General features: G+C 36.2%; 117 protein-coding genes and 1 other RNA gene (2 of these 118 cut by a window edge). 45 read left to right on the forward strand and 73 right to left on the reverse strand.

Features of this window, described 5'->3' with window-relative positions; translation table 11 throughout:
• The 3 genes in view from ubiH to JHT90_RS09315 are tightly spaced (at most 27 nt apart) and all read right to left on the reverse strand, a layout consistent with a single transcriptional unit that may run on beyond the window.
• A protein-coding gene (ubiH, locus tag JHT90_RS09305; RefSeq protein ID WP_201090504.1) for a 2-octaprenyl-6-methoxyphenyl hydroxylase crosses the window boundary here: on the reverse strand, window positions 1-865 show its 5' portion. Its footprint begins 323 nt before the window's first position; only the first 865 of its 1,188 coding nucleotides appear in the window; its start codon is at window positions 863-865; its stop codon lies beyond the left edge, outside the window.
• A gap of 27 nt (window positions 866-892) precedes the next feature.
• A complete protein-coding gene (gene pepP, locus JHT90_RS09310; protein ID WP_201090505.1) occupies window positions 893-2,209 on the reverse strand; it encodes a Xaa-Pro aminopeptidase in 1,317 nt (438 codons plus the stop codon).
• Between the two features lie 14 nt (window positions 2,210-2,223).
• Window positions 2,224-2,784 (reverse strand): UPF0149 family protein, encoded by a 561-nt coding sequence (locus JHT90_RS09315; protein ID WP_201090506.1) that lies wholly within the window; start codon window positions 2,782-2,784, stop codon window positions 2,224-2,226.
• 413 nt (window positions 2,785-3,197) lie between these two features.
• On the opposite strand from JHT90_RS09315, the gene JHT90_RS09320 reads away from it, so the two are divergent.
• The 4 genes from JHT90_RS09320 to JHT90_RS09335 all read left to right on the forward strand — a co-directional run bounded on the left by JHT90_RS09320 (window position 3,198) and on the right by JHT90_RS09335 (window position 4,889).
• Complete coding sequence (locus tag JHT90_RS09320; protein ID WP_201090507.1) at window positions 3,198-3,440, forward strand: cell division protein ZapA; 243 nt, start codon at window positions 3,198-3,200, stop codon at window positions 3,438-3,440.
• Window positions 3,441-3,553: 113 nt separating this feature from the next.
• A non-coding RNA gene (ssrS, locus tag JHT90_RS09325) (6S RNA) lies at window positions 3,554-3,730 on the forward strand.
• A 22-nt stretch (window positions 3,731-3,752) separates the two neighbouring features.
• Window positions 3,753-4,358, forward strand: coding sequence for a 5-formyltetrahydrofolate cyclo-ligase (locus JHT90_RS09330; protein WP_201090508.1), 606 nt, complete (start codon window positions 3,753-3,755; stop codon window positions 4,356-4,358).
• 30 nt (window positions 4,359-4,388) lie between these two features.
• Window positions 4,389-4,889 (forward strand): AAA family ATPase, encoded by a 501-nt coding sequence (locus JHT90_RS09335; RefSeq protein ID WP_201090509.1) that lies wholly within the window; start codon window positions 4,389-4,391, stop codon window positions 4,887-4,889.
• A gap of 116 nt (window positions 4,890-5,005) precedes the next feature.
• Here the strand turns inward: JHT90_RS09335 and JHT90_RS09340 are convergent, their stop codons facing one another.
• The 14 genes from JHT90_RS09340 to ndk form a co-directional block, all read right to left on the reverse strand.
• The gene (locus JHT90_RS09340; RefSeq protein WP_201090510.1) at window positions 5,006-5,635 is read right to left on the reverse strand and encodes a histidine phosphatase family protein; all 630 of its coding nucleotides are present in this window, start codon (window positions 5,633-5,635) and stop codon (window positions 5,006-5,008) included.
• Window positions 5,636-5,818: 183 nt separating this feature from the next.
• Window positions 5,819-7,174 carry a quorum sensing histidine kinase QseC gene (qseC, locus tag JHT90_RS09345; RefSeq protein WP_201090511.1) on the reverse strand — a complete coding sequence of 452 codons (1,356 nt, stop codon included), beginning with the start codon at window positions 7,172-7,174 and terminating at the stop codon, window positions 5,819-5,821.
• Window positions 7,171-7,833, reverse strand: a complete 663-nt coding sequence (locus JHT90_RS09350; RefSeq protein ID WP_201090512.1) for a response regulator — start codon at window positions 7,831-7,833, stop codon at window positions 7,171-7,173. The genes qseC and JHT90_RS09350 overlap by 4 nt, the downstream gene beginning before the upstream one ends.
• Before the next feature lie 149 nt (window positions 7,834-7,982).
• Window positions 7,983-8,369, reverse strand: coding sequence for a YgiW/YdeI family stress tolerance OB fold protein (locus JHT90_RS09355; protein ID WP_201090513.1), 387 nt, complete (start codon window positions 8,367-8,369; stop codon window positions 7,983-7,985).
• Between the two features lie 239 nt (window positions 8,370-8,608).
• Window positions 8,609-9,928, reverse strand: a complete 1,320-nt coding sequence (locus JHT90_RS09360; protein ID WP_201090514.1) for a toxin-antitoxin system YwqK family antitoxin — start codon at window positions 9,926-9,928, stop codon at window positions 8,609-8,611.
• Window positions 9,929-9,972: 44 nt separating this feature from the next.
• Window positions 9,973-11,448 carry a ribosome biogenesis GTPase Der gene (gene der / locus JHT90_RS09365; RefSeq protein WP_201095827.1) on the reverse strand — a complete coding sequence of 492 codons (1,476 nt, stop codon included), beginning with the start codon at window positions 11,446-11,448 and terminating at the stop codon, window positions 9,973-9,975.
• A gap of 103 nt (window positions 11,449-11,551) precedes the next feature.
• Window positions 11,552-12,688, reverse strand: a complete 1,137-nt coding sequence (gene bamB / locus JHT90_RS09370; protein WP_201090515.1) for an outer membrane protein assembly factor BamB — start codon at window positions 12,686-12,688, stop codon at window positions 11,552-11,554.
• 2 nt (window positions 12,689-12,690) lie between these two features.
• Window positions 12,691-13,341 carry a YfgM family protein gene (locus tag JHT90_RS09375; RefSeq protein WP_201090516.1) on the reverse strand — a complete coding sequence of 217 codons (651 nt, stop codon included), beginning with the start codon at window positions 13,339-13,341 and terminating at the stop codon, window positions 12,691-12,693.
• A gap of 27 nt (window positions 13,342-13,368) precedes the next feature.
• Window positions 13,369-14,649: a histidine--tRNA ligase gene (hisS, locus tag JHT90_RS09380; RefSeq protein WP_201090517.1), complete on the reverse strand. Its 1,281-nt coding sequence runs from the start codon at window positions 14,647-14,649 to the stop codon at window positions 13,369-13,371.
• A 40-nt stretch (window positions 14,650-14,689) separates the two neighbouring features.
• A complete protein-coding gene (gene ispG, locus JHT90_RS09385) occupies window positions 14,690-15,802 on the reverse strand; it encodes a flavodoxin-dependent (E)-4-hydroxy-3-methylbut-2-enyl-diphosphate synthase (protein ID WP_201090518.1) in 1,113 nt (370 codons plus the stop codon).
• Between the two features lie 9 nt (window positions 15,803-15,811).
• Window positions 15,812-16,795, reverse strand: a complete 984-nt coding sequence (locus tag JHT90_RS09390) for a RodZ domain-containing protein (RefSeq protein WP_201090519.1) — start codon at window positions 16,793-16,795, stop codon at window positions 15,812-15,814.
• Complete coding sequence (gene pilW, locus JHT90_RS09395) at window positions 16,792-17,580, reverse strand: type IV pilus biogenesis/stability protein PilW (protein ID WP_201090520.1); 789 nt, start codon at window positions 17,578-17,580, stop codon at window positions 16,792-16,794. Before pilW ends, JHT90_RS09390 begins: the two co-directional genes overlap by 4 nt.
• 15 nt (window positions 17,581-17,595) lie before the next feature.
• Entirely contained in the window at window positions 17,596-18,738 is a 1,143-nt protein-coding gene (gene rlmN, locus JHT90_RS09400; protein WP_201090521.1) for a 23S rRNA (adenine(2503)-C(2))-methyltransferase RlmN, read from the reverse strand.
• A gap of 25 nt (window positions 18,739-18,763) precedes the next feature.
• Complete coding sequence (ndk, locus tag JHT90_RS09405) at window positions 18,764-19,195, reverse strand: nucleoside-diphosphate kinase (RefSeq protein ID WP_201090522.1); 432 nt, start codon at window positions 19,193-19,195, stop codon at window positions 18,764-18,766.
• 168 nt (window positions 19,196-19,363) lie between these two features.
• On the opposite strand from ndk, the gene JHT90_RS09410 reads away from it, so the two are divergent.
• From JHT90_RS09410 to JHT90_RS09420, 3 genes are all read left to right on the forward strand, one after another.
• Window positions 19,364-19,894, forward strand: a complete 531-nt coding sequence (locus JHT90_RS09410) for a SprT family zinc-dependent metalloprotease (RefSeq protein WP_201090523.1) — start codon at window positions 19,364-19,366, stop codon at window positions 19,892-19,894.
• 121 nt (window positions 19,895-20,015) lie between these two features.
• Window positions 20,016-21,917, forward strand: a complete 1,902-nt coding sequence (locus JHT90_RS09415; RefSeq protein WP_201090524.1) for an acyltransferase family protein — start codon at window positions 20,016-20,018, stop codon at window positions 21,915-21,917.
• Window positions 21,918-22,275: 358 nt separating this feature from the next.
• Window positions 22,276-22,827 (forward strand): cytochrome b, encoded by a 552-nt coding sequence (locus JHT90_RS09420; protein ID WP_201090525.1) that lies wholly within the window; start codon window positions 22,276-22,278, stop codon window positions 22,825-22,827.
• A 32-nt stretch (window positions 22,828-22,859) separates the two neighbouring features.
• Here the strand turns inward: JHT90_RS09420 and JHT90_RS09425 are convergent, their stop codons facing one another.
• From JHT90_RS09425 to trxB, 3 genes are read right to left on the reverse strand one after another with little or no spacing between them, the layout of a single operon-like run.
• A complete protein-coding gene (locus JHT90_RS09425) occupies window positions 22,860-23,570 on the reverse strand; it encodes an arginyltransferase (RefSeq protein WP_201090526.1) in 711 nt (236 codons plus the stop codon).
• Window positions 23,567-24,265: a leucyl/phenylalanyl-tRNA--protein transferase gene (gene aat / locus JHT90_RS09430; protein WP_201090527.1), complete on the reverse strand. Its 699-nt coding sequence runs from the start codon at window positions 24,263-24,265 to the stop codon at window positions 23,567-23,569. Before aat ends, JHT90_RS09425 begins: the two co-directional genes overlap by 4 nt.
• A 5-nt stretch (window positions 24,266-24,270) precedes the next feature.
• Window positions 24,271-25,218, reverse strand: a complete 948-nt coding sequence (gene trxB, locus JHT90_RS09435) for a thioredoxin-disulfide reductase (RefSeq protein ID WP_201090528.1) — start codon at window positions 25,216-25,218, stop codon at window positions 24,271-24,273.
• A 205-nt stretch (window positions 25,219-25,423) separates the two neighbouring features.
• On the opposite strand from trxB, the gene trxA reads away from it, so the two are divergent.
• The 9 genes from trxA (at window position 25,424) to nadC (ending at window position 32,054) form a co-directional block, all read left to right on the forward strand.
• Window positions 25,424-25,792: a thioredoxin gene (gene trxA, locus JHT90_RS09440; RefSeq protein ID WP_201090529.1), complete on the forward strand. Its 369-nt coding sequence runs from the start codon at window positions 25,424-25,426 to the stop codon at window positions 25,790-25,792.
• 15 nt (window positions 25,793-25,807) lie between these two features.
• Window positions 25,808-26,266 carry a retropepsin-like aspartic endopeptidase RimB gene (gene rimB / locus JHT90_RS09445; protein ID WP_201090530.1) on the forward strand — a complete coding sequence of 153 codons (459 nt, stop codon included), beginning with the start codon at window positions 25,808-25,810 and terminating at the stop codon, window positions 26,264-26,266.
• Window positions 26,267-26,282: 16 nt separating this feature from the next.
• Window positions 26,283-27,185: a 30S ribosomal protein S6--L-glutamate ligase gene (gene rimK, locus JHT90_RS09450; protein ID WP_201090531.1), complete on the forward strand. Its 903-nt coding sequence runs from the start codon at window positions 26,283-26,285 to the stop codon at window positions 27,183-27,185.
• A 93-nt stretch (window positions 27,186-27,278) separates the two neighbouring features.
• Window positions 27,279-27,434: an alternative ribosome rescue factor ArfA gene (gene arfA / locus JHT90_RS09455; protein ID WP_201090532.1), complete on the forward strand. Its 156-nt coding sequence runs from the start codon at window positions 27,279-27,281 to the stop codon at window positions 27,432-27,434.
• A 199-nt stretch (window positions 27,435-27,633) separates the two neighbouring features.
• Window positions 27,634-28,962 carry a lytic murein transglycosylase gene (locus JHT90_RS09460; RefSeq protein WP_201090533.1) on the forward strand — a complete coding sequence of 443 codons (1,329 nt, stop codon included), beginning with the start codon at window positions 27,634-27,636 and terminating at the stop codon, window positions 28,960-28,962.
• A 2-nt stretch (window positions 28,963-28,964) separates the two neighbouring features.
• Complete coding sequence (locus JHT90_RS09465) at window positions 28,965-29,366, forward strand: DUF4186 domain-containing protein (protein ID WP_201090534.1); 402 nt, start codon at window positions 28,965-28,967, stop codon at window positions 29,364-29,366.
• 39 nt (window positions 29,367-29,405) lie between these two features.
• The gene (locus JHT90_RS09470; protein ID WP_201090535.1) at window positions 29,406-29,987 is read left to right on the forward strand and encodes a DedA family protein; all 582 of its coding nucleotides are present in this window, start codon (window positions 29,406-29,408) and stop codon (window positions 29,985-29,987) included.
• An 88-nt stretch (window positions 29,988-30,075) separates the two neighbouring features.
• The gene (gene nadA / locus JHT90_RS09475; RefSeq protein ID WP_201095828.1) at window positions 30,076-31,191 is read left to right on the forward strand and encodes a quinolinate synthase NadA; all 1,116 of its coding nucleotides are present in this window, start codon (window positions 30,076-30,078) and stop codon (window positions 31,189-31,191) included.
• Window positions 31,191-32,054, forward strand: a complete 864-nt coding sequence (gene nadC / locus JHT90_RS09480) for a carboxylating nicotinate-nucleotide diphosphorylase (RefSeq protein ID WP_201090536.1) — start codon at window positions 31,191-31,193, stop codon at window positions 32,052-32,054. Before nadA ends, nadC begins: the two co-directional genes overlap by 1 nt.
• Before the next feature lie 73 nt (window positions 32,055-32,127).
• Here the strand turns inward: nadC and JHT90_RS09485 are convergent, their stop codons facing one another.
• The 7 genes from JHT90_RS09485 to JHT90_RS09515 all read right to left on the reverse strand — a co-directional run bounded on the left by JHT90_RS09485 (window position 32,128) and on the right by JHT90_RS09515 (window position 35,835).
• Window positions 32,128-32,346: a hypothetical protein gene (locus JHT90_RS09485; RefSeq protein ID WP_201090537.1), complete on the reverse strand. Its 219-nt coding sequence runs from the start codon at window positions 32,344-32,346 to the stop codon at window positions 32,128-32,130.
• A gap of 189 nt (window positions 32,347-32,535) precedes the next feature.
• Window positions 32,536-32,919, reverse strand: a complete 384-nt coding sequence (locus tag JHT90_RS09490) for a hypothetical protein (RefSeq protein WP_201090538.1) — start codon at window positions 32,917-32,919, stop codon at window positions 32,536-32,538.
• Window positions 32,916-33,320 (reverse strand): hypothetical protein, encoded by a 405-nt coding sequence (locus JHT90_RS09495; RefSeq protein ID WP_201090539.1) that lies wholly within the window; start codon window positions 33,318-33,320, stop codon window positions 32,916-32,918. Before JHT90_RS09495 ends, JHT90_RS09490 begins: the two co-directional genes overlap by 4 nt.
• A 79-nt stretch (window positions 33,321-33,399) precedes the next feature.
• Window positions 33,400-33,774 (reverse strand): hypothetical protein, encoded by a 375-nt coding sequence (locus JHT90_RS09500; protein WP_201090540.1) that lies wholly within the window; start codon window positions 33,772-33,774, stop codon window positions 33,400-33,402.
• On the reverse strand, window positions 33,771-34,145 hold the full coding sequence (locus tag JHT90_RS09505; RefSeq protein ID WP_201090541.1) for a hypothetical protein: 375 nt from the start codon (window positions 34,143-34,145) through the stop codon (window positions 33,771-33,773). The genes JHT90_RS09500 and JHT90_RS09505 overlap by 4 nt, the downstream gene beginning before the upstream one ends.
• Window positions 34,142-34,480, reverse strand: a complete 339-nt coding sequence (locus tag JHT90_RS09510) for a hypothetical protein (RefSeq protein WP_201090542.1) — start codon at window positions 34,478-34,480, stop codon at window positions 34,142-34,144. Before JHT90_RS09510 ends, JHT90_RS09505 begins: the two co-directional genes overlap by 4 nt.
• A 47-nt stretch (window positions 34,481-34,527) precedes the next feature.
• The gene (locus tag JHT90_RS09515; protein ID WP_201090543.1) at window positions 34,528-35,835 is read right to left on the reverse strand and encodes a hypothetical protein; all 1,308 of its coding nucleotides are present in this window, start codon (window positions 35,833-35,835) and stop codon (window positions 34,528-34,530) included.
• Between the two features lie 387 nt (window positions 35,836-36,222).
• On the opposite strand from JHT90_RS09515, the gene JHT90_RS09520 reads away from it, so the two are divergent.
• Window positions 36,223-36,747, forward strand: coding sequence for a hypothetical protein (locus JHT90_RS09520; protein WP_201090544.1), 525 nt, complete (start codon window positions 36,223-36,225; stop codon window positions 36,745-36,747).
• A 52-nt stretch (window positions 36,748-36,799) separates the two neighbouring features.
• Here the strand turns inward: JHT90_RS09520 and JHT90_RS09525 are convergent, their stop codons facing one another.
• Entirely contained in the window at window positions 36,800-37,717 is a 918-nt protein-coding gene (locus JHT90_RS09525; RefSeq protein WP_201090545.1) for a LysR family transcriptional regulator, read from the reverse strand.
• Window positions 37,718-37,846: 129 nt separating this feature from the next.
• Here JHT90_RS09525 and aceB point away from each other — a divergent pair, with 129 nt between their 5' ends.
• From aceB to JHT90_RS09545, 4 genes are all read left to right on the forward strand, one after another.
• A complete protein-coding gene (gene aceB / locus JHT90_RS09530; protein ID WP_201090546.1) occupies window positions 37,847-39,415 on the forward strand; it encodes a malate synthase A in 1,569 nt (522 codons plus the stop codon).
• Window positions 39,416-39,463: 48 nt separating this feature from the next.
• A complete protein-coding gene (gene aceA, locus JHT90_RS09535) occupies window positions 39,464-40,771 on the forward strand; it encodes an isocitrate lyase (protein WP_201090547.1) in 1,308 nt (435 codons plus the stop codon).
• Between the two features lie 90 nt (window positions 40,772-40,861).
• A complete protein-coding gene (aceK, locus tag JHT90_RS09540) occupies window positions 40,862-42,577 on the forward strand; it encodes a bifunctional isocitrate dehydrogenase kinase/phosphatase (RefSeq protein ID WP_201090548.1) in 1,716 nt (571 codons plus the stop codon).
• Between the two features lie 116 nt (window positions 42,578-42,693).
• Window positions 42,694-43,002 (forward strand): TRL-like family protein, encoded by a 309-nt coding sequence (locus JHT90_RS09545; protein WP_201090549.1) that lies wholly within the window; start codon window positions 42,694-42,696, stop codon window positions 43,000-43,002.
• Between the two features lie 315 nt (window positions 43,003-43,317).
• Here the strand turns inward: JHT90_RS09545 and JHT90_RS09550 are convergent, their stop codons facing one another.
• The 7 genes from JHT90_RS09550 to mfd form a co-directional block, all read right to left on the reverse strand.
• Window positions 43,318-44,751 (reverse strand): hypothetical protein, encoded by a 1,434-nt coding sequence (locus JHT90_RS09550; protein ID WP_201090550.1) that lies wholly within the window; start codon window positions 44,749-44,751, stop codon window positions 43,318-43,320.
• An 81-nt stretch (window positions 44,752-44,832) separates the two neighbouring features.
• The gene (gene catA / locus JHT90_RS09555) at window positions 44,833-45,489 is read right to left on the reverse strand and encodes a type A chloramphenicol O-acetyltransferase (RefSeq protein WP_201090551.1); all 657 of its coding nucleotides are present in this window, start codon (window positions 45,487-45,489) and stop codon (window positions 44,833-44,835) included.
• 257 nt (window positions 45,490-45,746) lie between these two features.
• Window positions 45,747-46,106 carry a hypothetical protein gene (locus tag JHT90_RS09560; RefSeq protein ID WP_201090552.1) on the reverse strand — a complete coding sequence of 120 codons (360 nt, stop codon included), beginning with the start codon at window positions 46,104-46,106 and terminating at the stop codon, window positions 45,747-45,749.
• A gap of 42 nt (window positions 46,107-46,148) precedes the next feature.
• On the reverse strand, window positions 46,149-46,559 hold the full coding sequence (locus JHT90_RS09565; protein WP_201090553.1) for a roadblock/LC7 domain-containing protein: 411 nt from the start codon (window positions 46,557-46,559) through the stop codon (window positions 46,149-46,151).
• A 41-nt stretch (window positions 46,560-46,600) separates the two neighbouring features.
• Window positions 46,601-47,122 (reverse strand): GTP-binding protein, encoded by a 522-nt coding sequence (locus JHT90_RS09570; protein WP_201090554.1) that lies wholly within the window; start codon window positions 47,120-47,122, stop codon window positions 46,601-46,603.
• A gap of 2 nt (window positions 47,123-47,124) precedes the next feature.
• Window positions 47,125-47,763 carry a hypothetical protein gene (locus tag JHT90_RS09575; RefSeq protein WP_201090555.1) on the reverse strand — a complete coding sequence of 213 codons (639 nt, stop codon included), beginning with the start codon at window positions 47,761-47,763 and terminating at the stop codon, window positions 47,125-47,127.
• Between the two features lie 344 nt (window positions 47,764-48,107).
• On the reverse strand, window positions 48,108-51,563 hold the full coding sequence (gene mfd / locus JHT90_RS09580; protein ID WP_201090556.1) for a transcription-repair coupling factor: 3,456 nt from the start codon (window positions 51,561-51,563) through the stop codon (window positions 48,108-48,110).
• A 406-nt stretch (window positions 51,564-51,969) separates the two neighbouring features.
• Here mfd and JHT90_RS09585 point away from each other — a divergent pair, with 406 nt between their 5' ends.
• The 11 genes from JHT90_RS09585 (at window position 51,970) to JHT90_RS09635 (ending at window position 61,454) form a co-directional block, all read left to right on the forward strand.
• A complete protein-coding gene (locus JHT90_RS09585; protein ID WP_201090557.1) occupies window positions 51,970-52,476 on the forward strand; it encodes a hypothetical protein in 507 nt (168 codons plus the stop codon).
• Window positions 52,477-52,760: 284 nt separating this feature from the next.
• Window positions 52,761-55,298: a type VI secretion system tip protein TssI/VgrG gene (tssI, locus tag JHT90_RS09590; RefSeq protein ID WP_201090558.1), complete on the forward strand. Its 2,538-nt coding sequence runs from the start codon at window positions 52,761-52,763 to the stop codon at window positions 55,296-55,298.
• 11 nt (window positions 55,299-55,309) lie between these two features.
• A complete protein-coding gene (locus tag JHT90_RS09595) occupies window positions 55,310-56,626 on the forward strand; it encodes a hypothetical protein (RefSeq protein ID WP_201090559.1) in 1,317 nt (438 codons plus the stop codon).
• Between the two features lie 6 nt (window positions 56,627-56,632).
• Entirely contained in the window at window positions 56,633-56,998 is a 366-nt protein-coding gene (locus JHT90_RS09600; RefSeq protein WP_201090560.1) for a hypothetical protein, read from the forward strand.
• Window positions 56,999-57,041: 43 nt separating this feature from the next.
• Window positions 57,042-57,407: a hypothetical protein gene (locus JHT90_RS09605; RefSeq protein ID WP_201090561.1), complete on the forward strand. Its 366-nt coding sequence runs from the start codon at window positions 57,042-57,044 to the stop codon at window positions 57,405-57,407.
• A 40-nt stretch (window positions 57,408-57,447) separates the two neighbouring features.
• Complete coding sequence (locus JHT90_RS09610) at window positions 57,448-57,819, forward strand: hypothetical protein (RefSeq protein ID WP_201090562.1); 372 nt, start codon at window positions 57,448-57,450, stop codon at window positions 57,817-57,819.
• Between the two features lie 44 nt (window positions 57,820-57,863).
• Entirely contained in the window at window positions 57,864-58,232 is a 369-nt protein-coding gene (locus JHT90_RS09615) for a hypothetical protein (RefSeq protein ID WP_201090563.1), read from the forward strand.
• 44 nt (window positions 58,233-58,276) lie between these two features.
• Complete coding sequence (locus tag JHT90_RS09620) at window positions 58,277-58,639, forward strand: hypothetical protein (protein ID WP_201090564.1); 363 nt, start codon at window positions 58,277-58,279, stop codon at window positions 58,637-58,639.
• 43 nt (window positions 58,640-58,682) lie between these two features.
• Window positions 58,683-59,054, forward strand: coding sequence for a hypothetical protein (locus JHT90_RS09625; RefSeq protein WP_201090565.1), 372 nt, complete (start codon window positions 58,683-58,685; stop codon window positions 59,052-59,054).
• A gap of 125 nt (window positions 59,055-59,179) precedes the next feature.
• The gene (locus JHT90_RS09630) at window positions 59,180-60,478 is read left to right on the forward strand and encodes a hypothetical protein (protein ID WP_201090566.1); all 1,299 of its coding nucleotides are present in this window, start codon (window positions 59,180-59,182) and stop codon (window positions 60,476-60,478) included.
• A 121-nt stretch (window positions 60,479-60,599) separates the two neighbouring features.
• The gene (locus tag JHT90_RS09635) at window positions 60,600-61,454 is read left to right on the forward strand and encodes a pilin (RefSeq protein ID WP_201090567.1); all 855 of its coding nucleotides are present in this window, start codon (window positions 60,600-60,602) and stop codon (window positions 61,452-61,454) included.
• A 16-nt stretch (window positions 61,455-61,470) separates the two neighbouring features.
• Here JHT90_RS09635 and JHT90_RS09640 read toward each other — a convergent pair whose 3' ends face one another.
• From JHT90_RS09640 to JHT90_RS09650, 3 genes are read right to left on the reverse strand one after another with little or no spacing between them, the layout of a single operon-like run.
• A complete protein-coding gene (locus JHT90_RS09640; RefSeq protein ID WP_201095829.1) occupies window positions 61,471-62,733 on the reverse strand; it encodes a chloride channel protein in 1,263 nt (420 codons plus the stop codon).
• Between the two features lie 17 nt (window positions 62,734-62,750).
• Window positions 62,751-63,422, reverse strand: coding sequence for a co-chaperone DjlA (locus JHT90_RS09645; protein ID WP_201090568.1), 672 nt, complete (start codon window positions 63,420-63,422; stop codon window positions 62,751-62,753).
• A 31-nt stretch (window positions 63,423-63,453) separates the two neighbouring features.
• Window positions 63,454-64,629: a hypothetical protein gene (locus tag JHT90_RS09650; protein WP_201090569.1), complete on the reverse strand. Its 1,176-nt coding sequence runs from the start codon at window positions 64,627-64,629 to the stop codon at window positions 63,454-63,456.
• 199 nt (window positions 64,630-64,828) lie between these two features.
• Between JHT90_RS09650 and JHT90_RS09655 the strand changes: the two genes are divergently transcribed.
• Both JHT90_RS09655 and JHT90_RS09660 read left to right on the forward strand, forming a co-directional pair.
• Window positions 64,829-65,494: a tetratricopeptide repeat protein gene (locus JHT90_RS09655; RefSeq protein ID WP_201090570.1), complete on the forward strand. Its 666-nt coding sequence runs from the start codon at window positions 64,829-64,831 to the stop codon at window positions 65,492-65,494.
• A 28-nt stretch (window positions 65,495-65,522) separates the two neighbouring features.
• On the forward strand, window positions 65,523-66,290 hold the full coding sequence (locus JHT90_RS09660; protein ID WP_201090571.1) for an HNH endonuclease: 768 nt from the start codon (window positions 65,523-65,525) through the stop codon (window positions 66,288-66,290).
• Here JHT90_RS09660 and JHT90_RS09665 read toward each other — a convergent pair.
• The 4 genes from JHT90_RS09665 to ubiU all read right to left on the reverse strand — a co-directional run bounded on the left by JHT90_RS09665 (window position 66,283) and on the right by ubiU (window position 69,953).
• Window positions 66,283-67,524 (reverse strand): NAD(P)/FAD-dependent oxidoreductase, encoded by a 1,242-nt coding sequence (locus JHT90_RS09665; RefSeq protein ID WP_201090572.1) that lies wholly within the window; start codon window positions 67,522-67,524, stop codon window positions 66,283-66,285. The genes JHT90_RS09660 and JHT90_RS09665 overlap by 8 nt on opposite strands.
• Window positions 67,525-67,586: 62 nt before the next feature.
• Window positions 67,587-68,021 (reverse strand): ubiquinone anaerobic biosynthesis accessory factor UbiT, encoded by a 435-nt coding sequence (ubiT, locus tag JHT90_RS09670; protein ID WP_201090573.1) that lies wholly within the window; start codon window positions 68,019-68,021, stop codon window positions 67,587-67,589.
• The gene (locus JHT90_RS09675; RefSeq protein WP_201090574.1) at window positions 68,008-68,928 is read right to left on the reverse strand and encodes a U32 family peptidase; all 921 of its coding nucleotides are present in this window, start codon (window positions 68,926-68,928) and stop codon (window positions 68,008-68,010) included. The genes ubiT and JHT90_RS09675 overlap by 14 nt, the downstream gene beginning before the upstream one ends.
• An 11-nt stretch (window positions 68,929-68,939) precedes the next feature.
• Window positions 68,940-69,953: a ubiquinone anaerobic biosynthesis protein UbiU gene (ubiU, locus tag JHT90_RS09680; RefSeq protein ID WP_201090575.1), complete on the reverse strand. Its 1,014-nt coding sequence runs from the start codon at window positions 69,951-69,953 to the stop codon at window positions 68,940-68,942.
• Between the two features lie 363 nt (window positions 69,954-70,316).
• On the opposite strand from ubiU, the gene JHT90_RS09685 reads away from it, so the two are divergent.
• The 5 genes from JHT90_RS09685 (at window position 70,317) to JHT90_RS09705 (ending at window position 75,252) form a co-directional block, all read left to right on the forward strand.
• Window positions 70,317-70,796 carry a GyrI-like domain-containing protein gene (locus JHT90_RS09685; protein WP_201090576.1) on the forward strand — a complete coding sequence of 160 codons (480 nt, stop codon included), beginning with the start codon at window positions 70,317-70,319 and terminating at the stop codon, window positions 70,794-70,796.
• A 485-nt stretch (window positions 70,797-71,281) separates the two neighbouring features.
• The gene (locus JHT90_RS09690) at window positions 71,282-71,491 is read left to right on the forward strand and encodes a hypothetical protein (RefSeq protein WP_201090577.1); all 210 of its coding nucleotides are present in this window, start codon (window positions 71,282-71,284) and stop codon (window positions 71,489-71,491) included.
• Between the two features lie 567 nt (window positions 71,492-72,058).
• The gene (locus tag JHT90_RS09695) at window positions 72,059-72,385 is read left to right on the forward strand and encodes a hypothetical protein (RefSeq protein ID WP_201090578.1); all 327 of its coding nucleotides are present in this window, start codon (window positions 72,059-72,061) and stop codon (window positions 72,383-72,385) included.
• 303 nt (window positions 72,386-72,688) lie between these two features.
• Window positions 72,689-72,931: a hypothetical protein gene (locus tag JHT90_RS09700; RefSeq protein WP_201090579.1), complete on the forward strand. Its 243-nt coding sequence runs from the start codon at window positions 72,689-72,691 to the stop codon at window positions 72,929-72,931.
• A gap of 323 nt (window positions 72,932-73,254) precedes the next feature.
• Window positions 73,255-75,252: a BCCT family transporter gene (locus JHT90_RS09705; protein WP_201090580.1), complete on the forward strand. Its 1,998-nt coding sequence runs from the start codon at window positions 73,255-73,257 to the stop codon at window positions 75,250-75,252.
• A gap of 710 nt (window positions 75,253-75,962) precedes the next feature.
• On the opposite strand, the gene JHT90_RS09710 is transcribed toward JHT90_RS09705, so the two are convergent.
• From JHT90_RS09710 to JHT90_RS09750, 9 genes are all read right to left on the reverse strand, one after another.
• Window positions 75,963-77,414, reverse strand: coding sequence for a coniferyl aldehyde dehydrogenase (locus tag JHT90_RS09710; protein ID WP_201090581.1), 1,452 nt, complete (start codon window positions 77,412-77,414; stop codon window positions 75,963-75,965).
• A gap of 146 nt (window positions 77,415-77,560) precedes the next feature.
• Window positions 77,561-78,178 carry a bifunctional phosphoserine phosphatase/homoserine phosphotransferase ThrH gene (gene thrH, locus JHT90_RS09715; protein WP_201090582.1) on the reverse strand — a complete coding sequence of 206 codons (618 nt, stop codon included), beginning with the start codon at window positions 78,176-78,178 and terminating at the stop codon, window positions 77,561-77,563.
• A gap of 30 nt (window positions 78,179-78,208) precedes the next feature.
• The gene (locus JHT90_RS09720) at window positions 78,209-78,748 is read right to left on the reverse strand and encodes a DUF2058 domain-containing protein (RefSeq protein WP_201090583.1); all 540 of its coding nucleotides are present in this window, start codon (window positions 78,746-78,748) and stop codon (window positions 78,209-78,211) included.
• 71 nt (window positions 78,749-78,819) lie between these two features.
• Entirely contained in the window at window positions 78,820-79,599 is a 780-nt protein-coding gene (yaaA, locus tag JHT90_RS09725) for a peroxide stress protein YaaA (protein ID WP_201090584.1), read from the reverse strand.
• A gap of 138 nt (window positions 79,600-79,737) precedes the next feature.
• Window positions 79,738-80,376: a CatB-related O-acetyltransferase gene (locus JHT90_RS09730; protein ID WP_201090585.1), complete on the reverse strand. Its 639-nt coding sequence runs from the start codon at window positions 80,374-80,376 to the stop codon at window positions 79,738-79,740.
• A 16-nt stretch (window positions 80,377-80,392) separates the two neighbouring features.
• Window positions 80,393-81,280, reverse strand: a complete 888-nt coding sequence (locus JHT90_RS09735; RefSeq protein WP_201090586.1) for a glycosyltransferase family 2 protein — start codon at window positions 81,278-81,280, stop codon at window positions 80,393-80,395.
• A 233-nt stretch (window positions 81,281-81,513) separates the two neighbouring features.
• Window positions 81,514-81,933 (reverse strand): adenylyltransferase/cytidyltransferase family protein, encoded by a 420-nt coding sequence (locus JHT90_RS09740; RefSeq protein WP_201090587.1) that lies wholly within the window; start codon window positions 81,931-81,933, stop codon window positions 81,514-81,516.
• A gap of 1 nt (window position 81,934) precedes the next feature.
• On the reverse strand, window positions 81,935-83,404 hold the full coding sequence (asnB, locus tag JHT90_RS09745) for an asparagine synthase (glutamine-hydrolyzing) (protein ID WP_201090588.1): 1,470 nt from the start codon (window positions 83,402-83,404) through the stop codon (window positions 81,935-81,937).
• Between the two features lie 81 nt (window positions 83,405-83,485).
• Window positions 83,486-84,802, reverse strand: a complete 1,317-nt coding sequence (locus JHT90_RS09750; protein ID WP_201090589.1) for a hypothetical protein — start codon at window positions 84,800-84,802, stop codon at window positions 83,486-83,488.
• A 482-nt stretch (window positions 84,803-85,284) separates the two neighbouring features.
• Here JHT90_RS09750 and JHT90_RS09755 point away from each other — a divergent pair, with 482 nt between their 5' ends.
• From JHT90_RS09755 to JHT90_RS09765, 3 genes are all read left to right on the forward strand, one after another.
• Window positions 85,285-86,388, forward strand: coding sequence for a DegT/DnrJ/EryC1/StrS family aminotransferase (locus JHT90_RS09755; RefSeq protein ID WP_201090590.1), 1,104 nt, complete (start codon window positions 85,285-85,287; stop codon window positions 86,386-86,388).
• Entirely contained in the window at window positions 86,372-87,436 is a 1,065-nt protein-coding gene (locus JHT90_RS09760; RefSeq protein ID WP_201090591.1) for a glycosyltransferase family 2 protein, read from the forward strand. Before JHT90_RS09755 ends, JHT90_RS09760 begins: the two co-directional genes overlap by 17 nt.
• Before the next feature lie 311 nt (window positions 87,437-87,747).
• On the forward strand, window positions 87,748-88,713 hold the full coding sequence (locus tag JHT90_RS09765) for a glycosyltransferase family 2 protein (protein WP_201090592.1): 966 nt from the start codon (window positions 87,748-87,750) through the stop codon (window positions 88,711-88,713).
• Between the two features lie 47 nt (window positions 88,714-88,760).
• Here JHT90_RS09765 and JHT90_RS15215 read toward each other — a convergent pair whose 3' ends face one another.
• The 16 genes from JHT90_RS15215 to JHT90_RS09840 all read right to left on the reverse strand — a co-directional run bounded on the left by JHT90_RS15215 (window position 88,761) and on the right by JHT90_RS09840 (window position 107,330).
• Window positions 88,761-89,228 carry an acyltransferase gene (locus tag JHT90_RS15215; protein ID WP_236253900.1) on the reverse strand — a complete coding sequence of 156 codons (468 nt, stop codon included), beginning with the start codon at window positions 89,226-89,228 and terminating at the stop codon, window positions 88,761-88,763.
• On the reverse strand, window positions 89,225-89,623 hold the full coding sequence (locus tag JHT90_RS15220; RefSeq protein WP_236253902.1) for a sugar 3,4-ketoisomerase: 399 nt from the start codon (window positions 89,621-89,623) through the stop codon (window positions 89,225-89,227). Before JHT90_RS15220 ends, JHT90_RS15215 begins: the two co-directional genes overlap by 4 nt.
• A 71-nt stretch (window positions 89,624-89,694) precedes the next feature.
• The gene (locus tag JHT90_RS09775; RefSeq protein WP_201090593.1) at window positions 89,695-91,296 is read right to left on the reverse strand and encodes a hypothetical protein; all 1,602 of its coding nucleotides are present in this window, start codon (window positions 91,294-91,296) and stop codon (window positions 89,695-89,697) included.
• Between the two features lie 13 nt (window positions 91,297-91,309).
• Window positions 91,310-92,923, reverse strand: coding sequence for a phage terminase large subunit (gene terL / locus JHT90_RS09780; RefSeq protein ID WP_201090594.1), 1,614 nt, complete (start codon window positions 92,921-92,923; stop codon window positions 91,310-91,312).
• Entirely contained in the window at window positions 92,913-93,236 is a 324-nt protein-coding gene (locus JHT90_RS09785) for a hypothetical protein (protein ID WP_201090595.1), read from the reverse strand. The genes terL and JHT90_RS09785 overlap by 11 nt, the downstream gene beginning before the upstream one ends.
• A 16-nt stretch (window positions 93,237-93,252) precedes the next feature.
• Entirely contained in the window at window positions 93,253-96,903 is a 3,651-nt protein-coding gene (locus JHT90_RS09790) for a hypothetical protein (protein WP_201090596.1), read from the reverse strand.
• The gene (locus tag JHT90_RS09795; protein WP_201090597.1) at window positions 96,887-98,920 is read right to left on the reverse strand and encodes a hypothetical protein; all 2,034 of its coding nucleotides are present in this window, start codon (window positions 98,918-98,920) and stop codon (window positions 96,887-96,889) included. The genes JHT90_RS09790 and JHT90_RS09795 overlap by 17 nt, the downstream gene beginning before the upstream one ends.
• A 1-nt stretch (window position 98,921) precedes the next feature.
• Window positions 98,922-99,497: a hypothetical protein gene (locus tag JHT90_RS09800; protein ID WP_201090598.1), complete on the reverse strand. Its 576-nt coding sequence runs from the start codon at window positions 99,495-99,497 to the stop codon at window positions 98,922-98,924.
• Between the two features lie 3 nt (window positions 99,498-99,500).
• A complete protein-coding gene (locus JHT90_RS09805) occupies window positions 99,501-99,953 on the reverse strand; it encodes a GNAT family N-acetyltransferase (protein WP_201090599.1) in 453 nt (150 codons plus the stop codon).
• Window positions 99,946-102,111, reverse strand: a complete 2,166-nt coding sequence (locus tag JHT90_RS09810) for a hypothetical protein (protein ID WP_201090600.1) — start codon at window positions 102,109-102,111, stop codon at window positions 99,946-99,948. The genes JHT90_RS09805 and JHT90_RS09810 overlap by 8 nt, the downstream gene beginning before the upstream one ends.
• Window positions 102,104-102,682, reverse strand: coding sequence for a hypothetical protein (locus JHT90_RS09815; RefSeq protein WP_201090601.1), 579 nt, complete (start codon window positions 102,680-102,682; stop codon window positions 102,104-102,106). Before JHT90_RS09815 ends, JHT90_RS09810 begins: the two co-directional genes overlap by 8 nt.
• 72 nt (window positions 102,683-102,754) lie before the next feature.
• On the reverse strand, window positions 102,755-103,654 hold the full coding sequence (locus tag JHT90_RS09820; protein WP_236253903.1) for a phage capsid protein: 900 nt from the start codon (window positions 103,652-103,654) through the stop codon (window positions 102,755-102,757).
• Window positions 103,655-103,939: 285 nt separating this feature from the next.
• Window positions 103,940-104,278 (reverse strand): hypothetical protein, encoded by a 339-nt coding sequence (locus JHT90_RS09825; protein WP_201090602.1) that lies wholly within the window; start codon window positions 104,276-104,278, stop codon window positions 103,940-103,942.
• 3 nt (window positions 104,279-104,281) lie between these two features.
• Window positions 104,282-104,785, reverse strand: a complete 504-nt coding sequence (locus JHT90_RS09830; RefSeq protein ID WP_201090603.1) for a hypothetical protein — start codon at window positions 104,783-104,785, stop codon at window positions 104,282-104,284.
• Between the two features lie 70 nt (window positions 104,786-104,855).
• Entirely contained in the window at window positions 104,856-105,521 is a 666-nt protein-coding gene (locus tag JHT90_RS09835) for an EcsC family protein (protein WP_236253905.1), read from the reverse strand.
• 33 nt (window positions 105,522-105,554) lie between these two features.
• The gene (locus JHT90_RS09840) at window positions 105,555-107,330 is read right to left on the reverse strand and encodes a DUF262 domain-containing protein (RefSeq protein WP_201090604.1); all 1,776 of its coding nucleotides are present in this window, start codon (window positions 107,328-107,330) and stop codon (window positions 105,555-105,557) included.
• A 400-nt stretch (window positions 107,331-107,730) separates the two neighbouring features.
• Here JHT90_RS09840 and JHT90_RS09845 point away from each other — a divergent pair, with 400 nt between their 5' ends.
• Entirely contained in the window at window positions 107,731-107,958 is a 228-nt protein-coding gene (locus JHT90_RS09845) for a hypothetical protein (protein WP_201090605.1), read from the forward strand.
• Between the two features lie 62 nt (window positions 107,959-108,020).
• Here JHT90_RS09845 and JHT90_RS09850 read toward each other — a convergent pair whose 3' ends face one another.
• Window positions 108,021-109,004, reverse strand: coding sequence for a hypothetical protein (locus tag JHT90_RS09850; RefSeq protein WP_201090606.1), 984 nt, complete (start codon window positions 109,002-109,004; stop codon window positions 108,021-108,023).
• 325 nt (window positions 109,005-109,329) lie between these two features.
• Here JHT90_RS09850 and JHT90_RS09855 point away from each other — a divergent pair, with 325 nt between their 5' ends.
• On the forward strand, window positions 109,330-109,911 hold the full coding sequence (locus JHT90_RS09855; protein WP_201090607.1) for an LOG family protein: 582 nt from the start codon (window positions 109,330-109,332) through the stop codon (window positions 109,909-109,911).
• A 296-nt stretch (window positions 109,912-110,207) separates the two neighbouring features.
• Here the strand turns inward: JHT90_RS09855 and acnA are convergent, their stop codons facing one another.
• Window positions 110,208-112,910: an aconitate hydratase AcnA gene (gene acnA, locus JHT90_RS09860; protein WP_201090608.1), complete on the reverse strand. Its 2,703-nt coding sequence runs from the start codon at window positions 112,908-112,910 to the stop codon at window positions 110,208-110,210.
• Window positions 112,911-113,212: 302 nt separating this feature from the next.
• On the reverse strand, window positions 113,213-113,623 hold the full coding sequence (locus JHT90_RS09865; RefSeq protein WP_201090609.1) for a hypothetical protein: 411 nt from the start codon (window positions 113,621-113,623) through the stop codon (window positions 113,213-113,215).
• Between the two features lie 159 nt (window positions 113,624-113,782).
• On the opposite strand from JHT90_RS09865, the gene JHT90_RS09870 reads away from it, so the two are divergent.
• Complete coding sequence (locus tag JHT90_RS09870; protein ID WP_201090610.1) at window positions 113,783-113,911, forward strand: DUF2388 domain-containing protein; 129 nt, start codon at window positions 113,783-113,785, stop codon at window positions 113,909-113,911.
• Between the two features lie 122 nt (window positions 113,912-114,033).
• Here the strand turns inward: JHT90_RS09870 and JHT90_RS09875 are convergent, their stop codons facing one another.
• From JHT90_RS09875 to JHT90_RS09885, 3 genes are all read right to left on the reverse strand, one after another.
• On the reverse strand, window positions 114,034-114,387 hold the full coding sequence (locus JHT90_RS09875; protein WP_201090611.1) for a hypothetical protein: 354 nt from the start codon (window positions 114,385-114,387) through the stop codon (window positions 114,034-114,036).
• 62 nt (window positions 114,388-114,449) lie between these two features.
• A complete protein-coding gene (locus tag JHT90_RS09880; protein WP_201090612.1) occupies window positions 114,450-114,806 on the reverse strand; it encodes a hypothetical protein in 357 nt (118 codons plus the stop codon).
• A 164-nt stretch (window positions 114,807-114,970) separates the two neighbouring features.
• Window positions 114,971-115,343, reverse strand: the end of a protein-coding gene (locus tag JHT90_RS09885) for a hypothetical protein (protein ID WP_201090613.1). It continues 416 nt past the right edge of the window; 373 of the gene's 789 nt are visible here — the last part of the coding sequence; its start codon lies off the right edge, out of view; it ends in the stop codon at window positions 114,971-114,973.

Below are 115,343 nucleotides of genomic sequence, written 5' to 3' on the forward strand. Positions count from 1 at the left end.
TACCTAATAATACTAAATGAGGTCTTACTTGTTCTTGTGCTTCGCTTAACACTAACTGGTAATTATGACGCTCACCGATACGTTTGAATTGCCCCATACGGTTGCCAAAGGCTTTTTGTAATTCAATTAAAAAGTCTTCATCAGATAATGCTAATAATCTTTCTGCTTCTTCGTGTTCGCGCGTCAATACTAGCGCACAGTTATTCTCTGCCAAGGGTAGTAATGCAATGGGACCTTGCTCGGTAAAACGCTCAAAGGCGCGTCCCATATGGCGGCAACCTGGGGTAACATTAGCAATAATAGCTGTTTGCCCATAAGGCGTGCGTTTAACATGTATACCTAGTTGATTACGTAGATCAGAGCGCCCACCATCGGCTAGCACCACAAGATTAGCAGACAGTTTTTCATTATCATCTAAAATAACGTCATAACCTTCGGACTTAGGTATTAATTTACGCACTTCAGTATCATATTGGCAGTGAAGCACCTCTGTATCTATCGCTTCTAGTAAACACTTACCAATCCATGCATTATCAATAACGTAGCCAAAAGCAGGCATATTTTCTTGCTTAGCATCTAGATTAACTGTAACTCCATGTCCCCGTTCAGAGACTTGAATATGGGTAATGGGTTCTGCTCTTTTGGCAAGTTCATCCCATACCCCTAGTTGATCATAGATAAGTTTTGAGCCATAAGAAATAGCTGAAGAGCGTGCATCGTAACTCGGCTGATAGTTACCATCGATAGAATAAGGTTCTATCAATTTAACTCGCCAACCGCGCTCACGTACTGCTGTTTGCAGACATAATGCTAAACTCGCACCAACTAAACCTCCACCAATAATGACGAGATCATTTTGCTGCATGTTTTTTCTCCAGTCTATATTTCAATGTTAACAAGCCATTAATGACTCAATTTCGGCAATCGTTTTTGGTGCATTAGCAGTCATCACGCGATGGCCTTGTTCAGTCACTACTACATTATCTTCAATACGAATGCCTATGCCTCGCCATTTTTCAGCAACCTTTGTATTATCAGGTGCAATATAAATACCCGGCTCAATGGTTAGTACCATACCCGCTTCAAATGGACGACTTTGTTTATTAATGCGATAAGCACCCACATCATGCACATCGAGTCCTAACCAGTGGCCAGTACTATGCATGTAAAATTCAGTATATGCTTTGTTGGCAATCAATGTTTCAACATTTCCCTGTAAAATTCCTAACTCCACTAATCCTTCAGTGATTATTTTAACGGCTATATCATGGGGCGCTTGATAGGGCTTATTAGGTGCTACTTCGCCAATGGCGGCCATGTTAGCTGCTAGTACAATTTCATAGAGTGCTTTTTGTTCGGCTGAAAACTTGCCTGTAACAGGGAAAGTACGGCTAATATCACTGGCATAACAATCAACCTCACAGCCCGCATCAATCATTACTAGATCACCTGCTTTTAACTGTGCGTTATTATCTTGATAATGCAAAATACAAGCATTGCTGCCACTGGCTACAATCGAGTTATAGGCCACTAAGCGCGCACCACCTCTACGGAACTCATATTCTAAAGCCGCTTCTAGGCTATATTCATAGAGACCTGCTTTACTTTCTTGCATTGCTCGAATATGTGCTTTGGCAGAAATATCCATGGCATATTGCATAACCGCTAACTCTGCTTCACTTTTATGCAAGCGCATTTCATGCAAAATAGGCTCTAATGCTTTAAAAGTAGTAGGCGCTACTGCATCTTGTTTTGCTCTACTGCGCACCACCTCTACCCATTTGCGTAGTTGTTGCTGAACATCGTGTTGGGTGGCGATCAGGGAATAAACTTTGCTACGTCCATCTAATAAAGTGGGCATTATCTCGTCAAGTTGTTTGATAGAGAATGCTTGATCCACACCATAATTTTTAATAGCCCCTTCTTGCCCTGCTCGAATGCCTGTCCAAACTTCCAGCAACGGATCACGATCACGGCAGAACAAAATAACTTGGCCTTCTGCTCGATTGGGAACCAACACTAATAATGCTTCTGGCTCTGGAAAACCTGTTAAATACTGAAAGTTGCTATCTTGTCGGTAGGGATATTCCACCCCTTCATTACGCTCGACAATAGCAGCCGCAGCAATCACTGCAATACCATTAGCATCGAGTTCAGCTAATAAACGTTGGCGACGTTGTTGATATTCAGTAGCAGCAATGGTGATCATTATGTATCCTATGGTTAGTGTACAGTTTGTTCTGTGCTAGCTTTACTTTTAAGTTCAGTGGCAACCAGTAATGGCGCAACCCTTAAAAACTCTACGAGTTCTGTATAATCACCTTCACTACGGGCTTCATCTTCAACCGCAATATTTGTATCTAGTTGGGTAATAGAGGCTAAATCTTCTAAAATTTCTAATACTTCTTTAGCTAATTTAGCTGTCTGTTTGACGCTACCAAAACCTGATAAAAAACCGTTGCTCCATTCAGTAAGGGCATTTAGTCGATCACTTAAAGATTCATCATCAATCGGCATTAATAAAGTAACAGCCACACTACCATCAGTTAGCTCTTTATTAACCATTTCTTGTAGGCCCGTGATTGCCTGCTGAATAGCCTCTGTTATCTCGCCTTCTTCTAAAAAAGAGGATAACTCTGGTATCACTTGCGAGGGCTGGCTACTAGCACCTGCCACTGTTCTACCCCATAAGATACCTTGTAGTTCAGCAGGTGTAATAATATGGCCTGCGTCAGTTAATAATTTTGCTAGCCCTGCATAAGCAGAAGATAATGTTTGTGACATAACAGATAATAACTCTTGAAAAATAGGTTATATAGTAACAACCTAGCACTAAGAAACCAACCTCTAAAAGTAGCACAAGCATATTATACAGTAGCTGTAATAGCTATTAATAAGCGATAACAACATACCCGTATTTAGCCTATATACTGCTTTGCTCGCTAGCTAGGTGAATGACTAAGTGACCATGTATTTATTTACAGATTATTGCTTGAAACAGGTGTTATATTTTAATTTAGCCGATTTATCTCAACTACCTATTTCTATGATTAGACTATTATAGTAACAATCTAACCTAACAAAGCTAAAATTTAATTGTATAATTAATGGTTATTACTTAACAGAATGACTATATTGTAGTAACTTGATATATCATTAGTTTAAAAAGTTACCTCTCCCCTGATTGGATAAAATTTATGAAACAACCTGAGACAATGACTGTACATATCTTAGATAAAGAATATCATCTTACTTGCCCAGAAGATAAACGCCTTGAACTACAACAAGCAGCAGACTATCTTGATAAAATGATGCGAGAAATTCGGTCGAGTGGTAAAGCTATTGGTGTTGAGCGTATTGCAGTAACTGCTGCACTGAATATTACTTATGAGTTATTAGAGCAAAAATCCAAAAAAGGGGCTCAACAAAAGCTTTTATAAGCCATTAAATATTTGCTTGCAAAATAGCTTAATGCATTGCAACACAATGGTGATATTACCCATAATTGGTTTAATTAGTGTTTACAGTTGCGCTAATTAGCGTATAATAAAATTAACTCCTCGGATGTTCGTCAATTGGAGACGTCCCTGAGCCGATAATCTTTTAAACGGGGGTTATCAAATGACTGGTGTGCATGTCCGTTTCACGGAAAGCCTAAAGGTCTGCGGTAGCCACCACCTTGAACTTCTGGGTTCAAGGGCTAACCCAATAACGGCATCTTTGGAGCTCTATCTTTACTAAGCCTAATCATTATGACAATTACGGCCGCCACTCTCTCCCCAAAAGCGCTACGCAAATTACTACGCAACCGTAGATGCACACTTACTCCCTTACAGCAAAAAATAGCCGCCAAACACCTATATCAACAAGTTATTCATCACCCATTATTTAGAAAAGCACAGCATATCGGTTTATATATAGCTAATGATGGTGAGATAGACCCTTATCTATTACTAAAAGCAGCACAGCGTTATAAAAAAACTATTTATTTACCTATCTTACAACGTTGGCCTAAGTTTGCTATGGCTTTTCAGCGTATAACTCCTGATACACGTTGGACACTCAATCGCTTTAATATTAAACAACCTGTGGCTAGTTTTCGTCATCAAGTTCATCCTGTAAAACTTGATCTTATTTTAATGCCATTAGTAGGGTTTGATGAATATGGTGGGCGTTTAGGTATGGGTGGTGGTTTTTATGACCGTTACCTCAGTTATTTAAAAAATCGTAAACGTTGGCATAAACCTTATTTATTAGGCTTAGCCCATGAATGCCAAAAAGTAGATAAATTACAATTAAATAGTTGGGATATTCCTGTACACGCCATTGTGACAGATCAACGTTGGTATACTCAATAACGCTTATTTTTAAAATAACGAGAAATTAATATGCTAATTATTTTCGGTGGTTTACCCGCCACAGGTAAAACAACCATTGCCCAAGCCCTTGCTAAGCATATAAAAGCCACCTATTTACGAGTTGATACGATTGAACACAGCATAGCATTAACTGGAAAAGTATCTGCTGATATGGAGGATATGGGTTATCGCATTGGCTATAGTCTAGCAACAGAAAACCTAAAACTAGGCAATAGTGTGATTGCTGATTCGGTTAATCCGCTAGATCTTACCAGAGCAGCATGGCGTAACGCGGCTAAATTAGCTGCTAGTGAATATTTAGAAGTGGAAATTATCTGCTCTGATAAAACCATTCATCAACAACACGCAGAAAATCGTTTAACTGATATCCCCAACTTTACATTACCTACATGGCAAAAAATTACTGATCGTTACTATCAGCCTTGGCTTAATAAACCACTCACCATAGATACTGCCACCACTTCTGTAGCACAAGCAGTAGACCTTATTCTACAATACCTTAGTAAATAATTAGATGTGGGTAATTTTTTTGATGGAAGACTTTAATAATACAGCACTAAAAAAGCTTTATTAAGCTTTTAGCACTATACAAAAGGTATTTAATAAAGGACGATAAATAGTTATTATTAGTGATAATACATAGCATTATCATAACTCACTTTCGTTAAATCAATCCTAATATTATCTTTGGCTTGGGTTAAAAATTTTTCAGCTAACCACTGTTCCTTATTATTAGGATTAGGTTGTAATAACATAGGCTGTGCATTTTTAATACGCGGCCCTTCTGGCATGCCACCTTGTAAATACTTAATCACTCGCCATACACCTGAGTGAGCAATAATCAATGGGAAGTCGTAGTGGTTTAAAATCTCGCTAAGTGAAGCTGCTACTCGCTCCATAAAATCTATCCATGCTTCACCTTTGGCAGGCGTTGCAAAATAATCTCTTTGCTCAGGGATAGGAGTACCTTCTAAACGCCCCCAATCACGTTCATTAAGCCCTTTAAAAATGGTAAAAGATTGATTAGGTAATGCTAATTCAGCCGTCATTTGGGTGCGTCTCAAAGCACTGGTAGCAATACATGACCATTGATATTTAGCTAATAGCTCACCGCAATCAATGGCTTGATTAACACCTGTGGTATCCAGCAACATATCCAGACTACCGCACACCATATGTTTTGAATTAGCGTCTGTTTGTGCATGCCGCATAAACACAAAGGGTTTACGAGGTAAAGTTAGTTTTTTTATTGTCATAAAAACTCCGTTATTGTTTATCCAAAATAGTTACTGCTTTTAAATAAAACCCCATCATTGGTTTTATTTTCTATTAGCATAAACAAGGTTTATGTCAGGAGTATGACAACCTAAAAAGTTAGTTACATTTTTTTGATAACGATGGCTAAACGTGTACGCTGTAAAGTTTTTACTTATAGTTTATTAGGCGGTAATTTTGACACCTAAACCCGTTGGCTTCACTAAATAAAACTGGATATTCCAGCGATGTAACATTGCCACCTGTTTCACAATAGAAATACCTAGCCCACTGCCTGTTATATCCATCCCTGCGGGTCTATAGAAACGCTCTCCCAAGCGGGCTAAGGTTTCCTTATCAACACCCTGTCCATTATCTTCAATAGTAATCACCCTACTATTTTCGGTAATTGTTATTTGGCTGTGCTGAGGGCAATATTTAATGGCATTATCAATTAAGTTACGAATCAATAGTGAAACAAATAAAGGGTTACCTTTACACTGGGTATTTTTATTAATCAGTTGATATTTAATACTGATCTGTTTTTTATTTGCCAATGGCGTTAATAAATCAATTTCAGAGGCGATTAAACCCTGCCAATCAATCGGCTGTTGCTCGGTTATTTTTGACTCTGCATCAAGCCTTGATAAGGTTAATAGTTGATCAACCAGACGACTCGCTCTGTCGATGCCTGTAATTAAATTATTAAGCGCTGTTTTTTGTTGTTCAGAATTTATGGCGGAAATCTGTGCCACTTCTGCTTGAATTCTTAATGCGGTTAAGGGTGAACGCAATTCATGGGCAGCGTTTTCGGTAAAACGTCTTTCCCTGATAATCATGGCAGAAATTTTATTAAATAAGGAATTAAGGGCGGCTATAAAAGGTTTAATTTCTTTTGGTGCATCCTTATCTATAATCTGCGTTGAGTCATCAGGTTGTCTTTGTTGTAATTCTTTGGCTAATTTATTTAAGGGTAATAACTCACGGGAAATAGTGATAATAGTTACTATCATTAAGATAGTAATCATAATCAGCCAAGGTAACGCTTGTGCAATGGCCATTCGTTCTGCCATTTCTTCACGGTATTCATTCTCTTGGCCTACTGCTATAATGGTTTTGTTATCGTGCGTCCTGAGCCAAATAATTCGCCATTCTTTAGTATCTTCCATATACACAGGGTCTGCTTGTTGCAGCACTTTATTATTAAATATAAAGTCCTCACCATCTTCATCATCGTGCAGAATCATTTTTCCATATTGGTTAAAAACCGCAAAGGATAAAACATCGTCATCATAGTCAAAACGTTTTATAGCTTTTGAATGGACTTCAACTATTTGTGATTTTTCATCGTCATTCTGTGATAGATCATTTAAATCTAATGAGGCTAGGCGTTTAGCAAAAAGTACTTGTTGGCTATCAAAAACTTCTTTTAATATTTTTCTGGATAGTACATAGGTAATACCTGTGGCAATGCTCCAAGTAATCACAATGGTAATACAAAAATAAATAATAAATCTAAATTTTAAACTGAGCCTTTTCATTGCTCATTTCCTAGAATATAGCCTGCACCATACACGGTTTTGATTATTTTATTACCTAACTTTTTACGTAAGTTATGGATATATACATCCACCGTATTACTGCTTACATCAGTATCCCAAGAATACAATTTTTCTTGTAATAATTCACGAGATAACAGTCGATTAGGATTAAGTAAAAACAGCTCTAAGATATTCACTTCTTTAGTGGTTAAGGAAACCGATTGATTATCACGGGTTACTTGACGGTTGGCAATATTAAGACGAATATCTTCATAGACTAATTCAGAGGAACTTTGTCCATGGGTACGCCTGATAATAGTTTGTAAACGTGCTGATAATTCTTCTAAAGCAAAGGGCTTACATAAATAATCATCAGCACCACATTGTAGCCCTGTGACCCGTTGCTCTATGGCATCTCGTGCAGTCAAAATAATAATAGGTTGTTGCAGGCCATTTTTACGCCAATAAGAAAGAATTTGCATACCATCTATTTTAGGTAAGCCAAGATCTAAAATCACTGCATCATAATCAGCCGCTAAAAGTGCCTGTTGCCCTTGTGAACCATCTGTAAACCAATCTACTGAGTAACCATAGGCTGTTAATCCTACCTTAATACCATCGCCGATTAATTTATCATCTTCAATCAGTAAGATTCGCATAGTTATTTTTCAATCAAATATTATTAGTCATCAATAAGCATAACTTATCTTGAATAATAATTATACAGGGTGATGGAGAGCCCCTATGATAGGGGCTTGCCAAAGCTGAGAGATTATTAGCTTTATTAAGACAGGGATTATCTTAATAACTAAATTTTCTTGATGCTTTTAACATCAATCTCAACTTTTCCCCAAGGGCTGTCTTTATCCACTTCACCAATGATTTCAACAGTATCTGTAGGGGCTACAGTTAAGCCGTACCAAAGATCATTGTCTATTTCAACAACCACTTTACCAGTACTGTCTTGGAAAGAGTATTTGTCTTCCCTGATATGTTGAACAATGTTGCCTCTCAACGTTACATAACTATCATCTGCTAAAGATTGCGCTTGTTTAACCGACATTAACTTAGCAGATGTATTGGCTGGCCCAGTGTAGCCACCTGCATTATTTGCTGTACTAGCACCTGTAAAACCATCCGCTAAAACAAGGGAACTAGAAGCAACTAATAAACTAGCTAATATATATTTTTTCATGTTGACACTCTCTTATAAAAATTGATTTTATAGTGATAAAGGGCTGTTCCTTTATCTGATGAGGTCATTAAAACAGAACATTATTAAGGAATTATTAAGTATTTATAATTTTTCTAAGCGTTAAAATAGTATCAACATTAATAATATAAAGTTGTATATTCTGTATTGTCTAATAGGTAAGCAAGATAAGGCTTAGCTGTTTATTTTTTAATTTCAGTAAGCCTTATAACACAGAATGATTAGTTAATTAGCTGGCCTTTTTCATTCCAAATTTTACAGTTAGTAGGAATATTTTTATTAAATTGGCACTCTGATTCTTGTAAACCATTAATATGCCATCTTTTCCAAAGACCTTCTTTTTTACCTGCAATATAACTACCTTCTGATTTTCTTGTACCATTATCATACCAAGACTCGCAGAACGTAGGATTATTCTCTAAAAAGCCACACTTTTTCTCTAGCTGACCATTGGTATACCAACTATTCCATACGCCTTCTTTCTTATCATTCTTAAATATACCCGCTATCTTTTTCTGGCCGTTGTTATACCACTCTGTGGATTCGCCATTTCTTTTATCGTTCTCATAAGCAACTTCTAATTTTTTCTGACCATTGTCATGCCATGCATAAGTAAAACCTTCTAATTTACCGTCTTTAGCATAGCGTTGAATTTGTTTCTCGCCAGAAGGGAAATAACGAACAAAAAACCCATTAATAACACCGTTTTTGTATTCGACCTCTTGCTTTTGTAGCTGATTATTTTCTTTAAGCCAAGAAATTTGTAGACCATCGATTTGATTATTTTTATAGGTTGCTTCAAAGCTCTTTTGACCATCTTCAAACCATTTAGTCACTATGCCTTCTAACTTATTATCTTGATAACGGTACTGTTCCATTTTATTACCATTTTCATACCACTTTGTTACTAATCCTTCTATTTGATTATCATTGTAACTAGCTTGTAGTTTTGGTTTACCAGATAAATACCAAATTTTTGCTGGCCCTTCTATAACGCCCTCAACAAAATTAGTTTCAGATTCGAGTTGGCCATTGGCGTACCATGTTCTAAAAACTCCATCCATCTTATTATTTTTATAGTTAACTTCAGATTTTTTTTGACCTGATTCATACCATACAGTAGCAGTCCCTTCTAAAAGCCCTTTATTGTAATGAGATTCCATTTCTTTTTGGCCATTTTCATACCACTGTACATAATGTCCATCTATCTCTCCCATTTCTTCTGCCATAAAGGAGTTTAGATTTTTAACTTTGGTAAATCGCGCAGCATCAACTTGTTTTTTATCTGAGGCGGTATAGAAATCTTGAATTACATAAGTATCTGCTGCCTCTTTTTTTATTAGTTTACGATAGAATTTACTCTGCTCTTTACTTGCAACAGGTTTACCCTCTTCATCGAAATAGCCAATAATCGTATTCTCTTTAAGGAGAGTATTTACTGGTTTCGCTGTCTGTTCTGTTTGCACCTGCGCACTGGCAACAGTAGGTGCTATTAATAATGCTAGACTCAATCCCAAAATAAATTTCTTTACCAATTCCATAATTTATTACTCTCCAAAAACATTTATTACTTTTAGACACTATCTCAACGTTTTTTATCCTTACGTTTTTTCTCTGCTTTTTTATGATGACTCATTAAACGGCGCTTTTTATTCACTTGCCTTTCGGTAAGGGTATTTTTCTTACCTTCATATGGATTGACACTGCCCTTATATTCAATACGAATAGGTGTACCAACCAGTTTTAAGGCTCTTCTAAAGGTATTTTCCAAATAACGTGTATAGGATTTAGGTACTTTTTCTACCTGATTACCATGAATCACAATAAGCGGTGGGTTTGCTCCGCCAAGGTGCGCATAACGTAATTTAATACGACGACCATTGACTAAAGGTGGTTGATGTTCCTGCACCGCATCTTCTAAAATTCGCGTTAGCTTACTGGTAGGCCAACGAGTAACCGCAGAAGCAAAAGCAGTTTGTACAGATTTATAGAGGTGCCCAACCCCTGTACCATGCAATGCAGAAATAAAATGGATATCCGCAAAGTTGACAAACATTAAACGACGTTGTAGCTCTGTTTTAAGGTAGTCGCGTTCAGAGGCTTCCATACCATCCCATTTATTCAGCGCAATCACTAAGGCACGACCTGTTTCTAATACGAAACCTAATAAGTTAAGGTCATGCTCAACTACACCTTCTCTGGCATCCATTACAAAGATCACCACATTGGCATCTTGAATAGCTTGCAAGGTTTTAATAACGGAGAATTTTTCAACAGCTTCAAAAATTTTGCCCCGTCTTCTAACCCCCGCTGTATCAATAAAGGTATATTTTTCTTCATCACGGGTAAAAGGAATATAAATACTGTCGCGGGTAGTACCTGCTTGGTCAAACACTACCACGCGTTCCTCACCTAGCATACGATTGACTAAGGTAGATTTACCCACATTAGGACGACCAATTATCGCTATTTTAATACCATCTTTTTCACTAGGGCCAGGTACACGGGGAGTTTCTTCCGTTTCTGGCACATCAGTAACCGCTTCTTCCCTTTCTTCACAATCGCTATTTGCTAGCATTTCTGTCAAGATGGCTTCTAGCATGGGGTTAATACCACGACCATGAGCCGCAGCAATGGCAAGGATAGTTTCAAAACCTAATGGGCTAAATTCTGCTTGTACATAATCAGCATTAACCGCATCTATCTTATTAACCACTAAGTAAGTTTTTTTATTACGTTTACGTAGGTGATCCATAATTAACTGATCACCACCTGTTAATCCATCTTTGGCATCCACCATAAATAACACAACATCTGCTTCTTCAATAGCCAGCAATGATTGTTGTGCCATTTTGGCATCAATACCTAATTCTTCACCAGATAAACCGCCTGTATCAATCACGATATAAGGTTTACCTTTCCAATGAGCTTCGCCATATTGACGATCACGGGTTAAGCCTGCGTACTCTGCTACGATAGCACTACGCGACTTAGTAAGACGGTTAAATAAAGTTGATTTACCAACATTTGGACGGCCTACTAGGGCAAGCACAGGAACCATATTAGGTCTCCACTGGGTAAGAAGCACACTCGCTTCTAAATAAAAACACAAAAGCCGCTCCTTGCATACGCACAGGTAACGGCTCCATAATTATAAATAGTAGTTATTTAATTGTTAAGGCAACTAATTTACCACCATTCCCATATACATACATTATATTATCTACTACTAATGGTTGTACACGAACACCATTACCATCTATTTTACGACGCGCTACAAAATGACCATCGAGTTGGCTCATTAAATGTAAATAACCTTCAAAATCGCCTACTGCTACATAGTTATAAAAAGTGGCAGGGCCTGATAATTGACGACGTGCTAATTGCGAGTTAGCCCATAACTCACTGGAGTTACGTTCATCAATCGCTTGTACTGTACCATCTGCTAAACTTAAGAAAGCAGTGCCTGAATTTTGTCCTACCCCTGTATAGCTAGAAGCAATTCGTTGCCATAAAATACGACCTGTGGTTAGTTCTAAAGCAGCCATTTGACCTTGATAGGTTACAACATACAAGGTATTGCCTGATACTAATAATTTGCCATCAATATCCACCATACGCTCTAATTCTGAACGCCCTTTAGGGATTGCAATTACCTGCCCCCATAATGGAATGCCTTGTTTAGCATCTAAGGCAATAAGTTGACCTGTAGATAAGCCAAATACTGCTATATCCTGCGTAATAATGGGCGTACTACTACCACGTAAGGTTAAAATAGCAGGGTAGTTATCATAACGCCATAATTCGTTGCCCGTTATAATATCAAAACCAAACAAAGTATCAGCTGCGGTTTGTACTACTACTTGATTACTGTTAGTAACTGGCGCTGATAATATTTCGCTGTTTACATGGCCTTTCCATCTAATATCGCCTGTGCTACCTTCAAGGGCTATCACTTCACCCTTTAAAGTACCTAGTAACACAACGCCATTGTTAGCTGATACACCACCTGAAACAGGTAACTTTAATTTTTTCTTCCATTTAACTTTGCCAGTATAGCGATCCATCGCCATTACAATACCTTCAGCATCAGCCGCATAAATTGTGCCGCCGTCTACTGCTGGTGTTAAGCGATTATAGAGATCGCCTTGGCCATCGCCAATAGAGCGCGACCAAGAGACGCTTAAGTTAATTTCTGGATTAAATTTTACTAGCTTAGCTGGTGGTAACTCTTTAGGACTACTGCTACATGCACTTAACACTAAGGCAACTGAGCAAATAGTTAATAATTTGCGCCACATTATTACGCACCCTCTTTGGCAAGATCATTAAGCTTTAACTTAATAATAACTAAATTAGCTGATTTGGCAGCTTCTGCTGCGGTTAAAGCATCTTGATAGGCAGTGCGAGCTTGCTCGGTGTCACCTTTTTTTAGTAACAAGTCACCTTTAAGCTCCTGACGGCTTGCGGTGAAGGCTTTTTCAACAGGTGCATTTAACAGTTTTAATGCTTCAGGCATTTTATCTTGTGCTGCTAACACTTGTGCTAAACGCTGTCTCGCTAGTTCTTCTAAAACTTTATCAGCAGGTTTATCAAGCACTACTTGTAATGATTTAGCTGCCTCTTCTAACTTACCTTGATTAACCGCTACTTTAGCTAAATAAAATTTAGCGTATTGCGCATAATAACTATTAGGATTAGTTTCTTGTAATTGGTTAGCAATGGATGCCACATCGGCTTCTTTTACTTGGTCAATGGGTTGCGACATTGCCATAACAAGCATTTGATAGTTCTGCGCTTCTTTCATTTTATTGGTTAATTGGCGGTTTTCCCAAAACTTCCATACCGCTACCACTGTAATCGCTAACAATATACCAATGAAAATAGGCTTACCATATTCTGTCCAGAAATTTTTTAACTCTTCTATCTGTTCTTGTTCAGTTTGTGTAGACACTATTGGCTACTCCTATTATTTAATAACTTAGTTCAATATATTGTTTAGATGATTTGCTAGCTCAGACCAACTAATGGTTTGCTGTGCTGAATCATCACGTAATGATTTACATAATACGGTTTGTTGGGTTAACTCATCGCCACCTAAAATAATTGCATAACGAGCGCCACTATTGTCCGCTTTTTTAAGCTGGTTTTTAAAATTACCACCACCTGCATTAACCTGCAACTTCAATTGTGGTAATTGATCTCGTAATTGTTCCGCTAATTGCAGTGCTGCTATATCAGTACCCTCACCAACAGCCACTAAGTAAATATCCAATTGGTTTAATGTAGGGGGTATTTTACCTAATTTTTCTAATAAAAGTATAAGTCGTTCCACACCCATAGCAAAACCAACCCCATAGGCTGCTCTGCCACCAATTTGCTCAAATAGACCATCGTAACGGCCACCACCACAAACGGTACCTTGTGCGCCTAATTCAGTGGTTGTCCATTCAAATACTGTTTTGTTGTAATAGTCTAAACCACGCACTAAATTAGCATTAATAACATAAGGAATAGCTAATGCGTCTAGTCGATCTGTTAGCCCTTTAAAATGAGCCGCAGAATCTGCATCTATATAATCAGTAAATTTAGGCGCATTAACTAAAATAGCTTTGGTTTTTTCTATTTTACTGTCTAATATTCTTAAAGGATTAGTGGTTAAACGACGTTTACTGTCTTCATCCAACTGTTCTTTGTGATCTGTTAAATAGTCTACTAAAGCTTGCTTATAGGTATTACGCGCCTCTAAGCTGCCTAAGCTGTTTAACTCAAGGGTAATAACCTGTTCAATCCCTAACACTTTCCATAACCGCCATGTTAGCGCAATCAGTTCTGCGTCAATGTCAGGCCCTGCTAAGTTAAATACCTCTGCACCAATTTGATGAAACTGACGATAACGGCCTTTTTGAGGACGTTCACGACGGAACATAGGGCCACAATACCAAAGTTTTTGGACACGACCTGCGTGGGCTAGACCGTGTTCAATCATCGAGCGTACAACTGCTGCTGTATTTTCAGGGCGTAATGTATAAGATTTGCCATCCTCTTTATCAAGGGTGTACATTTCTTTTTCAACAATATCGGTTACTTCACCAATAGAGCGTTTAAATAACCCTGTATACTCCATAATAGGGGTACGGATTTGTTTATAACCATAGCTATTGAGTAAGTCCGCCACTGTATCTTCAAAATACTGCCATAGCGGTGTTTGCTCTGGCAAGATATCATTCATTCCAGTGATAGCTTGTAATGCCTCTGTCACTCTATAATTTCCTTAAGGCTACTCGCCTATAAACTTATTTTTAACTACGTGCAATAATAGCTGCTTGCTCTGCAAGTTTTTGTTTAGCTTTTTCTCTAATTAAGCGTTCTAGCTCATCAATAAAGTGGTCGTTGGATAGTTTTTGTGCAGGCTTACCATCCACATAAACCAAATTATTAGGCGTCCCCCCGGCCAAACCTAAATCAGCTTCTTTGGCTTCGCCTGGCCCATTTACCACACAACCAATAACCGCTACATCCATAGGCACTAACAAGTCATCTAGTCGGGTTTCAAGTTCATTCATGGTTTTCACCACATCAAAATTTTGTCTTGAACAACTTGGACATGCAATAAAGTTAATACCACGAGAACGCAGCTTAAGCGATTTTAATAGATCAAAGCCTACTTTTACTTCTTCCACAGGATCAGCCGCTAATGAAATACGTAGCGTATCACCAATACCTTCTGCCAATAAAATACCCAGCCCTACTGCCGACTTAACCGTACCAGAACGAAGGCCGCCTGCTTCAGTAATCCCCAAATGTAATGGCTGCTCGATTTGCTTGGCTAGTAAACGATAAGCACTCACCGCCATAAACACATCTGAGGCTTTAACACTGACTTTAAAATTTTGAAAATCTAACTTATCTAAATAATCAATATGGCGTAATGCTGACTCTACCAATGCTTCCGGGGTAGGTTCACCGTATTTTTTTTGTAAGTCTTTTTCTAAAGAACCCGCATTAACTCCAATACGAATAGGAATATTTTTATCTTTAGCAGCATCAACCACTGCTTTAACCCGATCTTCTCTACCGATATTGCCAGGATTAATACGTAAACAATCTACACCAAGCTCTGCCACCCTTAATGCAATGGTATAGTCAAAATGAATATCCGCTACTAAAGGTACGTTTACTTGTTTTTTAATTTCTCCAAAAGCTTCTGCTGCTTCCATACTCGGTACAGAAACACGTACGATATCTGCCCCTGCTTTTTCAAGCTGTTGAATTTGCGCAACGGTAGCTGCAACATCACAGGTTTCGGTGTTGGTCATGCTTTGTACACTGATAGGTGCATCACCACCTACTGCTACATTACCGACATAAATTTTTCTGGAAAGACGACGTTTTATGGGTGAAGTGGTATTCATGAGAGCTGCTTATTGACCTAGTTTAACACGGTGGGTCGAGCCAGGTTTCGTTTCAATAGCCACTTGTTGTCCGTTATAAGTGAGTGTTGTAGCATTCGGCGCACCTAGCACTAACTCCAGTGGTGCTTTACCCGTAATATCTAAACTAGTATTAGCCGTGTATAGTTTATTAATAAGTACTTTACCTGTAGCGTCTGTTAACGTAACCCAACAATTTGAATTAAAACTTGCCTGTACACGCCCTTCCCCTGCTTTAACAGTAGAAATAGGTTGTGTTACTTGTACATTCTGTAGTGAAGCATCAGTATTTTGTTGCGCTGCATTATTTGCAGCCAAATCCACAGCAGTTGATGTTTGCGGCTCTACAATAACTGTATTTTCATCCGCTGTAGTGGTATTTCTTATTTCAGTTAAAGGAATACCTTGTACTTGCTGATTATGATCGTTGCTGTCTGTATTGGTTAAATCACTGTTAGTCGTCAATGGAATAGTTGCAACAGAGGAGTTATTGTTATTTGCAGCACTATGGGTTGATTCAATAATTACGGGTGCCATACTTTCTGAACTTTCTTTGGAGGCCACATAGTTCTGCCAAATAAGGAATACAATGCCAGCAAGAATAATACATACCACAAAACTAATTAACCAATAGATACTATTAGAAATCTGTTTCAATTGCTTAATTTGTTTAAAATCAAGTGTTTTATTTTCAGTTACATCACCTTCTGTTTGGTTATCAAATAATTTGACCAAATCTTCAGAATTCTCTAATTCAAGGTATTTAGCATAGTTACGAATATAACCACGGGCGAAGGTAAGCCCTGGTAATTTACCATAGTCGGCTGTTTCTACATATTGAATAAACCGATCAGGTAAATTTAACGCTAATGCAATTTGTTTTGTGGTCAGCCCTTTCTTTTCACGCTCATTTTTTAAGATGGCACCAGGATGTTGGGACTGATTATTAAGATTATCTGTTATCTCAGTATTCATTTACGACCTGCCTTATATTCTCTATATTCAGCAGAACTTGGATATAACTGTTCAAGCTGGGATGCGTAACTTGCTGCTTTAACTCTATCGTTAAGTGCATTAGATAAACGAATACCTAATAATAAACTTTGTGGGCTTTGTCTGCCTTCAACTGCAGCAACAAAAGAGTTATAATAACGTGATGCAGTGGCATAATCGCCCTGTAAATAATGTACATTGGCTAATGCTAAAATAGATCCAACACGATCCCTATTTAACAGTAACGCGCGCTGAAAATACTCATCAGCGGCTTTTAAGTCTTTTTGCTGTACAGAGATAAAGCCTAAATTCTCAAATATCATTGAACGACCTGAGTAGAAATTATCCTGTGATGCTTTTAAGAAAACTTGTTTAGCTTCTGGCAAACGATTTTGTTGGAACAAAAACACACCATAATTATTTAAAATTCTTGCATTGTCAGGGGCTGCCGATAAGGCTTTCTTAAAATACTCTTCTGCAAGCTTTGGGTCTTTTTCAATCTGAAATATATAGGCCATCGTTGCATTTGCATCCGCACTCGATGGGTCTAACTTTAAGGCATCTAATAAAGGTTGCTTGGCCTGTTCTGTTTGGCCTTCTCTTACATAGCCAACCGCTAAATCAATATAAGCCTGTATAGCTTCTTTACGTCCTTTTTCTGTTTGTAACGGTCCTTTTCTGCCATCAACTTCTGTCACACAAGCCGTAATAATTAAACAACTCATCGTAAGTAATAATATTTTTAATAATCTGTTAACTATCTGCATTGCCTTTATTCCTTACTACTTAACGGTTGCTGTAACTAATGAATCGTCATTCGCCAATTCACGTAATGCAATATAACGCTCACTACGACGCGTTCGATCTTTAATCTGCCCTACTAATTGACCACAGGCTGCATCAATATCCTCACCTCTGGTGGTACGGACAGTGACATTAAACCCTGCGTTATAAAGCATATCTTGGAATCTTCTAACAGCGTTATTACTTGGACGTTCATAACCTGAATGAGGAAATGGATTAAACGGAATTAAATTAATTTTGCAGGGTACATTCTTTAATAAAGCGATCAACTGTTCAGCATGCTCTGCTTGATCATTAATCCCTTTTAATAAAGTATATTCTATGGTTAATACTCTTTTCTCACCTAGCTGTGAAATGTAATTAAGGCTGGCTTCTAGTAATTTTTCTAAGGGATATTTTTTATTAATAGGTACTAACTGGTTACGCAATTCATTGTTGGGTGCATGTAGTGAAATCGCTAAAGAGACATCCACATATTTAGCTAATTCCGCAATCATGGGTACTACGCCTGAAGTGGAAATGGTTACTTTTCGCTTTGAAATACCGTAACCTAAGTCATCCATCATAATTTGCATGGCAGCCACAACATTATCAAAATTAAGTAGCGGTTCACCCATACCCATTAACACAACGTTAGTAATAGCACGATCAATTTTACCAGGGATGGTTCCAAAGGATTTATTGGCAATCCAAACCTGCCCAATCACTTCTGCTGCTGTTAAATTGCTATGAAAACCTTGTTTACCCGTTGAGCAGAAACTACAATCTAAACCGCAACCTGCTTGTGAAGAAACACAGAGTGTGCCACGGTTATTTTGGGGTATATAGACCGTTTCAATCAAATTCCCTGAATCAACCTTAATAACCCATTTACGTGTACCATCATTGGAAATATTTTGGCTAATAATTTCTGGGCCACGTATTTCTGCACGTTGTTTTAACTTTTCTTTTAAGACTTTGCCAAAATTGGTGATATTATCAAAATCATCTACACCAAAATGGTGTATCCACTTCATTAGCTGGCCTGCCCGAAAACGTTTCTCGCCAATAGATTCGAAAAAGTCTTCTAGCTGCGACTGAGTCAGTCCCAGTAAATTTAACTTATCAGTCGCATTACTCATAGCTTACTACCTACTATTAACAAAATTAGCGAATACGCGCGCATACTTCAGTAGCAGCAAAGAAATAGCTAATTTCACGGGCAGCCGATTCAGGTGAATCAGAACCATGAACTGCATTTTCATCAATAGACACAGCAAAATCAGCACGGATAGTGCCTTTGTCTGCTTTTTTAGGATCTGTCGCGCCCATTAGTTCACGATTTTTAGCAATTGCATTTTCACCCTGTAATACTTGTACAACCACAGGACCAGAAGTCATAAAAGACACTAAATCTTTAAAAAATGGACGTTCTTTATGCTCAGCATAAAAACCACCTGCTTCACGCTCAGACAACTGTACCATTTTTGCAGCAACTACACTTAAACCTGCTTTTTCAAAACGGCTGATAATTTCACCAATAGCATTCTTTGCAACGGCATCAGGTTTAATGATAGAAAGGGTACGTTCAACAGCCATAAAAACTCCTAAAAATAAATGAGACTTAAAGTGATTAATTATACTCAAATTATTAACACAATCCTATAACTAAAACACCACTAATGTAACAAAATGACAAATCCTGTGATTAACTTGTTATAATGGATCTATCGAAATTTGCTGATTTATTATACCCTTGTTATAACAATGCACCAACTCCCTGTAAATTTACTCAATGCTGACCAATTACTGATCCAATTACAAACAGTTATTGAACGCTGCTATCAAACAGCAGAATCTTTCTTTAAATGTTCCTTTGCAAGGCCTCAAGTACAGTTAAACCTTAGAGGGTATAACGCAGGCACTGCAACACCCCAAAAAAACCTATTACGCTTTAATAAACAACTATTGCTTGCTAATCAGCAACATTTTTTAAAGTACACCGTTCCCCATGAAGTTGCTCATCTGATCGCCTATCAAATCTTTGGTTTAACCATTAAACCCCATGGTAAAGAATGGCAACTGATTATGCAGCAGGTTTATCAGTTACCTGCTGAGCGTTGTCATCACTATACGGTGGCTAGAAAGCCAAAACGCTACTTTATTTATCAATGCCCTTGTAACCAACAACATCCTTTAACTATCAGGCGACATAACGCTATTCAGCAAGGCACACGATATATCTGCAAAGGTTGCAAACAAACTTTAACCTATACCCATAAGATTAATTATCAGTAACAAGTCAATTGATTCATTTCTTAACAAAACATTACAAAAACTAACATTTTTTTGGTTATACTAACAAAATCCATTACTGTATAGCGCCTGATTTGATCGGTTAACTGAAAAAATTATAATTATGACATTTAGAAAAGACATAAACGGACTACGTGCATTTGCAGTACTTGCAGTATTATTGTTTCACTTTCATATCAGTGGTTTTAGTGGTGGCTTTTCTGGAGTTGATGTGTTTTTTGTAATCTCTGGTTATTTAATGACAGGGATTATTTTTGACCGTATTCGAAAAGATAACTTTTCAATTATTGATTTTTATATTGCTCGTGCTAAGCGGATTATTCCTGCTTTAGCTATCTTATGTATCATCTTAATGATATTAGGTCATTTCTATTTGTATCCAGATGACTACAGAGGCCTTCTAAGAGATGTAAAAAATAGTTTATTGTTTAAGTCCAATATATCTTATGGCAACGATTCCAATTATTTTAGCACGCCACCCCAAGAAAATTGGCTTCTACACACTTGGTCATTATCAGTAGAATGGCAATTTTATATTATCTATCCACTTATCGTGGCTTTACTTTGTAAATACCTTAAAGAGCCCATCACTAAGATAATTCTCATCATTGCTACCCTAGTATCTTTTGTTGCTGCCAATATATTTATTTATCAAGATCCAACCTCGACCTTCTTTCTATTGCCTACACGTGCTTGGGAAATGTTAGTAGGTGGTTTAGTTTTTCTACTACCCCTCTCCTTAACCAGTAAAACCCGTCTTAGCTTAGCTATTGTCGGTTTATTATTAATTATTTTTGGTTTCTTCTATATTACTGAAGGAACTGCTTGGCCTAGTTATTTAACGTTAATACCCGTACTAGGAACAATCATGGTGCTGTATGGTAATAAACAATTATTTATTACCAATAATAGTGTGGCGCAATTTATAGGCAAGATTTCTTACTCACTGTATCTATGGCACTGGCCTATTGCTGTATTCCTCTATTATTGCGGTATTATTAATACGCCTTTTTATGTGATTATGGGCATAGTAGCTTCTTTTGTGATGGCTAGCCTGTCTTACTTTATTGTTGAACAATTCTTTTTACGCAGAAAAAACAGTCGTCGTGCTGCTGTAATAAAATACTTCGCTGTGGTGATTTTGCTGGGTGGTGTTGTATCACCAGCCATTGCTTCATTAGTCAAAAAATATCGTTATGACGAACTAACAGTGAAGCAAGAGCAAACAATACCTACACTAGTCAAACAATGTACGGTGATTGATAAAGAGATATCTGATTGTGAGTATGGTATGGGACAAGCAACGGCTATATTAATTGGTGATAGCCATGCAGGTGTACTCACTAGCACAGTATATTTAGCCAACCCTCAAAAAACCATTATATGGGCGCGCGGTGGCTGTCCTATATTGGACACTAATTTTAGATTTAAAAGTGCCACTGAAACGGCGATTTGCCAAAAGTTTACTCGTCGAATTTTTGATCGTTTAGAAACAGGCTATGCGGATTTACCCGTGATTATTGCTAATCGTGCTAGCTTATATCCAGATCCAGCAGATATAGGAGGTCACTTTGTACTCTTACCTAATATTAATAATGATAATCGTCAAAAATACTTGCAGACCTATCGTACAACCTTTGTAGATACTGTTTGTAAAATTAAACAAAAGCGTCCTGTTTATATTGTTAAGCCAATCCCAGAAATGCAATACAATGTTGTTAAAAGCTTGCAAATGCAAAAACATTTTCTAAAAACGCCAACCGATATAATATTACCCCTTGAAGACTACTATAAACGCCATGAGTTTATCCTCTCAATCATGATGGATGCACAGCAAAAATGTGGTGCTCAGTTGCTTGACCCAATACCCTATCTATGTACTGATGGCAAAGACTGTATAGCCTCCGAAGGTGGTATACCGCTTTACAGTGATGATAATCATCTTAATTTTAAAGGAAGTAAATTATTAACACCGCTTTTCAAAGATATTTTTGCTTCCCCTTAATGGCTATTAGCTATGAATAAAGCCTAAGCAAACCATTAATACTGCTTGTAAATTACTGTAGAGATTCTATATTGCAATGATTTTTGTCTATCTTATTACAAGCACCAACACGCTTATTAATTAACACCATCCGCCAGCATAAAAACTACCTAAGCTAGCTATTGTCTTAATAAAACCAACTCAATGTTTTAAAACAATAATTGTAATAACTGCTGCAATTATCACTAAATTTAGAACACTGTATGCCATTGTTGCTTGTCTATGGCTAATTTAGGTAAAATTAATGATTATGCTTTTTATTATCAACTTTATTAAGTTTATATAAAAATAATACTAACCGCTTTTTTGAAGAGAACAAATGAAACAATCACACTCCTATACAGCAACCGCTAAAATCCTGCACTGGTTAATGGCCTTTATTTGGATATTTGTTTGGATTATTGGCATGATGGCCGTTTATGGCCGTGATACTTTTAACCCACAGCATGGCTTAACTGTTTTACATAAAGCTGTTGCTAGTACCTTACTGGCACTTATTGTTATTCGTATTATTTGGCGTCTTACCCACACCCCACCCCCTTTGCCAGATACAATGAGTAGCCATATGCAACAAATGGCTAAGTTAGGGCATTTTGTACTCTATACAGTTGCTCTGCTATGTATGCCTATTAGCGGTTGGTTGTTAAGTTCTTTTGCGGATAAACCCGTTTTATTTGCAGGTTTATTCACCCTACCTCCTTTAACAGCACCAAAGCCTGAATATACTGGATTAATGCGAGATATACATACTTATTTAGCTTGGTTTTGTGGTTTGTTAGTAGCAGGTCATATCTTAGTGGCTTTAAAACATCACTTTATTGATAAAGATAATGTATTGATTAGCATGGCGCCAAATCATGGCAAAAAATAAAAAAGGGCTATAAAGCCCTTTTTTACTATTTGTTAATCCATACGCACCCAGCGCTGATTAATAAATAACTCACTGGATCTATATTGTAGTTTATAACTCATTTTGCGACAGTTTTTAATCCAATATCCTAGTGATAAATAAGATAACCCTAAACGTTTACATTCTTCTATCTGCCATAAAATAGCATATTGCCCTAAGCTACGGCGATGCTCTAACGGTTCAAAGAAGGTATAGACAGCCGATAAGCTATCTTGCAATAGGTCAACCACAGCTACTGCTAATAACTGTCCCTCTTTTCTAAACTCATAAAATGAGCAATAATCAGGCGCATCCACTAAAAAACTTTGGTATTGCTCACGGGTAGCAGGATACATATCCCCATCCTTGTGGCGCATACCGATATAACGCTCATATAGCCAAAAATACTCTTTTGTTAATTGAGGCCTAACTTGCTTAATCTGTAAATCTTGATTGTAACGTATGATACGTTTTTGCTGACGATTGGGTTTAAACTGATTAATTACAACCCGCACCGCAATACACGCATGACAAGTTGCGCAGTGCGGTTGATAAACATAACTGCCACTACGTCGAAAACCTAAACTAGACAGTTCTGTGTATTGTTTTTTGGTAAGCGTCACATTGGGGTCAACAAAAACGGTAGAGGCTTGTTGATCCGTTAAATAACTACAAGGATGGGGGTCTGTTAAATAAAGATTAATATTGGCCAGATCGTTTTTCATATAACAATCCCACTACTATGCCAGTCAATAGTAATAGGTTGGTTTTGATAGCTTTGTAAGTAATCAGCAAATTCATGTCGTGCAATTAACTCAGCCCCTAGACTTTGCAAATGACTGGTGTGCATTTGACAGTCAATTAATACAACTCTAGCATCTCTTAGTTTATAAACCAAATGAATAAACCCTATTTTAGACGCATTACTTATACGGCTAAACATAGACTCGCCAAAGAATAGACGTCCTAATGACAAGCCGTATAAACCACCCACTAATTGGCCCTCTGCCCACACTTCCACAGAATGTGCTAAGCCTTTATTATGCATGGTGATATAGGCTTTTTGCATGGCTTCTGTTATCCATGTTTGATCGGTATAAGCACGTGGCTCACTACAGGCTTTAATAACCTCAACAAAAGCTTTATCAAAAGTAATTTCAAACGGTGATTTCTTCAATAGCTTTAGCATGCTTCGAGAAACATGTAACTTTTCAGGAAAAAGCACCATTCTTGGGTCTGGAGACCACCATAAAATGGGATCATCCTGATTAAACCAAGGAAAACAGCCATGCCGATAGGCTGCTTCTAAACGCTCTGGCGACAAATCACCGCCAACCGCTAACAGACCATCAGGTTCTGTTAGCGCATTTTCTAAAGGTGGAAACTCTAAGCTTTCATCTGCCAATAGAGTTAAAGTCACAGTGGCTATATTCCATCTAAATAGCGTTCAACATCTAATGCAGCCATACAGCCCGCTGCTGCTGAAGTAATTGCTTGACGATACACTTGATCCGCCACATCACCTGCCGCAAACACACCCTCTACACTGGTAGCAGTAACACCGTGTTTGCCACCCTGCAATTTAATATAGCCATTATCTAACGCTAATTGACCTTGGAAAATATCCGTATTCGGTTTATGACCAATGGCAATAAATACGCCCATCAATTCAAGATCTGTGGTTGCCCCTGTATTCACATCTTTTAAGCGAACGCCATTGACCCCCATTGTATTGCCTAATACTTCATCAAGGGTCGTGTTCCAATGAATAACCACATTACCTGATTCTGCTTTTTCTAGTAGCTTATCTTGCATAATCTTTTCACAACGTAATTTGTCACGACGGTGAATAAGATGTACTTCCTTAGCAATATTAGATAAATACAAAGCTTCCTCAACCGCTGTATTACCACCACCTACAACTGCTACCACTTGCTTTTTATAAAAGAAGCCATCACAGGTTGCACAAGCCGAAACACCTTTGCCCATAAAACGTTCTTCAGAAGGTAAACCTAAGTATTGAGCCGACGCACCTGTAGCTATAATTAATGCATCACAAGTATAAGTGCCACTATCACCTACTAGGGTAAATGGTTTTTTTGATAGATCAGCTTGATTAATATGATCGTAAACAATTTCTGTGGCAAAACGCTCAGCATGTTTTTGCATACGTTCCATTAACGCTGGACCTTGCACCCCTTCCACATCACCAGGCCAATTATCAACCTCAGTAGTGGTGGTTAACTGGCCACCTGGTTGCATGCCAGTAATTAATAACGGGCTCAAATTAGCGCGTGCTGCATAAACAGCCGCTGTATAACCTGCTGGGCCTGCACCTAACACAATTACTTTAGAGTGTTTTACATCAGTCATAACTATCTCGCTTCCGCATACATTATTCAAAATTGGCACTATTGTACAACATTCCATAAACAGATAGGCAGCAGTGATAATTTATAGTATTAATAAATTTAATTAATGGACTTAGGACATAATTACTATTGTATTAATGCTACGTAAACACAGTACAATAATCATAATAAATTTTATTTTAACTTTAACTAATGAGATAGATTTTATGGCTACTATTGAAATAACCACTGAAAACTTTGAAAAGACCATTGAAAATAACGATATTGTTATTTTAGACTTCTGGGCAGCATGGTGTGGTCCTTGTCGTAATTTTGCGCCGACTTTTGAAGCCGCTGCTGAAAAACATACTGATATTGTGTTTGGTAAAATCAACACCGAAGAGCAAGAAGAACTAGCAGGCAGTTTTGGTGTTCGCTCTATTCCAACCATCGCGGTATTCCGTGAGCAAGTAGTTGTTTATTTTGAAGCAGGCGCTTTAACAGCCGCTGATTTAGAAAACTTAATCGAACAAGTACGTGGTCTTGATATGGAAAAGATCAAAGCAGAAATCGCTGCTGAACAACAAAACGCTTAATTTTTGAGAACCCTAATGACCCACCAAGCCCCTTTTGTCGTTGGCCTAAATGAATGGATTAGCCTGCCTGAACTAGGGGTAATTGGATTACGTGCAAAAATTGATACGGGCGCAACCACTTCTAGTCTGCATGCCACCGATATTAAAGTGATTACCCGTAACAATCAAAAATGGGTACGCTTTACAGCCCATATTGGTACGCTAGTACAGCGGGGTCATCGCTGTGAAGCTAAACTGGTTAGTACCAAAACCATTAAAAGCTCTAATGGACAAAGCCAAAGCCGCTATGTAATCCGTACACTATTAGCACTAGGAAATCGCAGTTGGCCTGTGGAATTCACATTAGCTTGCCGTAAATCCATGCAATACCGTGTATTGTTAGGCTCTAATGCGCTTATTGATGGTCAACTACTGGTTAATCCAGCACTTTCTTATGTACAACCTAAGCCGCTGTTTAGCCTATTACCTAAATAGTTGAGTTACCTACTCTATGAAAATAGCTATTCTGTCACGTAACGCTGAACTTTACTCCACCAAAAGATTACTTGAAGCGGGTACTGATCGCGGCCATCAAATGATAGTTATAAACCCATTACGTGCGTATATGAATATCACCAGTCAACAACCACAGATTTACTCACAAGGTGAGTCTGTCAGTGATATTGATGCTGTTATTCCAAGAATTGGTGCATCCATCACCTTTTATGGCTGTGCCTTATTACAGCAATTTGAAATGATGGGAATTTTTACCCTGAATAACTCAGGGGCGGTAGCTCGCTCACGGGATAAATTACGCTGTTTGCAACTGCTTTCAACACAAGGGATTGACCTACCTGTTACAGGATTTGCTCACTCCCCCGATGATATTGCCAACCTTATCCAAATGGTAGGTGGTGCGCCACTTGTTATTAAACTACTCGAAGGTACTCAAGGGCTAGGGGTTGTACTCTGTGAAACCAAACAAGCCGCAGAATCGGTACTGCAATCCTTTATGAAACTCAAACATCATATGATGGTACAAGAGTATATTAAAGAAGCAGCAGGTGCTGATATTCGCTGCTTAGTAATCGGTGGCAAAGTGGTTGCTGCCATGAAGCGACAAGCACAAGCAGGTGACTTTCGCTCCAACCTACACTGTGGTGGTACAGCCGAGCCGATAAAAATCACTGCTAAAGAACGTGCAGTAGCAGTAAAAGCAGCCAAAGTGCTAGGCTTACATATCGCAGGTGTTGATATCCTACGCTCCAACCGTGGCCCATTAGTCATGGAAGTAAACTCCTCCCCCGGCCTAGAAGGCATCGAAAACATCACCAAAAAAGATATTGCTAGTTTAATAATTGAGTATTTAGAAAATAATTATACTAATCATAAAAAGCATAAAAAAATAACTTAACCATTGCTTAATCACTAGATTAAGGGCATTGCTTTATTGGTAAAATCTGCCACTATATATACCTTAAATTAATACACTTCTAGAGGGATTTATATGAGCAAGAAAATGCGTAGAGAGCCTAGTAAGGCCAAGCGTTTGGTGATGCAACCACAATTTCGTAGTTTTTCTGAGAAACCAGCTAAAGGCAAAGGTAGCTATAACCGTAAAGCCTCACGTAACAACCGTTATGATGAGGCTTTTGCTGCTTAGTAAACTATTATTTTTATTCCCTTCTCCTTCTTCAAACCGTTTAAATATTTCTCTCTGTTGTTTATTTTCTGTTAGTTATCTTTAATCAATTGACACAGCAAACAAATAAAAACCATCATCCATTAAGCTAAAGACTATTGTTGATTAAATCGGTAAAATAGTATCTTTCTCTATTGATACCCGTTTTAATGAGGTTGCTATGTTTTATCGTGTTACTTGTGCTGGCTTAACGTTGTTGTTAACTGCTTGCTCACAATCAGCTACAGATGCTTACACCGAGCAAACAGCTATTACAGCCACCCAACAAGAAGCGGTTGAAGCGAAAGTAACACCACAACCTGTTGTTAAACAAAGTACAGTTGAAGAACCAGAAGTTAGATTTTTAGCGCCTACTCAAAGTTTTAATGCATGGAAGGCTGATTTTAAAGATTTTGCCTTAGCCAAAGGGTTAAATGAGCAAGTTTTTGACCAAGCATTTAAAGGGGTAACACCTGATCCTGATGTGGTTAAAGCAGATTATAGTCAACCTGAATTTACTCGCCCTGTTTGGGAGTATTTAAGCACTGCTGTGTCTGCCACACGTATTACTAATGGTCAAAAGAAAATCCAAGAACACAAACAAACGGTAGATGCTATTGAACAACACTATAGTGTTGACCAAGAGGTGATGGTATCTATTTGGGGTATGGAAAGTGGCTACGGTAGTTTCACGGGTAATAAAAATGTGATTCGCTCTTTGGCTACGTTGGCTTATGAGGGTAGACGTATTAGTTTTGCTAGGGAGCAGTTAATCGCAGCTTTGCAAATTTTACAAAATGGTGATGTAAGCAGTAAAGATATGCTGGGTTCTTGGGCGGGTGCTATGGGGCAAACCCAGTTTATTCCTACCACTTATTTAGCCTTAGCAGTTGATTTTGATAAAGATGGCCATCGTAATATTTGGACTTCTGTACCTGATGCTCTCGCCTCTACTGCTAATTATTTAAAAACATCAGGTTGGCAGTATAAAGAGACTTGGGGGCATGAAGTTAAGCTACCGCAAAACTTTAACTATTACCTGACGGATATTAGCACAAGAAAATCGGTTGCTGATTGGTCTGCCATGGGGGTAACATTGGTTAATGGTCAGGCTATACCTAGCACAGAACACGGCTTACAAGCAGCTATTATTTTACCTGCGGGCGCACGAGGCCCTGCGTTTATTGTTTATCGTAATTTCTTTGCTATTATGAAATATAATAATTCTACCTCTTATGCGTTAGCGGTCAGTTTGTTAATGGATAATTTAAAAGGTAAAGCAGGTAAAGTAGTAAGTAGTTGGCCTGTGGATGATAAACCACTTTCCAGAACTGAGCGCAAAGAATTACAAAGTTTACTCAATCAAAATGGTTATAATGCAGGTTATGCGGATGGTATTATTGGTGCCAATACCCGTCAAGCATTGCGTAGTTATCAGCAACGTATAGGTTTGCCTGCCGATGGTTATCCGAGCCATGAGTTATTAAATAAACTTAAGGGTATTCAATAGTTATGCCTACTAGCGATGATTTAGCCGCCCTTATGCAGCGGCTAAATCAATCAAAATTTCGACGTAGTATTGCACTCAATTCTAAAGATTACTTTTACCTGCAACAAAAAGGTAAACAACTTATCAGTCAACACGCTGCTGATTTTATAGCGCAACGTTTAGCACCTGCGCAGCCAGTTAATGATGGCAAACAAACCCCTTGGAAAGGCCACCCTGTGTTTGTAGCACAGCATGCTACAGCTACGTGTTGTCGCAGTTGTTTACAAAAATGGCATGGCATTACTAAAAATCAGCCATTAACGGCTACACAGCAGCAATATATTGTTACGGTTATCATGTACTGGCTGGACTTGGGTAAAGTAAAATCAATAAAAAATACTAGTCGGAATTTATCCTTGCTATAATGTGTCGCTTTCATCAATTATCTTTACTAGGCTTTTAGTGTGGATTTAACTTCTTTTATTGCTCAATATGGTTATATTGCTATCGTGTTAGGCGCTATCATAGAGGGCGAGACTGTAGCTGTATTAGGGGGCATAGCAGCTAATACCACATTAAGTTTACCAATGGTCTATTTTATGGCCTTTGTAGGTGCTTGGCTTTGTGATTCTGTATTATTTTTAATCGGCCATTATTACGGCCCTGCAATTATCGAGAAGTTACCTAAGCATAAAGATAAAATTGAAAAAGTAGAAATGATGATTCGCAAACATGATTTACTTGCTATTATTGGCTTACGTTTCCTCTATGGATTAAGGACTATCGGACCTATCTCTATTGGCATAGCAGGCGTTAATAGTGTACGATTTATTATATGTAATGCAGTAGGCTCTGCACTATGGTCATCTATCTTTGTCACTATTGGTTATAGTGCGGGTAAAATTTTTGAAGAGCAATTACAAAAAATAGGCAATAACCTCTTCCCTGTCATAGTAATTGCAATAGTTGTATTTTGTATTTTCTTCTTGATACGAACTGTTATTGGTAGACGTCATCGTCATACTAAAAAAACTAATGGTGAGTAAAATTAATAGGTGTAATTTACTTTATCATGGTAAATGGCACAGTTGGTCTTCATACAATTAGGGTTTATAAAGTACCATGTCAGAAAAAATGATTAGCTATACGTTTCCTATTGCAGGCCAAACGCTTAGCATCCGTGAAGCATTAGCCAATGTACCTGAGCAACTTTCTGAGTCAACCAAACAAGCACTAATAGAACGCATTAAGCATTTGCTTAAACGTGAAAATGCAGCATTAGTGGCGCACTATTATGTAGACCCTGAGCTACAAGCCCTTGCCGATGAAACTGGCGGCTGTGTGGCTGATTCATTAGAAATGGCTCGTTTTGGCCGCGACAACCCTGCCAAAACATTGATTGTTGCAGGCGTTCGGTTTATGGGTGAAACCGCTAAAATACTTAGCCCTAATAAACGTATTTTGATGCCAGATCTTAATGCTACTTGCTCCTTAGACCTTGGCTGCCCTGCTGAAGATTTTATAAAATTCTGCGATCAACATCCTGATCGTACTGTTGTCGTCTATGCCAATACCAGTGCCAAAGTAAAAGCACGGGCTGATTGGGTGGTAACTTCTGCGATAGCTTTAGATATTGTTAAAGCATTGCATGAGCAAGGCGAAAAAATTCTATGGGCACCTGACCAACATTTAGGCAACTATATTCAACAACAAACAGGGGCAGATATGCTGTTATGGCAAGGCAACTGTATTGTTCATGATGAGTTTAAAGGGATTGAATTAGAGCAAATGCGCCAGCAATACCCTGATGCTAAAATATTAGTTCACCCTGAGTCACCACAAGCAGTAGTAGCACAGGCCGATGTTGTGGGTTCTACCACGCAACTAATTAAAGCCGCACAACAACTGCCTGATAAACGTTTTATTGTGGCTACTGATCGCGGTGTACTTTATAAAATGAAACTTGCCGCCCCTAACAAAGAATTTTTTACTGCCCCTACGGCAGGTAATAGCGCCACCTGTAAAAGCTGTGCTATGTGTCCGTGGATGGCCATGAATACTCTACAAAATCTTGCCGATACCCTAGAGCAAGGAATTAATGAAATTTATGTTGAACAAACTATTGCGGAACAAGCTCAAGTAGGTATTAATCGTATGTTAGATTTTTCTAGCAATAGACAGATTAATATCAAGGCAAGTGGTGACCTAGTTAAAGACCAAGCCCTATTTAGCAATGTAGGGGCTGTATAATGAGTCACTATCAATCACCGATTTGTGTTCCCTACCAACATGATTTAGAAGTAGCTATTGAACGTAATGTCAATGATGCCCTTGCGGAAGATGTAGGCTTTTGCGATTGGACTGGATTATTAGTACCAGAAGATATTCGTCAAGCCTGTATTATTGTCCGTGAGGAAGCAGTACTCTGTGGCTTGCCTTGGTTTTATCAGGTATTACGCAAAGTTGATCCACGTATTCAAATGATTGCCAACTATCAAGAAGGGCAATTGATGACCCCTGATAGCACCGTAATCGAATTACAAGGCCCTGCCCGTTCGTTAATGACCGCAGAACGTACAGCGTTAAACTTTTTACAACTACTTTCAGGTGTAGCCACTGCTACTCGTTATCATGTTAGAGCAGTAGAAGGTACAAAAATAGGTATTTATGATACCCGTAAAACCTTACCAGGCTTACGTTTAGCACAGAAATATGCGGTTATCGTGGGCGGTGGTTGTAATCAACGCTTAGCGTTATATGATGGTATTTTAATTAAAGAAAATCATATTGCAGGTGCAGGTGGTGTTGCTGAAGCATTACAGGCTGCCTTTGCGCTTAATAGTAATGTAGATATTCAAATTGAAGTTGAAACCCTAGAGCAATTACAAGTTGCCCTTGATAATGGCGCTACCTCTATTTTATTAGATAACTTTACCCATCAAGCTATGCAAAAAGCGGTTTCTATTGCTAAAGGTAAAGCGGTGCTAGAAGTTTCTGGCGGAGTTGATTTCTCAATGCTACAAGCGATTGCCGCAACAGGTGTAGACCGTATTTCTATTGGTGCGCTTACTAAAAATGTAAGAGCTACTGATTATTCTATGAAGTTAGTATGATAGTGCAACAGCCTGTTTAACCTATCTAACAGGCTGTATCAAAATACACTATTTACTGCTGTTTATATCGAGATCACGATATTTCTTTTTCCTTATCCATAACTAAATGGATACTAATTTCTTGCTCAGTTGCTGTATAAAAACTCTCTGTATAACCCTCTTGATCTGTTGTACCAAGTTTACTCGTCCCATCCTCAAAATAAGCAATATAATCATAATTTGCATAGGGCTGTAGGTCGTCATCGGTAAACTGAAATCGCTGATTAAATTTATTCTTAGCTTCTGTTGGCATATTAACCTCCATTAGATGTAGTCTTTTTTATCCTTTAAAGATTACTACTCAGCTACCTTTACTTACCTAATTTACCTGTTTACTATTTTTTAAACAATATTTATATTGGTTTCTTATAATAACAACTGGCCAACTATTCTAGTAATCATATTATTATTGACAGTTAATAATAATAAATTTTTATTTTATTTAATCTGCATCTTTTACTTTTATCACATAGGTTTTATCAAACTCACTGCTACCCATATACATGGTTCCTACCATATCACCTTTGATTGTGAGAGTAATATTATGTAATATTTTGGGAATTCCTTTGACAATAAAACAATTATATGTAAAAAAAGTTTTATCTTCAGGGTCACATACATCCAACTCTATTCCTGAATCAATAGGAGTTATTGAATAACTTAGACCTCCTGCTGATACAGGCCCTGAGCCACCTTTAATTTCAATTTTTGCATAATACGGTTGTTCAAGTTTAGCTTCTGGTAATTTATCAGGAGTAATAGTAACCTTTGAGATACAGCCTACTAGTAAAAAACATACAGCAAATATTCTGCTTAATTTTTTCATTCTCTTTCTTTTACTTTAATAACATAGGTTTTATCAATAATATATTCTACTCTATAAAATAATCTATGGGATGGCATTAAACTGCCTGACACATAGAATGTAACATCACTTACTTTATTAGGGATACCTTCAATAATTAAACATTTATATGCTTCAAGTGTTGTACCTTCAGGATTACAGTAACCCCATTTTAATCCAGAATCTACAGGTGTTAATGTGAAATCAATTAGCCCTAAATCACCTCCATTTCCTTGAATCTCAATAAAAATTTGAGAATAGTATGGTTTTCCTGTTATAGCATGAGGTAATGTATCTGGAGCAACAGGGATTTTTTCAGTAAAAGTACATCCCGTTATTAAGAAAATAATACTTATAATTAATATATTAAGTTGTTTTTTCATAAAATTAAGGTATTTTTTAAATACCAAGCCTCCCTATAAATATACTAAACTCCCTTCAACTTACCTTTACTCTAAAAATCTATTCTTTCTCTTTTACTTTAATAACATAGGTTTTATTAAACTCTTTAGGTGAATAAAATGGTGATCTAAGTTCTGTTTCTCCTGTCATATGAATTACAATATCATCTAAAGTATTAGGTATTCCCTTTACTACAAAATGATTAAACTGATCATCTACACTATAAGAATATAATTCTAGCCCTGAATTATTGGGTTTTATTGAATAGTCAAAAGAAGCAGGTGATACAGGCCCAGATCCAACTGAAATTATTATCTCATCGTGATATGGTTGTCCTAATAATGCATCCATCAATTTATCAGGTGTAATCACGAGTCTTGGAGTACAACCTATTAGTAAAAAACTTATTACAAAAATTGAAGTTAATTTTTTCATTCTGCTTCTTTTACTTTTATAACATAAGTTTTATCAAGTTTCTTAGCGGAATATAAGGGATCTCTAATCGATGCCTCTCCTAGTAAATGAATTGTTATATCTTGTGATGTATTAGGTATTCCTTTAACTATAATATGATTAAACGGAGCATCAACATCTATAAGATATAAATCTATTCCTGAATTATCTGGTTTTATCGTATAGTCAAAAGACCCATCTAATATAGGACGAGGCCCTCCAGTTATTATTACTTCATCATAATAGGATTGCCCTAACACTGCATCTTTCAATTTATCAGGTTTAATAACCAAATCTGGAGTACAACCTACTAGTAAAAAACATACAGCAAATATTCTGCTTAATTTTTTCATTCTGTTTCTTTTACTTTTATCACATAGGTTTTATTAAATTCCTTTCCAGGAAAGGATGTGCCTAATGTATCTCCAAATATTTGTATCGTTGTATCAACAGAGTTCTCAGGTTCACCATATATCCTAATACTACTATATGGTTCTGGGATATGTATTACCTCAGCTTTCAAGCCATTGGTAGGTGAAATATCTATATAGAAAGAACTAGAACTAATCCCTGCCCCCCCCCCTTGTATTTTAATTTCTGTATTATAAGGTTCACCAACTATAGCAACAGGTAAATTATCAGGGAAAAATGTTACTCGAGGAGTACAACCTAATAAACAGATTATCATATATAATAAAATTACACTTAAAGAAAGTTTCTGTATGTTCATATTTTTTAAGGTATTTTAGAAAATACCAGCCCTCCATATAAATATTCTAAAACCTCTTTTAAAGTAAAATCTTTTACTAACCCCATTGATACTCCCCAAGAAAATAATTTTAGTGTTACTATTTCCGTTAATGGTGTACTAGTAGTTACTTCTGTATTATCTTTTTTTAACCTTAGTTTATCTTGCCATACAATCCAGTGCACTTTCCTTTTTACGCCTTCTGATTGAATTAAACCATCACCAATTAAGGTAATAATATGATTGGAAGAATTAATATAACTATTTAGCAAACAAACTTCTCTTAAGCTTAAATTACTACCAAATAAGTAATCTAAAACTAAATTAAATCGTGTTGAATATATACATTGAACTCCTATTTTCTGAAACCATTTTTTTATAGCACCATCCATTGTAATTCCAGAGAATTCATTATCTGGTGATTGATAGTCAAAAATACTATTTTCACCATCTCTTAAGCTTGCTAATGTCATCCAATCAATAGCAGGTAATTTTGTTATTATTACTTGACCTGACTTTGCATTAAATGTTCTAAAAAAACTTGTAGGATTTTTACAATCAGTCCCAGGCTCTATTTTTAATGTTCCTATTTTGGTTTTACCTGTTTCCCATAATTCTTTAATTACTTGCTGATAAATATCTGGTCTATCTTCTAATAAACAATAAAAGAAAGAAGCAGGACCACATAAACTCGATCTATCTTGAAAAGGATAAGAAAGAACTCTTCTTTGAGCATCTAATAATGGTAAATTCAACATCTGATTATATGAAATAGCTGGCCTAGTCATTCTAATTTTTAATTCTTCTTCAACCTTTTCTTTAGTAAATGGATCAAGTGGGTCGCCTATTCCATGTTCTTTGGCTTCAAATATTCTAGGTTTTGAGGATATATTTAATTTGTAAATATTTACCTGCCCTTGTTCGGCTTTTTGGGTATCTTGGGCTGTTTCAAAGTATTCAAATTCTCTTGAGGCGCCCCACTCTTTATCGGTTGTTTGAAAGCCTTTTAAGGGCATTATGGCGGTCATGGGGTCTTGGTTTATTTGGATATATTCAACACCTATTTTACGATAAAGAATGATTGAAAGAATATAGCAAGTTTCTGCTGGATCACTAATATCTTGTGAGGGGTGTAGTTGGGTTTTATAGTCTGCTTGTAATGGGTGTTTGCCTGTGGGTTTTAAGGCGTAAGTTTCCTTACCTGACCAATCAGTTTTATAGAGTTCCATATCATAGTAAAGATTTTCACCAGCGGTATTGGTTTTTATATGCGCAGAGATGGTGTATATAGTCATTTTGCTTTACCTGTTTGGCGGTAAGGAGTTGGGGTAACAACAAAATAGCGAGTCACTGCATTAGCTAAAAACATTGGAGATTATCCTTTTCCAATTATTAACCCCAAATAACAGCTAAATACTGAGGGTAAATATAAGCAAGTAAAGCTAACATTAATTACGGCTGAGCAAATCCATTGGCTATCGGTTTGGATAGACTGTGGTCATTAAACATCAGCCTCTTATAAAAAACAAGCGTTTCGTAAATCGGTAGAGCTTTCTAACAGCATTTCTATTATACTATAGGCTAACTAGTTTATTATCACCCTTTTGTGAAGGCTTTGGTTTTTAGCTGTTCTAATTGGAATAAGCAATTGATTTTATTTACTCAGTAGTAAGAAGACGCTGATGAGCTATGCAGATTTCTTTATTTTATTAAGTGCCTATATCGGTGTTTTTGTTATATTGGGGCTATTTTCTTGTGCAGTGGCTAGGCTTGTTAATAGAAGCGATTTTAGCAATGTTGCTAATGCGCCTATTGCCTCTAATAAGCTTCTTTTAACTTTATCAGTAGCTTGTTCAATATTATTAGTTATTCCATTGATTGTAACTTGTGTGGTTGACCATCAACACTTTATGCTGCAACAAAAGTATTGTGTTTATACAACAGCTGATACGGTAACTTTTTTTCAGGTATTACATTACCCTTCGCACCATGTATTTTTAACTATTACAGGGGTTTTATTTGCTGTATTGGGTTATTGCTTGGGTATTATTAGTTATGTTATTGGTTATAAACGTCAAGTGGCGTTGTTCTCTATTATTATTGTAAATATTATTAGTTTTGCTATCTTTTTGGTGGTAATGCATGATATTGCCTTGCTAAGTGAGCAGTTAATTAATTTTTGTCAGGCGTTATCTATAAAGCCATAAGTTGGCGCCTAAACCTGTCATAGTGAGTTACAGGTTTAGTTGTTGTTGCTGTCTATTTTGCTGCCTCTAATACTAACTTTTTAAACTTTAATGCTTGTGGTGATAGAAACTTGCCACGACGCTGTATCAATCCGTAATGTCGCTTAGGGAAGTAGTGTTCCATGGAAATCCCTGTAATTTCAGGGTCATCTAGTTGGCAGGCTTCTGTCACAATGGCAATGCCTAGTCCTGCTTTTACATAACGCTTAGCCGCTTCACTACTGGAAACCGTTAATCTAATTGGGCATTCTAGTTGATGTTGTTGGAAGATAAACCTTACTGCCCACCATGTGTAGGAGTGTTCTGGGGGTACAATTAGGCCATATTGGGCTATTTCTCTTAAAGTAATTTCCCCTTCAGTAAATTTGCTTAGGGGGTGATCTACTGGAATAATAAGTATGGGTGAAAATTCAAAAATAGGATAGAACAGCAATTCGTCATTTTCCGCCGATAAACTACCAATGGCGAAGTCAGCTTCATCAGATAGCAGTAAATTGGGGATATCTTTAACAATAGTAGAGTGGGTAATAATACGAATAGCTGGGTATTGTTGGCAGAATGTTTTTAAGATATCTGGCAACAGGTTAAGCAGTGCTGTCTCGCCCCCTACTATTTTTAAATCGCCATGGCTTAGTTCTTCACGGCTGTTGAGAAATTGTTCTGGCAAGCTCTGTACACTGGCTACAATAGGTTTGGCCATTTCATAAAGTTGTTTACCATCAGGGGTAATCTGAATTTTTGGCCCTTTGCGCTCAAATAGAATGGTGTTTAGGTGTTGCTCTAATGTTTGTACTTGCAGTGACAGTGCAGGCTGGCTGGTTTCAAGGTCTAGCGCGGCACTGGAAAAGCTGCCATTTTCAACCACCGAGCAAAATGCTCTGATCGCTTTAAAAAATTGTCCTTTATAGAAGGTTGTTTTATCTACTTTCATTAGCCGCCACCCATTATTAATTTTTAGTATAGTTTAAATACTTTTTATAAATTATCTTTTGCTTGCTGTCAATAGTGCATCCCTCTTAGCATACACCCAACAAAAAATAAAGTCTGGATGGAGATTAGCATGGCTATTAAAATTACTGAATCAATGAGCAATGAAGCACAACAAATAATTACTCCCAAAGCACTTGAATTATTAGAGCAATTAGAAAGTCGTTTTGGTGATAGACGTAAAGCATTAATGGCTGACCGCCAACAAAGACAAACAGTATTAGATCAAGGCGGTAGTTTAGATTTTTTAGAGGAAACTAAACACGTTCGTGAAGGCAATTGGCAAGGTGCTTCTATTCCTGCCGATATTCAAGATAGACGGGTAGAGATTACTGGCCCTGTTGATCGTAAGATGATGATTAATGCGCTTAATTCTGGTGCTAAAGTATTTATGGCGGATTTGGAAGATGCCCATAGCCCTACATGGCAAGCGACCATAGATGGACAAATTAATCTACGTGATGCCATTAATGATGAGTTAACCTACCAAAGCCCAGAAGGTAAAAATTATCAAGTTAATCCAGAGCATGCCATTTTAATGGTGCGTGTGCGCGGTTTGCATATGGAAGAGAAACATGCGTTATTAAACGAGCAACGGGTAAGCGGTAGCTTCTTTGATTTAGCAGTGTTCTTAACTAATAATGCACAGAATGCTTTACAACGTAATAAAGGGTTGTATTTCTATATCCCTAAAACAGAACATTATTTAGAAGCACGTTTATGGGCAAAAGTATTTACCTTTGCTGAGGAGTTTTTGGCTATCCCTCATGGTACTTTACGTTGCACGTTGCTGATTGAAACTATCCCTGCTGCTTTCCAAATGGAAGAGATTTTATTTGAATTAAAAGATTATATCGTTGGTTTAAATGCAGGTCGTTGGGATTATATCTTTAACTTTATCAAACGCTTTAGAAACCATGCCGATAAGGTATTACCAGAGCGTGCGCAAGTAACCATGACTACTCACTTTTTAAGAAGTTACTCAAAATTATTAATTGAGATTTGTCATAAACGTGGTGTGCATGCTATGGGTGGTATGGCGGCACAAATTCCTATTAAAAATGATCCTGAAGGTAATGCGCAAGCAGAAGAAAAGGTACGTAATGATAAATTACGTGAAGTACAAGATGGTCATGATGGTACATGGGTGGCTCACCCTGCTCTTGTACCGATTGCTAAGAAAGTATTTGATGAGTATATGCCAAGCGCAAATCAAATTACTAAACAGCAAGCTGCTCTGAATATTACTGCACAGGACTTACTGTCTATCCCTCAGGGTACTATTACTGCCGAAGGCATTAGTATCAATGTAAGTGCTGCTATGCGTTACATTAAAGCATGGTTACAAGGAAGTGGTGCAGTACCTATCTTTAATCTAATGGAGGATGCGGCTACCGCGGAGATTTCACGCGCCCAGCTATGGCAGTGGATTCGTGTGGATGGTTTAACCAGTACCGATGGTGAAGCTATTACGTTAGATCGCGTACAACAATTAATTGATAAAGAAGTGGCTTATTTAAAAGAAAATACTGCTGCTAGTGAGCATAACAGTATTGATCAAGCGGCCAAAATTATTCGTCAGTTAGTTGCAAACGATAAGTTTGAAGAATTTTTAACAACCCCAGCCTATGAGCTGATTTAACTTAAACTATAAACAGTAGTACAACAATAATGAGTTGAGGAAATAACAATGATCAAACAACAAGTTGAAGCCTTAAAAAAAGACTGGGCGGAAAATCCAAGATGGAAAAATATTACTCGCCCTTATACTGCCGAAGATGTGGTTAGATTAAGAGGGAGTGTACAAATTGAGTATACTCTGGCTAGAAAAGGCGCTGAAAAATTATGGGGCTTATTAAATGGTGGTGCTAAAAAAGGTTATGTTAACTCCTTAGGCGCATTAACAGGTGGTCAAGCTTTACAACAAGCAAAAGCAGGTATTGAAGCTATTTATTTATCTGGCTGGCAGGTAGCGGCTGATGCTAATACCTCTGAAACTATGTACCCAGACCAATCATTGTATGCCTATGACTCTGTACCACAGATTGTACGTCGTATGAATAATACGTTTAAGCGTGCTGATGAAATTCAATGGAAAGCGATTTGTGATGGTAAGTTAGCAGAAGATAAAGCCATTGATTATTTCTTACCTATCGTAGCCGATGCAGAAGCTGGTTTTGGTGGTGTATTGAATGCATTTGAGTTAATGAAGAATATGATTGCTAACGGTGCATCAGGCGTGCATTTTGAAGACCAATTATCAGCGGTTAAAAAATGCGGTCATATGGGTGGTAAGGTAATTGTTCCTACTCAAGAAGCCATCCAGAAATTAATCTCTGCACGTTTAGCAGCCGATGTAATGGGTGTGCCTACGGTGTTATTAGCACGTACCGATGCAAACGCTGCTGATTTATTAACTTCTGATGCGGATCCATACGATAGACCATTTGTAGTGGGCGAACGTACCCCTGAAGGGTTCTACAAGACTCGTGCAGGTATCGATCAAGCAATTGCACGTGGCTTAGCGTATGCACCTTATGCTGATTTATTATGGTGTGAAACAGCTACACCTAATTTAGATGAAGCCAGAAAATTCGCTGAAGCTATTCGTGCTAAGTTCCCAGATAAATTATTGGCTTATAACTGTTCGCCTTCTTTCAACTGGAAGAAGAATTTGGATGATGCTACTATTGCTAAATTCCAGCAAGAAATTGCGGACATGGGTTACCAATATCAATTTATTACCTTAGCAGGTATTCATAATATGTGGTACAACATGTTTGATTTAGCGTATCATTATGCGAGAGGCGAAGGTATGAAGCATTATGTAGAACGCGTACAAGAGCTTGAATTTGCTGCTCAAGAACGTGGCTATACTTTCGCAGCACATCAGCAAGAAGTGGGCGCAGGTTATTTTGATGATGTGACAACAGTTATTCAAGGTGGTGAATCTTCTGTAACTGCTTTAACGGGCTCTACTGAAGAACATCAGTTTTAACCCAAATACTACACCCAACTTGAGTGGGTTGGGTGTAGTATACTAATAAGAGCCTATCTTAATAGGCGTAATAACAATAACAGGAAGGCTATGGAACTTACCGCACAAGCATTAGCTGATTTAATTCTAGCTGGTTTTAATCGCCATTTTAGAATTTTTACAGTATATAATAAGAAAGCGGCACGGTATTTTGCAAAATCTCTATTTCAAGAAGCCTACCAAGCCTCCATTGAGCAGATTGATTTATATGACACACGGGTACAAGAATGTCTTGATACCATTCGCGCTACCTTTAAAATTGATGTGTTAGATGAAGAACTTTGGCAAGCCGTTAAAATAGCTTATATGCATAAGCTGTATAATCACTTGCAACCTGAGTTAGCAGAGAGTTTTTATAATTCCGTATTCTGCCAATTATTTAATCGCCATTATTATAATAATGATTATATCTTTTTTAACGCAGCTATTCATACCAAAGATATTCAAACGCGCTACCCTGATTACCGTAGCTACTACCCAACTGAAAATGATTTTACTAAAGAAATTGAAAAATTATTAACCGACATTCCTATTAAATCACCTTATGAAGATTTAGCAAGGGATACTGCACGCGTAGTGGCTGCTATAAAAGAATATCAAAAACAATTTTCCAGTCTTAATAATTTTTTTCAAATTAATGTACTAACCCCTGTGTTTTATCGCAATAAGGGAGCTTACTGTATTGGTAGAATGGTCAATAATAATAAAATCTACCCTTTTGTTATTTCTTTGTTAACCCGCAATGATAGGCTTTATGTAGATGCATTTTTAGATGATGAATATGATATTTCTAATATCTTTAGTTTTGCACGAGTTTATTTTAAAGTAGATTTTCCTGTACCTTCTGCACTGGTAAGATTTTTAAGAACGTTATTACCCAATAAAAACATTGCTGATTTATACACAGCGCTTGGTTTTCATAAACAAGGTAAAAATGAATTCTATCGTGCCTTTATTTATCATTTACGCCATTCCACTGATAATTTTATTATTGCCCCTGGTATTGAGGGCATGGTGATGAATGTATTTACACTGCCCTCCTATCCTTATGTGTTTAAGCTGATTAAAGACCCTAGCCATATTAAAAAAGATATTCAACCCAAAGTGGTTAAAGATTGTTATCAGCTAGTAAAACGTAAAGATCGGGTGGGACGCATGGCGGACGTGTGGGAGTTCTCTCATGTCGCCTTTCCTTTAAATCGTTTTTCGGAACAATGTTTGGCTCAGTTACAACTAACTTGTGCCGATAGCCTTAGTATTGAGGGTGATTATTTAATTATTAAGCACCTTTATATTGAAAGGCGCATGATTCCCCTGAATATTTATATCAATCAAGTGGATGATAAAGAACAACAACGTATCCTTAAGGAATATGGCCATGCCATTAAAGATATTGCTAATGCTGGTTTATTTGCAGGGGATTTATTAATAAAGAACTTTGGGGTAACTAATCATGGTCGAGTGGTATTTTATGATTATGATGAAATTGTTCCTATGGAGCAATGTAACTTTAGAAAAATTCCTAAACCGCAAACCGAAGAACAGGAAATGGCTTCTGAGCCTTGGTATACCGTAGGCGAGAATGATATTTTTCCAGAAGAATTTGAGTTTTATTTAATTACTGATCCCACCCAAAAACAATACTTTAAAAATAGTCATGGCGATCTATTGCAAGCCAGCTATTGGCAACAAGTGCAACAGAATCTTCATAAAGGCGTTCTGCCTGATGTGTTTCCTTATAATTTAGAAAAACGTTTTAACATCTAAAAAATTTAACTATCAACAAAACTTCTATTTCTTTCTTTACAAACATCTTTGCATGTATTATTATTCCAACACTTGTTTAATACAAGTGTTTCATTTTAAAATAATAGGAAAGTATAATGAAAAAAATTCTTGGTTTATTGGCAATTAGTGCTTTATTAACAGGCTGCGCTTCAGGTATGTCACCTGTAGGCTATGCTTTATTTACCAATGTAGATGGTCCTATTACAGCCACTGATCATGTGGCTAGTGCTAAAAATGGCTCAGCTTGTGCCACTAACGTGCTAGGGATTGTTGGTGCAGGTGATGCGTCTATTAATACAGCAAAAAGAAATGGTGGCATTAGTAAAATTGCTACCGCTGATTATTCATCCTCGGGCATTTATCCGTTCTTTGGTAGAACTTGCGTAAATGTAACAGGTGAGTAATTTTTGATAGTGTGACTTAAGCAATTTAGAAAGGGAATGGTGCTGTTACCATTCCCTTTTTTTTAACGACGCGACTTGTTAATACGCTTTATTATCTTATTTTTGGTTAAATCCTTGGGTAAAGAATATTATCGCTGACAACGAGTAATTCTGTTTCCTTTCTTTTTTCTGTTGCTGTATAGCCTAAACAATAGTTATAGCGTTTATTAAGTTCGTATAAATCTTTTAGATCTTGTTTATTATCTAAGGTTATAGTTAATTACAGTAAAAAACCAAGTTTAAACACTTGGTTTTTTATTGCCAAATTAGTTAATTTTATTTATTAAACTGAATATAAACACTCGCTTGCTCACCATCGTCACTGCCCATACTATCCCCTAACCAGTTCGAAGAAAGTATTTGAGTTTCTGCATTCCATGTGAAAGGTTGCTTGCTATAAGGATTTTGCGCTTTTGCTGCTAACTTCACTAAAAAGTCTGGCACTTGTTGTTTACCAATCCCTGCTTGTTTGATAGAGAGTTTTGCATTGACTAATGTTAAGTATGTATTAAGATTATAAAAACGCTCTATATAATTCTTAAAGTTTGGTGTAGCTATTTCTACTAATGCTCTGCCAACAAAATTATCAGTACCGTATTTTTGATAAATTTCTTTACCTGTTAAAGCAATATATTCAGGTTGGTCTTTTAAATAAGTTAAATAATTTTCAGAGGCTTTAGGCAACGTTAACATTGCCATCTCAATATTTGGTTTAACTTTAGAATAATACATATTTAGCGTTGCATTTCTATCATAATTTAAAGCAAGATTGGCTACGCCTGTTTCTTTATCTAACCCTTGTTCAACTAATTCATTTGCTAAATATGCCGAACTAGATGCAGCTAGATGGAATAGTGTTAGGTTTCTCTCATTAGCAAAAGTATTAGCCAAACATTGCTGCTCTTGAGTTGAAAGTGGTTGTAACAAGGCTAATAATTTAGGATTATTTAATTGATTGGCTAACTGGGGCGAGTCTAATAACTCACTAATCACATGATAAGTTATCAATAGTTGTCTATTGGCTATCATTTGATCTATTAATGCACTTTGTCCCGCTAATATTCGTTTAGCAAAAGTTACCTCCTGCTGTAAAATATCTAGCCCCGCATCTACTTCTCCCCTATTAATCATAAACAAAGCTTGACTTAACCGCAGTCTGGATAGATTTAAAGTGACTGAAAAAGGAGGAATATAGCTAGCTGCCGTTAATGGCGGTGAATGATATACAGGCAGTTTTATTACCTCATTATAACGTGATAACAAAACCTTATTGGTTGTTAATAGGGGTTCCAGTGCACTTTGTTTATTGAGTAGCTGCGTAGTACAGTGATGATTATTTAACTGGTTACAGGGAAACTTATAAGCCTTACCATCGACTGTCATATCTGCTGTTAATGCTGGCTTATCTTGAAAATAATCTTGTGGATTAAAGCCTTTCTCTAGTAAATTATGATCTTGTTTGGCTATTGCTTCTCGTATTTGTTTATTACTTGCAAGAACAACCTTTTTACCTATTTCTTTATAGTCTAGTCCTTCAGGTGCATCTATGGCTAATAAAGAGATATAAGCATTTTGTTGGATATTTTGTTCATCAAACTTTAATTGTAATATTTCTTTTACTTCTGGTAGAAGCTCCGTTTGCGTCTCTGCCATTGTAACGGTAGCTGTTGTAGCTATTATGCTTACCATTAATAAATGCTTGATTGTCATGTTTTCCTTTTCCTATTTAACCAATAATTAACAAAATACAGTGTAAATATACTATTAAAAAATTAATACAAGCTTAATAAACTATGTATTTAGCCATGTATGATAATCATTTGCTAGTTGTTGTAATGCGTTTATAAACCTACCTACATGGAATCCATCACACACTGCATGGTGTACTTGGATGGCTATGGGCATTAATGTTTTATTATCTTGTTCTATAAATTTGCCTAAGGTGAATATGGGTGGCAAATAGCTGCCATCAGTGAATGCATTAATATTAAAACCAGTAAAACTGGTCCAAGGTAAACTGGAAACAGTAAATGAATTAGCTGGCTGATTAGGCTTTGGCATTAAACTAGTGGCTTGGTTGTATTGCGCTATATCCTGAATGCAATGCTCATAAAATTCGTGAAAGGATTGTTTGTATTCAGTCCATATACTGGAGAATGTTTCACTGCTTTTATTAAAAATTGTATAGCTTGGATTGAGTTGATCCCAATAACCTAATGCACCATCACTATTATAGTTCATACGAAATTCTTGATACTGGTTTACTAGCGTAGCAAGCATATATATTTGGGCTGGATAGATTTTTCTATTGGTTTGTTTTAGAAAAGTTTTCAGCCTCGTAATATCTATATTGGTGGTTAAACTATAACTACAACGAAGCTGATTCATATAGTGCAGGTAGTACTCTTTACGAGGCCAATTTTCTATATCGATTAAATTAAAATTCATTGTTATTTGCTCGCTGTTTTATTATTTGCTTATTTATAAAGATCTTAAATTTCGATGGTAGTTTCTATTTTAGTACGTAATTAAATTTTATCTTATTCTAAAACAGAATCTTTAATAGGCTAAATTTTTAGTTATTATCTTATTGAAGCAGCACAATGGCAAATGGCACAATGTTTTATAAGTAATTAATAAAGCAAAAAAGCTTGACCATGTGCATTAGGTCAAGCTTTTATAAAGTACAGTATTCGTTTATTTAATTAGAACTGTATTTTAGAACTTACATCTACTAAACTTCTGCGAGCTAAAGCTAGGTTTGATTTAGCTCTATCTAATACGATGTATAAGAAAATATCAGGTTTATTTTCTAATGGGCGAATAATATGATATTGCTTACCTAAGGTAATTAGAATATCTTCGATAAAGTCGTTAAGTTGTAATGATTTCATGGTCTTAAGTTTTGCACGAACCACTTCAGTATTACCTGCACAGGCTAGTTCAATATCAACACCTGAACCTGCATTTCCTAGCATCATACCACTTGCAGAGTCTACCAATGCTGCGCACATTGCACCATCAATACTTAATAAGCCATCTAAAGACTCTTGAATGTTAGACATTTGTTTCTCCTATTAAAAAATTAAAAAAATCACACTCCGCTTTTAACCAAATGTTTTGTTAAAAGCATCCACTACACTTCTAGCATGATAGAGTAGCTGGCCTAAAACAGTATCTTTGGAGGCTACGATATTAAGAATCATTGGAAATTTATCATAGGCAACATCCATGATTACAATATAACCACCATCACTCTCAATAATGAGACTCTGATACTGTGTCCCTAAATTAGACTCGGAAACTGACATATTACTAATGGCTGATAATGAACTTGCCATGGCAGCTAATTTTGATGAATCCACTTCACCAACAGACTCCACAGCAACTTCAAAGCCATCTTCAGTTGTTAAAATAGCACTTTCAATACCACAATCTGTTTGTATTAATTGGCTTAAAATTTTAGCTGAAATCACTTGCGCCACTTTTGGAATAACGACTTGTTGATTTTCACTCATTTACTATTACTCATAAATTAATTATTAGTTGGCTTTATCCATTACACATAGAGTTGGGTAAACAATAAGTCCAACACCATAAGTACATCTTCTTTTACACGTATATCAACAGCCACGACAGGGCAAACTAGCCCTCTCTGCGCTATAAAAGAAGCAAATTCATTAACACGAGCTGTATCGCTTTTATCAATTTTTGTAAGACAAATGACACAGCTTTTTTCACTGATTAACTGGTTAAAATTTTCTAAATAAATACATAAATCACTAAATGGATCTGGTCGGGTGTTATCAACAAGGATGATAAGTCCTAAAGCACCTTTGGCTAGGACTTTCCACATAAAAGAAAATCTTTCTTGCCCAGGTGTTCCATATACCCTTAACCGCTCACCTTCGGCGATAGTTACCTGACCATAATCAAAGGCTACGGTTGTCTTTTCTTTGTCAACCGATGCATCTGTATTGGTCACATCTGTAGTAACAGGTTTAATCTCGCTAACAGCAGCAATGGCTGTTGTTTTACCAGCGCCTACGGTACCTGTAATAAGTATCTTATGTTCGATCATAATTATTTCAATAATCCTAAACTAGCTCGAATTCTGTCTAAAAGTCCTCTTTTAGGCACATGGCTAGTTTTTGGTTGTTCAACTGGTTGAATTGCATCTTCGGCAAGATAGGCAGCTGCACCGCTATCAATCACTTGCTTAATAAAGGAATTACAAATATCTTGAGGCTTTCTAGAAATATCAGCTAACTCTTGTAGCGTCATGGCGCGCTTACTTAAGATAGCTGATAAAGTAGGATAAACGTTGTTGACTGCAATTATTTCAGCTTTCGGCCATTGTAGCAATACCACTCTTTTAGCGGGGATTTGCTGAGCTTTTTGTTCACCATTATCTAGTCTTTTTAAGGCTTTTTCAGCTTGGCTGATTTTTTCTATTAGCTCGGTTGCTTTTATTGGGCTAGCAATATAGAAAATCTTACAGTTGTTTTTTTGAATATCGATATTGAATGATAGCGCCACTTCAATATGTTGAGGTATAGCGGCCACCTGTTCATCAGTGGCTTCTTTACCAATAACTACTATATCGTATTGTGCGTCATCTTGTGTCCATGATGCATTACCTCTTGTGTTATACATAACAAGAATAGAATGCAAAAAGATTCGCTCTCGACTTGTCAAAGATAATGTAGAATAACGTACCATTTCTATTTCCGTGCTTAAAAAGCCATCCTAATAACTAGCATTAATTACAAAATTTCACACTATCCTTAGTAAATGGTGATACTCCTATTGTTACTAGTTAATTAGGCAATTCTTAAGCCCGCTACGAAACAATACCTTACTACATCACTTTCCATATATTGTATAAACTACAATCTGATTGATAGCTTTTTGCATAACTACAAGTCTGTTGTAAAAATACAACAGAACCTATTAATACAGATTTGTTTATGTTTTTATGACTTAAGTCATAATTATTTAGCTAATAGTATGATAAGCATTTTAATACAAAATGTAAACATTCTTTAATATAAGATATTTATTAGTTATTTTTCATCATCTTGTATTTTAAGCTTGGCTAATAAAGTTTCAATAGTGGTAAAACGTTCTTCTGCTTTCTCCATAGGTATCTGGAATTTAAAAGTAGTGCCTCCCTCAAATTTATAACGATTAGGTTGGCTTTGAATGAGTTTGATCAATGTTAATGGATCAACACTGGTATTGGCTGAAAATTCTACTTTACCGCCTTGTGGACCCGCATCTATTTTGGTGATACCCAGTTGTTCAGCTTCTATTTTTAAGCGTGTTTGACGAATAAGATTTTTCAATGGCTCTGGCAATAGGCCAAAACGATCAATCATTTCTACCTGTAATTCTTTTAGTTCATCTTCAGTCGCTGCTGAGGCAATACGTTTATACAGAATTAGACGGTTATGCACATCGGGCAAGTAATCTTCTGGAATTAGTGCCGCTAACCTTAGGTTAATATCAATACCTGTGCCTAGTGGTTGTTCTAAGCTAGGCTCTTGTCCTTTTTGAATTGCCTTTACAGCACGTTCCAGCATATCCATATAGAGCGAGAAACCCACCGCTTGTATTTGACCACTTTGCCCTTCACCTAGTAGCTCACCTGCACCCCGTATTTCCATATCATGGGTAGCTAATACAAAACCTGCTCCCAAATCTTGCGCATTAGCAATGGCTTCTAAGCGTTTTTGTGCATCATCAGTCATGCTCTTTTTAGGCGGTGTTAGCAGATACGCATAGGCTTGGTGATGACTGCGCCCTACTCGGCCACGCAACTGATGCAGTTGTGCCAAACCAAATTTATCAGCGCGCTCAATAACAATGGTATTGGCAGTAGGAACGTCAATACCTGTTTCAATAATGGTAGAAGCGACCAGTACATTAAAACGCTTGTGGTAGAAGTCGGCCATTACTTGTTCTAGTTCACGCTCGCGCATTTGTCCATGCCCTATCCCTATTCTTGCTTCAGGCACCAGTTCAGCTAAATCAGCCGCACATTTTTCAATGGTTTTTACATCGTTATGTAGATAGTAAACTTGTCCACCACGTAAAAGCTCACGCAGTAAGGCTTCTTTAATCACTGCATTTTGCTGTTCCATCACAAAAGTACGAACCGATAAACGACGGGCAGGCGGTGTGGCAATAATAGATAGATCACGCATACCTGACATAGCCATATTTAGGGTACGAGGGATAGGTGTTGCAGTCATGGTCAGAACATCCACTTCACTACGCAATGCTTTTAGGCGTTCTTTTTGACGTACACCAAAGCGGTGTTCTTCATCAATTACTACCAAGCCAAGATTTTTAAATTTAACATCTTCTTGTAGTAGCTTGTGAGTACCTATTACTATATCTATTCTACCTTCTGCCAACTCCTCGACCGCTTTATTGATTTCTTTAGTGGATTTAAAACGGCTTAAAACTTCTACTTTAACAGGCCAGTCGGCAAAACGATCACGAAAACTATTATAGTGTTGTTGCGCCAGCAAGGTTGTAGGCACTAATACCGCTACTTGCTTACCACTTTGCACCGCAATAAAGGCAGCCCGAATGGCTACTTCTGTTTTACCAAAACCAACATCACCACAAATTAAGCGATCCATTGGTTTACCAGCAGTCATATCTTCTACAACAGCATCAATAGCCGATTGTTGATCCACTGTTTCTTCAAATGGGAAACCTGCCACAAAAGCGGCATAATCTGTTTCGGGCTTGCTAAAGGCGAAGCCTTTACGAGCTGCGCGACGGGCATAGATATCCAGTAGTTCAGCCGCTACATCACGTACTTGTTCAGCCGCTTTACGGCGCGCTTTTTGCCATTGCTCAGAACCTAGTCGATGCAATGGCGCTAATTCATCCTCTGCCCCTGTATAACGTGCGATTAGGTGTAAATTAGCAACAGGTACATAGAGTTTTGCACCTTCTGCATATTCAAGCATTAAAAATTCTTGTTGTTGGTTATCTACCTCTAAGGTAATTAACCCTTGATAACGACCAACCCCGTGATCAATATGGACAACGGGCGCACCTTCTCTGAGTTCAGTAAGGTTTTTAACGATATTTTCATTGGTTACTTCGCCGCGTTTTTGACGACGACGGCGTTGCATTATCTTTTGCCCAAATAAGGGGGCTTCAGCAATTAAAGCAATTGCTGGTTTTTCTATTACTAACCCTTCATCAAGGTTAGCAATAGTGATAGCAATACGTTCAGAACTATCAATAAAGGCTTGCCAGCTTGCTACTTCTATAGGACGGATTTTTAGACGTGCTAGTAGTTCCAATACAACCTCACGACGCCCTGCTGTTTCTGCTGCAAATAATAGGCGGCCATCAAATTGTTCAATAAATTGTCGTAATTTCGCTAATGGCTCTGTTGCCCGTGACTCAACCGCTAAATCGGGTAGTGCTGTAACAGCAAAGTTTTGTTTATGATTCCCTTGCTCTATTTTATCCGCTTGTACTACCACTCTAGGCCATTTTTTTAGCTGCCCAAAACATTCATCAACCGCTAAAAATAATTGCTTAGGTTCTAAGATGGGTCTTTCAATATCGTAGCGACGATCTTCATAGCGATTTTTAACATCACGCCAAAAGTGTTCACTGGCTTCCTCGATCTTAGGCAAGGAGAATACTTGGGTATCATCAGGTAAATAATCAAATAAGGTTGCAGTCTGTTCAAAAAACAACGGCGCGTAGTATTCAATCCCCGATGGTGTAATACCTGTTGCTAAATCCTGATAAATAGGACAGCGCCGATAATCCACATCAAACTGATCTTTAAAACGCTGTCTAAAGTCTTTGATGGCTTGTTTATCTAATGGAAACTCATGAGCAGGCAGTAGGTTAATACTTTCTACTTTATCAATAGAGCGTTGCGTCTCAGGATCAAAAGTACGAAGTGTCTCTATCTCATCATCGAATAAGTCAATCCGATAAGGCTCACTACTGCCCATAGGAAATAAGTCAAATAAAGCGCCACGTACTGCAAATTCACCATGCTCATACACTGTGTCAACACAACGATAGCCTGCATTTTCTAAACGGCTACGCATGTCTTCCACATTCATTTTGTCGCCTATTTTCACTACGAGGCCACTGCCTAATATAAATGACACAGGCGCAATACGTTGTAATACAGTGGTAATAGGTACAACTAGAATACCTTGTTTAACACTGGGTAGTTGATAAAGGGTTGCAATACGTTGTGAGATAATATCTTGATGTGGTGAAAACACATCATAAGGGAGCGTTTCCCAATCTGGGAAGTTAAGAATAGTCAGTGTTGGAGCAAAAAACTTTAATTCTCTGGTCAGTCGATCTGCTGTTAAACTATCAGGCGTTAATAATAACGTAAAATGTGGGTTGGTTATGGCAGCTTCGGCTACAGCTAAACTGAGAGAGGCACCCACGAGCCCTCCCCATTCGACCTTGCTTGAGACCTTCAATGGCCTTGGAAGAGATAGTACAGACACAAACAAGCGCTCCAAATCTAATTGGCAAAGATAGCCATTATACACAAATATATTGTTATTATTAGCTGATAATGGGCAAGTAAATTTAGCAAATGTTTCTTAACGAGTGATTGCTCTTTTAATAAAGCTAGAAGTGTTTTATTGCAATACTTTGAAAGTTATTTAACAGGCAATTTCGGGCATTGATTTTTAGCATAGTAATTCACTTTTTATTGATCTGTCTGTTGTCCCAATAATTGAACATCATGTTATAAAGTGAGGATGGAGAGATCAACGGATTGCTGATCGTAATCCTAGCCATTGGTGGTATAAAGCTAACTATCACTGGCTTGTTGTAATGAAGCAAAGTAACATAATAATTTTAACCATAGCACTTACTTTAGATCATCCCCTAAGAGGTAACAAAATGGATAACGACGCACAAAAAATGTTTAATCAATATAAAGACCTATTCAGTCAATTTGAAAAGAATATGAAACCTTACCAAGATATGCTTGGTCAGTTTGAAAAGAACATGAAACCCTATAAAGATATGTTTAGCCAATTTGAGAAAAACATGAAACCTTATAAAGATATGTTTGGTCAATTTGAAAAAAACATGAAGCCTTATAAAGATATGTTCAATCAATTTGAAAAAAATGCTAAACCATTTAAAGATAACTTTAGCCAATTTGAAAAAAACATGCAAAGCTATCAACAAATGTTTAAACAATTTGAACAAAACATGAAGGTATACAACCAAGTTGACGAAGCTTCAAAACCTTACAAAGAAATGTATAACCAATTTGAAGCCTGCATGAAGCCTTATCAGGATATGTATAAACAATTCCAAGAATACATGCAATCTTGCACAGAAATGTTTACCCAAATGACAGATCCTACCCCAAAATCAAATAAAACTAGAAATAGTTAAGGCTCTTTTAACTTAAGCTGTATTGTGAAAAACAACTACAGCTCAAGTTTAACTTTTAAGTCACTTACCTCCCACAGGCATTCGCAGAAATCTTTTCCATAAAGTTATAAATACACCCAACTTCAATTATTACACCCTTATTTAACCTTATATTGATATGAGTAGGGTAAATAAAATTGCAAGCTAAGAAAAGTGACGGTATCATTACATAGTTGAATTAAGTTATCGGGTACATAATTTACCATAGGATAGAATCACGTTCATAAGGAAGAAGCGAGGTATTTATGTTTGATACAGCTAATGCTACTCATTTTAGCTTAGAAGTACAGGGACTGGACAGCCTTACAAAATTACAAGTTCTTTCATTTGAAGGCTTAGAGGCAATCAGTAGTGACTATGCTTTTGAAGTCACATTAATTTCTAACCATATCCGTTTTGATATTACTCAACTTTTAAGTAAACCCGCTTTTTTGTCGTTTTCTTCTTACAAAAGATCGGGTATACACGGTATCGTGCAGAATGTTAAGCGAGGTGCTGTAAGTAAACACTATGTGACTTTTAAAATAATTTTAACGCCGACCTTAACCCATCTAAAAAAACGAGTTAATCAACGAGTCTTTCGTAATAAGACAGTACCAGAAATAATTCAGACGGTTCTATTAGATCATGGTCTAAGTCAGGGGTATCATTTTGAGTTTAAACTTAAAGAAACTTACCCCGTTCTAGAGTACTGCACCCAGTATGACCAAGACGATTACGCCTTTATTAATCACCTAGCAGAGTCTGAAGGCATCTTCTACTACTTTACTCATACACCTGAACAACACACATTAATTTTTGCCGATGCAAATCCCTTTTTTGTCACCTTGGCACAAGCTATAAAATATGTGAGTGATACAGGCTTAGTAGCAGATGAGCGAGTGATCAAACAGTTTGATGTTGGTTTATCTAGCCAAACTACGCAAGCCAGTCTGAGAAACTACAACTTTAGTACAATGAAAATTCCTGAGGGCAATGCGCAAGGATTGCAAAGTAACAAAGCAAATAATGCCATCGAACCTCAATTAGAAAGTTATGACTACCCAAGCCGCCACTGGGATCAAGCGAGAGCAGACCACCTAGCTAAAGTAGAAATAGAACGGCTACGTACTACCCACGTATTAGCAGAGGCCAATAGTGATGTGACAGGTTTACATGCAGGGCTTTATATTAGTGTCACTGATCACCCCTTAATAGATGTAGAAAAGCCTTGGTTAATTAATCAAATTAGACATGCGGGTAAACAGCCTGCTGTACTAGAAGCATTCGGTGGAGAGCACTCTGCCAATAATACCGCCTCCGCTAGCCAACTTTATAAATACTTTCATTACCCCGTAACCGAAGAACTGCAATTGCCTTTAGAAAACTTCTCACAAGGTTATCGTAATGTAATGGTACTTACCCCACAAGAAGTACCCTATCGCCCTGCGAAACTACACCCAAAACCAAAAGTATTAGGCGCACAAACTGCTATAGTTACAGGTGCGGCAGGTGAAGAAATTTATTGCGATGAATACGGCCGAGTAAAAATTCAATGCCATTGGGATAGAGAGGGTAACTATGATGAACACTCTAGCCATTGGGTAAGAGTCAGAAGTAATTGGGCCCATGATGGATATGGCGCAGTAACTATACCCCGTGTAGGTATGGAAGTGCTTATTGAATATGAAGAAGGCGACCCCGATTTTCCTATAGTTGTAGGTGCATTACATAATGGTGTGAATAAAGTACCCTATGACCTACCTGCGAATAAAACCAAATCTGTTTTTAAGACTTCTAGCTCGAAAGGAGGTGTTGGTTCTAATGAGTTTAGAATAGAAGATAAAGCAGGTTCAGAACAAATCTTTGTACAAGCACAAAAAGATTTTGATCAGCTCACTAAAAACAACCACACCGTCGAGGTTAGAAACAACAGCCATTTACAAGTAGAAAATGAACATAGCGAAACTATTGTCAATAATAGATATACCAAAAACTCTGCGGAGGAACATCACCTAACAGCACTAGATCGTAAAACACAAATAATGATGAATGACTATAAAGAAGTCGCTTTAGCAGAACATACCACCGTTGGTACGGTGTTAACCAGTGAAGCAGGCATGGAAATTCATCTTAAAGCAGGTATGCAGTGTGTGATAGATGGTGGTTTATCGCTTACCTTAAAAGCAGGTGGACAACATATTATCCTTAACCCATCAGGGATATGGATGACCATGCCTGTATGGACGGGTGGTGTACCGATGGAAGGCACACCAGCAGCCCCCATCCCTCCACTACATAAATACAAAGGTGTTGCCAGTGTAGCCTCTCCTCCTGTTAGCTTAAAGCCCACTGAAAGTTTTACTTATAATTTAAAATATCAGCTGGCTGATGATGTAACAGGTAAGCCTTATGCTAATAGTAAATATATTGCTATTTTACCTGACAATAAAACAGTTAGAGGGATTACTGACACAGAGGGTTTTACAGAAACATTCCATACCAACAACCCTGAAAAAATTATTGTACACCTTTGGGAAGATGAAGAAACCATCTCCCCTACTATGGGCTCTGGCGTTATAACCACTGCCAATAGAAATACCGATCATAGTTTGCGTTATCAATTAACCGATGATGATAACAAGCCCTATGCCTACACCAAATATATGATCACGCTACCCAATGATCAGATCATCACTGATATAACGGATGGTCAAGGCTATACTCAACCCCTTTATAGCAATGCCCCTGAAGAGATAAAAATTCACTTATTTAATGTCAATGAAACATTGGATATAGGGTAGGTAATAAAACAATGACTATATATAATATTTCTGCAGAAATAAAAACCAACACGGCTCCAGAAAATCTTTACTATGATATGGAGCTGTATAAAGCCGATTGGTCAGGTAATGAAACATTTGCCTTACGACGAACGGGTAAATATCCACTACAGGCAGACAATAAAACGCAAGCACATCCCTCAATAGATATTAGTGATCCACCTGAAACCAGTTATATTCTTTCTATCAATCTCTACCGTAAAGTAGGTGTTGAATTTATCAATATGACCCCAGAACCGATGACGGCAATTGTACCGTTAAAGGGCTTTCAAACCAATGACAAAGAGTGGGCGGCTTCACGCGCATTTGAGTATTTTGAAACAACCCAACCCACACAAAAAGAGCGCAATGGTCAGGTTAATATATTTCAACTTAATATATCTTCCAAATCTAGAGTATTTGAAGCAAAGGAACATGGTGTGGGTGATCCATTAGACCCCTTTACTAAGCAAAAGGTGGAGGATGAATTAAAAATTAGAATGACTAGGCCAATACCCCCTACTTTTCAATTTGATCAATTATTAAGTTTAAATGAAAATCAAACAGATCCCGAAATTCAAAAAGAAAGAAGAAGAGTATTATTTTATCCATATCAAGATCAATCAATGTTTTGTGGCCCTGCTGCTTTTTTCTATTGTTTACAACAGGACAGACCTGATATTTATCAACAATTAATTAAAGAATTATGGGAATCTGGGGAAACTAAAATCGGTGCCTTAAAAATGGAGGCTGATAATAGTGTAAGGCATCCTACAAAATTCTTTAGAGAAAATGGCACTCCTAAAATACCTGCTATTGATTGGATTACAATGGCTAGTTTAAGGGATACTGAAAATACTGCGCTTTTTTCTATTAATTCCCCTAGCGGGGGTTTTCTTTGGTGGAACTGGGCAGGCGCAGTCACACTGGGAAATGTCTTAGAAAAATGGTTTAAAAAAGCAGGCGCTAGCAAAAAATACGATAATATCAGCTTTTCCCATAGTAATTTACAAGCCATATGTATACTAAATAACTATATCTCTACAGACCATCATATAGTAAGTTTAATTAGAGCAGGAATGCTTATTAGGGGTAAAAATTCCATAACCAAAGATCATTGGATTGTTTGGGAAGATCAACTAAAACTAATGGATGGTACTGCAATAACTACCGATACACCATTAACAGAAATAGTGCAATTGAAATTATTTTCATGGGGTGAAGTTGATCAGCAGTTAGAAGTAAATCTAACCCTAGAGCAATTTTTAAAACATACCTTTGGAGGCATGGTATTTAGCAAAATACCGTAATACATAATGAAAAAATTAACCACTATATTTATCATGGGTTTTTTACTATTGGGTTGTACTCCAAAAGTTATAATTGCCCCTGATAAATTACCCGATGCAATAGTGGGAGAATTATATTATGCAGAAATTGAAATCACTGGCGGAACTGGTCGTGCAACATCAGTGAATAGTGTTATAACTCCAAATGTACTTTTTTTAGAACCTAATCCTAAAGCTGGTTGGGGAAATTATAATAAGAGTATTATCGTTGGCAAACCAATAACTACAGAAACTATCACCGTAAAGATAACAGGAGATATGGCTCCCTCTTTTTTCAATATGGATCCAAAATTTGAAAAAACTTATGTAATTAAAGTTAAAGAGAGAGAATAATTTTTTAGGATAAAAAGATTTAAAGGGAGTTTTAAAAATAGCGATGCGAACTTCTATATTTATATTATGTTTTTTATTAGTAGGCTGTACTCCAAAAGTTATTATTACTCCTGATAAATTACCCGATGCAATTGTGGGAGAACTTTATTATGCTGAAATCGAAATTAATGGAGGTTCTGGCCCTGTAACAGCGGGCGGATTTGAGCGTATTATAACTCCGCAAGTATTATGGGTAGAGCCTAATCCTAATAAACAAGGAAGGTTCTATAATAGTCTTATTATACGTGGTAGACCTACAACTACAGAAACTATCACTGTAAAAATAAAGGGAGATATGATACCAACACTTTTTCTTGGTGAAGCAAACTTTGAAAAAACTTATGCAATTAAAGTAAAAGAGAAAGAATAATTTTCAGGATAAAGAAAATTAAAAAGGAGTTTTTAAGATAATGATGAGAGTCTCTATATTTATATTATATTTTTTATTAATAGGTTGTACTTCATCAAAAATTATTATTACGCCTGATAAATTACCTGATGCAATAGTAGGAGAATTATATTATGCAGAAATTGAAATTTCTGGTGAGACTAGCCGCGTGCTATCAGGCAGAGTAAAAAGTCTTATAATTCCTAATGTTTTAGTTGTACAAAGTAACCCAAAAACAGGTTGGGGGAATGATAACCAACTTATTATATATGGTAAGCCCATAACTACAGAAACTATCACCGTAAAGATAACAGGAGATATGGCTCCCTCTTTTTTCAATATGGATCCAAAATTTGAAAAAACTTATGTAATTAAAGTTAAAGAGAGAGAATAATTTTTTAGGACAAAAAGTATTTAAAGGGAGTTTTAAAAATAGCTATGCGAATATCTATATTTATATTGTGTTTTTTATTAGTAGGCTGTATTCCATCAAAAGTCATAATTACACCTGATACACTACCTGATGCAATAGTGGGAGAACTTTATTATACAGAAATTGAAATTAATGGTGGCTCTGGACCTGTAACAGCTAGTGGTTTTCAAAGTACTTCAACTTCAAATAGATTATGGGTAGAAGTTAACCCTACAAAGACGGCTAGATTTTACAATAGTCTTATTGTACATGGTAAACCCATAAATACTGAAACCATCACAGTAAAGATAAAGGGGCATACAATACCAACACTTTTCCTTGGAGAAGCAAGCTTTGAAAAAACTTATGTAATCAAAGTAAAAGAGAGACAATAGTTTTTTAGGATAAAAAAGATTTAAAGGGAGTTTTAAAAATAGTTATGCGAATATCTGTATTTTTACTGTACTTTTTATTAACAGGCTGTACTCCAAAAGTAATGATTACTCCTGAGATATTACCTGATGCGATAGTGGGAGAACCTTATTATGCGGAAATTGAAATCACTGGAGGAACAGGTCGTGTTAAATCCATTGGTAGTGTTATAACCCCCCCCAATGCACTTTTTCTTCAACTTAACCCTAAAGCGGGATGGGGAAACTATAACAAACGCATTATAAACGGCAAACCAATAACAAATGAAACTATAATAGTAAAGATAACAGGAGATATGGCCCCTACTTTTTTTAATAGAAAACCAACATTTGAAAAAACCTTTGTGATTAAAGTAAAAGAGAGAGAATAATTTTTTAGGATAAAAAGTTTTAAAGGGAGTTTTAAAAATAGCTATGCGAACATCTATATTTATATTATGTTTTTTATTAATAGGCTGTACTCCAAAAGTTATGATTACGCCTGATAAATTACCTGATGCAGTTGTAGGAGAATTATATTACGCAGAAATTGAAATCACAGGTGGCTCTGGACCTGTAACAGCTAGTGGATTTAAGCGGATTATAACGCCACCTGTATTATGGGTAGAACCTAATTATGAAAAGGATAAAAGAGAAGGAAGTTTTTATAATAGTCTAACTGTAAAAGGTATCCCAAAAACTACCGAAGATATTACCATAAAGATAAGTGGCTATATGATACCCTCTGGCTGGAGTACTGCTACTTCTAAATTTGAAAAAACTTATATTATTAAAGTACGAGATTAATGAAACTATAAATTATTAATAGCAATAGAACGTCCATTTTTTTAGGGTAAAAAAAGGAATAAAACAATTTAGTATGAATTGAAGCATTTTTTGTTGTTTACATAGAACTTAAAGGAATTAATATTATGGCGATATACACTGTATATACACGAGTAGAGTCCAACGTTTCTTATAGTGATCTTTTCTATACCATGCAAGTTTATCGGTATACTGAGGGCGCAATGTTTTATGCTTTACCAATGACAAAGATACGCCCTGTACAAGCAAACTATATGACACAAAAACATGAAACGGTAGATATCCCTACGAAAAAATTCAATAGTAAACATATTGAATATATTATGGAGGTTATGCTGTATCGTAAAATTGGTGATGAGTTTATCGAGGTGTTAGATAAACCTGCTACCAGTATTGTTTCACTATTAAATTTTGCTACCGATGACTTTGACAGTAGAACTTCAAGAACTAATATTTGCTATTTTGAAACCAGCCAACCTACTCAAAAGACCACGGATGGAGATATTAATACTTATCAATTAAAAATTTCCTGTAAAAAGCGGGTATTTATTGCACCTGAACACCCTATTGATGATCCTGAAGATCCATTTCTTAAATCTAAAATTGAAGCGGCATTAAAAGAAAGAGTAAAACCTTATCCCACTGCTAGTAGAAGATCGTTAACCTTTGAAGAAAAGTTAGCACAAAATTTATCTTACCCAGAACAAGGTAGTTCAAACCTTTGTTCAGCCGCAGCCTTCTTTTATTGTTTGTTAAACGATAGACCAGATTTATATATACAAATAGTGCGCGAGCTGTGGGAAGATGGCAGAACACAATTAGGTTCTAAACTTATTAGACCCAGTCCTGCCTGTACCCGTCCGATCAACTTTTTTGAATATGATAAGACATTACGAAAAGATGTCCCCAAGATGCCTGCTATTGATTGGATAACACTGGCTAGTATATGCGATTCAGAAAATATAGTGTTTCCTCATGACTCTCCTTCTAATAAACTTTCAGGTGTTATTCTTGATGGCAGAGTAAAAGGTTGGTTTGAGTACCTTGGTGCCTCTTGTGTTAAAACTTACGGTATTGATGCTATTTTTGGGCGTCATTTAAGACAAAGAGAAGTCTGTGAAATTAATAGTTTTGTTGGCCCACATGTACATATTATAACCATGATAGGTAATTCTATACTGCATACACCTCCCCATGACAATGAAATGCAATGGATTGTTTGGGAAGATAGGTTAAGGGTGGATGATGGTAGTAATAGAGAGGTTGATTATGATACACCCTATACCGCAAAAGTATCATTAAAGTTATTTGCCAACGGTAAATTGAGAACCACCAGAAAAGGGCTAACTTTAAAAGACTTTTTAGAACATTTAGCAGGTGGTGTAGTCGTTACACAAATCCCCTAAAACTTATTAAATTTATTATTTTTTTGTACTGCTTCACAATACTTTAGGCTAATTTGCTTAGTTAGTGTGGTAATTAGTTTATAATCTTTGCCATTAACTACTGCTTGTTAGGTACAAGATAATGAAAAAATTAATAGCCATTGCTAGTTTAGTATTTGGTGTACAGTTTGCTACAGCTACTGAAACTAATCCAAAACCATCGCTGGAGGAACATCAAGCAGCTATGGGCTTTTTATTGGCTCAAGAAATTGTAGAAGCTGGACGTTATTTTTATAAACTCTACGCAGAATGTCCTACTAGCCTTAAAGATATTGGTTTAGAAAATATTAATCAATTAACCGCCAATTTATTAGCAGACGCTACTATAGATGAAAATTGCTATGTAACTGTTAATTATGCTAATCACGCTCCAGTTGCAGCAGCTTTGCAAGGTAAAAAACTAACCATTAAACCAAATACTAAAGAATTAAATGCTTTAGCAGGTGAATGTAGTTTTGATGGCCCTGCTGTACTTGCACCACCTAAAGATTGTAAAAGCCAAGCGTTTCCTTATCTCACTGAAGATGATACCCATGTTATTGATGGCTTTATAAGGGCCTACAGAACTCATAACCCTGCGCTGTTAAAAGCAGATGCTTTAAATGAGCTGTCTTCACTTATATTGCTACCTAAAATGATGGTAGCCCAATATTATGGTGAACATAAAAGTTGCCCCACTAATAATCAAATGCTTGGATTATCCGCCCCTGAAGAATTATCTGTGCGTTTTTTAAAGGGCATTGAGGTGTCTGGCTGTGATATAACCGCTACCTATAAAGATAGTGCACCTTTACCTGAGCAGTTTAGAAATAAAACGATTACTTATTCACTACAAACAAACGCTAATAATCAACAATCAACCACTAGTGATGCAGATTGGCTCTGTCAATCTGACTTAGAGCAAGGGGACTTACCCAAAGATTGCCAAACTGAATAACTTTAGGTGAGTTATATTAATAAGTACTTACTTTCTTTAACAAATTAAACATAGCCACTGATCCCACCACTGCAAATAGCATGGGGATCAGGCTATCATGATTGGTTCGTGTAACTTCTAGCATTAGTACCATTGCGGTAATTGGCATTTTCATAGAAGCCGCTAAAAAGGCAGTAGCGCCTATAATGGCAAAAGCACTCATAGGCACCGTAGGGAAAACTAAATTCCAAGCTGCCCCTAATAAGATAGCCAGTAATGCACCATGCATTAAACCTGGTGTAAGTAAACCCCCTTTTGCACCCACTCTTAAAGAGGTAATGGTAATAGCAAAACGCACAATTAATAAAATAGCCACTAGCTTAATACTTAAACTACCATCAAACCCCAATTGCAAAGGCCCTTTACCATTGCCTAATATCTCAGGTAACGGAATGGCTAATAAGCCTATTAATAAAAAGTTAATTAGTGCTAAGGGAATTAATCGCCCGTCTTTAGGCGCTTTATTTTGTGCTGCGCTAGTGGCTTGTACAAAGTAGTAAGCGGCACAGCCTATTATAGGCCCCACTAAAACAGCCCAAATCACTAAGGAATAACTAAGGCTTATCTCACCAATATGATATTGATGTGCATTGCCAAGCCCTGACCATGCAATGACTGCCGCTAAGGTGGAGGTAAATAGCGCAGGCACTACACAGCTCCAGCGGAAGGTCACCAGTAATACCTCTAGGGTAAATAATGCGCCTGCTAGCGGTATATTATAAACAGCCGCTAGACCTGCGCCAGCACCGCAAGCCAGCATTACTTGTGCATCAGGCACGGTTAAGCCTAGCTTTTGCGCTAAGCTACTGGTTAGCGAAGCACTGGCCTCGCGAGGTGCTAATTCTCGCCCTAAAGGTGAACCTAAGCCCACCGAGACGATTTGTAATAGATCATTAGCCCATGTTGTTAAAATAGGCATATGAGGGGGATTCGCTTTTACTGCTTGGCTAATACTTACCAGTTTTTTACCATAACGGTATAACGCCCACCAACCGATACCCACCACTAAGCCACAAACCGCTAAGGCAATAACCCTGCGCAGTGGGTCTGATGATCTAACAACATCTAAAAAACTTTCATTAGAAAAAAACAGTTGTTGTAGGTTATAACCAAAGGCTATACGTTGCACAATATGCAGTAGTAGTGATAAAAATAAGCCTACTAGCCCTGCAATCACGCCTGTTAATAACATAGCTAGAAAGTAGCTAAGGTAATAACGACTACGACGTGGTGATGGCATACGCAATAATATCCCTATTAGAAATTATGTAACATACGAAGCAGTGTATAGGCTTCATGTATTTTTGTGGTTAACTCCGTCGCTTCGCAAACCTCATCAATACTGCCCCCTGCTCCCATTACTTTATCAGGGTGATGGAGGCTTAACTGGCGTTTATACATTTTTTTAATAAGCTCTGGTGAACTATCTATACCTACTTCTAATAAAGCTAATGCTTGTTGGTGTTCTTGGGTAAGGTATACAGGGCGATAAGGAATCCCTAATTTTTCAATATCAATACGCGCCCAACCTAGCCAGTAACCCCATAGATGTACCAGTTGATATTCTCGTACCGCTAGATGGCGATCTGCCCAAATCATCCGCCAACAGCTTTGTAAAAGCATTTCCTTAGCTAGCTGATCACCTTGAAAGTAGCGTAGTGACGCTTCAAAATCATCGGTGGCTAGCTCCTGCCCTGCCAGATAACATTGTATTGCCTGTTGAGCCCTATCTTCTGATAGGTGCAGTAATTCTGTTTCGGTAATTACTTGTTGTAGGTGTTGATCGGTGACATTGCCTTGACTACGAGCAATATGGCCTAACAACCGAAAGGTTAGCTCTATATCGACAAAAATAGCCTGCCCAGCTAAGCGATACTTTTCCGCTAGCTGCTGAGTAAAGCGATTAAATTTATCTTTGAGTGATGGCAAAATAGTTCCCATACCTTATACAACAAGGTTACTATTTTGCCATATTATCAGAGCCTGTACAGCCACTATCGGCTTTAGTCGCAGATGAATGCATTAAATAACCTTTCTGCAAAGGTTTAACATAAAAATAATGGGTTTCTTCTTTATCGTCTTCTTTAGTGCCGTTAAAGGTCACTTCTACTTGGTATAAATCATCGGTTGCACAGTGTTTAATAGCTCCATAAAAGCCATTACGTTCCTTTAAGCGACGTTGTAGCTTTGCTAATTGTTCAGCATTTGCTTTATCAGTAAATCTTTTCGCCATATCCTGATTAAGTAATAACCAATCGTCCACAAAATCTCTAGGATTAGTGGCAGTAGGTTGCTCTCTCGTCACCTTATTACCATCCACTTGATAACGATAAATACCTTTGCGAGTTAGTAGCTCGCTATCGATCATTGCTACATCAGCTTGTAGCTCAAAGCCATTCGCACGCTTGGTTAAATTAATTAGGCTATGGCCTTTATAGGTAATTAATTGACGATGCCATAAAGTAGCTTGTTGCGTTTGCTTATCGGCAAATTTTATAACATCAAATACCAAAGGTTCCCATGTCGCTGTACACCAAGGTGAACCATGAATTACAACTATTTTTGGTGGTTCGTTAGCTTTAATAGGCAATACTAAATAATCATAGTAATCGCCATAAGCACCTGTAATCATTTGATAGGGATTGCTTTTCCATAGCAGATCACGATGCCAAGCTTTATCTCTAAAGCGATAACCAAGCAACACATTATCATTACCACAAGGAATACCAAAACTAACTTGAACGATTAATAATCCCACAGTAGCAGGTGGCTGTTCCACCATGATTTGTAAATCATAACCATAGATAGCTTCTACTTCGTCTAATTCGGATAATTGCAGGGCTTTTAATAAATCCGCTTGAATAGCGGCCACATTAACGGTCAATCCTTTTTCACAGGCTAATCGTGCATCAACTAAATTAACTAATGCTGTTTTAAGGTCTTCAATGTTTTTAATAGCTTTTTTAGGCACATAGCCATATTGTGCATTAGTGTCTTCTATCTGTAATAATTCTACTAACGGCTCTTTTACTGCCTTAATTTGCTTATCAGTCAATATAGCGCAGTTCGCATTCGCATAAGAAGCAAGTAAAATAATAGCTAAAGCGCCCAATAATGATAATAATTTAGTGACCATAACACACTCTAATTAAAAGGCTTGTGGCCAATAGATAAACTTTTAAAATAATAAGTCATTTACAATTTTTAGAAGTGTATATGTAACAGAACATTTTTTCAAAATAAAACTAAAAAAAATCAAAAATAGTTGATAATCCTATAGTATGATTAACCGTTTTTTTTATTATTAAATCAGTCTTTTTTATGCTGGGTACACTATGGCTTTTCTAAAAAAACTACTACGCAAAGCAAAAAACAAACCTAAACGCCTTAACCCTGAAATATACGATCTTGCTGCACAAGGCAGTCGTAAAGCACTGCTGATTTATATCAATTACTGCCGTGAAGCTAATATTAAATTGGACTATGAGCTTTTTCAGCAAGGGCTGTTTAACTCAGCCGAACAAGGTGACGCTGAATCGCTGTATGATATTGGTAATTTTTATCTAAATGGCACCCTTGGCTTTCCACAAAGTAATGAGCAGGCTATGGATTACTTTTTAAAAGCCGCCAACTTAAACCATACCAATGCCATGAATCAGATTGCTTTTAGCTACCTAAAAGGGCGCGGTGTTGAGGCTGATGATAACAAGATGCTGGAGTGGTATGAACGATCCGCAGGCTTAGGCAATGCTGATGCGATTACCAATATTGGCAATATCTATGCACATGGGCAAGGGGTGGAAAAAGATTTTGAGAAAGCCAGAGAGTATTTTTTAAAAGCCGCTGAACAAGGCAATGCCAATGCGATGAATAACCTTGCCTATCTTTATCAAAATGGCTTTGGCGTAACAAAAGATGAGGCCAAAGCCTTGGAATGGCTACAAAAAGCACAACAAATAAAAGCTCAACAACCTGTCAGTATTGGCATTATGGATGGTTAATTTTTAATAAATGGGGCTAAGGATAAATATGTATTCAATTATCACAGAAAACGATGACTCAAAATGGGACGATAAAACTGGGGAATATTATCATTTCCCTGAAAGATATTTACGTATACTTCAACCTGGCACACGAATTATTTATTATAAGGGTAAGATCAAAAAACCAGAGTATTTTGGCTGTGGTATTATTGGTAAAGTAACCCTAGCTCCTAAAGACCCAGAAGACAACACATCTAAATCCTCATCTTACTATGCAACTATTGACGACTATGTGAGTTTCAAGATAAAACCCATAGCAAAATTAGGTCATAATAAATACATAGAAAAAATCCCTGACAATAAGAAAAAGAACTATTGGCGTAATGCTGTAAGAAAAATTGATGATGAAACTTACTCTACAATACTAGCATTAGCTAATGTTAATATTTCTTTAGAATATGAAATTTCAGATGATCTAGTATCTTCTCAAGAAGGAAATAAAAAGAAAATTTATACAACCATATATGAGCGAGATCCCAAACTTAGAAAACAAGTAATTGCAAAAAAGGGAACGACATGTGTTTGTTGTGGTTTTAATTTCTCAAATTTTTATGGTGAAATAGGTAACGGGTATACACATGTACACCATATTAAACCTTTACATGTTTATGGTGGTGAATCTATACAAGTTACTATAGATGATTTAGAACCAGTTTGTGCTAACTGCCATGCAATGATCCATAGAAAAAAATCAAGTACTCTCAGTATTGAGCAACTTAGACAATTTATTCAAGAAAATAGAACCATTAATTAAACCGCTTAATATTATAAGGTGTAGGATCGGTAAAGGGTTTTTCTTCTGTTATTAGATCAGCAAGCAGTCGACCAGAGATCGGCCCTAGTGTTAAACCATGATGAGCATGGCCAAAGTTTGTCCATAACCCTGCTCTATTAGGTACTGCACCAATTACAGGACGCATATCTGGCATACAAGGTCGGTAACCTAACCAAGGGACTGTTTCAATGGCTTCGCCTAGTGGATAGATAGTTCTTGCTATTGCCTCTGCACGTTTTAGTTGAATATCATTGGCAGGTTTCTTAGGGTCGGCAAATTCTGCACCTGTGGTAAGGCGAATACCATTATTCATGGGGGCTAAAATAAAGCCTGCTAAATGGTCACAAATGGAGTGCTGTAATACTTGTTCAGGGGCTACTTGATAGTGTTTATGGTAGCCACGTTTTACGCCTAAAGGTGCATAAATGCCAAATTGTTTTAATAAGTTTGCTGAATCTGCGCCAAGGGCAATTACTGCATGAGTGGCAGTAATGGTTTGCTCTTCGGTTTGTACTGACCAACCATTGGCTGTTTGCTGTAAGGTATTGGCATCACCTTTTACTAAGCTACCGCCTAGTTTAACAAATAATTGTGCATAGCCTTTAGTAAGTAAACTTGGGTCGGTGACTGTTTTCGGGTCTAACCAATGAATACCACCTTTAACAGTATCTTTTAAGGTGGGCTCACGTTCCAGTAGTTGGTGTCGACCAAGCACATCATAGTTAAGTTGATAGAAATCCAGTTCAATAATATCTTGTAGCGCATGGTCAAACACTTCTTGATCTCTAAACACCTCTATCCATCCTTTAGGGCGAATAAGATGTTCTAAACCTGCTTGCGCCACCCATTTATCGTGTTCAGTTACACAACGTTGAATTAATGGCCACATATCAGCCGCCGCTTGAGCAAGTCGACTAGGTGCGGAATACCACCAATATTTTGCTAACCAAGGAGCTATTTTAGGTAAGTAGGAGAAATCGTAACGAACATCACTTTGGTTGTTAAAGGCATAACGAATAAGTTTACTCAGTTCACGGGGAAAAGCATAAGGTATAACACTACTTCGCTCAATAAGCCCTGCATTGCCAAAACTAGTGCCTTCACCTGGCTCTAGCTTATCAATTAAACAAACATTTCTGCCCCGTGCTTGTAGTTGTAAAGCACTGCTAACACCAATAATACCTGCGCCTAGAACAATACAATCATAGTTCATTGTGATTACTATCCTACTATTTGAGGATAGCGATTATACACCTAGCTCAGTGGCTATAGCTATTAGCCAATAATCGATTTCATTATAGGTACAGTGGACCAATCAATATTATCTAATAAATTTTTAATGATTAATCCTAGTTCTGTATCGCCTTCAATTTGCAATTTTCTATTAAAAAATAGGGTATCGGGATCTTCTTTTCTTAATATCATTTTCGTAAAATCAATCATGGTGGCGGTAAAGCGCAAATCAGGTTCAGTTGTATAATGACTGACTAAAAATTTATGTTCATTGGCTGTAAAATTAATCACTAAACCTAAATCATCAATCACGATTTCAAATTGTTTACCTGCTAGTAATGACATATCAGCCTGTAATATATTTTTTTTCAATAATTGATTAAGGGAAAACACTAAACTGTATTGTGAAGGCTTACGCGGTAGCAGACGGGTTACTTTTTTGACAAAAGGTGGGAAGGTAATATCAGTTAGTTGCATAACTAAGCTCCTGTACAGGAATTATGCCTGCTTGACCTTGCCAGTAGCCATCCACTAAACCATGTTCAGTAAATTCAGACAATTGTTTTACCGCATCATCAACATTTAGCAAGTTATTAATAACACCATAATGTAATTGAATAATCTCTATCATATATTGATGTTGTGGTGAGAGTCGTAATGTTTTAATACCTAAGTTAGCCATTTCTTGATGATGACCTAATAATACTTGGCAATCGGCAGACATGGTTTGAATACCATTCATGGTAAGGAATGATTGCCCTTCTCTGGTTTTTACGGTTAACGCATTAGGGTGTTGTTGACATTTAAACTCACAACTGTCTTTCTTTAAATTATAGTAACGGGCAGTAAAACAACGGGAGGAGAAAGCTAAAGGTAGTTTACCCCAACCAAATATTTCACAATCAATCGCTGGCTTGGTGTTTAAAATAGTGGTTAAACGTGCTGCTGACATTTCCACAGGAGGTACCCAACGAACAGCTCCTAGCTTTTGGAAAAAATCTAATGTTTCTTCATTATAGATATTAAGGGTTTGCCCTGCTACAAAAGTTAATCCATTATCACGGGCTAGCTTAACAGCAGCCATATCATTAGCTTCAATTTTAAAAACATCTTGTTCAACATATTTACGTAATCTTTTTAAATCTGACTCACTTTCTAATAAAACCTGTGATGAAAAAATAACTTTCTTGCCTGCACACGCCAAATCTGTAGCTAAATCAAACCAGTCAGCAAAACGCATTTCTTGACGTCGTGAACAGACAGTCTCACCTAGATAAATAGTATCTATAGGTTGTTCTGCGATTTGCTGATAAAACTCCAATAGTTGTTGTTTAGGCCAGAAAAATAATACAGGCCCTAACGAAAGTGTTAGTTTGGATTGCATACTTTGCCTCGCTATTTCCATGGACGACTATAAGCGCCTAAGGTGGCTTGTTGCCCTTCCAATACGTTAGCTAAAGTTTGTTGCCAACTACTGTCAACGACAAAATTTTGTGGTTCTTTGGCTGCCATATCTATGGCTTTTCTTAATATTTTAGTGACTTGAGCAGTATAAGCAGGACTCCGCTGTCTTCCCTCTACTTTAATAGCCGCTACACCTATATCGATTAACTCAGGTAAGATCTCGATAACATTTAAACTGGTAGGTTCTTCTAATGCATAATACGTGTCATCCTGCACACAAAATCTACCTTTGCATAGTGTAGGATAACCTGCAGGCTCATTGGCTTGATATTGATCAATAAGCACATTATTTAAACGGGCAGTCATGGTTTGCTTATCATCTTTTTCCCATCGTACAAACTTAGCGGGTGAACACACGCCATGGGTATTGGGTGACTCACCTGTCACATAACTAGACAATAAACAACGCCCCTCTACCATCACACATAAACTACCAAAACCAAATACTTCTACTTCCACCGTGGTATGTTCTATAACCTTAGCTACTTGTGCTACGGTGAGCACTCTTGGTAATACCACCCGTTGAATATTAAATAAATCGCGCGCTAAATTTATTGCCTCATAATTGGTGGCAGAACCTTGTACAGAAAGATGTAATCTTAAATTGGGATGGCTGTTATGGGCATAATTTAATAATCCCATATCCGCTAAAATAACAGCATTAACACCTAATTCAGCAGCCTGATCGATAGCCTGATGCCATTTAGCAACTTCGCCTGCTTGTGCATAAGTATTAATCGCCATTAACACTTTGCGCCCTCGTTGATGGGCGTATGCTATTCCCTCTTGAGCAGATTTGATATCAAAATTTAACCCTGCAAAATTGCGTGCATTTGTGGCATCCTTCAGCCCCATATAAACAGTATCTGCACCGTTATCAATAGCAACTTTTAGGGCAGGTAAATTACCAGCTGGGCAAACCAGTTCAGGCTTTGTAACGTTCATTAGTTTACCATTTGTTTATTAGATTATTGAGATACACCTCATGATTTTCAATAAGGTAAAAGATTTTTTATTACAAAAACACCCTGATTATATAAAGCAGCTTAGACGTTAAACAATAAGCCAAAATAATTAGTTAATATGATTTGACTTTATTTATTTTATTAAATTTTAGTAGTGTTTTGAGTGATTAGTTTCCTAGCTAACTTTTAGTAATCATACTCTGCAAGTTTTTTTAGGGTAACTGTTTTATATAATCAAAAAGACTAAGTTGAATCTGTTAGAATTATTAAATCTAATACGAATGTATTATATATTGGTTATTATGATAAGCTCTTATTTCTCTTTAAAAAATAGGTGACCATAATGAGTTTTCAATTTACTGTTGTAGAACTACCTGAAATTCAAGTAGCAGGTATAACCGTAGATACCGACATGGAAAAAGCCATGATTGACTGCCCTGCTTTATGGCACACTTTTGCTCCTCGAATTTGTAGTGAGTTAGCCGACTGTGTAGAAATTTCCAAAACAGGCGACAGTTATGGCATATCAAAAATGATTGATGAAAATCGCTTTACCTACTGGGCCGCTGTGCAAATTACCCAAATTAATACCCTACCAGCAGATTTTAAAACCATGACTATTCCAGCAGGGCTTTATGTAAAAGCTCAAGTACCTAATTTAGACATGTTAGGTGAAGCACTTACTGCCATGTATATGCAATGGCCACAAAGTCAAACAGAATATCAACTAGATATGCAAGGCGTTTCTCTGGAACGTTATGAACATAACTGGCAACCTAACGACCCACTAGAAATTTTTGCCGCTGTTATTAAACAATCTTAATTACAATAGATGGATAGCTATTTTAGTTATCCATCTATTAGCTGTAACTTAACCTTTTTCTACTGACTATCTTTTTCTCACTTATTAGCCATTTAGCCTAATACTAAAGAGCTTGTTTTCATTATTTTGTGATGTTACATTAACAAGGCTCTATCTAAATCAATAGAGTGTGGGCTTGGTCGCTCACTGAACAATATACACCGCCATAGATACAAGTGGTTTCGCTTGCTTGTATCCGTTTTTATGGCGGGCTATGAGTGGGACACCTTCGGGTGTGCCGTCTTGTATATTGTACGGTCGACCAACCTGCTTATAGTCCGCCCCCAATAGTTATGCTGTTATTAGGGGTTAATTCTGTTTAAAAAGGATTTAGACCATGTACAGCAAAATCAAACAAATACTTTGCTATTTAGCTTTAGTAAATGCCACTAATTATTGGGTATGCACTGTTAATACTGCATACACTACCTTGCGAGGATAATTAGATGGCGATTTATACTATTCAATTTCAAATACAATCTAACGCACCCATTGAACAACTAGGTTATCAGTTAGAAGTTAATAAAACAGTTAATGATATACCTCGCTATGCCCTCCATCAAACACCTATCACACCTTTAGAGGCAGATTATAAAACACAACTTCATCGATCATTAGAACTTGTCCCTACTCAAGATCAACATTTTATTTTGTAGGTTATGTTATTTCAAAAAGTGAATGGCGAATATAAAGCACTGTATGACAAACCAAAAACAAAACTTTACTGATTAGATAATCCACCAACATTATCAGATGATAAAGCAGAGAATATTTGCTTTTTTATTACTCACTCGACAATAGATGATTTTACTGAAACTGTAGAGCATAACAATAATTTAGCAAAAGTATGCTCTCTTAAAATCAGTAAGCGGCCAAGACCTTTTGAAGACCAACTATATAAAGAAGGAACAGCAGATGACCCCTTTAGTAAAGAAAAAATTGAGCAACAATTACAAAATAGATTAATTAGCTTTGATTACCCAAATCAAGAAAGTACCTCACTTTGTGGCGCTGCTGCTTTTTTCTATTGCTTATTAAAAGATCAATCTGATATTTATAAGCAGGTAGTACAGGATCTATGGCACTATGGTAATGTACAAATAGGTAATTTAACCATTAAGCTAAGTGATGATTGTAGATATCCTGAAGGAATACATCGATTAGGTATATCAGGACTATACTGGATAACATTAGCTAGTTTAAGAGATACATCCAACCTAGTAATGGATATAAAAGTAAGAAATAGAAACACACCTACTGGCTTTTTTTTCGAGGGATTAGCTGGCATCACTACGGTATCAACAGCTAAATCTTGGTTTGAAAAGGTAGGCGCTAAATGTGTACTTGATAATGCTATGCTTATAACTCCTCGCGGCTGGCTCCATGCCAACTTAAAAGATGTTTGTGATTTAAACCTATATGCAGGAAAATCTAGCTATCATGTTATTGTATTAATTGGTTCTGGTATGTTTGGTGCTAAATCTAATGGAGCATTTATTAAACCATTAAAAGACCATTGGGTAGTATGGGAAAGTAAACTACTTTATTAGATGGTGAGGAAATAACCGAAGCAACCCCACTAACCGAAAAAGTAAAATTAAAAGCGTTTTCTTGGGGAAGATTACAAGAGAACTATATTCGACCAGAGCTGACATTAGGTGATGTATTAGAACATATATTTGGAGGTTTCATTGTTACTAAAATACTTTAAAATCCTTTTATTAGGATTATTTTTACTATGTCCTGGCTGTATCCAGATTTTTCCTTGTGAGTCTAAATTTAGTATAGAGGAATTACCAAATGCAACCTTTAATCAACCATATTTATAACAAATAGAAATATCTGGTGGTGCAATGGCTAGTGAAAATAGTATAAATTGGGAAATAACTCCTGAAAACTCTGGGATTAATATAAAAAGAACTATTGATAAAGGCTCTGTTTTATATGGAGGGGTAGAAATATCAGGTGTGCCAAATTATCAGAGAAATATAAAAATCCATCTTTATGGATATGGTTCACCCCCACCACTCTGTACTTTTGATAGGGTACTTACACTTAAAGTAAATGCCCTTATTAAGCAAGATATTAAGGATTAAACTTGAATAAATTAAGCTGATTGGCAAAGAAGTATTTTTTATCAGCAAAAATTTCTATATAATAAGAACTTATTAAGCATATTTACTTGATTTATAAGTTTTATTTTTCGTTATTTTATAGTCAGGCATTATTGCCTTATCGTGTAAAAGCTTAATGTGACACCCATTATTGAGTTTTAAACTCACTTTTTTAATCACCTTGGTTAATATCATTTCTTACTATACTTTTGTAGTAAGGTTATAGAAGCTTTATAGACAGCTTTGTCATAATTTATTATTCCCGCACAGATTGATTTCTGTATTAGAACTATAAAGAGATACCTATGAATAACAATTCAACAAAAAAGTCATCTTATAATCCTTATGTTTTTTTTGGTTCAATTATTTTTTTAGTTTTATTGGTGTTTTACACCGCTGTTTTTAAAAACCAAGCGCAATCAGTTTTAAACTCGACCAAAATTTGGATTAATACTAACTTTAGTTGGTTCTATGTATTAGTTGTTGCGATTATTTTAGTGACAACGGTTTTTATTTTTCTTAGTCGTGTAGGCGATATCAAATTAGGCCCAGATCATAGTAAACCTGAGTTTAGTACGCTCTCTTGGCTAAGTATGTTGTTTGCGGCGGGTATGGGGATTGGTTTAATGTTTTGGGGAGTTGCTGAACCCGTTATGCATTATTTAACTCCACCTGATGCTGATCCAGGTTCAATAAAGGCTGCCCGTGAGGCGATGGTAATTACCTTTTTCCATTGGGGGCTAAATGGTTGGGCGATTTATGTAATAGTGGCTACTATCTTAGGTTATTTTTCGTTTCGGCATGGTTTACCTTTAACTTTACGTTCTGCGTTATATCCGTTAATTGGTGAGCGTATTTATGGCCCTATTGGTAATGCAGTAGATACTTTTGCTGTGATTGGTACAGTATTAGGGGTTGCTACTACATTGGGGATGGGGGTTAAACAGATTAACGCTGGTTTGCATCATTTATATGGTGTGCCTATTAGTTTTACTGTGCAGTTTATTTTTATTGTAGTTATTATGTTTTTTGCTTCTTTATCGGTATTTAGTGGCTTAAGTAAAGGCGTTAAAAGGCTTTCTGAGGCCAATATGATTTTAGCCGTTTTAATGTTGCTATTTGTTTTAATCTTAGGGCCTACGTTATTTATTATGACGACCTTTATGCAAAATATTGGTGATTATTTATCGGAGATTGTCAGTAAATCCTTTAATTTATATGCGTATAAAACCTCTGATTGGATAGGTAACTGGACGATATTCTATTGGGCTTGGTGGTTAGCATGGTCGCCTTTTGTGGGGGCTTTTATCGCGCGCATTTCACGTGGTCGTACTGTTCGCCAATTGGTGATGGGGGCTTTATTTGCGCCTACTTTGCTAACGGTGTTATGGATGACGGTGTTTGGTGATACGGCTTTGCATTTAATTGTTTATCAAGGGGTAGATTCACTTGCTGAGGTTGTGCGCAATGATTATTCAATGGCGTTATTTGCTTTCTTAGAGCATTTCCCCTTATCTTCAGTTACAAGTTTAATTGCGGTTATTATGGTAATTGTATTCTTTGTAACCTCAGCAGATAGTGCTGCCATTATTGTGGATATGTTTTGTTCTGATGGTAAAACCGATACCCCTGTATGGCAGAGTTTGTTCTGGGCAGGGATGATGGCTGCGGTAACTATCGCTCTGATGTATGCAGATGGTATAAGTGCTTTACAAGCAGCCATTATTATTGGCGCATTGCCCTTTTCTATCGCTTTATTAGCCGCTATTTGGGGTTTGATTCGCGGCTTGCATTTGGATGCAACCCGTCGCGATATTCGTCGCCAATCATTAAATATTTCTCGACCTGCACCACGTTCTACAGGAGGCTGGCAACGTAGATTGCGTAATTTAACGATGTTTACGCGTCGCTCCCATGTGGTACGTTTTATTGAGGAGGTTGTTAAACCTGCCTGTGAGGAAGTAGCAGAAGAATTAAATAAACAGGGCTCTACTGCTATTGTGGTGGTAAATGAAGCTAAGAATACGATACGCTTAGAATTAGCCTACAATGATAAAGTTTATTTTGCTTATGAGGTAAGACCGAGGCATTACCCATTACCAGAAATAATTACTCGTATTGCAGATGATGATGAGGGTGACTCCCTAGAGAATCGTAATTATTTTAGGGCTGATGTTCATCTATTAGAAGGTGGTCAGGATTATGACATTATGGGTTGGAGTAAAGAGGATGTAATTGGTGATATTATCGATCAATATGAAACCCATTTACATTTCTTACATATAGTACGCGCCAATGCTTAGGCTATAACTATTTAGTAAAAAATACGCTAAGCGAGCTGTTTGTTAAAAGACTGAGGGCTAAATGTAGGCTCAGTCTTTTTTATTATTACTTAAAACTACTTCCTGCTTATAGTTAAATACAATAGGTAAGATTTATATAGCTGCCCTGTTAATACGGCAATGATAATTACATAAGTTACAAATAAAGCTAAACTAAAAACCACCTTATTTTCTATGGAATCCTTGTGTGTATACTGTTGAAGGTTTTACATAAATAATAGATAAATTTATTTCATTTAAAATAACGTTTAATGAATAAGCCCATTAACCATGACAGAACTCCCCCTGTAAACAAACCAAAAACACAATATTTAATAAAGTCTACATTGAGTGAATAGCGGTGAAAATTACTGAACAGAAATCCACCAAAAGGGCGTTTATCAAAAACATGTACCTCTGTAATAATTAATAACACTAATAAGAGAAAGCTAGTTATGATTACAGTTGCCAATGTTATTTGGCTTTTGTCATAGTCTTCCACTAAAGATACTATAGCCCAAGTTATACAAAAAATAGGTATAACTGTAAATCCACAAAAAAATGCACTCAATTAATCATACCTTTTAATTATTTAGTTATTTATTAATTTAGCAGTCTTATCTTAATTTATCTTTAATTGTAAATCAGGCGATGTGCAAGGTTAATCAATAGTGTGCATGGATAAAAATAGATTAGCGAATAAATAATTTATATACCAGTTGTAGCCATTTGTTTGGCTTTTTAAAACGATAAGGTGGATAGATAAGTTTTGCAGTATTTAATTTGCCTTTAGTAAATACACTTTTGGCTTTGCTAAAGGTTAAAAAACCTTCGTAACCATGATATTGCCCCATACCTGATTGACCAACACCACCAAAAGGCAAATTGGATTGGGCAACTTGTAGTAAGGTGTCGTTAATTGCTACCCCGCCTGATTGGGTATGTTGTAATACATATTGTTGTTGTTCTTTATTAAAACCAAAGTAATACAGTGCTAACGGTTTGGGCTGGTGGTTAATATACTGTACAGCATCCGCTATATCGTTATAGGTCATTATTGGCAGTAAAGGGCCAAAAATCTCCTGTTGCATAACTTGCATACTGCTATTGACGTTTAATAGTAAGTAATGGGGTAGTAAGCGGTCGCTTAGTTTTTCATCTTGGTCTTTTTCGGGTAGCAGCTTTATTAGCTGTGCCCCTTTTATTTCAGCATCGGTTAACATTTCTTGTAAACGATTGTACTGTTTATGATTAATAATGGTGGTTGCATCGGGATTATTGATTAGACTGGGATAAAAGCGCTTGATCACTTGTTGATAGGTGGTGACAAACTCATCTACACGGTGTGGCGAAATCAGTATATAGTCTGGTGCGACGCAAGTTTGCCCTGCATTAATTGCTTTACCAAAAGCAATCCGTTCTGCTGCCAGTTGCATAGGAATATCATCGGCAATAATAACGGGTGATTTACCGCCTAGTTCTAAGGTAACAGGGGTTAGGTTTGCTGCAGCCGCTTGCATAACAGAGACCGCTGTTTTACTCGAACCTGTAAACAGTAGATGATTAAAAGGCAGTTGGCAGAACTTTTGCGAAACCTCTTGGCCACCCTCCACTACAGCTACAAGATCTTCTGTATAAATTTCCGCCAGCATTTGTTTGACAAGAGCTGATGTGTTGGGCGTATATTCGCTGAGTTTTATCATTACCCGATTACCTGCAGCCAATGCACCCACCAGTGGCCCTATGGTTAGGTACAGTGGGTAGTTCCAAGGCACTACCACACCTACCACACCTAGCGGTTGATAATAAACTTGGGCGGTGGCTGGTTGGTAGGCCATGCTGACTGGTTCATAACGCGGTTTTAACCAGCTTTTCAGTGATTTATGGGCATATTTGATGCATTGAAGGCTAGGTAGAATTTCAGCCAGTAGCGTTTCATCTTGGCTGCGATGACCAAAATCAGCTGAAATTGCTTGTGCTAGCTGTTCTTTATAGTTGATTAGTTGTTGCTGTAACAGGGTGAGCCAATTTTGTCGTTGCTCCAAAGATGGCATAGGATTTGCCATAAAAGCTTGCTGTTGTAGTTCTAGCAGGGTTTCGGAGAGGTCTTTCTGAATATGATCTACTACCAGCGTATGAGGCATAATGATGACTCCACTCGTCACTGAGTCATTAATACAGTTAATAATTTCCGTTTATTATATAGTGAATGATAAGGGTTGGTTATACAACTAACAGATAACAGGGATAGGGTTTATGCTGACTAGCTCACGCTAGCCAGCAGGGATAATTATAACGTTAAATTACGGGTAGAAGCCTTAATAAATTCTTTCTTTAGGTCTTCATAGGTATGCACGGCTGGATACTGCGGAAATTCTTTAATCACATTATCTGGTGCATGGAATAGAATACCTGCATGGGCTTCTTCTAACATGGCTGTATCGTTGTAAGAGTCGCCTGTGGCAATGCAGCGATAGTAGAGGCTTTTGAAAGCAATTACTGATTGACGTTTTGGGTCTCTTTGACGAATTTGATAATCCACGACACGGTCTTGGTCATCTATCACAAGGTTGTGACATAATAAGGTAGGTGAACCCAATTGACGTACCAACGGACGGGCAAACTGGTAGAAGGTGTCAGATAAGATGACTACTTGGAAACGCTCACGTAACCAGTCTACAAATTCAATCGCCCCGTCTAATGGCTTTAAGGTTGCAATCACTTCTTGAATATCTTTTAGTTTTAAACCATTTTCATCTAAGATGCGTAACCGCTGCTTCATTAGTACATCATAGTCAGGGATATCACGGGTGGTTGCCTTTAGCTCGTCGATTCCAGTTTTTTCAGCAAACGCAATCCAAATTTCAGGAATCAATACACCTTCAAGGTCTAAGCAAGCGATTTCCACAGTTTTTTCCTCAATAAAAATTAATAATAGTTACCACATTAAATCATCAGGAACAGCGAAATCCTTGTAAGGATCATCATCATTTCCTTGATCGGTTGACTCATTTAGCACGATAATGCGTTGAGCGTTGCGCTGTTGGATTTTAAGCGCTGTTTCACGGGGAATAATTTCATAATATCCTTCGTGACTAACAATGGCTAGACTGCCCTTGACTAATTTGTCACGAATCAGGTCGTTTACCGCCATTCGTTTGACCTTTTTATGATCTACAAAGTTGTAGTAATCTTCGGTATCTAAACGAGGTAGACGATCCTTAATAATCAGTTGTTTAATTTCAGCAGCAATCGCTTTACGGCGCTTTTTCTCTTCTTGCTGCTGATTTAGCTCTTGATCCTTGGCTTGCTTTTCAGCTTGCGCTTGTTTTAGCGCTTCTTCTTGGGAAGTATCTTTCGCTAACTGCCCCTTCTGTTGCAGTCTGGTTTCTTTTTGCTTTTGCTTAGATGCCTGTTTTACTTGCTTTTCATTAACTAAACCAGCTTTTAGTAACTGGTCACGCAGTGACATACTCATAATTATAGCACTTAGAAAGGGGTTAATATTATAAAAGCTTATTTTACTGTAACCAATAAAAAAACAAAATGTTAATTTTGTACTTCATCCCTTAAAAAAACCAGTTTATTGGCTGTTGAATGTTGTTCTGAGTAGTAATAGCCTTCTGTATCGAACAGTTTTAGCTGTTCAACTTCTGTAAGTTGGTTTTTGATTACATAACGTGCCATCATGCCCCGAGCCTTTTTAGCATAGAAGCTTATGATTTTATATTGGCCATTTTTTAGGTCTTTAAAATCAATATCTATGATTTTCGCGTCTAATTGTTTGGTTTTCACTGATTTAAAATATTCGTTCGATGCTAAATTAACTAAGATACCATCGCCTTGCGCTATAATTGCTTTATTTAACCAGTCAGTGATTTGTTCGCCCCAGAACTCATATAAGTCTTTGCCTTTGCTGTTGGCGAGTTTAGTACCCATTTCTAAACGGTAAGGCTGCATTAGGTCTAACGGACGCAATACGCCATAAAGCCCTGATAATATACGCAGGTGTTGTTGTGCAAATTTATAGTCTTTCGCAGAAAAGTCTTCTGCCGCCAGCCCTGTATAAACATCCCCTTTAAAAGCTAAGATGGCTTGGCGCGCATTTTCTGTGGTGAATTTAGTTGACCATTCTGTAAACCTTGCTACATTAAGTGCCGCTAGTTTATCTGAAATACTCATTAAACTGGCTACTTCTTGTACAGATAGCTTTTTCAGTTGTTTGATAAGTTGCTCTGCTTGCTTCGTATGTTCTGGCTCTGTGTATTCTTTTAATTTAACTGGACTGGTATAGTCTAAGGTTTTTGCAGGGGAAATCACCATTAACATAAGCAAATAGCTCCGATTTTTTTAAATAACTGGGTTATATCTTACCAATAAACTAGGGTATGCAGCAAAATAAGCCTAATGAAATTTGTTTATTTGATTAATAGATTTTTTAACTATATCTTAAGGTTAAGGATAGTATTATATTGAGATTGGCTGATTTGCCCTATTTTTCATATAGGCCAGAAGCTCATCCACCTTATTTGAGCACAACAAAGGCGCAATTTGTACGATCTCCTCACGGGGCAACTCCCACCAAGGATGGGCTAATAACGCCTGGCAAGTGGCTTCAGCAAAACGATAGCGAATGACTTTTGCAGGATTGCCAGCCACAATGGCGTAAGGTGGCACATCTTTAGTGACTACGGCTCTTGCCGCCACTACTGCACCATGTCCTATAGTGACACCTGAAAGTATAAAGCATTCACTGGCTAACCAAACATCATTACCAATATTTACATCGCCTTTAGTCTCAGGGTGAATGGGAATATCTGGCAACCTCATATAAAAAGGAAAAGTGGTAACAGCATTTGTATTATGATTACCGCCCAGCAATATTTTTACCCCGCCAGCAATCGAACAAAACGAACCAATCTTTAACTTCGCATGTTTATTATTATGCTCAACTTGCGGTATGCCATAGCTACCATAACCATATTCATAATGTGGGTAGCGACGTTTGAATTTTAATGCATCCCTTTCTAATGGCGGTGTTTGTCTTAGTTGCCTTTTAAAACGCATACGTTGGCATTTTTCTTTTAGCAATCGGATAACATTCATTACAAGTATTCCCAGATTATTGGTTAAGATCAATAGTTAAACTGGCACGAGGGTGTTTCTTATAAGTTATGCAGTACAAGACATTTTTTAAACTTGTTAGATCTTTTATTCTACCTTTTAGTAAACGCGGTAATAAGAAAAATAACATAGAAAAGCGAGATTTATTTTTATAATTTAACCGATATAAAATTGCATAGTATAAAAACTCGATACTTCTACGGTAACTAGCCTGCTTATTTTCTTGCACATAGGTAGATAGAGAATGCTCGATACGACCAAAACAACCACAGCTTAGTGTGTGTTGCTTAGCTATTTGATGAATATTATAGAAAAAAGCAGTATCTACCCCATAAAAAGCAAAACTCTCATCAAAAACTGTTAGCTTATGCTGTTTAAATAGATCAACTAGCCGCTTACTAATTGCCATGGCAGAAGTAACAGAGGTAATCGTTCTAGCATCAACTTGTTGCTGTTCTAAAATCGGCTGCTTTGTCTTGGTGTTAAAAGGAAATTTAACCAAATTATCTTGCCCTTCTGCATACACAATAGGCAAAATCAAATCTAAGTCTCTATGCTGAGCAATGGTATTAAAAAAATCTTTAGTTAATTGGGTATCTTGGTCTAGGGGAATAAAAAAATCTGCATCCTGTTGCTGTAGTATAAAATTGTATATTTTGCTTAATGATAAATTTCTTATATCTTGGTAAGTGTTTACTGCAATACCCTTATCTGACGCTTGAGTAAGATAATTTGCTAGTTGTGTATTATCTAATAAATGAGGGCCATTATTCCAAATGATAAGTTTGAGATCTATTTGAGTTAAGTCTGCCTGCAGAATACTTTGTAAAGTTTCACTTTGTTGGCAGCTAGAATTATATAAGACGACTAAAATAGATAATTGCATGTGTAAAAGACTTGGATACCTATTAAAATATTAGTGTAACACTATAAAAGTGCTTTAATCATTATTTTTGATTACAGTAAAAATATAAACTATTCATTCTGTTTTGAAAACATTGCATTAGAGCACATAACTTTAATATCATTGATAAACTACATTTATAGGCTTTTGTTCAAACTATAAGAATTAATAACTCAAACAACCTTTTTATTTAATAAACTTATATAGATTAAATACTACGATTCATTTCTGATTTTTAATAACGTTTCATTCAGTAATGTAGAACTGGTACTTTTTGTATAAGGGAAGTAAACCACTCTAACACCTACTTCTTTAAATTTTTCTTCCATATTTTGCCAACTTTCAGAGTTGAACCAGTCATCGCCCACAAATAAGATATCAAATTTAATCTTTTTCCACATTTCAAATTTGTCGATGTTTTCCTGAGGAATGGCTGCATCTACAAACTTGATATTTCTAACAATTTCTATACGTTCTTCAAAAGGAATAACAGCCTTTTTATTTTTATAAGAAACTAATTCATCCACAGTTACACCAACTATTAATTTATCACATAGCCCTTTTGCATTTTTTAATAAGTTTAAATGCCCAATATGAAATAAATCGTATACCCCAGATGTATATCCTACTTGCATGTTAGTTCTCGCTTAATAATTCTTTAATATTGAAATCAAACCATGTATCAAATGCTTGCTCTTTCTTTACACCAAAAATATCATCAAGCATAACAGGAAAACCAACTTTCTTTCTATCAATAATTTCGTGTGGAATAATATCTTTAAAGATTCTTTTTAAGGGAGCTTTAACAATGCCGTCTTGCATTCGATAGTCGAAGGGAACTCCTGCCATTCTCTCAACCAACCTATAATCAACAAATGGCTCACGTGCCTCAACTGAGCACATCATGGTTGAGTTATCTAATCTACGCAATAATCCATGTAAGTGTGCTACCTGAAAGAATGCTGCCACTATATCAATTGGCTTACCATAATGATAAAAAGGTGCTATTGCACTCTCTACAATTTCTAAATCTTCTTCTGAGCCATAGGAATATAGTTTTGAAAATGCTTGTAAATCAAATTTATCAATAGAATTGGCCCATCTAAAAATTCTATCATATCCAAAAAATAACTCGTCGGCACCTTCACCACACAATACCACTGTGTTTTGTTTTTTTACTTCCCTGGTCATTTGGTAGAGTAATACTTCATTAGGCACTGATAATGGTTCTTTTCTAACCCTAATAAGTTTCTTAGCATCTTCTATAAACATCTCTTTAGTAACTATAACCTCATGATGTTCAGAACCTATTTTATCTGCTGCTAAACGTCCCCACTCAAATTCATTATACTCTTTAAAACCTACAGTCCATGTATGTAATTCATGCGTTAGAGCAGCTACAATCGTACTGTCCAGCCCGCCAGATAGGTAACTACCTAGTGGTACATCTGCAATTTTTCTATATTGGACTGATGATTCTATTAGCCACTTTAACTCTTCATCAGTAGGAGGTAATTGAAAACCAGTAGGAAACTCCCAATATTTAGCTATTTGATTACTTTGCTGATAACAGCCTGCAGGAAACATTTTTATGTTTTTATAAATAGTTTGACCATTAAAAAATGTACGTAGCTTTTTATATTGCCTTAATCCTATTTCATTAATTTGTACTTGGTTATCCAGTAAATCTACAATGGCGTTAATTTCAGAGGAAAAAATATAACCTTTATCAGTCTGATAAAAATACAAAGGCTTAACACCTAGCCTATCCCTAGCTACAAAAAAGTCTCTTGTTACTGTATCAAAAATAATATAGGCGAATATACCATTAAATTCTTTAATTGCTTCTTTGAAACCAATTTTTATACTTAACTCAAGTACAAGCTCAGTATCACAATGGGTTTCTAAAGTAATCCCATATTTATTAGCTAGTTCTTGGTAATTATAAACTTCACCATTATAAATGATGACATATCTCTTATCTCTACTAAAAAATGGTTGATTACTTCTCTCTTGTAGGTCAAGAATGCTAAGCCTATTATGTCCAAACTTATAGTTATCAATTTCTTTATAACAACAAGGGGCATCAGGCCCTCTGTGTATCATTTTCTCTAGAGCTTTGATAAATCTATTTTTATCTATACTGTTTAAATTTGTAAATAAGAGTCCGCACATTTATTCAAAATCTCAAATAAGTTTTTGTTTTAAGAAATCAATAATTGTTTGAGTAGCATTAGGATAGTTATGCTTAATATGTGTATACGCAAAATCTAAACGTTGTTGCTTCATCAGATCTTTCTTAGCAATTACAACATTATCTATAAAATTAATTAATTGATTTTCATTATAAGCATGATAAGTATGTTTTAGCATTTCCTTTCCAAAAGCCAAAAACTCTTTGTCTATAGCTGAATCATCTCTTAATAAATAGCATTGAGGATTATCTGTATAGAAATATTCTGCTAAAAATGAACCACAATCATGAATTAATGCAGAAGAGTTGACAAAGATATCAAAATAATCACCTTCTGTACTATAAATAATATTTTTATTTGCTAATAGCTTACTCAAATAATTACTTACTTTCTCCTTTCCCCAGAAATTATCTTGGCCTAATGTAATAAACAGAAGAGGATGAGGTCTAAAAATAAAATCAATCAAGGGGTACTTTTTAGGTAGTTCTAAAAAAAAATCTGCATATAATAAAAAATTAGATAATTTCAAACCTTCTATTTCTGAACCAACAGTATGATGAGGAGCTATAATAATCTTTATCTTTTTCTCCTCACACTTTTCTATTTTATATATAGGATCCATTTTACAGTATCCAACCACCTGCGAATTAATTGCTTTATTAGGCATTATTTCCTGCATTATATTTTGGACTTGATTATTTTCTACAAATATCATCCAAAAATTATTTACTGACTCCAAATTGAAAAGCGCATGTTCATGTTTAGTTCTTCCCTGATAAGCATAATTCACAAAGAAAGATAATATTTGCTTATCTTTAAAATAGCGACTAGTGAAAAACTCATGTGTAATATTATCATAAGGATTTGCTGTGCATACCAAATGAAACTTATTGGCCACATCAAGATATTCTTCTTTTTCTTCATTATAACCTTTTAGTACTGTTATATCTTGATATTTATCCTTATACGTTTCGTATGCTTTATTTAGGTGTTTCAACATATTTTCCTGACCTTGTGTCATATCTGGAATAATAATAAGAACAGGAGTAAATAAGTCATCGTTAATCATCTTTTCTAACAGGGGTTTTGCTGGAAAAACTGCATCATATATTACGCAAAATAAGACTCTTATTTTTTCATTTTTTGCTACCTGCTTTAAACTAATTAACCCTTTTGCATATCTTTTATTTTGCTTTATATAATCAATATATTTTAATTTCTTTTTAAGGGTCTCTCTAGCACTTTTTCTCCAAAATTTATTTGGTATATAAAAAGTTAATAGTTTTGGTAGATTTATTTTTGAATACATCTGATTAGCCCAATTTCAGGTAAATAATAAAACACAACACAAATTTTTTACAAAATCAACCTTAAATCAAAAAAAACATATATTTAAATAATATCAATAACATAGTATATTTTTATATATTGGAACATGCCTTTTCGTGACCAAAAAATCACTTTTCAAGATTAAATATAATTGGTATCAACTATTTATTTAGTAACCATATTAGTTGTGCAAAAATTTGACAAAATATCTGCAGAAACTAATGGCGCTTATAAGTACTTAAAAAACTATTCTTGATAAAATAGGATCTGCTGATGGTGTTGCTAAATTAATTTATATAGTAAGAACGGTTGTATTAGACATTAGAATTATTTTTTAATTGAAGAAAATAGAAATACAACTATCTTCCCAAAACTAATACTGTATAATTATTAGGTTAAAATTTATATCACCACATAGTATCATAAAAAATTTAATGTATTCAGTTTGCAAAGTGATCCAAAATGATAAACTTTCTTGATTTAAAAAAAATAAATCAGCAATACCAAAAAGAATTAGTAGATGCTTGCTCTCGTGTAATTGACTCAGGTTGGTATCTCTTAGGTAAAGAACTAAACGCTTTTGAGCAGAAATTTGCAACATATTGTGGAACAAAATATGCTATAGGTGTAGCAAACGGTTTAGATGCATTAATTTTAACATTAAGAGCTTGGAAAGAATTAGGTATATTAAAAGATGATGACGAAATTATTGTTCCTGCTAATACCTATATTGCTTCTATTCTAGCGATAACAGAAAATAATTTCACTCCTATTTTGGTGGAACCAAATATATTCACTTATAATTTAGATATAGAAAATGTCAAATTAGCTATCACCCATAAAACAAAAGCAATATTGGCCGTACATCTTTATGGCCAACTCGCACCCATGCAAGAAATATGTAATTTTGCTCAACAACATAATCTACTTGTTTTAGAAGATAGTGCTCAAGCTCATGGTGCTCATATTAATGGCCGTAAGGCAGGAAATTGGGGAGATGCTTCTGCCTTTAGTTTTTATCCTGGTAAAAATTTAGGTGCGTTAGGTGATGCAGGAGCAGTAACCACTAATAATGAAGAGTTGGCTAATACAATAACTGCTCTAAGAAATTATGGTTCTATTGAGAAGTATAAAAATACTTATCAAGGAACAAATAGTAGATTGGATGAAATACAAGCGGCTATCTTAACTGTTAAACTACAATATCTAGATAAAGATATTCAGTCTAGACGAGATATTGCTCAAAAATATATAACACAAATCAACAATCCGAATATTATTTTACCGAAAATAGCTGACCCTACATCTCACGTTTGGCATTTGTTTGTTATTCGCTGTAGCAATCGAGAAGCTCTAAAAAACTATTTGTTTCAAAATGATATAGAAACTCTCATTCACTATCCAATTCCTCCACACAAACAAATATGTTATAAACAATGGAATAATCTATCATTACCTATAACAGAACAAATTCATCAGGAAGTGTTATCTTTACCAATTAGTCCCATATTAACAGTTCAAGAATCCCAAAAAATCATAGAGAAAGTCAATGAGTTCGAATCATAACAATTTATTATCTATTTGTTGCCTTGGATATAATCATGCAAAATTTTTACAAGAAAATCTAAAATCTATTTCTAACATAGATTATAAAAATATTGAGGTCATTGTTGTAGATGATGGCTCACAAGATAATAGTATTGAAATACTTAATCAATTAAAAAAAAGTTTGCCATACAAATTGGAAATTATTGATCAAAAAAACACTGGAAATATAGGGAAAAACTTTAATAATGCTTTAAAAGTTGCATCAGGTGAATTTATCACCTTTATTGCCTTAGATGATGTATTTAACTCAAAAGTTGTTCTATTAGAAGTTAACGAAATGATTGCTAATCCTAAGCTAGCCTTTATTGCGTCCTCAAAAGCGATATATATTGATGATCAAGGAATGATAGAAGATGATCGTCTAGAACTTTCACTTCATATCGAAAATAATCCCTCAATAAGAGATCTATTAGAACTAGAATATTCTAAATTTGGGTCATTTTATATACAAGGATCTATTTTTAGAAAAAACATTATTGATACAATTGGTGGCTTTGATGAGGATATGACAGGTGATGATATAGTATTAAGAACTAAAGTTTTTAACTTCATGCTCAATAATACTGATCTAGACTTCAAAATTATTAAAGAAAATAATGTATTTTATAGAATGCATAGTAATAATATTCACAAAAATTCTGCTAGACAAATAAAAATAGTTACTGAATACTTGGAAAGATATTGGCCAGATAGACCTAATCCTCCTATATTAATTGATTGGATGAAATATGCTATTAGTAAATGCAAATTTGAAGAATATCTGCCAGTCTTTGCTTTCAATAAAAGAGCTGCCTCCTTATTAAATGATGAAGAGATTCAAGATAAAATTAGGACTTCAATTATAAAAAGCAGAGAAATTTTTTTTCAAAAAGTCATTTTTAATAAGCAAAAAATAGACTCTACTAAGAGCCAAGTAACACTATTTGGTTTTATTAAGTTTTCATATTCGAGAAAAAAAAATAAAAAACCAAATAATAAAAAAATACACTATTCTCAATATAATTAATTTTAGATTATTGCAATAAAACTAGAAGGAATAGTAATTTACTACTAGTATAATAGAGTTTTTATCAGTAAAGCTTTATAAAGCTAAAAGAAACTATCCAATAAATCATTCAATATATTAAAAATAGTTCTTCTTTATTAGTATATTTATTAAACTATACAGTTGCTACTATGATATATTGAAGTTTATTATTATAGATCAACATTGTAGTTTAAACTATTTATTTTCTATGAAATTTTGAAGTAAACTAGATAAAATTAATTAAAACTGTCTATTAGTTTGTAGACAGATAAGTTTAAGATCAATGGATAATGAAAAATATTTTTTGTAGTATCATTGTACCTATGTTCAATGAAGCAAACAATTTAGAGAGTTGTTTAAACGCATTGAAAAACCAAATATATAAAAATTTTGAAGTAATTTTTATTGATGATGGTTCTACAGACAATACTGTAGAAAAATTAACCAAACTACTAAAAAATCAAATTAATTTTTCTTATAAGATATTACAACAGTCAAACAAAGGTGCGGCCGCTGCTAGGGAAAAAGGAATTGTAATAGCAAAGGGAGAGTATATTTGTCTATTAGATTGTGATGATGAATTATCCAGTGATGCATTAGATAAAGCTATAATGTCTATATGCCAATATAATGCTGATATTTCAATGTTTCAACTATACAATCAAGATTCTGCAGGAACTTATCATAAATTTAATTTTTTTGATCAAGGTAGACTACTGTACAATGGATTTGAATGTTTAATTAACTCTTTGGGAGAATGGAAAGTTCATGGCTTAGTGGTATGTAAAAAAAAGATTTTTATCAAAAGTTATCAACTTTATAAGAAATATAACAAAGAAGATATAAATTTTTTAAATAATGATGAGGTCATTACTAGATTAAACTTTTTTAATGCAAAAGTTGTTGTTCGGAATGAAGGTATTTATTATTATAAATTTAACAATAACTCTACATCAAAAAGAATCAATCCAAATAGACACCTACTGCTACATAATTGTATTATTATGCATGATCTCTTTAAGGAAATTGACAGTAGTATCCATTCCAATATAGATCGAGAATTATTTAAAAATCTATCTGATATTATTAAGTATTATTTAAAAAACAAAAAGGAAATCTACAATAAACAAGAGTGGAAAAAAACTATAAAACTAGCTACAACTGAAGTTTTTAAACAAGGGATTTTTTGGAAATTAACCATTAAAACTAAACTTAAATTCTTTCGACGGCTATTCAAAACTTTATATAATAAGTAGTATATATAATTTATTTTATTTAAGTGTTTATATAACTTAGATTTCAACTAATTAGCAGCAGATCTCATTAGTTTTGCAGGATTACCAGTAACTATTGTATTGGCTTCGACATTTTTTGTTACTACACTACCAGCACCCACAATGGCGTTTTCTCCGATAATAATACCAGGTAAAATGGTGGAATTCGCTCCAATAGAAGCTCCTTTTTTAATCAATATACCTGCTAATTGCCAATTATTATTTCTAGATTTTGGATATTTATCATTACACAAGGTAACATTAGGACCAACAAATACATCATCCTCTATAACAATGCCATCCCAAACTTGTACACCACATTTTATTGTAACATTACTACCTATCTTTACATGGTTTTCGATAAAAACATGAGAGCAAATATTACAATTTTCTCCAATAACTGCGTTCATTAAAATAACACAGAACTGCCAAATTTTGGTATTTTCACCAATATTAGAACTTTGAACATCTGATAATGGATGGATAAAAACTGTCATTTTCTTACTTCACTTAAAAAATGTTGATAATCTTTAATGTAATCAGTTTCATCATATTTATGGCTAGCCAGTACCATTACTACACAATTAGAACTAAAGTTAGTAAATTCACGCCATATATCGTTAGCAATATATAGTCCCTTATTAGGTTTATCTAGCCTTATCGTTTCTCTTCTTTGGCCGTCATCTAATATAAAATCACAAGCACCTGATGTACAAATAATAATCTGTTCTAGATTTTTATGGGCATGTTTTCCTCTTATTGCATTTTTATCTGTTTCAAAAACATAATAAACACGCTCAATAGCAAAAGGAATATCCTTATTAGCCTCTAACGCTATCAAAGATCCCCTGTCATCCCCTTTTATATCAAAATCAATGATTTTATAGTTCACAAATACCCCTTAAAAAGCTTCATAATTGTCTTAAATGAATTATATAACATCTTAAGGGAACTATGATATTTTTAAATAACTCTCCAGACTTTTACACGACATGGAGCTGTTTGTAATGAGGTAGTAATTCCATGTGGATTACCTGAATTAGCTGATGCAATAATAATACCCCCTCCAGCAGTTTGAGTAACAATTTTGTCATCACCATAAGGCCAACAGCCAACTCCATATGCTGTACCACTTGCGGCAATATTAACATGCCCAGCTGCACCCCAAACTCCATTAACTAACAATTCTGCAAGACAAATAATGGGATAACCTTTAAAAGGATTATCCATAACATAACGTTTATTAACCATTATATTTGCTGGATTATCCTCTGTTCCATCATTAGGATAAATAATAGTAAACTTTTTAGCCTGTTGATAACTTTCCAATACGCTTAAACGGGCTGCTAGGTTAGCATTTTCAGTAATTATCTGTTGTAAATCCGCTTCAGCTGTATTAATGACATAGCCAAACAACTTTATAATCCAACAGCCTGAAACATTAATAGGACGTGTTTCACCTGCTGTTCTTACTACTCGACTTGCATCTATTTTAATAGAACTAGAAGTGCCTCCTGCATTAGCACTTATACCTCCATTAGTACTCGCTTCAAAGTATAAGGCTCCCTCTGCATCTTTTTCATAATCTTTTCTAAATAAAATACTTGATAATGAACCTGTTATATTCTGTAAAGCATCTTGTTGAATCATTCCATTACCGACTACTCCATTATCTCCTCTAAGAAACAACGCCCCTAAGCTATCAGCATATTTACCATTATAGTCAGGTACTCTGAACTTTCCTTGGCTTGAATTAGCTACATAACTGCCTCTTTTTAGAGGGTCCATTTGCCATTCTAGCTCTTGAACAGTGGGCACTTTTGCTTGTTGTATTGCAGCAGCCGCATCTGGAAAAACAGCTTGGGAAAGCTCTTGTCCATCTGCTACCACATAGCCTGCTGGAATATTTGCTCGGGATGGCCACCAAAATACTGAAAATAGTGGAACGCCATTGCCTTCAAAATTATCAAAGCGATTAGTTAATGTATTAAGTGCGTTACCAATAGTTCTGGTTGGATAATTTAATGTTTTGTTGTAACCGATTAATCCACTGCCTTTATTCTCACTACTGGCGTCAACTAATCTTTGTGCTAACTCTGCTGCTGAACCTGTTGCTGTAGTAGTTAAAATGGGTTGTCCTGTGGAGTCAAAGGATAGGGTTTTATTGGCGCGTTCATCCGCTAGTGGTAGTGCTGATACACCCTCTGCATCTGTAACTCGTAAGGCTTTGCTTGTATCTTGGGCAAAGCCTTGCATAGCTAAGTAAATTCGGTCAAAATCTTGGTTGACTGTTTTTGCTAATAAATCACCATTTTCTTGATAATCTGTCTCTCTAATTAGAGTAATAGAGCGTTGTAATAATAAAAGGCCTTGTGGAGCCTCTTCAAAAATAATTTCGCTGATAGGGTTACCTAATCCTGTTACTGTATAGCCAGAGGTAACAAGCTGATTATTAACATAAACATACAGATCACTGCGAGCTAATAATAAAAAGGGAATAGCAAATTTATTAACCATTCCGTCGGCTTGATATTCTTTGTAGTTAAGGGATGTTGTTACTGTCATAATTTTATCTCTATCAGTAGTTGACCTTTATGTCATAAGTTGTATTACTTGGTCTCCAATCATCTGATTTTTGTTCGGTTGATTTCCCGACTATTCGTGCAATACGCACAGGTGTTTGTAAAATAGCGCCCGCAAGGCTATCTAAATAATCATCTTTTTGATGAGATAATTCAGGATTAAAGGTTCGCATTTGTTCAATAGCAGGGCTATTTAAGACCGATTCATGTGCCCATAAAAAGCCTGATAATAAAGGCGGTTCTAGTGCATCTAAGATACGTTTTTGTTTATTACTCGATACATGCTGCTCCCTTACTGCACAGCCAGTTCCTTGTAGTGCCTTGCGTAGAATAGGAGGCACAAAACCACCCGCCCCATTGGTTTCAACTACCACACAGGGGATGTTATATTGCACCACTCGTTCGTAAACTTGTTTAACCTGCCCACCAATGATATTGCCTTCGTTGTCAAATTCTGCCAAATCACCCGTCATCGGTTCTGCTAATTGCCAATACAGTTGCCCTTGAGCATCTGTGAGTATTAAACTTAATGCAGAGGCATCTGACTTCACTTTACCTAGCGCACAATCCCAGTAAGCGATAGCACCCACAATTTGCGTGTCACCCAACCATAATGTCACCGTATTATTGGCCTTACGTAATTGTGGTAGATGTGTATAAGATTTTAATTTTGCAGGATCTAAACGTGTATCAGTAATCGGCTTAGCATGCAGCTGATATTGTGAATCCCACTTATTCACTGTTTCTGTTTCACGACGGCGTTTTTCTAACTCGTCAATAGTAAAACGTTCAGGCCATGCCATACCTGCATAACAATCAATTAATACCTTAGGTGGTTTATTAAAAACTAAAGTATTACCCTGAATTTGATAATCTTTATTTTCAACTAATAACCTAGCACCATAGCCAATACCATAAAATACATATTGCGGCCTAAAAGGTAATTGATAGCGCTTTTTAGTAGTAGTGCCAATACGATACTCTTGTTCAAACATACGAATCGTTAAACAATCAGCACCCTTTTCAGCAAATCGCTCATATAAACTATCAAAGGTATGGGGTGTACCAATAAATAATTTACGCCCACCTGGTACAAGAATATGGGTTTGCTCATCTAACCTTTCCCGCATCTTTTCACGTGCTTCAGGGGTTTGGGTATTATTAGGCACCTCCACATCATCATTCTGGCACTCATCAGCACGTGCTGAGGTAACATTCGATAAAATCCCCTTAGCGTATAAACTAGCATTGCGATTATCGGTAGAATTCGCTACCCACCACTGCCCAATACTCCCTTGCAGCGGTAATAAATCTTTAGTAAGCGGATGATTACGCAATATATACTGAGTATCGCGACTGGTTTTATAAGCTGTGCCATCCGTTTCTGATTGATGCAAAATACGATACTCTGGGTTTTGATAAAATCGCCAAGCATTATAAACTGCCAAAATAGTACTTTTCCCAAAACCACGAAAACATCGCAGTACGGCTATTTCGCCTGCATGTTCAAGCCAGTGGCAAACCTTTACATGGACTAAAGGAACTTGCCAATTTTGACGTTTTGCCCAAATCAAAAAAAAAGCGAGCAAAGAAACTTTTTTAGCTGTCATTATTAGCCCCTATTTGTACCAATAATGTTTTAGCTTCTTCTTCCACAGCCAATAAATCAAGCTGTGTATTTTCAATATTTATAGTTGATTTGGGTTCACTATGTTGCACAATTAACTTATCTATTTTTTCCCATAACGCAATAGAACTAGCAGCCTGCCTTCGACACCAAGCTGCTTCATCTTTTTCTTGCTTGGAAAGCTCCTTAGCAGGCTTAGCATAAGCCACCCAGTTTTCTGGATTAGTATCAAATACCATCGCTTCAAATAATTTATTGCGTAAAGATTGGAGTTTTTTTAGTTGTTTAATATTCATAATTAATTTTTTATAATTACAATGCAAGAGAGTTATTGAGAATATCTATTGTTTTCTTCATTCTGCTTTCATTTTCAATCATATCTAATGAATATAAATATAGAATGTGATTAAACCGTTCTGTTCTTTTCGCCTGTAATGCTTGCTCCAGTTTTCCCTCTTTTAGTGCTTTTGCAGCCTTTTGACTTTCTCTCTGCATAACGCTAAGGAAAATGTCTAAATTTTGCTCTTGAATTATTTGACCTTTTAAAAAGTCTTTTGCCTTTGCTCGTAATGCACCATCAGACGATATATGCTCATCTAACATATACCCTGCAAAAGGTTGGTTATCTTTTGCTAGACTCTTTTTTAATAATATTTTTTCTTCTAACTCTAAAGCTTTTGATCTATCTTCATTTTCTAAAGATTTTCGTAAAGTTTTTATAGTATCTAAATGATTAACTAACTTATCATGATCACGTTGCATTATTGCATTAGTTTTAGCTTCAATATTAGCTTTTTTATCTTTGGAATAAATGAGCCCTATGAGTAAATCTTCATGTGATTTAAAATCCCAAAGATCAGTAACATGTTTTAAGCTAACACCATTTTTTTGTGTTAAATTAGGTAATTGTTTAAGAATGTCCTCACCATATAATTTGACCAATTCAGCTTCATCTAATTTGACTATTTTTCCTTTTGATCCATCTTTTAAGATTCCTTTCGTTAAAAAATCCCTTACCTTGTATATAGTATTTTTTTCTTCTTCTATTGTTACTTTTTGCTTAACTTCCTTTTTTCGATCAGACCACTGTTGTATCTTTTTTTGCGTTAATTGAGCAAACTGTTGATGAAATATTTTGTCTTTAGTGGTTTGTTTTATCTTATTTTGATGATTTTCGTAAACCATAAACTCCTCTTTACTCATACCTGCTTGCTGCGCATCAGTAAAAAGTCTGACATAAGGAGCATTTAATATATCAACAGCAGTATCCATGAAACTTAAAAGTCCAAGCTTTTGCTCTACCTCTGTATCAAAATTAGGCTTAAGCTGACGTGTAGTTTGGTAAAACTCACCTGCCCACTGCTTATAACGATCAAATACTGGTTTCATATTAGAATCGGACAACTTACCTGTATTTAAATAGTTTTTTAACTCTCCTACTAATTCTTTTTGCTGCCTGACTGTTAAATCTGTTATGTCATTTGTTTTTAAATAATTTCTTAATGCAGATATTTCTTTTAACAGCACAGAGTCTGATCTGACTGTTTTTGTTGCATCTACTAAACCATTTATATAAAGTTTGGAAGTATCTTTTAAATAAGTGTCATAAGTAATTTCGCTATCTAAATTAAAAGTGATTGATTTTTTTCTTTTATCAATCTCAACAAAATGCTTATTAGTTCGTCCATTACTAGAATCTTTAATTGGTTTTGAAGAGTTTTCTTTGATTCTAATACTATAATCTAAAGCAATTCCATTTGGCTTGAGTCCAAATGCTTTAGATAAAGTTTGATCCACAGAAAATGTTGCAAATGCATTATTTTCTGCTGCATGTTGATTCATTCCCTGCTTTTTAAAATCCTTAAGATATTTGTTATAGGATTTTAGATTTAATTCATTTTCATCTTGATTTATTTTCAAGTATTTTTCTGCATGCTGTAAAGCAGATATACTTTCATTATAAGTCATACCATTTGGAGAAGTCTTTATATCTTTTTCAAGCGCCTTTGCTCCTATAAGAGGTATGACACGAGTAATATAATCCCCCTTAGTAAGCTTAATATATCCACCAGTAATTAATGCATTATCAACATACTTTTTATCACCTGTGATAGACTCCGTTAACTTATATGGATCTTTACCCTTCAGAGTAAGCTGCTTTACGTAAGACTGAACAGAAATATAAACATATTCACTTAAGCCTAAATTCTGATATACCATATTAATAAATTGACTGGCTTCTTTTCTATAATTTTGAACAAATGGTGTGGATCCCATAGCCTGCCATGATCGACTCTTAATATCTCTACCTAGACTTTGCCAAGCCGCTTTATTAAACGCTAAATCAGTAGACACTGCACTAGCATTATTTAAAATCAAGGCAGTAATAATTCCATCCCAACTAATATCTTCCCCGTTAACAAAATTACCTGCAACATAGGTAAAAGCTCCACTAACATTGCTATTTACCAAATGATTAGCCATCGCACTACTTGTATTAAGCTTTGGCAGCATAGGAACTAAACCAGATATAGCTGATGTCTTTAATGTTTTTTTCTGCCCCATTGATACAGCGCTTTCAACATCATTTGTTTTAGCGTAAGCATCGGCTATATCCTTAGTACTATTACTAAAATATGTACCTAATGCTGCTCCTCCAACCGTTTTTAACTTAGTTGCCAATCCACCGCCATATTTAATGGATGCAGTGCCTTTACTACCAAGATACATAGATGGCCCCTCTTGTAAAAAAATATCAACCACCAAATCATAATTTTCAAATAGATATCCAATAGCTGGTAGAACTCCGCCATCTTTATCAGCAACTATTTCTTCCATTCTTGCCATTTTTTTTACACTACGAGGCATATTTTCTACCATATTAGACCAATCGACTAAAGAACGATCCGCATATCCACTTAAACGAGACCCCCCCAGCTCTATATCTAACGGAGAATGTTTTAGTAGCCAATTGGCTGCAGATACTAGAGCGACTGCAGGTTTGATAATGCCATACTTTAAGTCATCTAATTTATTTTCTGAATGAATGCTATTTAGCCTATCTTGTTCATTTTCAAATGCTAAACCTCCATACCAATAAAGTGGATCACTTTGTTTTATATTAGTCTCAATATCCTGAATTTCTTTGACATGATCTTTATAATTGGCAGCAAAGCTAGCATTTCCCATATAGTGAAATGTAATGGGTGTATCTAAATTAGTGTCTAGTTGTGTATTTTTAAATTGATCTAATACTTTCATTAAATCAGTATTTTCTGTCATGATTATTGACGGAGGAATATTATTATCTTCTGCAATCTGCAAATAATCTGAATTAATGTTATTCTGATTCACTAGACTTAATGTTAAGTTAGCTTGCTGTTTAGTTTCTTCTAAATTTTTATTGCCTTTTGTATCAATTATTTTATTATCAAAATTGCCAATAGAGATAGCTAAGTTACCCTCCACACCGCTGTCATCAATACCTATAAAGCTTTGTTGAAGATCATTATTTTTTGAGAATCTATCAGCCTCAGGAATTAACTCAAATATGTTAGCTATATTTATCATCTTGGCAAAATTAGCGTCTTCCCTGATTAACTCAGATGGTTTTTTATTTTTTTCTCTTGCTTTGGCTAGGATAGGTTCAATAGCTGGAATACTTTCTCCGCTTACATACCATTGGTCTAGAACAGTAGCAGATTCTTCTCTTAAAATTTGCGAACTGATTGAGTTACTAAGATTAAAGTTTTTAATATATTCTTCATCTCTTAATAAATCCACTTTGTTAGTCTGTTGCTGTTTTTTTTCAATCTCCAAAAAATCTTTCATCAAGTCAGGTGTTTGACGATTAGAAAAGAATTCTTCATCAAAACGTTCTTCAGGTAAAACTAAAATATTATTTTTTTCTTGCTCAAACTCTTTTTTATTTTGAGAAGAGTTACCATTAGTTTGTGTCGTCATTGTTCAACCTACCATAAGCTTGGATAATATTTTCATCAGTTACTTCCAAATCATTTTGCTCAAGCACTTTGCTAATTTTTTGCTTAACATTTACAGGAATTTGCTCAATCTTGATTACAGCGTTTTCATTTATTATCTGCTGTTGCGGTTTATACCAATTAGTTTGTTGATCCAATTTAGCTTTTAAAATATACCTATCAGAAATATCCTGCATTTCTTGTTGGGTTACCTTACGCCCCCTATTAGTCTCTAAATCAGCAAGTTCACTAGTAATATTGTCATTTAATTGATTAAGGATACGGCTATCTGTAATACCCAATAATTTACTTCTATCTGCAATCATAGAAGTAGTCGTTAATAATGCATTTCGCTTCTCTGGATTAATTGTTAAGTCTTGCTGTAAATTTAATAACTCATCTAATTGGTTAACAGGTAATTTATTACCATATTCTTTTAACACATTAAAATTATCACCTGCTTTTAATCGACCTTTAGCTTCTGAATAAACAACTACATCTAAAGTCTTTTTAGGTGTATCTAACAATACTACTTGATCTGATGCTGTTAACTGGGTAATACGTGCAGGATCAATTTCACTTAACGGTATTTTATTAATATAAATATCACGCCATACCAACTGATGGTTTTCCCGATAAGCTGTTTGAAGCTGTTGCTGCACTGATTCCATATACTGTCTAAATTCAGCTTTTGCATAACGTTTCTGATTATTATTAAGGTTAGAATCATTATCAATCGCGGCTAAAGAGGCACTGATATCTAACTCATCAGGAGAGCTATTGTTCAATTGCTGATTAATCCTACCTAGCTTTTGTTTAATTGAGTAGTCAGGAATTTTTGCAATAAAATCAGTGTCACTCAGTTCATCTTTAGCAGGATCACCAAACTCTGTTAACCATTTATTAAGCTGCTCAGGGCCAGCTTGGATGGCAGCTGCTGCCATTAAAGGTGAGCCATAATTATCTAATAGTTTATTAAAATAGTTTTGTTGTAATTGTTCAGTGTATTGGGGATCATTATTAAAACGTTGCTCATCAAAAGATTCGCCTAATACGCTAGCTATATTTTTGGCCTGATCTATAGTAGTAGCTGATTGCCCCTCCTTTTCAAGAGCTTGTTTATACATGGCTGAAAGATTATTAAAAACCCTAACAGCTGAAAAATCTCCCGTCTTTTCTACAAGCTGATTCACATTATTAACTAATGTTTTGCCATAATTTTTACCAGTCGTAATATCAATTAATGCATCAACTTGTTTGGTAAATTGTTTTTTTACTAGAGGTGTTAATGCAGTGAACTGTTCTTCATCTACTAGAGAAGTACGGATACTTTGCAATGCCTCAATATTACCTGCCTCACTGGCGTGTTTCATCTGACTTTGTACAAAAGTACTTTCTAAACGCCGATAGATTTCATTTACTTTCGGTTGCCAGCCATCTTGAAATCCAAATTCACCTGTTTGCTGGAAGGATTCACTATTAAATAAAGAGCTTTTAGCATCTTCAAGATTTGCATTAGGTTGTTGTACAGACTCAGTTACATTAGCAACTCTTTCATCTACTGAAGACTGTGCTGTATTCTGCATTGCTAAACCATATTGCTTTATCATGCTCAGTTTATTAGCATGTAATAACTTATCTTTCTGTAATAAAAAACTCTTTTTCTCCAACTTGTCTAAATTTTCAAATGAAGGGGAAGGCAAATTATCAATTAACTTTTGACGTTCTTCTGGCATTTGTTGGTAATTAATCTTGCCTGTTCTATATAATTCTGTTACTTGATTATTAATATCATCAAGTCCAACCTGATATTGGAATAATTCATTTTCTGCATCCAACTTATTATTAGCTTGCATATTTGTAGCAATAGTTGTCAAAGCTGCGCTCACTGCACCCATAACATTATCTGTTGCTTGACTTTGACCACCACCAACATTACTAATATTAGTCTGCCTAATTTGAGCAACACGATTACCAAACTCACCAATAGGAATTTGCATTTTATTTCACTCCTGTTGTAATTGTGGTACTACTAGTGTTTGTACCAGCATTACTACCTTTCTTAGTTTTAGAACCAGATTTAGAATTAGAATCAGGATCATCTTCTTCTGTAAGCCATTTAGTGATCAATCCTCCAGTACCCACACCCATACCAATCAAAGACCCAAATATTTTTGAATTAGCTTGCTGAGAAGCGTTTTGACCTTGTAATTTGTATGCCTGTCCCTGTGCTATGCCTCTTCTAAAAGCATCTTGACCGTCAAATATAGCCATCAGCGCATCTTCTTCAGCACGTTGTCGGATAGTTTTTTCAATTAATCCAGCAGAACCATCACCAACTACTACCCCTGAATTAGCCGTTGCTGCCACCGCTTGTCCTTGTACTACTCCAGCGGCTTGTCTAATTTTTTCTGCCTCCACACGGGAAGCTCCTAATGCAGTAGCAGCGTCTGCTTGAGCCTGTCGGGTTTGATATTTAGCCCATTTTTTGGCTTGTTTTTTTTCACCCATAGCACTTAGCATGCTCATACCCGAGCCAGCGATTTGTCCAATCAGCATTAATGTTACTGGATCCATAACCTATAACCTCTTCTCAAAAAACCTACCGCCATCTTGATACCCTAAAAAATGGTAAAAACGGCGATTACCTTCATTATTAATATTTGTAGTAATCCCCACATGGATAGCCACCACGCCTTTAGCTTTAGCCCAATCTTCAAAGGCTTTAAACAACTTAATAGCTGCTCTACCATCGCGTTTTGCAGGTACTACATAAACCGAATAATCAAACCCTAATAAATCATCAGAAAACCATTCGTAAGTTAAGCCGCCAAGAAAATAGCCAATAATTTGTCCCTCATCCTCAGCCACCAAAGCGTTATCTGTTTCACTATTAACCATCATGGCTACTACGGATTTAGCCTTACTATCATTAAAATTTTTATTGGCATAAGCAGAGCTTTGTTGTAATTGCTTGCCAAGCGCCACAATGGTCTCCACATCGGCTAATGTGGCTTCCCTTACCTTAATCATTAACAGTTACCTTTTTAATCACTGCTAACAGATAGAATGGCAACGGTTGATCTTGCTCGATGGTGATACTGTTATTCCAGCCCAATGATTCAATCTTATAATCACCTGTAAACATAGGGGCTGGCTTATCTAATACATCCTCACCAAAATTACGGAAAGGCAATACATCGCCATTAACCGAACAGCCTGTGGTCGTCATAAACCTTAATACCACCTCACCCACACGTTTATTACTGCCCTGTACTGTTCCTGTACCGCCTTGTATTTCAATATCCAAGGTTTCCACTGAGGTTTTATAAGGTAAACCCACTACCACTTTATAAGCGGTACGCTCAATACTGATAGCGCCATTCACCACTTGGCGACGTTGCATCACTGCACCATCAGCCACCACATCCACCGTTTTACCTTCCAGATGCTCTAAACCCTCAAATAAGCGTTGCCCTTGCTCACTACTAAACTGCTTACAACAATGGCTATACACATCTGTATTAAAACGCTCAATATAACGAACGGACTCACCATTTACTTGCCGCTTAACAACCACCCACACCTCGTCGGCTACACCATTCGGAATAGTAGCAATAGATTCATACTCACCATCGGTAAACTGTCTAGACCACGCCAATACCTCCTGTGCTGCATCCACTGTTAAGGTAGCGATTTGCCCATCGGCACGAACCAACCACAACACAGATTCAGGCTCTTGCTGATAGGCCATATCCACAATGCCGCCCTCGGTAATATGCTCAGATAAAATAGAAGCATCGGTGGCTATCATCGAATCACTGGTGGCGTCATAAGCAGTGGAGCGTAACTTACGCCCCGAGCGCTGCATAAAAAACAACTGATTACCAATGCGTACCGGCTTAACACTATTACAGCCATAAGTAGAGTGATTTTTAATTTGCACATTGGTAGGAGTAATAGCACTTTTAGCAGCCGAGCCAGACATCGAAAACTCACCGCCATAACTCAGCACCACAGGATTATCCAACTGGGTTAAATGCACAATGGGATTAATCTGATCAGATGAAATAGTAAAAGTAGCCGCATCATCATCATCCGTAGATAACTCAAAATTCAAATACTCAGCAATCTTACTCATCCAAATAGTTTGAGGTTTCTCATAACTTCCGCCACAATACAAACGCTGATTATGCAAAGTAACCGCAGCGGGATAACCATAATCCTCATTCCATACCACCGCCTCCAAACTCCACGCATTAGCAGGTACTTTAGTAGTGGCTGAAAGCACCGTTTTAATCTCCGCTTTAACCGACTTAGTACTGGTAAACGCAGTAATTAAACAAAGCCCCTTATTTAACCGCACATACTTACCTACATCAGCAGCGCGCCAACCATCCAAATCCAATGTAAGATTAATCTCCGTTCCAACAGGTTCTTTAACCGTTGTACCGCATTTCGTCTGCGGGCTACCTTCCAACTGCCACTGTTTACCTTCAATCTCATAATCATTAAAGGCAGAATTTACTTTTACTTTAACCGTTTTACGACTAACAAATGATGTAATCTCAGCCAAACCAGGGCCACAAATAATATTTCTACCCACATCAGCCGCTAAAAAGAAATCCTCCTCCAGCGTAGCCGTATACTTCTTCTTATCCTCATCGGTAGGATTAGCAAACACCTCAGGCTCCAACTTCAACTTAATATCAGGCCGCTCCCCCACCTCATCAAAGGGTTTAACGATAAAAGGCGCTTCTGCTAAAATCCAACTATCATCGGCCAAACGTCTTAACCGATAAATAGGCAAAGCCTGATGTGCTAAAAACATCGTATCAGCACCCTGCACATAATTAATCTCAGGCAACATCACCTCAGTATAAGGAGACTCCAACTCAGCGGTTTGCTGACTATCCTTAAACACCCGAATATACTTATCGCCAAACTCCACCATATAAGCTTGTTCACGATTAAATACATAAGGAATTAAGCGCACCTTCTTATCACTGTACTTAGTAGCCTGAATATACTCCGTACCCCATGTACGCATTACCCCACCTTGCACCGCTACCAGCGCATTTTCCAAACGCTTCGCGCCATTCTGATAACGTGCAATATCAACCCGCCCCATCAAACGAGGCGACAACTCACCCGCCGTAAAATTAGTTTGAATAAGCGACAACTTAGCCATTTAACCGCTCCTCCAACAAAGGAGAATTACCCAACGTATCCGCAGGATACTCCAAACCATTCAACGCCTTAGCTGTTCTTAAAGCCAACTGATACTCCTGCAAACGATACTGCGCCATCGACGTAGACTGCGTAATCGCATAAGCCATCTTTGCCGCCATCGCCAACTCCAACAAATTCACCAACAGCGAATCATAAGTAGAAATATCCGTATTCTGAAAAACATAACGCAACTTCAAAGAAGCCACATTCGCCAAAATCCGTCGCTCCTCAATCAAATAATCAATTGACTCACCCTCATCACCCACCGACAACACACGCACATAATCCGCAGGCAAAGTAAAACTAAACTTATAACCAAAAGGCGGCTTCTGCACATCATGCGCCAACAACACCCGTTTAATGGCACAACTCCAAGGATGTTCACGCAACAACGAATCACGCACACCAGGGTACAAATTAGCCGCCAACCGAGCCCGATCATTACCCTCAGTAAAATCATTAATAGGCTGCGCGCCCAACATCAACAACGCATTAGAACAAACAGAAACCCCAGAATTAGCAGTCGACATACTTCACCTCATCTCCTCTAACCAACCAGCAGCAAGGGCTAAAAGCCCCTGCCACAGGCAAAGTAAAAAACACTACTCAGCAAACTCAATAGCGACTACCTTCTTCTCATTAGCACGACCTGCGCCATAAGAAGACATCACAGAAATTTGAATCGCATTGTTCTTATCGCGACGCACACCCACATCAGTCTTATAATCATTACCTGCACCGAAATGAGCAGCACTTGAACACCAAGCCACCGTCGTATAAACACCGCCAGAGCTATCTAATGCCTCATAAGGCACCCAATTAAAGCCAAGCCAATTCGTCGCCACCGCACCATCCTGCAACATCTCCACCTTCAAGAAATCTGCACTGGTTAACGTCGTATCATTCAAAATGGTTTCCAGCATATCCGCGTTATAAGCGATATATAACTTCTCACCCATCTTCTCATCACACTCATTCTTACGGAAAAGTGCTTTAGCCTTAATAATCTTCGCCTTAGTAATACCCTCATTACCTGCTAAGATTTTTTGTTCTGCTGGTAACTTAGCGTCTTCATACGCACCGTTTTGCGAAGTTTTACGTTTAATAGCATCCAACAAACCACGGTAAATCACCTTATCTTTTAAACGATTATTAGCTGCCACCAAATTAGCCATATAAGCCCCCTGTGGATCAGCTAAAAGTTTTGATAAATCCCGTGGTTCAATAGGTACATGCAAGCCATAATCAGCCATCGTTACTAAGCGATTACCTGTTTCTGGTACACTCCACTTAGTATCCTCAAAACGGCCTGTAACCTGCTCCATCTCAATGGAAGCCATATCATTAACAGTAAAAGAATAACCCTGAATCTTGCCACGGTTATAAACCGCCTGCACAAAACGGGACTCTTTTTGTTGTGACTCAATATCAAAAGCATCGTGAAACTGCTGCGCAAAAGCCGCAGTAATCATGCCATTATTAGTTGTGAAATCTTGTGACATATTAAATAACCTTATAATTAATACCTTCTTGTGGTTATCTACTTCAAAAAAATAGGCCACCAAACATAGCCGCTTCGGCTAACGACTATGGGCATCACGATTATCCAGTAGCCATACTGGGTCGTAAGGTTATTTTGCAAGGGGTGCGGGGTTGGAAACCTGACTAAGTGATTAAAACTAGGCTTATTTTTCTTATAAATTCATTTAAGCTATTGAGTAGTGCATCAAAATTTATTTATAGATTACACCTTAGAATAATTAATTTAAACAAAGGGTTGCCTACAGCTAAATGCCATAAGCTTTCATCTTGACTTCTGATTTTCTTTTTAAAGCAGCACCTTTTAAACATAACAGATAATGCTGATCATCACCTGCATTTTTAATCATCTTCTTAATATACCCGATACCAATTGTGGTGACTGATCTAGCAGTGCCTATTGGCCCTGCTGGTGTAGGAACTTTATGAATATCTGAGGAACAACTACTAGAACTTTCAATTATTTTAAATACCAGAAAAGTAACCTCATCATTAATAGGCCAACTTTCTCCTTCTCCAGAATACCAAGCTGTTAATATTGTTCTTACTGCCTCCTCAGTATATAAATCAACCAATTGCTCTGCCATAATTTACTCATCCTTAATAAGCATTTCCACCACTTCTTCATCGGTATAACCAATAAAACTTAATAGATAAAAGTAATCTGTAAACTTCTTATTTTTTGGAATAATAAATACAGTCGTTCTACTTAACCCTTCCAATGTTTTACCATCATTAGCTATTAATAATTGATAATTTGATTTTCTTATCTCTGTAATAGCATTACTGCAATCAATATCCCATTTTTCTTTTAATAATTTAGGTATCTCCTGCTCATTTCCAAAGCTTTCATTAATCTGCTGAAAGCCTATAGATTTTTTATCAGAAAAAATAAGAATAGGATCACCTGAAATAATGGTACTTTCAGGGTTAGCAGTATAAACAATAAGATCAGGCGCTAATCTATTTTTAAATAAAAACTTATTATTAACTGTTTTATATTCTGTAGGTATTGGCTTTATTTGACACTGCTCATTAGCCTTTACCATAAGCACTAATGAGCATAGAAAACAAGTTATTAGAAATCGTTTCATTAATAAATGTCCTTAAAATACCCAGCAATTATCAAATATAATAAAAATACTTTTTATAAACTTTTACTACTTACTTAATTGAATGATTACCTACAATAAAAATATCTCGAGCTGTATTACCAATTATATTAGTAGTAAAAAGATCAAAGCTACCTCCAATAAGCCCTCCTATCAATGGAACAGCTTTACCAACATTAATAACACCTGTTGAGCCTGCTTTGGTTATAAGTCTAAATCCTACTGCTTTATTAATCTGTTTAAGTATTTCTGCTGTTAAATATTTCTGTATCATCGATACAGTAAGCTTTGTTCCCAATTGTATACCTGCATTTTTCAAAATTTCCTTTGCAGCAGATCCACATAATGAAACATAAACTAAGGTTTTTACTTGATCATCTTTTAAATCATAACCACCTATATATGCTATAGCTGCAATCATTCTTATTTGAATTAATAAAACGCTAGCAAAATTGGCAGGTATGGTCACTGGCATAGTTATTAAACCTCCTAAACCAGCAATAAAACCACTTGTACCAGCCTTTGTATTCTGCCAACGTATCAAGGAATTTACTTGATCTATCGGATTTTCTCCATTATTTCCATACGATTTCGCTAATCCCTCTACTGAATCAAAACCAGTAAAACCTGTTTCAACTGTATTATAAGCCCAATTTAAAACCTTTAACATTTTAGAAACTTCTTTTTCTTCGTTTATTTCATTGCTCATATTAGACATAATTACACCGATCCTTTTAAAAATTAAAATTATTTAAATCTTAAATAATTTAGCAAATTTCATAGCTAGCTGTTTTCCTCTTTTTTCAACGTGTTCAGGCAGCCATTCTGTAACATCTAATAAAAAATTATTTATCTTTACAGTACCACTTTTTAAACCTATATCTTTTCCATTACTGTCTTTAATATTGATATATTTTTCTTCAAAAGATTTATTAGATAATGAGTTGTTATAACATGTGAGAGTCAAATTACCTAAACTATGTAAATACTTTTCTCTATCTTCTTCAGTAAAATTCCAAACTAATATTTCTTTAGGTTTTTGTGGATAAATATGCTCTATTGTCCAGATTGGTTTTTTATTTTTATCTAACTCATCAAAATCCACGTTACCTTCTTTAGTACGTTCCATTTTCTCGAGTTTAATTAATAAATAACGTAATGGATGTCTATAATCCTCATATAAATTCATACTTGTTAAGTTTTTTACAAAATCCTCATCTGAAATATTTGTTATTAATAAATTAAGCTGTTTAATTGCATCATCTATTGGAAAATATTTTTCTCCAACATTTGCCTCAATAATATCTATAAATATTTGATCTAATTTATTAGTAGCAGGATAATTTGTTAACTGACGACGAATAAACCAAGCTTCTAAATAATCCAATAATCTACTATGATCCTGTGTTGGATATTGAGAAAATAAATACAATATCAATGCATTAGCAGGCACAACACCTAACCTTTTTAAATCTATTAATTTTTCTCTATATCTAAAATAATTATCATCTGTATCCATGAGTTCTGGTGAGATAATTTTCTTATAGACCTCTGATTGATTAATTAACTCGTTAAAAATAAACTTCGCATTTTTATTAATATGCTCACCATAAATTTTTATAAGATTTGATTTGGTAGGTTTTGGAAAGTTTTTAACAGCAATTTCTGGTCTATGCTTGTAAGCGTGATAATAATGGCGTAGAAATCTTTCTTGATTAGGATAATCAGGAACATTATTAATAATAATTTGCCATCTTTTATTTGAATCATTTGGATTACCGCCAATACGACCAATAATAGAGCTTTTGATTAAGTCAATTGGTGTTAAAGGCATACCACGATTATTTAAACTTTCAAAAAGAATAAAAGCTGAAGATATATCTCCTACATCAATTTTAACTAACATAGCAGACATAATTTTATCTAAGAGATCAAATAAATCTTCTACTGTCTTAAATTTATTCTCGTTATCAAATTCCCCTAACCTATCATAAAAATAACTATAAGCTTTTGCTAATCGTCGGTTACTAAAATAACTTTGTGGTTGAAAAATATCTGTTTTATTAAAGTTCTTTTGAATTAAATAATTATAATCTTCATAATTCTTATTTTGCATTGATAAAATCAAACGTGCCTTCTTCTTTTTACTGATATAAAGCATAAAATGTAAACTTGTCCAATTTGCATTAAGGTCTATATCATCTTGTATTCTTCCTCTTACATCATCATGATTTTTAAAAACATCATTTATTTTTTCATACAATGCCATCAATAATAATGAAATGGAAGTAAGTCTTTGTTGACCATCAATCAACTCTAAATACTCTTCTTTTTCATCAACTATACAGATTATAGATCCTAAGAAATAACCATCTTCATTGCCACGCAAATCATCATACAAATTATCCCAATTATCCCTATTCCATGAATACTCTCGCTGATAATCAGGTATTCTATATAAATTATCTTTATTATTATCTTTCCCTAATACTTCAAGCACGGTCTTTTGATTTGCAGACTTTATCATTATCTCTATATCCTTATTTCCAATCAGTAAAAATATTAACATATTGTGACATTAGTCTTAGACAAACTAATACTAAAGTCTAATTTATTAGTCTGTTTAATTAATTTTTGTAAAATCAATATTAATTGACACCTCCCCCCACTCCCCTTATGCTATATAAGTTACTGTAAATCCAGTAACCCGAGCGTAGAAACTCGGCACAGTACACACGTACGAAAATTTCATTTTGGTGCGTTAGGTATTTATTGCCTAGCAAAACTGTAATGGCAGTCGTACGCGGGACACCTTCGGGTGTGCCGATTAGCTTCCTGGTCGGTTTTCTACCCCGTGTGCGGCTGCCCCCTAATTTTTAGCAAAGTTAGTGGCAGCCCTGTTATCCAATAACACAGGGAGCTAAACCATGCCATTTCAAAACAACAACCAACTACTTAATTTAAAAGCAGAAAACGCTACACTTTTTCATACCCTCCAACTCTACCTTAACCTTGACGAATTAGAAGACCTAAATATAGCCATATACCAACTAGCCGATGACTGTTTAGCCAAACGCGCCAACCCAACCCTTAACCACGCCATCTACCATGTAAAAATACAATTTAATCGCTTTACACAACCTATTAGTAAATAATTATCAGCATACAAAAAGCCCACCAATGGTGGGCTTTTAAAACATAAACTAAAACCAATTTATTAATTAGCAGAACAAACGTAACCTAAAACACCATATGGTTGACCTGGTGTACCATAAGCAGTCCAGCCTGAACCATAAATTAGCGACATAAATAAGTCACGATCAGTTGCAATACCTACTTCCCAATCAGAAGGATTATATTCACCATAAGCACGGTATAAAGGAACAGTACCATTATACTGCTTTGTATAAATATGGCCTAAAGAACCATCCCATTGCCATGCTGGGTGGGTCTCCTGATCGCGAATATCAATCGAAGCAGCATGGGTTGTCATTACTGGATTATTATAACGTTCCATTCCAATTGAAATTTTTCTTGTGCCATTAAACTTATCATTTTTTAAAGTTTTTCCTGTTATGCCATACGCCTCTGTAAATCCATTTGCAATGGCACGACTGTACTCTTTAGAGTCTATAGACATATAAAAATTAGTATCAGATGGACGGCGTAAAATATATAAATTATTTAAATCTGATGCAGCACAAGCTGGCATATAAGCCATTTCTTTTTTTACTGGCGATTGTCCACTTCTCTCATAAACCGCCTCATACCTTCCAGCGCCATTTAACTTAGGGAAACTAATAGCAATACCGCATTTATAGACACCATCCAATCTATAAGCCGACCACCTATTGGTAGTGCCTTGACTGGCTACACTGTCAACTTGCCCTAAATCATCTACAACATTTACAATAATACGCATTGACCCACTAATGGTTGTATAACAATCATTAGCATATGGCACAACTCTACCATCTAAATAATAAGCTGAACCGCCACTTGTACTGCCTGTAAACACAATACCTGCGCCAGCCATTGGTACTATAGAATCTGATGATACTTTATTATCATCTTCCATAAATACTGATCTTGTCTTTTGCTCATCCACTAACTTATCTTGTGATATAGAATGAGTATTTGCCATTGTAGGTAACGCAAGGGTTAAACCTAATATAGCCGTTACTAATGTTTTTATTTTCATCAATATTCTCCATTTATTTTTAATATTTATTCTCATTCCATTAAATATATACAGGCTAATACTTACTTTCCTATACTGCTTAATGGAAGTTTGACTTTATGAGATATAAATTTTCTTTTCTTTTTGCTGAAAACAAATAATTTAAAACTGCTTTTATTACCTTATCCTATTTATTAACCTACTACTTAAACGCCCAATAACACACCTTTATAAAGCCAAACCTGATGGGTAGAAACCGCCTAAACCAATCTCCATACCCCTTCTTAAACAAGCCAAATAAATAAGCTATAATAAAAAATTACACTCATTAAAAAAGAGAAAAACCATGCAACGTATTTGTGTTTTTTGTGGGTCAAATACAGGTAACAACCCTATTTATATAGAACAAGCCAAACAGCTAGGCACTACCCTTGCAAATCACAATATCACCCTTATCTATGGCGGCACTACCATCGGTTTAATGGGCGCAATTGCCGATGCAGCACTAGCCGCAGGTGGCAAAGTAATTGGTATTATTCCACAACGCCTTGCAGATAAACCCAATATGGCACACGCTAAGCTAACCGACATCTATATTGTTGAATCTATGCACCAACGCAAAGCAAAAATGGCCGAACTAGCCGATGGCTTTATCGCCCTACCGGGTGGGCTGGGCACTTTTGAAGAACTATTTGAAATGCTTACATGGTCACAATTAGACTTTCACAAAAAGCCATGTGCCGTACTTAATATAAATGGCTTTTACGATAAATTAACTGAATTCTTAGATAGCGTCATTGCCGCCCAATTTATGAAACCCGAACACCGCCAACTACTAATCAGCGAAAGCAACCCCGAACAACTTTTAGAAAAAATGCAAAACTACCAAGCCCCAACCGTAAGCAAATGGTTTAATCCACCGATATAATTACTATATAAATTACTACTGTGCAAGATTATTAGCAGCTAGCACTTAATTATTTTGCTAGTTATTTAATTAATCAGAATAAAGCTATATACCACTCCATGCTTTGCTTTATGATAAGTAATTATTTAACACGTTATATTTTATTTATGATTAATTTTGAGGGTGGATTAATAAGCAATAGGCTTATATACAATCAGTTTTTTGAAATTTCAACAACTAATTAAATATCAAAATCAAATTTATAATATTGGTCTAGCTAGAAAGTAGTTTATCACTACCTTCTAACTAGATATGCTTTAGGACTTTAATAGCTGTCTTAATACGTAGTGCAAGATACCGCCAGCTTTAAAGTATTCCACCTCGTTTAAGGTATCAATACGACAAATTACAGAGGCTTGAGCCGTAGTACCATCGCTGCGTTTAATATGTAGGGTTAAGGGCATACGGGGTTTTAGCTGTTTGCCTTCTAAACCACTAATAGTTATTAGCTCATCACCTGTTATCATAAGTGTTTTGCGGTTTTGACCCTCTTCAAATTGTAGTGGTAATACACCCATACCCACTAGGTTTGAGCGATGAATACGTTCATAGCTTTCTGCAATAACCGCTTTTACCCCTAATAAGTTAGTGCCTTTGGCTGCCCAGTCACGGGATGAGCCGCTACCGTATTCTTTGCCTGCAATCACGATTAAGGGTACTTGTTCTGATTTATAACGCATGGCTGCATCGTAAATTGGCTCCCTTACCCCATCTGGGTAATGAATGGTGATACCACCTTCTTCACCCCCTAACATTTCATTTTTAATACGAATATTAGCAAAGGTACCGCGCATCATCACTTCATGGTTACCACGACGTGAACCATAGGAGTTAAAATCTTTAGGCTTAATACCTAAACTTTCTAAATATAAACCTGCAGGGCTAGTTGCTTTGATATTACCTGCTGGGGAAATATGGTCTGTGGTAATAAAATCACCAAATACTGCTAACACCCGTGCATCTTTGATATTTTCGATAGTAGGCAAATCGCCTGTGATATGATCGAAGAAAGGTGGCTTTTGAATATAGCTAGAAGAAGCTTGCCACTCGTAGGTGTGGGACTCTGGCACTTTAATCGCTTGCCATGTTTCATCGCCAGCAAATACTTCTGCATATTCTTTATCAAATAAACTACTAGAAACCAGCTTAACGGCTTCAGCTATTTCTTGTTGAGAAGGCCAAATATCTTTTAAATAAACGGGCTTACCTTGCTGATCTTTACCCAGTGGATCTTTAGTTAAATCAATATTGATATTACCTGCTAAAGCATAGGCAACTACTAGCGGTGGTGAGGCTAACCAGTTGGTTTTTACTAATGGGTGAATACGCCCTTCAAAGTTTCTATTACCAGAAAGCACAGCGGCAACGGTTAAATCGCCTTTCGTAATGGCCTCTTCAATAGGCACTAATAAAGGGCCTGAGTTACCAATACAGGTAGTACAACCATAGCCCACTAAGTTAAATCCTAAGGCATCTAAATAAGGCGTCAGCCCTGCTATGTCATAATAATCGGTGACTACTTTAGAGCCAGGCGCTAAGGAGCTTTTTACCCAAGGTTTACGTTGCAAACCTTTTGCTACTGCTTTTTTAGCTAATAAGCCTGCCGCCATCATTACACTAGCATTAGAGGTGTTGGTACAGGAGGTAATTGCGGCAATAACAATAGCCCCTGTCTTTAACTGCTCTGTTTGACCATCCGCTTCATAATCAACAACTTCAGCTTTATTTACCACTGCATTATCCGACGCTATTTTTTGTGGTTGAGCTTTTATAAAATCATTAAATACATGGCCAACATTTGATAAACCAACACGATCTTGTGGGCGTTTTGGCCCTGCTATACTCGCCTCTACTTCGCCCATATCCAGTACTAACGTGTCTGTAAATTTAGGTTCATGACCTGCTTCACGCCATAACCCTTGCGCTTTGCAATAAGCCTCTACTAATTTAATAGTCTCCGCTGGACGGCCTGTTAGTTTTAAATAATCAATAGTCACTTCATCGACAGGGAAGAAGCCACAGGTAGCACCATATTCAGGCGCCATATTACCAATGGTTGCACGGTCTGCTATGGGTAAATAAGCTAAACCATCGCCATAGAACTCAACAAACTTGCCAACCACACCTTTTTGGCGCAGCATTTGGGTAATGGTTAATACCAAATCCGTGGCTGTAATACCCTCTCTTAATCTACCCACTAATTTAAAACCAATTACATCGGGAATTAACATGGATAATGGTTGGCCTAACATAGCTGCTTCAGCTTCAATACCACCCACACCCCAACCTAACACGCCCATGCCATTAATCATGGTGGTATGGGAATCAGTGCCTACAAGTGTATCTGGATAGGCAAAGGTTTTACCTTGTTGCTCTTGCGTCCAAACAGTGCGCCCTATGTACTCCAAATTCACTTGGTGACAAATACCAGTACCAGGTGGCACTACACTGAAATTATCAAAGGCTTTTTGCCCCCAACGTAAAAAGCTATAGCGCTCACCATTTCGTTCCATTTCTTTCGCAACATTTTCTTCAAAAGCTTCTGGCGTTGCATATTTATCCACCATCACTGAGTGGTCGATCACTAAATCGACGGGGCAAAGTGGATTAATTTTTTTAGCATCTCCACCTGCCGCAGCAATGGCAGAACGCATAGCGGCTAGGTCTACAACAGCAGGAACACCTGTAAAATCCTGCATTAGAACACGGGCAGGATGAAATTGAATCTCATGTTCAGAATGACAATCTTTTAACCATTCAGCTAACGCCTTAACATCATCATTGGTAACGGTAGTACCATCCTCCCAGCGCAATAAGTTTTCCAATAAAACTTTCATCGACATAGGTAATTCACTAATATCACCTAATTGCTTAGCGGCCTCCGCCAGCGAATAATAATGGTAAGTTTTATTATCAACCGTTAAGCTAGTTAGGCTTTGCATGGTATTTAAAGACGACATAATATTTATCCTTCTAGTTGTTATCGTTGCTTTTTGTAGACAACTGAATGAGCTATATATTGAAAATTTTTTATATTATTGGTTTATTAAAATATTCAAATCGTTATAAATAGTAAGCGAAAAACAGCAAAAATTAAATTTTGCTTTAGTATAAGTTTTACAATTGGTTGTTAAGTAAAGCCTATAAAATTTAATGGGATTTCTATCTAGAATATTGATACAAACAAGAACGGGATATGTTACAAGTGATAAATCAATAAGTACTCCTACCCTTTGATAAAGCAGGGGTAGGAGTATTTATTTTAATTTACTTGTGGAAGTAACTGTAAAAACGTAAAGGTTTCATAATCAAGCATCCAACCAAATTCATCATCAGGTGACGCAATAGGATTAACTAACTCTACTCTCACTTTCCTCTGAAAAACCTCTTGCAAAACAGTGTTCAAAAGATTTCCAGTGTCTTTAAATTTAACTAAATCTAATTTAACAAAATAATCAGCTTGTGATACTGCATCATTTTTTAGTGGTAGTTCATTTAAAAGTTGTATGATATAAACACCAATTTCATCTACATTAAAACTTTCTAAATTAAGCAGTTCAACACTCACATTAGATCTATTTAATTGTTGAATTAAATCATACATTAAATAGTTAGCTTTTCGGGTGTCTTGAGCAAATGTTGATAAATCAATTTTCATTAAATATTCTGACATTTTCTTATTCTCCTTTTTAATTAAGTGAAATTCCATTTTATTTAGTTTGATTTTCTTTTTGCTTAAACAATATATTCTCTAGCCATTACTCTAATGATCACTATTCTTCCTACATCAAGTTAAGAAGCATCAAGTGGTAAAAGCAATAATCAACTTATTGTGAATGTAAAAAATGATGCCTCTATTTTTATTGCTTCCAATTGTGAAGTACATGGCGCTTATTTAGAAGCAGCTTTTAATGAATTAAGAAAAGATATTCCCTCTTCACTAGTGAATGAAACTCAATAAGCTCAAGCTATTTTAAGTTGGTAAGTTCTGTAATAACCTTTCTCATTAAAATATTAGAAAGTTTATTAATTTTTCCAATAAACATTCACGAAATATAAAATTTAACTAGAACCTCATAATAATTACTTTTTCTCTACATTCTTACTATACCAATCCTCATATTCCTTATATTCCTTTTTAATTTCTCTAATCATTTGTATAGCTTCCATTTTTCTTTGTTTTGCCATCAATTCATCATTTTCTATATTGATCATATATTTTTCTAATTTTTGCGTATAACTATCTATATTCGATTTATATTTATTATATTCATATTCCGTTAGATAAAAATAACCATAGGATGGTTTTCGTGGTTTTTGGCCTAGTACTTGCTGATAGGAAGGATATGCACCAAATATATTTGACTTAGCTTGATAACCTAAACAAACCAAAGGAATAGTTAATAATAAACTTAATATTACTCGATGTTTTTTCATTATAAAATCCTTGATATTATTTTTTAATTAAAAATGATTCACATATTTCACCATCAAAGAAGCTATTCTTTATCTATCTTTTCTTGATACTTAGCTTCATATTCAGCAAACTCTTTATTCATATCTTTTATGGCTTGCATGGCTTCTTTTCTACTTTTTTGCATTTCTAACTCATCATACTCAATACTAAAAAGATATTGCTCTAAATCCTGTAATTGCTGCTGTACACGAGATTTATAATAGTTATACTCTGCTGGATTCATATAATTTACTATCTTTGATGGTTGTGTTGGCTTTGGCGAGAGGACAACGTGACGTAAAATTGGATAACCACCAAATATATTTGTGTCTATACCATACCCCAAACAAGTCATAGGAATTATTATTAATAAACTGAGTGCCACTAATTGTTTTTTCATTAGAATACTCCTTACCATTATTTTCAACCATAAATAAAAACAATCGTTTTAATAAATATAGCAAATATAAAACTGACAAAATAATTATTTACCTAAAATTTACTGATTACTGACAAAAAAATCCCCAGTCTAGCTGGGGTTTAAAATGCTTAAGTCTATTAATTTTAAGCGATGGTTTGATTACCATAAGTGGATTCGTAATAGCGTTTTACTCGCTCATGGGTCGCCTTATGGTCTGGATGGTTGGCATTGCGGTAAGCTTCACTAGCCATCACTTGTTTAATATCTTGTTGTTGAAAGCCTAATGAGCGACCTATGCCTGTATCTTCCTGCAATGTTTTACCAATATTAGCTAGTATTTTGATTACAATAGGATTATTACCAATTTGATCCATATGTTGTAAATCTTCTGGTGCAGCATATCGTTGAAAGGCTTGATAAGCGGTGCGCAGATTTTTATTAAAGTCTGTTTCATTGGTCCAGACTTGGCTTAGTGATTGATAAGCTTCTTCAATATTTAGCTCCTTACCGACCTGT

This window comes from Entomomonas asaccharolytica (genome assembly GCF_016653615.1).
Classification (GTDB): Bacteria; Pseudomonadota; Gammaproteobacteria; order Pseudomonadales; family Pseudomonadaceae; genus Entomomonas; species Entomomonas asaccharolytica.

Bases quoted from the DNA above. Each gene is read 5' to 3' on its own strand.
- pepP (WP_201090505.1), bottom strand. From the start codon at position 2,209: ATGATCACCATTGCTGCTACTGAATATCAACAACGTCGCCAACGTTTA.
- JHT90_RS09315 (WP_201090506.1), bottom strand. From the start codon at position 2,784: ATGTCACAAACATTATCTTCTGCTTATGCAGGGCTAGCAAAATTATTA.
- JHT90_RS09320 (WP_201090507.1), top strand. From the start codon at position 3,198: ATGAAACAACCTGAGACAATGACTGTACATATCTTAGATAAAGAATAT.
- JHT90_RS09330 (WP_201090508.1), top strand. From the start codon at position 3,753: ATGACAATTACGGCCGCCACTCTCTCCCCAAAAGCGCTACGCAAATTA.
- JHT90_RS09335 (WP_201090509.1), top strand. From the start codon at position 4,389: ATGCTAATTATTTTCGGTGGTTTACCCGCCACAGGTAAAACAACCATT.
- JHT90_RS09340 (WP_201090510.1), bottom strand. From the start codon at position 5,635: ATGACAATAAAAAAACTAACTTTACCTCGTAAACCCTTTGTGTTTATG.
- qseC (WP_201090511.1), bottom strand. From the start codon at position 7,174: ATGAAAAGGCTCAGTTTAAAATTTAGATTTATTATTTATTTTTGTATT.
- JHT90_RS09350 (WP_201090512.1), bottom strand. From the start codon at position 7,833: ATGCGAATCTTACTGATTGAAGATGATAAATTAATCGGCGATGGTATT.
- JHT90_RS09355 (WP_201090513.1), bottom strand. From the start codon at position 8,369: ATGAAAAAATATATATTAGCTAGTTTATTAGTTGCTTCTAGTTCCCTT.
- JHT90_RS09360 (WP_201090514.1), bottom strand. From the start codon at position 9,928: ATGGAATTGGTAAAGAAATTTATTTTGGGATTGAGTCTAGCATTATTA.
- der (WP_201095827.1), bottom strand. From the start codon at position 11,448: ATGGTTCCTGTGCTTGCCCTAGTAGGCCGTCCAAATGTTGGTAAATCA.
- bamB (WP_201090515.1), bottom strand. From the start codon at position 12,688: ATGTGGCGCAAATTATTAACTATTTGCTCAGTTGCCTTAGTGTTAAGT.
- ispG (WP_201090518.1), bottom strand. From the start codon at position 15,802: ATGAATACCACTTCACCCATAAAACGTCGTCTTTCCAGAAAAATTTAT.
- JHT90_RS09390 (WP_201090519.1), bottom strand. From the start codon at position 16,795: ATGAATACTGAGATAACAGATAATCTTAATAATCAGTCCCAACATCCT.
- pilW (WP_201090520.1), bottom strand. From the start codon at position 17,580: ATGCAGATAGTTAACAGATTATTAAAAATATTATTACTTACGATGAGT.
- rlmN (WP_201090521.1), bottom strand. From the start codon at position 18,738: ATGAGTAATGCGACTGATAAGTTAAATTTACTGGGACTGACTCAGTCG.
- ndk (WP_201090522.1), bottom strand. From the start codon at position 19,195: ATGGCTGTTGAACGTACCCTTTCTATCATTAAACCTGATGCCGTTGCA.
- JHT90_RS09410 (WP_201090523.1), top strand. From the start codon at position 19,364: ATGCACCAACTCCCTGTAAATTTACTCAATGCTGACCAATTACTGATC.
- JHT90_RS09415 (WP_201090524.1), top strand. From the start codon at position 20,016: ATGACATTTAGAAAAGACATAAACGGACTACGTGCATTTGCAGTACTT.
- JHT90_RS09420 (WP_201090525.1), top strand. From the start codon at position 22,276: ATGAAACAATCACACTCCTATACAGCAACCGCTAAAATCCTGCACTGG.
- JHT90_RS09425 (WP_201090526.1), bottom strand. From the start codon at position 23,570: ATGAAAAACGATCTGGCCAATATTAATCTTTATTTAACAGACCCCCAT.
- trxB (WP_201090528.1), bottom strand. From the start codon at position 25,218: ATGACTGATGTAAAACACTCTAAAGTAATTGTGTTAGGTGCAGGCCCA.
- trxA (WP_201090529.1), top strand. From the start codon at position 25,424: ATGGCTACTATTGAAATAACCACTGAAAACTTTGAAAAGACCATTGAA.
- rimB (WP_201090530.1), top strand. From the start codon at position 25,808: ATGACCCACCAAGCCCCTTTTGTCGTTGGCCTAAATGAATGGATTAGC.
- rimK (WP_201090531.1), top strand. From the start codon at position 26,283: ATGAAAATAGCTATTCTGTCACGTAACGCTGAACTTTACTCCACCAAA.
- arfA (WP_201090532.1), top strand. From the start codon at position 27,279: ATGAGCAAGAAAATGCGTAGAGAGCCTAGTAAGGCCAAGCGTTTGGTG.
- JHT90_RS09460 (WP_201090533.1), top strand. From the start codon at position 27,634: ATGTTTTATCGTGTTACTTGTGCTGGCTTAACGTTGTTGTTAACTGCT.
- JHT90_RS09465 (WP_201090534.1), top strand. From the start codon at position 28,965: ATGCCTACTAGCGATGATTTAGCCGCCCTTATGCAGCGGCTAAATCAA.
- nadA (WP_201095828.1), top strand. From the start codon at position 30,076: ATGATTAGCTATACGTTTCCTATTGCAGGCCAAACGCTTAGCATCCGT.
- nadC (WP_201090536.1), top strand. From the start codon at position 31,191: ATGAGTCACTATCAATCACCGATTTGTGTTCCCTACCAACATGATTTA.
- JHT90_RS09485 (WP_201090537.1), bottom strand. From the start codon at position 32,346: ATGCCAACAGAAGCTAAGAATAAATTTAATCAGCGATTTCAGTTTACC.
- JHT90_RS09490 (WP_201090538.1), bottom strand. From the start codon at position 32,919: ATGAAAAAATTAAGCAGAATATTTGCTGTATGTTTTTTACTAGTAGGC.
- JHT90_RS09495 (WP_201090539.1), bottom strand. From the start codon at position 33,320: ATGAAAAAACAACTTAATATATTAATTATAAGTATTATTTTCTTAATA.
- JHT90_RS09500 (WP_201090540.1), bottom strand. From the start codon at position 33,774: ATGAAAAAATTAACTTCAATTTTTGTAATAAGTTTTTTACTAATAGGT.
- JHT90_RS09505 (WP_201090541.1), bottom strand. From the start codon at position 34,145: ATGAAAAAATTAAGCAGAATATTTGCTGTATGTTTTTTACTAGTAGGT.
- JHT90_RS09510 (WP_201090542.1), bottom strand. From the start codon at position 34,480: ATGATAATCTGTTTATTAGGTTGTACTCCTCGAGTAACATTTTTCCCT.
- JHT90_RS09515 (WP_201090543.1), bottom strand. From the start codon at position 35,835: ATGACTATATACACCATCTCTGCGCATATAAAAACCAATACCGCTGGT.
- JHT90_RS09520 (WP_201090544.1), top strand. From the start codon at position 36,223: ATGAGCTATGCAGATTTCTTTATTTTATTAAGTGCCTATATCGGTGTT.
- JHT90_RS09525 (WP_201090545.1), bottom strand. From the start codon at position 37,717: ATGAAAGTAGATAAAACAACCTTCTATAAAGGACAATTTTTTAAAGCG.
- aceB (WP_201090546.1), top strand. From the start codon at position 37,847: ATGGCTATTAAAATTACTGAATCAATGAGCAATGAAGCACAACAAATA.
- aceA (WP_201090547.1), top strand. From the start codon at position 39,464: ATGATCAAACAACAAGTTGAAGCCTTAAAAAAAGACTGGGCGGAAAAT.
- aceK (WP_201090548.1), top strand. From the start codon at position 40,862: ATGGAACTTACCGCACAAGCATTAGCTGATTTAATTCTAGCTGGTTTT.
- JHT90_RS09545 (WP_201090549.1), top strand. From the start codon at position 42,694: ATGAAAAAAATTCTTGGTTTATTGGCAATTAGTGCTTTATTAACAGGC.
- JHT90_RS09550 (WP_201090550.1), bottom strand. From the start codon at position 44,751: ATGACAATCAAGCATTTATTAATGGTAAGCATAATAGCTACAACAGCT.
- catA (WP_201090551.1), bottom strand. From the start codon at position 45,489: ATGAATTTTAATTTAATCGATATAGAAAATTGGCCTCGTAAAGAGTAC.
- JHT90_RS09560 (WP_201090552.1), bottom strand. From the start codon at position 46,106: ATGTCTAACATTCAAGAGTCTTTAGATGGCTTATTAAGTATTGATGGT.
- JHT90_RS09565 (WP_201090553.1), bottom strand. From the start codon at position 46,559: ATGAGTGAAAATCAACAAGTCGTTATTCCAAAAGTGGCGCAAGTGATT.
- JHT90_RS09570 (WP_201090554.1), bottom strand. From the start codon at position 47,122: ATGATCGAACATAAGATACTTATTACAGGTACCGTAGGCGCTGGTAAA.
- JHT90_RS09575 (WP_201090555.1), bottom strand. From the start codon at position 47,763: ATGGTACGTTATTCTACATTATCTTTGACAAGTCGAGAGCGAATCTTT.
- JHT90_RS09585 (WP_201090557.1), top strand. From the start codon at position 51,970: ATGGATAACGACGCACAAAAAATGTTTAATCAATATAAAGACCTATTC.
- tssI (WP_201090558.1), top strand. From the start codon at position 52,761: ATGTTTGATACAGCTAATGCTACTCATTTTAGCTTAGAAGTACAGGGA.
- JHT90_RS09595 (WP_201090559.1), top strand. From the start codon at position 55,310: ATGACTATATATAATATTTCTGCAGAAATAAAAACCAACACGGCTCCA.
- JHT90_RS09600 (WP_201090560.1), top strand. From the start codon at position 56,633: ATGAAAAAATTAACCACTATATTTATCATGGGTTTTTTACTATTGGGT.
- JHT90_RS09605 (WP_201090561.1), top strand. From the start codon at position 57,042: ATGCGAACTTCTATATTTATATTATGTTTTTTATTAGTAGGCTGTACT.
- JHT90_RS09610 (WP_201090562.1), top strand. From the start codon at position 57,448: ATGATGAGAGTCTCTATATTTATATTATATTTTTTATTAATAGGTTGT.
- JHT90_RS09615 (WP_201090563.1), top strand. From the start codon at position 57,864: ATGCGAATATCTATATTTATATTGTGTTTTTTATTAGTAGGCTGTATT.
- JHT90_RS09620 (WP_201090564.1), top strand. From the start codon at position 58,277: ATGCGAATATCTGTATTTTTACTGTACTTTTTATTAACAGGCTGTACT.
- JHT90_RS09625 (WP_201090565.1), top strand. From the start codon at position 58,683: ATGCGAACATCTATATTTATATTATGTTTTTTATTAATAGGCTGTACT.
- JHT90_RS09630 (WP_201090566.1), top strand. From the start codon at position 59,180: ATGGCGATATACACTGTATATACACGAGTAGAGTCCAACGTTTCTTAT.
- JHT90_RS09635 (WP_201090567.1), top strand. From the start codon at position 60,600: ATGAAAAAATTAATAGCCATTGCTAGTTTAGTATTTGGTGTACAGTTT.
- JHT90_RS09640 (WP_201095829.1), bottom strand. From the start codon at position 62,733: ATGCCATCACCACGTCGTAGTCGTTATTACCTTAGCTACTTTCTAGCT.
- JHT90_RS09650 (WP_201090569.1), bottom strand. From the start codon at position 64,629: ATGGTCACTAAATTATTATCATTATTGGGCGCTTTAGCTATTATTTTA.
- JHT90_RS09655 (WP_201090570.1), top strand. From the start codon at position 64,829: ATGGCTTTTCTAAAAAAACTACTACGCAAAGCAAAAAACAAACCTAAA.
- JHT90_RS09660 (WP_201090571.1), top strand. From the start codon at position 65,523: ATGTATTCAATTATCACAGAAAACGATGACTCAAAATGGGACGATAAA.
- JHT90_RS09665 (WP_201090572.1), bottom strand. From the start codon at position 67,524: ATGAACTATGATTGTATTGTTCTAGGCGCAGGTATTATTGGTGTTAGC.
- ubiT (WP_201090573.1), bottom strand. From the start codon at position 68,021: ATGCAACTAACTGATATTACCTTCCCACCTTTTGTCAAAAAAGTAACC.
- JHT90_RS09675 (WP_201090574.1), bottom strand. From the start codon at position 68,928: ATGCAATCCAAACTAACACTTTCGTTAGGGCCTGTATTATTTTTCTGG.
- ubiU (WP_201090575.1), bottom strand. From the start codon at position 69,953: ATGAACGTTACAAAGCCTGAACTGGTTTGCCCAGCTGGTAATTTACCT.
- JHT90_RS09685 (WP_201090576.1), top strand. From the start codon at position 70,317: ATGAGTTTTCAATTTACTGTTGTAGAACTACCTGAAATTCAAGTAGCA.
- JHT90_RS09690 (WP_201090577.1), top strand. From the start codon at position 71,282: ATGGCGATTTATACTATTCAATTTCAAATACAATCTAACGCACCCATT.
- JHT90_RS09695 (WP_201090578.1), top strand. From the start codon at position 72,059: ATGGATATAAAAGTAAGAAATAGAAACACACCTACTGGCTTTTTTTTC.
- JHT90_RS09700 (WP_201090579.1), top strand. From the start codon at position 72,689: ATGGCTAGTGAAAATAGTATAAATTGGGAAATAACTCCTGAAAACTCT.
- JHT90_RS09705 (WP_201090580.1), top strand. From the start codon at position 73,255: ATGAATAACAATTCAACAAAAAAGTCATCTTATAATCCTTATGTTTTT.
- JHT90_RS09710 (WP_201090581.1), bottom strand. From the start codon at position 77,414: ATGCCTCATACGCTGGTAGTAGATCATATTCAGAAAGACCTCTCCGAA.
- JHT90_RS09720 (WP_201090583.1), bottom strand. From the start codon at position 78,748: ATGAGTATGTCACTGCGTGACCAGTTACTAAAAGCTGGTTTAGTTAAT.
- yaaA (WP_201090584.1), bottom strand. From the start codon at position 79,599: ATGTTAATGGTGATTTCCCCTGCAAAAACCTTAGACTATACCAGTCCA.
- JHT90_RS09730 (WP_201090585.1), bottom strand. From the start codon at position 80,376: ATGAATGTTATCCGATTGCTAAAAGAAAAATGCCAACGTATGCGTTTT.
- JHT90_RS09735 (WP_201090586.1), bottom strand. From the start codon at position 81,280: ATGCAATTATCTATTTTAGTCGTCTTATATAATTCTAGCTGCCAACAA.
- JHT90_RS09740 (WP_201090587.1), bottom strand. From the start codon at position 81,933: ATGCAAGTAGGATATACATCTGGGGTATACGATTTATTTCATATTGGG.
- asnB (WP_201090588.1), bottom strand. From the start codon at position 83,404: ATGATACACAGAGGGCCTGATGCCCCTTGTTGTTATAAAGAAATTGAT.
- JHT90_RS09750 (WP_201090589.1), bottom strand. From the start codon at position 84,802: ATGTATTCAAAAATAAATCTACCAAAACTATTAACTTTTTATATACCA.
- JHT90_RS09755 (WP_201090590.1), top strand. From the start codon at position 85,285: ATGATAAACTTTCTTGATTTAAAAAAAATAAATCAGCAATACCAAAAA.
- JHT90_RS09760 (WP_201090591.1), top strand. From the start codon at position 86,372: ATGAGTTCGAATCATAACAATTTATTATCTATTTGTTGCCTTGGATAT.
- JHT90_RS09765 (WP_201090592.1), top strand. From the start codon at position 87,748: ATGAAAAATATTTTTTGTAGTATCATTGTACCTATGTTCAATGAAGCA.
- JHT90_RS15215 (WP_236253900.1), bottom strand. From the start codon at position 89,228: ATGACAGTTTTTATCCATCCATTATCAGATGTTCAAAGTTCTAATATT.
- JHT90_RS09775 (WP_201090593.1), bottom strand. From the start codon at position 91,296: ATGACAGTAACAACATCCCTTAACTACAAAGAATATCAAGCCGACGGA.
- terL (WP_201090594.1), bottom strand. From the start codon at position 92,923: ATGACAGCTAAAAAAGTTTCTTTGCTCGCTTTTTTTTTGATTTGGGCA.
- JHT90_RS09785 (WP_201090595.1), bottom strand. From the start codon at position 93,236: ATGAATATTAAACAACTAAAAAAACTCCAATCTTTACGCAATAAATTA.
- JHT90_RS09790 (WP_201090596.1), bottom strand. From the start codon at position 96,903: ATGACGACACAAACTAATGGTAACTCTTCTCAAAATAAAAAAGAGTTT.
- JHT90_RS09795 (WP_201090597.1), bottom strand. From the start codon at position 98,920: ATGCAAATTCCTATTGGTGAGTTTGGTAATCGTGTTGCTCAAATTAGG.
- JHT90_RS09800 (WP_201090598.1), bottom strand. From the start codon at position 99,497: ATGGATCCAGTAACATTAATGCTGATTGGACAAATCGCTGGCTCGGGT.
- JHT90_RS09805 (WP_201090599.1), bottom strand. From the start codon at position 99,953: ATGATTAAGGTAAGGGAAGCCACATTAGCCGATGTGGAGACCATTGTG.
- JHT90_RS09810 (WP_201090600.1), bottom strand. From the start codon at position 102,111: ATGGCTAAGTTGTCGCTTATTCAAACTAATTTTACGGCGGGTGAGTTG.
- JHT90_RS09815 (WP_201090601.1), bottom strand. From the start codon at position 102,682: ATGTCGACTGCTAATTCTGGGGTTTCTGTTTGTTCTAATGCGTTGTTG.
- JHT90_RS09820 (WP_236253903.1), bottom strand. From the start codon at position 103,654: ATGTCACAAGATTTCACAACTAATAATGGCATGATTACTGCGGCTTTT.
- JHT90_RS09825 (WP_201090602.1), bottom strand. From the start codon at position 104,278: ATGGCAGAGCAATTGGTTGATTTATATACTGAGGAGGCAGTAAGAACA.
- JHT90_RS09830 (WP_201090603.1), bottom strand. From the start codon at position 104,785: ATGAAACGATTTCTAATAACTTGTTTTCTATGCTCATTAGTGCTTATG.
- JHT90_RS09835 (WP_236253905.1), bottom strand. From the start codon at position 105,521: ATGTCTAATATGAGCAATGAAATAAACGAAGAAAAAGAAGTTTCTAAA.
- JHT90_RS09840 (WP_201090604.1), bottom strand. From the start codon at position 107,330: ATGATAAAGTCTGCAAATCAAAAGACCGTGCTTGAAGTATTAGGGAAA.
- JHT90_RS09845 (WP_201090605.1), top strand. From the start codon at position 107,731: ATGCCATTTCAAAACAACAACCAACTACTTAATTTAAAAGCAGAAAAC.
- JHT90_RS09850 (WP_201090606.1), bottom strand. From the start codon at position 109,004: ATGAAAATAAAAACATTAGTAACGGCTATATTAGGTTTAACCCTTGCG.
- JHT90_RS09855 (WP_201090607.1), top strand. From the start codon at position 109,330: ATGCAACGTATTTGTGTTTTTTGTGGGTCAAATACAGGTAACAACCCT.
- acnA (WP_201090608.1), bottom strand. From the start codon at position 112,910: ATGTCGTCTTTAAATACCATGCAAAGCCTAACTAGCTTAACGGTTGAT.
- JHT90_RS09865 (WP_201090609.1), bottom strand. From the start codon at position 113,623: ATGTCAGAATATTTAATGAAAATTGATTTATCAACATTTGCTCAAGAC.
- JHT90_RS09875 (WP_201090611.1), bottom strand. From the start codon at position 114,387: ATGAAAAAACATCGAGTAATATTAAGTTTATTATTAACTATTCCTTTG.
- JHT90_RS09880 (WP_201090612.1), bottom strand. From the start codon at position 114,806: ATGAAAAAACAATTAGTGGCACTCAGTTTATTAATAATAATTCCTATG.